Origin of the sequence: Streptomyces sp. NPDC002181, from assembly GCF_042890485.1 — a bacterium.
Lineage (GTDB): Bacteria > Actinomycetota > Actinomycetes > Streptomycetales > Streptomycetaceae > Streptomyces.
On sequence record NZ_JBIASC010000014.1, the window covers coordinates 57,199 to 156,382 of the forward strand.

Consider the following 99,184-nt stretch of genomic DNA (forward strand, 5'->3'; position numbering starts at 1 on the left):
CCATCTGGAAGCCATCACCAGGACGTTCGGAGAGGAGACCACCAAGTTCAGCGGCCGCCACACCGGCTACGGCAGGCTGCTGAGGCGCGAGGGCAACGAGGCGCTCTTCGACGAGATCGGCATCGCGGGGGACGGTCCGCTGCTGGAGTTCGCCGCCGTCAACGATCCGGGCTGGAACCACTCCGAGTCCGTCATCTACGACAAGGTCCTGAACCCCCTCCTCGGCGTCCTCGGCCTGCGGGCCGAAGCGATCGACCAGCTGAAGGGGAGGGCGATCGCCGGATACTCGGACCGCGGCCGCTGCGGGCCCTGCGAGAAGCTCACCAGCAGCATCCCCGAGAAGAATTTCAAGTCCGGTACGCCGTACGAGACCAGCCAGGACAGGAAGGCATCGGCGAACCGGGTGGCCGCCATCACGAGCCAGGGCATCTCCCAACTGGCCAGGGAGAGGAAGGAGAAGGAGAAGCAGGCGAAGGCGGCCCTGCCGGTACCGGGCAGCCAGGCCACCACCGCGTGCACCTCGATGGGGAGCGGCAGTGGACGCTACGTCATGGCGATGCCCCTGCACAGGGCTGCCGACCCGTGCGCCGGGTCGGCAGGGGGCGCGCGGCCGGGAGCCCTCGACCAGGCGCTCGCACCGCCCGGCACGACCTACGGCGGCGTGGATTTCTCGACCCTGGAGATGCGCTACTTCTCCGACGGCTCGGACGGGGTGCAGTACGCGTACTCCGCACAGCCCCTGCCCGAGGGCTACCAGCAGGACCCCGGACTCGGGGCGCGCATGGTGGAGAACCTGGGCGACGACCTGCGGACCTGGCTGGTGCTGGACCCGCAGAAGTTCTGGGTCAACCTCAACCCCGCCGAACCGGACCGCATCGTCGACCCCGCCCTGGGGGAGACCAACGCCGGAAAGGCCATGCTGGAGGCGGACCTGCAGATGAAGCGCACCGAGGCGCGGATCCTGCACCCCGACACGGAGACGGGCGCGAAGTACTGGCAGCAGATCCGGCCCGGTGCGGACGGCTCCCTCTGCTTCTCCGGGCGGATGTGGATCGTGCCCGGACAGGTGGAGGTGCGCGAGGACGGCGGATCCCTCCAGATCCTCAAGGCGCTGCTCGACGTGAAGACGAAGTCGGACCACATCGACGACCCTTCCTCCCAGCCGTGCAAGGCGGACCCGGCCACCGATGCCCGCAACGAGGAACTGCATCGCACCCTCGTACTGCCCGAGGTGGTGAAGGCGGTCAACACCGCGCCGGAGTACGCACCCCTGCGGCGCGCGTTCATGGCCCGCATCGTCGCGCAGTGGGTCCGCGAGCGGCACCAGCAGGGACACCGGACCTCGTTTGACAAGATCATCGGATCCGGGAGCCTGGGCCCGGCCCGGCTGGAGGGCAGCTGGCGCCCGAAGCAGGTCTTCGAGGACTACGTCCGCTCGTACCGCGACAAGGAATTCGACATCACGCGGGAAGCCACCGAGAGCGGGGTCCAGCGCGTCACCCGGTTCGTCTACGGCGGGGCCGACCTGACGAACGTCCGGCTGACCGCCGTGGGCGCGGCGGAGGCCCAGCAGAGGTACCCGCAGCTCAACCGGGCCGCGCAGGACTCCGCGGCCAAGGCGGTCACCGCGCCCGACGGCTCGATCTGGCTGGGCGGGGCCGCCCGGGCGCCCGAGCAGGGCTTCTGGGACGGGCTCAAGGACGACGCCGACAGGCTGACGGGCGGGAACGGACCGTGGCTGGCCATCGTCCTGCTCGCCCTGGTGGGCCTCCTGTTCGGCTTCCGGAGCCGGCGCGGGGACCGTGCCCCGGGGTCGGGGTGAGGACGGCGTCGGAGAGGCTCGCCCCGCGTCCCGCAGGCGCGCTCGGCCCCCGCCCCCTGCGGCCGGCCTGGCCGATACCTGCTGTCATGGCCACGTAAGATGACCCCGGCACCGGCACGCACCCGCCGCCATTCCAACCTGACCGGGCCGTAAGCGTGTGAGCCGTCGCTCAAGTGTTCGAAGGCTTCTGATACATATTCAAGCCATGAACATGATCACTCGCCGACAGGCGCTGGGGCTCGGCTCCGCCGTTGCCGCGGCCGCCGGACTGGCGGCCTGCTCGCCCGAATCGACCTCCTCGGCGCCGGAGGCCGGACCCTCCGGTGCCTCGGGGGCGGCCGGCCCGTCCGGAGCGCCCGTCTCCCTGCCCACCGGCACCATCGACGAGACCTACGAGGGCCACCGCATCCAGATCACCGTGGGTCCAGGCGGCCACCACGGCATGGTGATGCCCACGGTCAAGATCGACGGCAACGACCTGCACATCATGCCCAACGCCGATGGCAGCTGGGTCACCGTCGTCAACCACTACGAGACCTTCCCGGACCCGGTCTCGGCCGCCCGGGCCGCCGTCCGCGAGCTCCAGGGCGCGGCCCTCGTCCCTTTCACCGCCAAAGAGGCCAAGCTGTGACCGTCCGCAAGAACCAGGCCACCCTTACACCGGCCGAGAAGAGCGCCTTCGTCAACGCGGTCCTCGAACTCAAGCGGACGGGCATCTACGACCGGTACGTCAACGCCCACAACTGGTACCTGCTGAACGACTCGGACTTCGGCGACCGGACGGGCCACCGCTCACCCTCCTTCCTGCCCTGGCACCGCCGGTTCCTGTTGGACTTCGAGGCGGCGCTCCAGCGAATCGACAAGAACGTCTCCCTTCCCTACTGGGACTGGACGGCCGACCGTACGGCCAACTCCTCGCTATGGGCTTCCGACTTCATGGGCGGCACCCGCCGGTCGGGCGACGGCCAAGTACTCGACGGGCCGTTCGCCTTCCAGGGCGGCAAGTGGGCCCTGACGGTGGGCGTGGACCGGCGCACGTACCTGCGACGCGGCCTCGGCACCGGGACCCCGCAGCTGCCGACGCGGGCCGACGTGGACTCCGTGATCTCCATACCGGAGTACGACACCGCTCCCTGGAACAGCGCCTCGAAGGGGTTCCGCAACGCCCTGGAGGGCTGGCGGGGCGTCAACCTGCACAACCGGGTGCACATGTGGGTCGGCGGCCAGATGACCTCCGCCGCCTCTCCCAACGACCCGGTGTTCTGGCTGCACCACGCCTTCATCGACAAGCTGTGGGCCGAGTGGCAGGCGAAGCACCCGAAGTCGGGCTACCTGCCCGCCGTCCGGACGCCGAACGTGGTGGACCTGCGGTCCGTCCTGAGCCCGTGGAACAACGTGACCCCGGCCGACCTGCTCGACCATCACCGCTACTACACGTTCGACACGGAGGGCGCCGGGCAGCGCTCGTAGCACGGGGCTTCGAGCCGGGCTCCGGCTCAGGTCGCGGGCTCTGCCGCCACGTCGCGCCGACGGTCACCGTGCACGTCTTCGCATCGCCCGCGTCGCATGCCGTGTACTGCCGCACGCCCTCGGACCTCGCGCTCCAGCGGGGTCTGCCCTGAGGCCCCCACCGGCTGCGCTCCTCCGCTACGCGAGGATCCGGTGCGGCGTGACGTCGTGGATCTTGCCGTGCTCGGCCGTGGCGGTCATGAACGTGCGGAAGGGTTGGCGCCTGCGGTCGGTGGCGGAGCCGGGGTTGAGCAGGCGCAGGCTCCCCACCGTGGTGTCCCAGGGGATGTGGCTGTGGCCGGACACGAGCACGTCGAGAGCGGCCTCGTCGACCCAGTCCCCCGGGTGCAGGACGGCATCGGCTTCGTCGACGGCCGTCAGCACGGCTGCGGGGAGTGAGCGTGCGCGGGTGGGGACGTGGGTGTCGGACATCAGCAGCAGCCGCGTGCGGCCCAAGGCAGCGGGGCGCGGCTCATGGTCCTCCGCGACGACCACCGCGTGTCACGTGCGGGAGCAGGGCGGCGAGGGCGGAGGTCCCCGCGAGGGTACCCACCACGACCATGGCCACGCCGAGTGCGAAGAGCCCGCTGGAATCGTCCGACCAGTCGTAATACGAGGCCGCGCCCATCCCCGCCGTGGTGCCGAGCACGGCAGCCGCGGGATGCCCCCGCGACGTGGACCAGACGACGCAGGCGGCGACGGTCAGTACGAGCCCGGCCACCTGCCACGCCTCGTACGGGCCCGTCACCGAACCGTCGGGGTGCACGTCGCGATGCTGGTCCCAGCCCAGCCAGGCGGCCCATGCGGCGACCGCGACGACGAAGGTGAGCAGGACGTGGACGACTGCCAGTGGCTTGCGGTTCATGGTCCAAGCATGGGGTTCGCCGCCGGCGCGCGACAGAGTGCGCCTACCTAGCCCCACTGAGTACCGGACCGGCACATCGGGTGCACGTGGGAGGGGCTGCCGTCTCGGGAGTGGACGGGCGCGGCGAGGCGACGTCAGCGCACGGCGACCTTCACGGTCAGCGTCTCCCCGGGCGGCGTGGAGGACTCCCCGGGTCGTCGGTAGGCGAATTTCAGGTCCCCGGTGCCGCGTCGGACGGCGGTGAAGCGGAAGGTGTGGACGCCCCCTCTGCCCACCATGTGAGACGGGTTCGGTGAGGGCGTGTAGGTGGAGGATTTCAGGCGCAGTGGGGAGGGGAGGGCCGTGATCTGCCACTCGTAGCCGGTGCTCGGGTTCTCCTCGAGGACGACGTCCGTGGACTGACCGAGGCGGAGAGTGACGCTCCGATCGGCGTCCGAGCCCGTCGCGTGCGCCGTGGGCACGGCGCCGGCGGCCTCGGTGGGGAAGACGGCGAGGGCGCAGAGGGCCGCGGCGGCGGCCGTACGAAGAAGGGGAGGCATCCGGGATCCTCCTGCTCGGATCGGGAGGCGTGCTGCCTCGGGCGAGGACCTCCGTGTCGAACCAGCACGCCTCTTGCCGACGGCCGACGCAACCGCATCGCCCACGGCCACGCGGCGGCTGAAGCGGCTTCCGGGCGGTGGCTGAGGCGGGGGAGGCTCGGCATCGTCACGCCTGTCTGGAGGCGCTTCTGCCGACAGAGGTTCGGCCAAACGGGTGAATGCGGCCGTGCAGCGGGCGGACCTGGCCGGCCCGTACCGGGTCCTCCTCCCGGAGCGCCGTGCGCACGGGCACGTTGCGTGACTGCATTGAGCGGCTGGAGGAGCGGCCACGACGACCGGTGCGACATCGGGATCACCATCGAACGCGGAACGCCGTGGATGCCGGAGCCCACATCGACGGGTGCCCGCCGACGCCGTCAGCGGCGGCTCCGCCGGCCGGCAGCGAGGGAGCCGGGGGCAGCGGGGCGCGTGAGGGCTCGGAGGCGGTAGTGAGTGGCCGGAAAGGGCCGGTGGGGCGGCGTCGAAAGGGCCCGGATCGAGGCGTTCCGGCCACGCGGCCGGATCGACGCGGGAAGGGTGGTTCACCGGCATCACCGCCCGAGCGGAACCGGACCCCGGAGGCCCCATGGACCCCACCCCGTTCCACACCCAACCACCCTTGTCGCGCGGAGAGTTCGCGATCGAGCTGACGCGTCTGCGCGAGAAGGCCGACCTGACCGTCCGCGCGGTCGCCGCCCGCGTCGGCGCACCGGGCGCGCACAGCACCATCGGCGGCTGGTTCGCCGGCCAGAACCTGCCGTCGTTGGGGTCCCTGCCCCTGTTCCGCCGGGTGCTGCACGTCTGCGGGGTGACCGACGCGGCTGAAATCGAACGCTGGCTGGAACGGCTCGCCGAGCTGCGACGGTCCGGGGTCCTGCGCGTCGCGGGAGGCGCGTCGCCCTACCGGGGGCTGGCGGGCTTCGAGGAACGCCACGCCGACTGGTTCTTCGGCCGGGACGACCTGCGGGCGGTCATCGTGGACCGGATCCTCGCCGAAGGGGGCACCGACGTCCCCCAACTGCTCGTCGGAGCCTCTGGTTCCGGGAAGTCCTCGCTCCTGCGAGCAGGCGTGCTGCCCGTCCTCCGCGGTGAGCACGGCTGCACACCGCTCCTGCTCGCCCCCGGCCGCGACCCGATGCGCGCCCTGGTGTCCGCCCTGTCCGCCCTGTCCGCCGAGGACGCACTGGCCGCGGAGTGGGCGGATCTGGTGGGCGATCCCCTCGAACTCGCCGCACGCGTCTCGGCGGCGGCCCGGCGCGAGGGCGTACGCGTCGTCGTGGCGGTCGACCAGCTGGAGGAGGTGTTCACCGCGTGCCCCGACCCCGCCGCACGGGAGGGGTTCCTGCGGTGCCTCGCGGCCCTCCCCGCCCCCGACGTGCGCGTCACGGGCTGCCTGCGCGCCGACTTCTACGGCCAGGCCCTCGACCAGCCTTCCCTGGCGGCAGCCCTGCAGAAGGGTCAGACCGTCGTGGGCGCGCTCAGCGACGACGAGATCCGCGCCGTGGTCGGCGGCCCCGCCGCCAAGGCCCGTCTCGTCCTGGACGAGGGGTTCATCGACGTACTCCTCGCCGACTTGCGGGACTCCGGCCCCGGGGCCCTGCCCCTCCTGTCGCACGCGCTGCTGTCGACCTGGGAACGCGGCCGCGGCACTGCGCTGACCATCGCCGACTACCGCGCGGGCGGCGGCATGTCCGCAGCCGTCTCCGAGACGGCGGAGGAGGTGTACGCGGGACTGTCGGAGGCCGAGTGCGCACGCGCGCGGCAGCTGTTCCTGCGGATGGTCGCGGTGGGCGACGGGGTGCCCGACGCGCGCAGGCTGCTGCCGCTGCCCCCGCCCGTGGGGCACCCCGACCGAGCCGGAGACGTGTACGCGGTCCTGGAGCGCTTCGTCGACCGCCGCCTGGTCACACTCGACGGCGACGGCGCCAGGATCACCCACGAGGCGCTGCTCACCGCTTGGCCGAGGCTGCGCGGCTGGATCGACGCCGACCGGGCCGGACAGATCGTCCGGCAGGACCTGACGCGTGACGCCGACCGGTGGCTCGCGCACGGCCGCGACCCCTCGCTGCTCTACCGGGGCACCCGCCTGGCAGTGACCTCCGGCTGGGCTCGGGACAGCGGCCACGCCCCGGAACTCGACGCACGGGAGGGCGAGTTCCTCGACGCGAGCCGGCTGGCGGAGGACGGCCGGGTCCGGCGCGAGACGCGCGGCGCCCGCCGGCTGCGCCGGCTCCTCGTCCTGCTCTCGCTGTTGGTCGTCCTTTCCGGCCTGCTCACCGGTGTCGCTGTGGTCCAGCGCCGTGACGCGCAGGGACAACAGGCCGTCGCGCTGTCCCGGCTGGTGGCGGCGCGCGCCGAACGGCTGCGGGGCAGCGACCTCGCCCTCTCCGCGCAACTCGCTCTGGTGGCGTACCGGACGGCACCCACGGCCGAGGCCCGGGAGGCGCTGATGGACGCCTCGGCGCTGCCCGCCGTGACCCGGATACTCGCGTTCCGCGGCGTCGTACAGGCGGTGGCCCTCAGCCCGGACGGACACACCCTGGCCGCGGGCGGCCTGGACCACCAGGTCGCGCTGTGGGACCTGCGCGATCCGCAGCGGCCGCGACCCCTGGGGGCGGCGCCGGTCACGTTCGCCGACACGGTGTACGCGCTCGCCTTCAGTCCGGACGGCCGGCGGCTCGCCGCCGGGTCCGGGGACGGGACCATACGGGTGTGGGAGCCGTCGGCCCCCGACCCGGCGGCGGCCGGGGCCCGGTCGTTCAAGGGGCCCGATTCGGCCGTGTACGGGGTGGCCTTCGCACCGGACGGCAGGACGCTGGCCGCGGCGGGTGCCGACGGCGGGGTGTACCTGTGGCCGGACCCGGAGGTGACGGCCCCGTCGGCGGGCGCCGAGGGCACCTCCGCGAGCAACGCGGCGAGCAGCCCCGAAAGCGGCTCCGCGACCGGGACGCGCCTCACCGGCTTCACCGGGGCGGTGCACACGGTCGCGTTCCGCTCCGGCCCCGGCCCCGGCGCGGCCCTGCTGGCCGCAGGGGGCGCGGACGGCTCCGTACGCCTGTGGGACCTCGCCGATCCCGGGCACCCGCTCGCGTACGGACAGCCCATGACCGGAGCGGGCGGCCCGGTGTTCGGGCTGGCCTTCACGGCCGACGGCGCACGGCTCGTGGCCGGGAGCCAGGACCGGTCCACGCGGGTGTGGGACGTACCCGCCCCCCGCTCCGCGCCCGCCCCGCCCGCCGTGATCGGCGGGGCACCGGCCACCCCCGACGGCCCGGCCAGCTACGTCAACGCCGTCGCCTGCAGTCCTGACGGGCAGTGGCTGGCGACGGGCAGCGCGGACAACCAGGTGCGACTGTACGACGCCCGGACGCACGTCCTCGCCGGCGTGCTCCCGCACCCGGGCCCGGTCACCTCGATCTCCTTCCATCCCGGCGGCCGACAGCTGGTGACCGCCGCCGCCGACGGGACCGTGCGCCTGTGGCAGCTGCCTCCCCGCCCGCTCCGCGGCTTCCAGGGGACGGTCAACGCGATCGGCTACGCGCCGGACGGGAAGCTGCTCGCCGTCGGGGGGCGCGACGTACAGCTGTGGGACGTCTCCGACCCCTGGACCCCGCGCCCGGTCGGGCAGCCCCTGACCAATCCCACGGGGTACTCCGCGACCGTCTCCTTCTCCCCGGACGGCCGCACCCTCGCCGTGGGCGGCCGGGAAGGCAAGTTGTGGCTGTGGGACGTCTCCCGCCCCGACCGGGCCGAGCCCTACGGGGAAACCCTGACCGGCGGCACCGGAACGATCCAGTCCGCCGCCTTCGACCGGACGGGCCGGATCCTGGCCGTGGGAAGCGAGGGGCGGACGGTACGGGTGTGGAACACGGTGAACCCGGCGCACCCGCAGCTCTCGGCGGAACTGTCCGAGCCGACGAACTACGTCTATTCGGTGGCGTTCAGCCCGGACGGACGGTGGCTCGCCGCCGGCACGGTCGACAAGCAGGTGCTGCTGTGGCGGCTCCCGCAGGGCGGCGGCCGGCCGGTGATGGAATCGACCCTGAGGGGACCGGGCAGCTACGTCATGTCCGTCGCGTTCAGCCCCGACAGCCGGATCCTGGCGGCCGGTACCGCCGACCGGGACGTGTGGCTGTGGGACGTGAGCGGGGGCCACCCGCGCACCGCCGGGCCGACGCTGACGGGGCCGACCAGCTACGTGTACGCCCTTGCCTTCGCCCCCGAGGGCGGTACCCTCGCCGCCGCCAGTACGGACGGCACCGTGTGGCTGTGGGACACCGCCGATCCGCGGCGGCCGCGGCCCCGCACCGTACTGAGCGGCCTCGGCGGGAAGGCCTACGCCGTCGCGTACAGCCCGGACGGCCGCTCCCTCGCGGCCGGCGGCGCCGGCCCGGTCGCCCTGCTCTGGTCCCGCGACGAGGAGGAGATCGCCCGGAGGCTGTGCGAGCGCGCGGGTTCGGTCATCACCGCTCAGGAGTGGGCCCAGCTCGTCCCCGGACTGCCGTACGCGCCGCCGTGCCGGTGAACGGGCCGGCGGCCGGCCTGTACGGACTTGTACGGACCCCCGTACGGGCCTGGTCGACCTGCGCTCGATTCCTTCCCCCGGCCGCCGTCCGGATGGCTCTCTGGTGGAGCGCCGCCGGATCGGCCGGGGCGCCGCACACCACCGCGAGTCTCCCGAGGAGAACGACGATGCGCATGACGTCCACCACCCTGCGGTCCCGGGCCGGACTGGCCGCCGCCGCGGCCGCAGTCGCCCTGACCGGTCTGCTCGCCGGCGCCGGCGGCGCCGACGCGGCCGGCAGTTACATCTCGTCCAACAGCGGCGGGGCGAACGAACGCACCTGCGCCAACACCGGCTGCGGATCGCTCGGTTACCTGTCCAACGGGACCGGCGTCACGATGCTGTGCTGGACCGACACCCAGTGGGTCTACCCGCCGAGTTCGAACTACGCCTCGAACCGCTGGTTCCGCGTCTCCAGCTACGTGGGGACCGGCTACGTCCACTCGTCCCTGGTGGGCGGCCAGACCAGCGTCGGCCACTGCTGACGGTCCACCGGCCCGGCTCCCGGCTCCCGGTCCCCGGCTGACGCCGGGGGCCGGGAGCCGGCGCGTGCCGCTACCGGCCGGTCTCCGCGGCCACCCGTGCCGTCCGGGCCGTATCGGGTGGGCACGGTGCAGCTGCACCCCGCCGACCGGCTGCGTCCGGACGATCCCGCCGGCCACGCGGGTCCTTCGTGCGGCGAACGGGCCGACCGCTGCCAACCCCCCTTCCACGTGCCCGGGACCCGCCGGGGTACGCCCCGCGGACCGTGGGGGAGCCGTCAGGTCCTGGACGTCGTGGTGGTGCGGTTGGCGGAGCGCCGGTCGGGCGGGCGGTGGGCCACGGTTCGGTCCACCGGCGAGGCGGCGGTCGGCTGCGCAGGGTTCTGGCTGAGAGGCGGCGTGCGCCGTACCGACGCCCAGGAGCATTCCTGCCGGGTCGGGGTGGGCCGGGCAGGTTGCCGGCCGAGCGGACCGGCTCGGGCCGAGGCCGGTTCGGTCGTCCCGGCTCAGATCTGTTGACCGGTGGGGCGGACGAGGAGCTCGGCGATGGCGACGTGCCGGGGGCGGGTGACGACGTAGGAGACGGTGTCGGCGATGTCCTGGCCCTGGAGTCGTTCGATGTCACCCAGGTAGGCGCTGAGCTGCTCCTGGACGGCGTCGGGGTTGTGGGTGCGCAGTTCGGTGTCGACGCTGCCGGGTTCGATGACCGACACGCGTACGTGCTGGCCGGTCAGTTCCTGGCGCAGTGCTTCGCTGAACGCGCCGACCCCGAACTTGGTGGCGCAGTACGCGGCCGACATTCCGAATGCCACGCGACCGGCGACGGAACCGATGTTGACGATGTCGGCCACCTGGCGGGGGCCCTGGGCGGCAGCCTTCAGCAGGTGGGGGACGGCGGCGTGGGAGCAGTACATCAGCCCCATCAGGTTGACGTCGATCATGCGCCTCCAGCCTTCGATGTCGGCACCCGGAGCAGGGCCGAGCAGCATGAGACCGGCGTTGTTGACCAGGGTGTCCAGGCGGCCGAGGCCCGTGACGGTGCGTTCGACGGCATCCGCGGCCGCCTGGGGGTCGGTGAGGTCGGCGGGGACGACGAGACTCGTGCCGCCCTCGGCGGAGATCTGCGATGCGAGTTCCGTCAGCCGGTCCTCGCGCCGGCCGACGAGCGCCACGGCCGCGCCCTGGCGGCTGAGCTCGCGGGCAGTGGCGTGCCCGATTCCGCTGGATGCCCCGGTGACCAGGGCGACGGTTCCTTCGAGACGACGTGTCATTCCTTGCAGCCTTTCGACCACGGCCGCGGGTGCGCGGCCGTTGCGGGGGTGGGTTGGCGTGGGGCGGTCTCGGCTCGGTCCGGGCCGAGGGCACAATGGGGAGGTGAGTATCACCGGGCGGACCACGGACCCCATGCACGAGAAGGCGGATGCGGACCGGGCCAGGCCGCCCAGGGAACGGCTGGTCCGGGCGGCTTCCCGGCTGTTCTACTACGAGGGCGTGCGCGCGATCGGGGTGGAACGGCTGATTGCGGAGGCAGGCGTCACGAAGGCCACCTTCTACCGGCATTTCGCCTCCAAGGACGACCTGGTCCTGGCCTATCTCCAGACCAAGGAGACCTACTACCGGGCCGTTGCCGAGCCGCTGGCCGCCGGGCACCCGCCCGCCGAGGCGATCGACCTGATCTTCGAGGCGATCTCCCGGCATGCGCTGGAGCGAGGGTTTCGCGGGTCGCCCTTCATGAACGCGGCCGCGGAGTACCCCGATGCCGATCACCCCGTGCGCCGCCTGGTGGCGTCGCACCGGGCGTGGATCCGTGAACTCTTCGAGGACCTGCTGACCCGCCTCGGACATGCCGAGCCGCGATCGGCGGCCGGAGCCCTGCTGATGCTGTACGACGGCGCCATGGCCGCCGGCTATCTGGATGCTTCCGCAGGCGCCCAAAAGACGTTGCTGGATGCCGTCCGGCTCATCCGCTCGCGCAGCTGATCCGTTCACAGCACTCACCCTGCGCTCCGTTCGTGAGCCCCTGCCGGGGCAGGGGGAGCCGCGACCCAGTCGAAGAGAAAGACCGGTCGTTCTACCTGTTTCGAGACTAGCCCTCTCGCCCGTCTTGCGCCACCGATCTCCCTCAAGCCCCTTCGAGCCCCTTCAAGCCCTTCGAGCCGCCGATCGGGCGACTCGCGGCCGGCTGCCGCTTCTCCCTGCCATCCGGTCCGGGGAGGCCGGCAGGGCCTCCTCCGTAGCCGGTCGGCGGCAAGCAGCTGGGGGCCCCGCGGGGTCGGATCGATGCGCCGGCCCGCCAGGGTGCAGTAGTCGGTGTAGTGCTGAACGCGGGCGTTGGCCGCGGAGTCGGGGTTCCTGAAGCCGTCGGCCGTCGAAGCCGATGCCATCGCCGGCGGCACCGCAGGTGTAGCTCCAGGAGGGCGTGAGCGGACCGCGCCCCGGAGCACTGGTTGCCGGACACGCCCGCCTGCGGGGTGTCGTTCTCGTCGCCGTAGTCCTTGGACTCCCCGTTGCCCCCGTCGACGGGCGGTACTCCGCGCAGCCGCGAGCTGCGTCGTGGCCGGTCCGGGCGATGACGTACCCCGGATCGGCGAGGGCCTTCGACGCGACCAGCGGTTCCTCGGCGGCCAAGGCGTCGGCTCGGCGGACGGGATGGGTGAGGAGCCAGGTGAGTTCTGCGGGGAGCGGGACGGCGCCGTCGCGGATCACGCCGCCGATGCCGGGCATGCCGTTGACGGATTCCGGCACCCGCGCCGCGACGGGGGCCGCGCGCTTGACCCCCGCTGCCGGCAGTCGGGGCATCAGCGTCAATTCCCGCTCCGCCTAGGGCAGTTCTTTGCGGGCATGTTGCGAATTCCTGTGCCATCTGTGTCGGCAGGTATCGGGATCTTGTTCATCCCGTGAAGAGGTGGGCGGCGAATCCGACATGAGCGGCCGAACCATCATCTACGCCCCGTGACATGTCCACGGCCTCCTGAGAGTCTCCCTCCTCATCAAGGCATTCCTCCTTGCAGAGGTGGACGGCGATCCCGTCCAACTCCCCACGACTCTCTGGAGAATCCGCATGTTGTCGATCACCCCCGCCGGCGGCAGGGCACGCCGTCTCGCCCTCGTGTCCGGCGCAGCCGTCCTCACCGGCACCCTCCTCGCCGCCGGCACCACCGCCGCGTCGGCGGGCGCCGTCCCGGCGCCCGGCGAAGCCAACTCGGCTGCGGGCACCGCCGCTTCGCTCAACCTCGGTGGCGAGGAAAAGCTGGTCGTCAAGGACGTCATCAAGGACGCCGACGGCACGGTCCACACCCGTTACGAGCGCACCTACGCCGGCCTTCCCGTCCTCGGCGGCGACCTCGTCGTCCACCGCGGCGCCGACGGTGCCGTCACATCGGTCACCAAGGCCACCGAGGCCGACATCAAGGTCGCCTCGGTCACCCCGAAGCTGGCCCCGACCGCCGCCAACTCCGCCGCGGTCCAGGCTGCCGAGGCCGCGAACACGACGGGAGCCGCCACCGGTGACGCCCCGCGCAAGGTCATCTGGGCCGCCGACGGCAAGCCCGTCCTCGCCTACGAGACCGTCGTCACGGGCACCCAGCACGACGGCGTCACCCCGAGCCGACTGCGCATCATCACCGACGCCAACACCGGCCAGAAACTGTACGAGGCCCAGCTCATCCGCGACATAGCCGATGGCGTCACCGCCAAGAGCGGATCCGTGGCCGCCAAGGCCGGCGCCGCCGCGCCCGCCGCAGTCGGCACCGGCGCCAGCCAGTACAGCGGCAGCGTCACCCTCAACACCACCAAGACATCGACGGGTTACTCCCTGGTCGACAGCGTGCGCGGTGGCTCCAGCACCGTCGACCTCAAGCACAAGACGAGCGGCAAGGGCACGGTCTTCACCGACGCGGACAACAAGTGGGGGAACGGACTGCCCGCCAACAACCAGACGGCCGCCGTGGACGCCGCCTACGGTGCCGCTCAGACCTGGGACTTCTACAAGAACGTCCTGCACCGCAACGGCATCAAGAACGACGGGCGGGCTCCGGTCTCCCGTGTCCACTACGGCAACGCCTACCAGAACGCGTTCTGGGACGACCAGTCCTTCACGATCACCTATGGAGACGGCGCGAGCAACCAGCACGCCCTGACCCAGCTCGACGTGGCCGGCCACGAGTTCAGCCACGGCGTGACCTCCGCCACCGCGGACCTCCAGTACTCGGGAGAGTCCGGCGGCCTGAACGAGGCCACCTCGGACATCTTCGGCACCGCGGTGGAGTGGAACGCGAACAACGCCCAGGACAAGGGCGACTACCTGCTCGGCGAGAAGATCGACATCTTCGGCAACGGCAATCCGCTGCGCTATCAGGACAAGCCGAGCAAGGACGGCCGGGGCTCGGCCGACTACTGGAGCGCCGGCGTCGGCAACCTCGACGTTCACTACTCCTCCGGCGTTGCCAACCACTTCTTCTACCTGCTGTCCGAGGGCAGTGGGGCGAAGGACATCAACGGCGTGCACTACGACAGCCCGACCGTGGACGGCTCGACGGTCACCGGCATCGGCCGGGACAAGGCGGTTCAGATCTGGTACAAGGCGCTGACCGCGTACTTCACCTCCACCACCGACTACCACGGTGCCCGCGAGGGCACGTTGAAGGCGGCCGCCGACCTGTACGGCGCGAACAGTGCCGAGGCCAAGGCAGTGGCCGCCGCCTGGGCCGGGGTGAACGTCAAGCCCTGACCCCCGGAGCAAGCACGCGGCGCCGCACCGATGTCGAACCGGTGCGGCGCCACCGCGTTCTGCCCCGAACATGGCTGAGGAAACACGACAGGGACGAGGAGATACGTGGTCGGCAGCCGAGCCGTTCTGGACATGGCGGTACCTCGAACCAGTGGCGTCGGTATGGACGACGGGTCCTGCGCCGCCCCGGTGATCACCATCCTGCGGACTGCGGCCACCCGCCGCATGCCGCCGAGCCCGTCGGCTTCCGGCCTGGCCGTATGGGGATGCGGCCTTCCCTGACCTGCCTGGATCGCCGGCTCTGCGGGCCGGATAATCGACGACGTGGCCGTGGAGATGGAGCACAGCTGTGTGACCAGCCGTAGGGGACTGGATCGCTGCCACGCCGAGGTACTGGGAGAACAGATGCTGCTGCCGGACACATCCGATGCTGTCGAACGCAAAGACCGATTCGACTGGTTCTGTGAAACGGTGTCCAGCGATGTGATGCCCATCGCGCTCAGCACCCGGTATGCGGACGACTTCCGGGCGAGCCACATGTCCTTGGACCTCGGCGTTGCACGGTTGTCGTCCTTCGACTGCTCACCGGTGTTCTCGCGCCGCACCTCGGCACATGTCCGGCACGGAGATCCCGAGAACCTGCAGCTGGCTCTGATCACACAGGGCGCCTTCAGGATCTCGCAGAAGGGCAACGCGTCAGTGGTCGCGGGAGACCTCGTACTCACGGACACCTCGCGGCCGAGCGAGGGGGAGTTCACCGGTGTGCAGGCCGGGGCATTGATCATGCAGCTTCCCCGTCAGGCTCTGGCACTCAGCCCGGACCGGGTGGACCGCCTCCTCGCGCAGCGCCTGCCCGCGGGCACGGGATCGGGGGCAGTCCTCGCCGACTTCCTCAAAGTCCTGCTCACGCGCGGTCCACGCTGCAGCCCCGAAGAGCTGAGGGCGATGGGGTCCGTCACCGTGGACCTGGCCACCGCGTACCTCGCACGGCAGCTCGACGACCCCGGCCAGGCACCCGCCGAGGCCCGCGCACAGGAAGAACTGCAGCGGGTCTACCGCTTCGTGGAGAACAACCTCGGCGACCCGCGCCTGACTCCCCAGATGGTCGCCGAGCGGCACCACATGTCCGTGCGCCGGCTGCACGCCCTCTTCGGCGACCAGCCCCTGACCATCGGCGCGTACCTCCGCCAACGCCGCCTCAAGCGCGCCCACACCGACCTCGCGTCCGTTGAGCTGAGAGGCCAGCCCGTCCAAGCGATCGCGGCGCGCTGGGGTTTCCCCAGCGCCACCGGGTTCAGCCGGGCCTTCCGCGAAACCTACGGCATCACCCCCAGCGAACACCGTGCACTCTCCGTGGACACCCCAGTGCACTCAGAGCGCAGAAACACGGCACTCGACGAACCCACCCCGCCCACCGCCCGCGCCTAGATTCCAACCCGCCGTCATGGAACGCGTCGATGCATCTGTCGGGCGCGTGGGGTTGGCAGAGGTGGTCGTTGAGGTCACCGCATCGCTCCGTACAGGTCGTTCGAGTTGTCGAAGATTCGATCGATTTCCTGGCGGAGTGCGACAAGAATCTGTGTGTGGTCATTGGTCGTGCGGGCGAGCTTTCGCCACTTGCGCTGTCCGCGTTGGTCCCTGGACGCTTGGATCTCGAACTGATCCTGAGTCTGGAAGAGCACTGCGAGATGCTGCCCCAGTTCCTCCTGGACCTCGTCGCGCTGCAGCTCGGCCCGAGCCTCCAACTGCTGCCGGAGCGTCTGAAGGGATCGGATGTAGAGCTCGAAGTGGCCGAGGACCTGGGCCCAGTGGGCCGCAATGGGCGCTCCACCGCTGTTCCCGCCAGTAGCCAGGTCGGTGAGGCGCTGGTAGGTGCGGCGCAGTACATCCACCTCTTGGATCAGGTGCTTGACGAGCCTGCGTACGGCTGGGTTGTGCTCGCTCTCACGGGCGCCGTCGCGGACGTCTTCGTAGAGGGGACCCAGGATCAGGGCTGCTGCTCGCCTTACCCGCTGGGGTGCGGTTTCGAAGGTCCTCGCCGGGGGCTCGACCGCGTTGTTCTCCGAGGGTTCGACCGCGGGAGTCTGGTCGCAGTTCTGCAAGGGCCTCAGGTTCCTCAGGCCGACTTCGACGTCCAGCGCCGGCCCAACCGTTTCCAGGAGGCCGCTCTGGTGCTCAGCAAGCAATGCGTCGAGGGCAGCCTCGGCGTCGAAGTCCTCGCTCTCGTCACTCACCGGACGTCGCCTCCTTCCTCAGTGCCAAAATGGAAATCAACTTCTTCCGCCCCCGCACGTAGGCCTGCCGCACGGCAGCGGGGTCCTTGCGTAGCTCCTGAGCGGTCTCCTCGTGCCGGAAGCCGTCCAGCCGCCAGGCCACGGCCTGCCGTTCCGCGGGCGGCAGCCGGTCAAGCGCGGCGAGAACCGTCTTCTGCTGCTCGGTGAGCAGGACCAGGTCCACCGGGCAGGTACCCCCCGGGCGATCCGGTACCGAGTCCGTCGGCTGTGTGCGGGCCGTGGTCTGGCGCAGGTAATTGCGGTAGGCGACCGTGCGAAGCCATGCACCAGGGCGCTCCAGTTGGCGCCATTTGTCCGGTAGCAGCGTCTCGAAGGCCTCGTGTGCCGCGTCGGCAGCCTCATAGGGGCCGGCTCCCAGGTTCATGAGGAACCCGGTGATCCTGCGCATCTCGGTGCGGTAGAAGGCTTCGAAGGCTTTCCGATCGAGCTGTCGGGACTGTTGAGCCGCGCGCAGGGCGGCAGGTACCGCTCGGGCGGCGGGGGCCGCCGGAATCTCGGTCACGTCACTCCGCCCCGCTGTGGTCGGCCTCACCGATCAAGATCTCGATGGAGCGGTCAGGGGTCCGCTCGGAGATTCGACTGCCGGGCGGCAACGACCTCACCCGCTCCGAGAGACCCTGCTGGGCGAGCTCGACCCGGCGTACGTCAACCCTGTCCCGTGCCGCCCCGTACGCCAGCCTTGCGAAGAGCCCGAGCAACGGGATCACCCCCGCCACCATCGTCGTCATCAACATCGGATCCACGACCCACCCCTCGACCTTGCAGCGCTCCGTGCACTGCGTCTTGGTCTTAAAGCATCGAGGGGGCGCGAGTGTGACATCCCGGCAGAGGATTCGTGTTCCGGCTTGCGCTCGCAACGGGGGCTGTCGTTCGGATCGGGCCCGGCTCGATCCGAACGACAGGCCTTAACTCCCGTCCGGCCGGAGCTCGATGCGGTCCGGGGCCAGGTCGACCGCCACGCGGTGTTCCATGCCCAGGGCCGCCAGGAACTTCTGGGGGAGCTGGACGCGCCCGGAGCGGTCCAGGACCACGTACTCGCGTTCGCTGACCGATTCCTCGCCGTGCTCGTCGGTGACCAGGCTGCGCAGGACTTCGCTGCTGGTGCGGCCGTCGCGGATCGCCACAGTGCGGCGGACCTCGCCCGCCACCATGGGGTCGTGCGTCACGATCACCACCGTCACGCCGAGCTCCTTGTTCACCGTGCGGAAGGTCTCGAAGACCGCCGCGGCCGTCTCCGAGTCCAGTTCGCCCGTGGGCTCGTCGGCCAGCAGCACCTTGGGATCGTTCGCCATCGCCACGGCGATCGCGACGCGCTGCTGCTGCCCGCCGGACAGTTGCGCCGGGTGCCGGTGGGCCAGGTCGCCGATCCCGAGGGCGTCCAGGATCTCCGCGACCCGGGCCGCGTGGCGTGCGCCCGCGCCCCGACGGGAGCCGCCGCCCTTCAACTGCATCGGCAGCCCCACGTTCTGGGCGGCCGTCAGGAACGGCAGCAGGTTGCGGGCCGTCTGCTGGAAGACGAAACCGACCGCTTCACGCCGGTAACGCAGCCGGTCCCGCGCCGACAGCTCCAGCAGGTCGTACCCCGCGACCGCCGCACTGCCCGCCGTCGGGACGTCCAGGCCCGCCAGGATGTTCAGGAGGGTGGACTTGCCGCTGCCCGAGGCGCCGACGAGGGCCACCAGGTCGCCCTGGGCGACGGTCAGCTCCAATCCCTGGAGGGCCTGTACCTCGATGCCGTCCGTGCTGAAGATCCGGACCAGACGGTCGCAGGCGATCGCGGCGTCCACCGCGGCGGTGCGGGGCTCCGCGGCGGCCGTCGCCCTGCGGCGCAGTTCCTCGTACGTCGGCTGCTCGGTGTTCAACGCTGGTCTCCCGCTCTCAACTCGGTGGTGATCTGCCGTCGCCCGGACGTCGCCGCCTCGACGAGCACGGCCGCGGCGACCAGGGCGGCGAGGCCCAGGGCCGGTGCGAGTACGGGCCCCGCGGTGAGCCGTATACCGGTCGGCACGCTCGCGCCGACCAGCGTGGACAGGTCCATCGCCGGGCCCAGCAACGCCACCGCGGCCGCCGCCACCAGAGCCCCGCCCAGTGCCGCGGCCAGCGTTTGCGGCAGGGCCTCGGCAAGGATCAGTGCCACGCCCTGCCGGCGGCGCAGCCCCATGGTGCGCAGCCGGGCCAGCAGCGCCGCACGTTCGGGGACGTTCCGCAGCAGTGTGAGCAGTACGGCCAGCAGCGCGAAGCCGGCCGCCGCCGCAACGGAGGCCCAGAAGAGGCGTTGCGCCGACCGCTGGAGCGGATCGGCGGCGAGTTCGGCGACGGCTTCCGCACTGGTGCGCACCGGATACGCCTCGTCGACCGGGAGCGCCTGGGCGGTCGGATACCGGCCCGCGCCGGGCGCCACGGCGGGAGCCGCCGCACCCGCCGCCGGGCGCGTGGCCCGGACCAGCGCGCGCAGCCCGTCCGCGGCCGGGGAGCCGAGGCCGAACCACCGGTTCGGGCGGTCGGCGCCGTGGATCGCGGCCGTCGCGGGGCCGGCCGGCAGGACGACGGTCACCCCGCCCGGACCCGGCTGGGCGGGGGTGCAGTCGATCACGCCGGTGACCCGCGTCCGCAGCTCCCCGCCGCTGCCCGCCCGCAGCACGTACGTGCCCGGCGTCGCCTGCCGCGCCAGGCCGGCGCTGAACAGCGCGGGCACCGGGGCATCGGCGGACCCCGCGCCGCCCGCGGCCAGCAGGGCGGGGTCGAAGGCGCCGCAGCCGAGGGTCCGGGAGAGCTCCGCGTAGGCGGCGGGCTCGGCGACGATGAGCGTGACCTGGGTGGTGCCCTGGGCGGTGCCGAGGACGAAGGAGTCGTGGTCGATCCACAGCGGCACGGAGGTCCGTACGCCCGGCAGCTCGCCCGCGGCCTTCGCGAGCCCGTCCGGGAGCGGGGAGTTCCCGGGCGCGGAGATCGCCGCGTCGCCCCCGACCGTCAGCCGGACCACCCCCAGCCGGGCCGAGTCCACCGACTGCAGGACGGCGGCCCCGAACCCGGCCGTGGTGATGGCGAGGAGCAGGGCGACCAGCGGCAGGACGGAGGGGCCGCTCCGGCCCCGGGCCCGCGCCCCGCTCGCCCCCGATCCGCGGGCGGCCCGCGCCAGCCCGAGGAAGCCGACGAGCCCGGAACCGCGGCCGGCCGCCCGGGCGAGCCAACCGGTCACCACGGGCTGCAGCCGGGCCAGCAGCAGCCCCCCGCACAGCGCGAGCAGCAGCGGAGCCGCGACCAGCAGGGGGTCCACGTCGCTGCCGGCGGGGGAGACCCCGCGGCGCCGGACCTCCAGCACGGCGGCGCCCGTGGCGGTGAGCACGAGCAGCTCGCCGACGGGCCTGCGCCACCGCGCGGCCGGGCGCGGCGGGGCCAGCAGGACGGCCGCCCGTACCGGGAACGCCAGCAGCGCCAGCAGGGCGACGGCCGCGGCGGAGAGCAGAGCGGGCCCGAGCCGGGGCGTGGGCAGCAGCAGTACGGCCAGTGCGGCGGCGGCCGCAGCCGCCGGGAGCACCGTGACGGCGCCCTCCCCGAGGAGACGCCCGACGATGCCGGCCCGCGAGCCGCCCCGCGCCAGCAGCAGCCGTAGCTCGGCGTCCCGGCGGTCCGAGGCGAGCGCACCGGCCAGGCACAGCACGACGAAGGCGACCCCGCCGACCCCGGCGGGTCCGATCGCGGCGAGCGGAGCCGCGGCCTGTCTGCGCACGCGGGCCTGCTCGAACAGCTCGGAAAGCTTCGAAGTGGTCCGCAGCAGATCGCGGTTGCTCTCACGGGCGAGTGTGGCGGCCGTGGGCCCGGCGACGTACGAGGCGACCTCCCCGGCCGTGGCATCGAGCCGGTCGGCCCGCAGCCGGCCGATGTCCACCGGGAGCCGCCAGAAGTCCACGGCGGTGCGGCCCCAGCTGTCCAACCGGTCGAGGTCCCCGGCTCCGACGAAGGCGTCGACGTCCCAGGAGAGGTTCTCCCCGGTGTAGTGCTCACAGGCGTGGGCGAGGCACCCCAGGTCGGCCCAGAAGTCCTCGGTCTCGTCGGGGACCGTGTACAGACCGACGACCTCGACGGAGGGAGTGTCGTGGAACTGGGGCACGCTCGTCAGGACCGACCCGAGGCGGGCGCCGAGGGTCTCGGCAGCGCGCTTCGAGAGCGCGATCTGCAGGGGCCGCGCGGATCCGGCGGGGTCCTGCGTGCCCTGCGAGGGTGCGCCCCCGGATGCATCGGCGGGTGTGCCGCCCGGCCAGCGCCCCTCCACCAGCCGCACGTGCGCCTCCGCCTGCCGGACGTACAGCAGGGCCATGTTCGGCGGGAAGCCGGACGGGCGGGACAGTTCCGGATTCACCAGCGGCTGCCGCTTGACGGTCCGGCTGCCGTGGACCACCGCGTCCGCGTCGACGGGCAGGCTGCCGCCGGTACGCGCGAGCAGGTCCTTCAGCGTTCCGTCCAGGACGCGGGTGCTCTGCCCGGCTTCCGGGGGCGGCGCGGTCGCCAGGAGGCTGGTGTCGCTCTGCCCGCTGCGGTGGAGGAAGGACCTCAGGGCCTGGTCGGCGCCCCGGTCCTGGGCCCGTGGCAGAGCGGCGGCCAGCAGGACGGCGACGAACGCGAGCGCGGCGCCGAGCACGGTGGCCAGCGGCGCCGCCCGCAGCCGGGTCCTGACCCACGGCGCGGGCCGCGGCCCGGACCGGGGGGCGGAGCCGGACCGGGGGGCGGCGGCGGACGGCGGGGGAACGGTCGGCGGCGGGGTGGTCACATCTCCTCCACGGGGCGCAGCCGGGCGGCGATGTCGCGGCCCCGGGGGCCGCTGAACGCGGCCGACAACAGGGGAACGGCCGCGATGGCGGCGGCCGTCAGCAGGGTCTGCCAGAACGGCATGTCCACCCGTACGGGCGGGAACGGCAGTTGTGCGGCGGGCGTCAGCACCAGCAGGGGCGCCATCAGATGGACGAGGGCGACACCCAGCCCGGTCCCGACTGCGGTCCCGAGGGCGATCAGCACCCCGCCTTCGGCGGCGGATGCCCCGGCGAGCGACCGGCGCGGTGTGCCGAGCGCGAGCAGGACGGAGAACTCCCGTCCCCGCACCCGCCGTTCGGCGGCGGTGGACGTCGCGAAGCCGATGGCCGCCAGAACCGCGCAGGCGACGGCGAGGGCGGCCAGCGCGCTCTGCGGCCCGGCGCTCAGCGGGTCGTCCAGCAGGCCCGCGGTGATCTCCTCGCGGAGCTGGACGCGTTCGGTCCTGGCCCCCTCGCGCAGCGCGGCCGCCGCGCGCGCCGGGACGGGGTCGGCAGCCGAGGCGGCGGGCAGCCACCACTCGGTGGGCGGGGCCGGCTGCTGACCGGTGGACTCCAGCAGGAACCGGCCGAGGGTGTGCAGGTCGACGGCGAGCGCGGTCCGTCCGGCCACGGGGAGGGCGTCCACGGCGGCGGTGATCCGCACCGGGACGGTCGCGCCGTCCAGCGTGATCTGGACCGTATCTCCCACCGAGGCGCCGAGGGACCGCAGGTAGTGCGTGGTGGCGACGGCCGGGACGGGGGCGGCAAGCGGCGCGGCGGGCGCCGGGAACAGCAGGGCGTGCACCCCCTTCTCGGTGCCGAACCCACCGTGGTAGCGCAGCCGCAGCAGATCCGTGGAACCCGCCGGGACCGGGGAGACGACGGCGGCCTGCGCGGAGCGGGGCTCCTGCGGGGGCGCCGACCGCCAGCCCCCGGTGCCGCCCGGGCCGGGCGCGGAGGGTGCGGCGGGCACGGCGACCGGTACGGCGGCGCCGTCCGCGGTGCCGGAGACTGCGATCCGGCGCAGGGCCAGTTCGCTGCCGTCGCCCGCGGGGCCGCCGTCCCCGGCGTACGCGAGGCGTATCCCCGCCAGCGTCAGCGGCGCGGCCGCAGAACCGACCGGGGCGTCGGTCAGGGTGTCGAGCGCGAACGGGAGGGTGGCGTCGCCGCTGGTGGGCAGCCTGACGGGCGGCGTCCCGTGGGTCGCCCCGAACCGGTCGCGCAGCAGCAGGCTCACGGTGGCCCAGCTCGTACCGGCGGTCCGCACGGTCACGTCGAGGTCGATCCGGCGGGGCGAGCCGGGCAGGGCGATACCCGGGCCGCCCGCGGGGCTTCCGGCCGGTTCCGTTGCACTGATGGCTCCCGCGGCATCGGCCGGCCCCGTGGCACCGGTGGCTCCCGTGGCAGCGGCGAGCGGGGTGAACAGCTCCCGCATCCCGCGGCCGCCACGCAGATCGGCCCGCAGCGGGACCCGTTCGCCCACCTTGGCGGCGTCCAGTGCCACGACGTCGCCGACGCCCCCGCCCGGCAGCTGCTGCTCCGCGCGGACCACCGGGATCAGCCGGTCCCCGCCCGGCAGCGCCCCGTAGCGCCCGCCCTGCCCCATCGGGGACATGCTGCTCCCGGAGATCCGCAGGCCGCCCGCGGTCGCGAAGTCGGCCTGGTCGCGCTGGGACGCGGCCCAGGCGGTGTGCTGGCCGAGGGCCAGGGTCCCGCTGGAGACGGCGAGGACCAGCAGCAGCACGGGCCCGGCGGCGCGGCCCGGCCTGCGGGCGAGCTGCCAGCCGACGAGGGCCGGGCCGAGGCTCCGGCCGCGCGCCGCCAGCCGCCCCCCGGCCCTCGCCGCGAACGGCAGCAGCCGCAGGACCAGCAGGGTGCCCGCGACCAGGGCGAGGGACGGCGCGGCGACCAGCACGGGGTCCACGCCCAGGCCGCCGGCCGTGGAACCGCCGGGCGCGGGGGCGTCCGAACCCCGGTAGTACGACAGCTGCTGGTAGCCGAGGACCGCGAGGGCCACCACGGCCAGGTCCAGGCCGGAGCGGGCGGCGCCCCTCACCACGGCCTGCCTGCCGCCGGCGCGGCGCAGCACGGCGGCCGAGGCACCGCGCAGGACGGAGGGCAGGGTCGTCAGCAGGACACAGGCCAGGGCGCAGCCGGCCGCGACCGGCCAGACCAGCCAGGTGTCCGGGATCTCCAGGTGGACCCGCCCGAGCGGTCCGACCCGGCCGAACAGGTGCAGCAGGGGCGGTGTGAGCAGCGGTGCGAGGAGGGCCGCGGGCAGCGCGAGCAGCAGCGACTCGGCCGCGCCCAGCGCGCCGAGGCGCCGGCGGGAGGCGCCGCGCGCGGTGAGCAGGACGCGCTCCGGTTCTTGACGGACCGCCATGATGTGGGAGACGAGGAGCAGTGCGGCGGCCGAGAGGACGGCGAGCTGGAGCGCACCCGCCAGCAGCGCGGACCGGGCCACGAGCAGCCCGGAATCCAACTCGGCCAGCAGTTGCGGGAGTTCGGTGGAGGCCCGGAGCGAGGTGGTGCGCTGGAGGGAGACCCCCGCAGGTTTCGCCGCGGTCGAGACGGCGTCGGCCTCGGAGGTGCGGATCGTGCTCAGGTCCGGGGTCAGGAGCGTGGCGCGGTACTCCTGGAGGAGGCCGCCCGTCGAGAAGGCGCTGTCGTCCACCATGAGCGGGCCGTAGGTTGTGAAGGCGCCGGCCTGGATCTCCCGGCCGCCGAGCGGGTCGAGCCGCCAGTACCCGGCGTCCGGATCGGCGGCCCGGTACACGCCGGTGACCAGCACGGTCAGCGGAGGGCCGCCGAACCGGTCGTCCAGCCGGACCGGCGCGGGCAGCGCGGACTCGGCCAGACCGAGCCGTGCCAGCGCCGCCCGGGGCACGGCCGCTTGCGGCGGAGTGCCGCCCCCGATGGCGGCGGTGACCGGCCGCGGCCACTCGCCCGCGAGCAGCCGTACGTGCTCCCGGCCGAGCGCGGCGAGCAGGGTCAGGTCGGCGTCGCGGCCCGAAGCGGCGGCGCCGGGGAGCCCGTACGAACGGCTGAGGGCCACGCTCTCGGAGGCCACCGGAAACCGCCCGAACACCTCGTCCGCGAAGCTCCGTACGGACTCGTCGTCCTTGGCGCGGGAGGAAGCGGGACGGCCGCTGGTGACCACGACGGTGGTCCGGGACCGTTCCGGGCCGGCCAGGGCCCGCCGGAGCCCTTCCTCTCCCACGCCACGGGTGAATGCGGTCAGCGCGGTCAGGGCGGTCGCGGTGATCAGTACGGTGAGCAGTGCGGCGACGGCGAGCGGCCATCGCCCGCGCAGCCGGCGCACGACGAAGCCGAGCACGTGTTCAGTTCCTCCCCCGTCCGGACTTTCGGTACCGGATAGCGGACGATCTTGTCAGAGTCGGGCGGCAAGAGGAAGAGACTTGCGTGAATAGCGTGACAGGTGCGCAAATGTGAGCGGAAATCCGCAGTGGCAGAACGCGCGGGAGGCGGGGCCGGGCGCGCCGCGCACACGGCTCAACGGGGGAGTGCAGATCATGACGGCGCATCAGGAGACCGCGACGACGGTCACCGCACCACGGAAGGACGAGGACACGCCCATCGTGGTCGTGGACGACGTACGCCACAGCTTCGGCAGCGGACCGCAGGCCGTCCACGCCCTGCGCGGCGTGTCCTTCGACATCCGCCGCGGCGAACTCATCGCCCTCAGGGGCCGGTCGGGCTCCGGCAAGACCACCCTGCTGAACCTCGTCGGCGGCCTCGACACCCCGACCGGCGGCCGGATCACCCTCGACGGCACCGACCTGGCGGCCCTCGACGAGCCGGGCCTGCTCGCCCTGCGCCGCGACCGCATCGGCTTCGTATTCCAGTCCTTCGGCCTGATCCCCGTCCTCACCGCCGTCGAGAACGTCGGCGTACCGATGCGACTGCGCCGCATCCCCGCCAAGGAGCGCGAGGAACGCGCCCGCACCCTGCTCGCCCTGGTAGGCCTCGCCGATCACGCCGAGCAACGCCCCGGCGAACTCTCCGGCGGCCAGCAGCAGCGCGTCGCGGTGGCCCGCGCCCTGGCGAACGACCCCGACCTGATCATCGCGGACGAACCCACGGGCCAGCTCGACCTGGAGACCGGCCGGTCGATCATGGAACTACTGCGCGCGGTGGTCCGCAGCAAGGCCGTCACCATCCTCGTCGCCACCCACGACCCCAACCTGATCGAACTCGCCGACCGCGTAGTGGAACTGCGCGACGGCCGCATCGTCACTCCCGACGCGGACGCCGAGCGAACGCCCGGGGAGGCGTAGGACCTCCAGGCGGAGGTGTCCGTACCCGAACTCGGCCCGCATCCCCGGCCGTCCGTCGGCGGTGACCCGGTGTCGGCCCGGTGGTGCCCGCCCACGCCGACGCCGTCCGTCCGTGAGGTCTACGGCTCGGCAGTGTTCAGCTGTCGAAGTCCTAGCGCAGGTATGCGCGGATACGGGCCGGCACGGGGCCGGTGAGGGCGCTCAGGCCGGTCACGGGGTTCCCGCCGTGGCTGGACTCGACTCCCGCCTGGTGCCGATCGTGCCCCAACGGACCTACCCGGCACCACACCGCCAACCAGGCACGGGCTCGTCAGGGGGGAACCGGCATGTGCGCCCGTCAGGGGGTCAGGTCGGCCCCGGCGAGGTCGCGTACCGTCGCCATGTCGCTGAACGGGAGGAGTTCCTCGCCCACGATCTGATGCGGTTCGCTGCCCTTTCCTGCGATCAGGACGATGTCGTCGGGCCGCGCGGCGGCGAGCGCGAACCCGATGGCCCTGCGCCGGTCGGCGGAGCGTTCGTAGGGGGTGCCGGTGGCCGCGATGCCGGGGGCGATCTGATCCAGGATCGCCTCGGGGTCCTCGGTACGGGGGTTGTCCGAGGTCAGGACGCACAGGTCGGAGTGGATCCCGGCGATCCTGCCCATCTCGGCCCGCTTGGTGGTGTCCCGGTCGCCTCCGCAGCCGAAGACCGTGATCACCCGGGCGCGGGCGAAGCCCCGGATGGCCGTGAGGACTTTGTCGAGGGAGTCGGGCGAGTGCGCGTAGTCCACGATCACCGACGTGCCGGCGGGGGTGATGAAGCGCTCGAACCGGCCCGGTACGGGCGGCATCTGTGCGAGCGCGGCGACCAGTCCGTCCAGCTCATGCCCCAGAACCCGGCAGGCCGCCACGGCCGCCAGCGCGTTGGACACGGAGAACCGGCCCGGGACGGGGACGGCCGCGGGGTACGTCCGGCCCGCGTGGTGCAGGGTGAACCGAGTGCCGGAGGCGTCGGCGACCAGGTCCGCGGCGTGGAAGTCGGCCTCCGCGTCGAGTCCGTACGTCGTCACCGCGCCCGGCATCATCGCCCGGATCCGTGCTCCCACAGCGTCGTCCACGTTGACCACCGCGTGCCGGCAAAGTCCCTGGAACAGCCGGAGTTTGGCGTTCGTGTAGCGGTCCATCGTGCCGTGGTCGTCCAGGTGGTCCTGGGTCAGGTTCGTGAAGACGCCGACGTCGACGAAAGTGCGGTCCATCCGGTAGGTCTGCAGTGCCATCGAGGTGGCTTCCAGCACCACGCTGCTCGTGGCACGGTCACGCATACGGCCCAGCAGGTACTGCAGGTCGGGCGATTCCGGAGTGGTCAGCACCGAGGGCGGCATCGGGATCACCTCGTCGCCGATCCTGCTGCCCGCCGTTCCGATGACGCCCACCGAGGCGCCCTCGGCGATCCTCAGCAGCGATTCGACCATGTACGAGATGGAGGTCTTCCCGTTGGTCCCGGTGATCGCCACCACGTCCATGTGCCGCCCGGGCTCGCCGAAGTAGCGGGAGGAAGCGACGGCGGCGGCCTTGCGGGTATCGGCCACCCGTACGACGCACACCGCGGGCGGCAGTTCCCGCTGCGGGGGCACGGTGGCGGCTCCCGCCGCGTCGACGAGCACGGCCACCGCCCCGCGCGCGAGCGCCGCACCGATGGCGGCGGGGCCGCCTCCGCGGTGACCGGGTACGGCGATGAAGAGCGATCCCGGCACGACCCGGTCGACGTCGAAGGTGGTGCCCGCGGTGATCCGCGTCGATGCGGAGTCCCCTTGGATGACGTGGTGCTCGTGGCCGGTCAGCAACCCGCTCAACTTCACGGTGGTCCCTTCGGGAACGGCGGCAGCGCCGACGGACCGCCGGTACTGCCGTGATGGGGTGAGGGGCGCCGGGGCGCCCCGGGCGACGGGACCGGGAGGGGTCGGGGCGCGGTGGTCCGGCGGGGATGCCGGAGGCGGGGCCGTCCCGGGAAGGGATACGGGAGGGGCCCGGATGGGTGGGACGGCAGGGGAGGGCGGCGGGAGGCGCTAGCCGTGGCCGTGCGGGGCGCAGCGGCGGAGCGTGGGGGCCTGGCCGCCGACGGCGGCTCGGGAGCCGGCGCCCCTGCGGTCCGTACGGGCCGCACGCGCGGCGGGAGCGGCCTGCGGCAGGCGCTCCTCCGTGACGCGTGTGCGGTTCATGGCCCGAGTGTACGGGCGCCCGCACGCCCCGGACGCCACGCCGGGGCGGTCCGGACCTCGTTCCGCGCCGCTGGACTCCCGTACGTCCGGCCGGGCCGTCTCCTTCGGGTCACTCTCACGGGGGGCGCGGCAGGTCGCCCGCCGTCGCCGGACTCGGACCCGTGGCCCCATGGGGCCTCTCAGATCTCGTCGGAGTGGGCGCCTGCGCCGACAGGGGTCCGGCTGGTGGCGAGCCAGGAGCGGGCGGGGCCGGCGGGTGTTGCCGTGTCCACGGTGAGGTGGAGGCGGGTATCGCCGTCGAGGCCGGGATAGCTGCGCTGTTCCGTGCCCGCGAAACAGTGGCGGAGCGCCTCCGCCACCGCTCGGGCGGCTTCGGGCGTGTGCGCGATGATCCGTACCTCGGCGTGCCCGGGTGACGGCAGTGTCTGGGTCTGGCTCTCGGTGTACTTCACGTGGGCGTGGGTCCCTTCGGGTTCAGACGTGGGCGCCGGTCCGGCGGGTCGGGGCGCCGTGACGCCCCGACCGCTGCCCCCGGTCGGAGGAAGGTCATCCCTCACCGGTCGGCTTCCGTGTGGTGGGCTCGACGACCGGTGTCGTCCGGCAGGCCGGGAGGCCTCGGCCGGGGGTCGCTGAAGCGGTACGTTTCGATCCGCGCGTCGTGCTGGGCGTTCAGCAGGTGGATCCAGCGCATTCCGATGCCGATCATGAGCACGATCACCGCGACGAGGACGATGGTCTCCACGGAGCTCACCTCCAGCCGTTCGCCGACAGCGGCAGGGCGCTCCGTCCCATCGGCTCGCCGAAGGGGGACATACAGGCCCCGCCCTCGCCCTCCCACGCGGCTTCACGGCGCGCGGCATCGCGGATGCCGCGCCCGATGGCGGCTTCGTTGGCCATGAGCACGCCCGCGGTGAGGACGCTGCCCGGGATCGCCGCGGCGGCCATCAGCCGCGCCGCGGCTGCGGGTGCGGTCTCCGGCGGGATGACGAGCAGGTCCCAGCGGCCGACGGTGTAGGAGAGCAGGATCAGCTTGTCGGGGTCCTGTTCGGTGAACCAGCCCACGTGCAGCACGCGCCCGGCCACGGGCACCGTGCGCGGTACGACGGGCCAGCGGGTGGGATTCACGGTGACGCGGGTGATGCGCCCCCAGGGTTCCGCCAAGGCGGCGGCGAGCGGTGGGAGCTCGGCTTCGAGGTCGCGGGAGTGGGGCCACCAGGCCCCGTCCAGCCGGCCTGCGAGCGTGCTCTTCGGGGTGAGGGACAAGCGAGCCGGGACTTCTGCGGCGAGGTCGCGGGGCGCGGTCCGGTCTACGGCCATTGTCATGATGGGGACCTGCCCCCGGACTGCCCGTCGGCAGCCCGGTTCTTAGGCGATCGCCGGAAATGACACCCGCATGAGAGCCGGTGTGCGAAGTACTCCCGGTGCTTTCACTGTACGCCTGTTCGACGGGCCGTGGTCGATCTGACCAGGCATTTTCCGGCGGGTGGTGGAGCGGGCGGCGGGAGTACCGTCAAGGGACGACAGGCCCGCGCACGTCGCCCGACCGGCACCCGTGCCGACCTGCGACGCGGTACGGCCGCACCCGTGGACGGGCGAACCCACACGGCTGACCCCGAATCCCCAGCGGCCGAGTGGGCGAACGGCGTGCTGGTCAGAGCCCCTCGTCGTGCAGGTCCTCTTCGCGCAGCAGGTCGTCCTCGCGGCGGCGCGAGGTCTCGCTCTGGCCGGGCTTCTGTCCCTTCTCGCGGGACGACTTGCCCGGCTGGGGCTGGGCGGGGTCTCCGGGGCGACGGTGTTCCTGTGCCTCACGGCCCTTGCCGGGCTGCTGACGCTTGTCCTGCTTTCCGCCCATGGGGCGACTCCTCTTGACGCGTGGGGTTCGGATTCCTCTCGGACAAAACTGACACGCACAGCGGCGGTCTGCATCATGGCGGCTGGGAAGCGATGAACACGGGCAGCGCCTCAGACGCTTGCTCGTTCGCGGAGTTCCCGGTCGCCGTGGCGGAGGCGTTGTGGGTCGACATGCCGCGTATGGCGCAATGAGGCGTTCCGGTGGCCCGGCAGGTCATTTTGTGCGGAGGCGGTGACCGGCGCGCGGGTGGAGAGAAGGTGGCACACCGGGTCATGGACGAGGGGAGCGTGGACCGGTCCGAGGGTTTCGGCGAGCAGTTGCTCGGCCTGTTGCTGGATCGGGCGCCGTACCTGCCGCCGCAACTGATCGCTCCGTTGATCGCGGAGGAGGTGGGCAGGGTCGGGGGCCGTGACGTCTCCATCCTGCTCCAGGACTACGCGCAGGAGCTGCTGGTGCCGCTGCCGGGCAGGAAACTGCACGTCAGTCAGCCTGAGCCGGTGATCAATTCCCCCGCCGGCCGCGCTTTCCTGTGCGGGGAGGCCGTCGAGGTGCCCCTGGCCCGCGGCGGCGTGCGGATGTACCTGCCGCTGCTGGACGGAAGCGACACCGTGGGAGTGATGGTCCTCACCCTGGACGACGTCGGCGACGACGACCGGCGCCTGCTGCGCCGCCTCGCCGGCCTGGTCGCCGATCTGCTGGTCACCAAGAGCGCCTACACCGACCAGTTCTTCCTGGCCCGGCGCAGGGAGCCGATGAGCGTGTCCGCGGAGATCCAGTGGGGCCTGCTGCCGCCGCTGACGATGACCGTGCCGCAGGTCGCGGTGGCCGGCATCCTGGAGCCCGCCTACCGCGTCGCCGGAGACAGCTTCGACTACGCCCTCAACGACAACATCCTGCACATGGCCGTGATCGACGCGATGGGCCACGGCCTCGACGCCGCCGTGATGGCCACCGTGGCCATCGGCGCCTACCGGCACGCCCGGCGCGTGTTCGTCAGCCTGGCCGAGAAGTACACGTACATGGACGACGCCATCTCCCGGCAGTTCGGCCCCGACCACTTCGTCACCGCCCAGCTGATGCACCTGAACATCACCACCGGTGAGCTGGAGCTCGTCAACGCGGGCCACCCCGCGCCGCTGCTGATCCGCGGCGGCAAGGTCGTACGGCAGCTGGAGAGCGCGACGACGCTGCCCGTCGGCTTCGGCGGCGAGGAACCCCGCATCGGAGAGCACACGCTCCAACAAGGCGACCGCGTGCTCTGCTACACCGACGGCATCATCGAAGAGCACGTCAGCGGCGGGGAGCAGTTCGGCGAGGAACGCCTCATCCGCTGTGTCAACCGCCTGGGTGAAGAGCCGTCACAGAGGATGCGGGCAGACCTGCGCCGGCTCTCCCACGCGCTCAAGAACGAACGGGGCGGACACACCAGCGACGATGCCACCCTCTTCATGATCGAATGGCGCGGGGGCGCCGCCGACCACCTCGCGGTTCTTGGCTGAAGGACAACCCTCAGCCGTCGCGCCGGCCCTGGAGCGTCCGATGCGGCGCTGGCCCTCGGGGTGGCGGCCGGTGGAGGCCGAGCGGACAGCGTCATGGCCGACGTTCTGCGTCGGTGTTCAAGGCCGGCAGTCTGAGTACGGCGCGCACCCGCAAGGTGAGTACCCGGACGGCTGTGCAGGTCCCGCTGCAGCGGTTGGATGGGGGCATGAAAGCAACCGCTCCCTCCACGACACACCCGGTGCCGGTGCCGGTGCCGGTGCCCGGAGGCAAGGACCGCTCCCGGTTCTGGTCGGGCCTGTCCGCCGCCTTGTTCGTGCCCGCAGTCCTGGCGTCCGTCGTCCTCCTCCTGTCCTCCGTGCGAGTGTCAGGCTGCGTGACGTACGGGATCGATTGCGCCAGGGGGCTTCCCGGGTGGCTGTTCCTCTGGAGCACCGGAGTCGCCTTCGTGGCGTTCATCGTCGCCTTGGCCGCTCCCGTCCCGAGGGCCCGGCAGGCGGCGCTCGCCGCGCAGCTCCTCGCAGAAGGCACGGCGCTGCTGGTGATCCTCAGCCACTACGCCTGACCGGCAGCGCCCCGGTCGCGGGGACTTCGGGCAGCCGGCTTCGTACGTGGGAATCCGCACGGCGGCCGGAATGCGCGGTTTCCGGCTAGCCCCTTCTTCACGCTCTCACCCGCGGCTTTGGCCTCGATCAGGGCCTCGGCCCTCTCCTGGAAACGGTCCTGGCAGTCAAGCCGACGGGTGTTGCCGGTTCTGGAGGTGGTCGCCTTCGACCCGGTTGGCCTGGTCGGGGTAGTTGCAGGTGAGCAGGGTGAGGTCCCAGTGCAGGCCGGCGGGGCAGTCGAAGAGGTAGGCGATGCCGTTGGAGCATTCCCAGAACCTCGTGAAGTCGGCGTCCCCGTAGTACTGGTTGGGGCCCGGGCATTCCTTCGTGACGGGCTGCGGTCCGTCGGCGGCCATCGCCTGCGGCGTGGTCGCTCCGGCCAGGATCAGGCCGGCCACGGCGGCGGCGAGGCTGAGCTTCTTCATCGGGTTCCTCCCCATTGATCGGATGACGCGTTGATCAACGGCGGTCAACGGGAAAGGGCACGCAGCCGCCAGACCACCTCCGGCCGAGCACATCGAGGGCGCCCGCCACCGTGTCGAGCGGCCCGGCCGCCGGCGGCGCCGAGGCGATCCCTTCGACGAGCGGACCGGTTCCCGGGCCCTGTCGAAGAGCACCTCGCGCTTGTCCGGGAACGATCGGCAGGTCATCCTGCCCGTCTTCTGCAACGACGTCATCGAGCGCTCCCTGTGGTGCGTCATGCCGGGGCAGGGCCCTTCTCCGTGCCGGCCTTGGGCCTGCCGGTCGGAGCCGGACTGAGCCTGAGCATCACGACGTAGGCGATCACCACCGCGACGATGACCAGCGGCATGACGGTGAGACCCTGCGATCCGAGCAGCAGGGTGGCCAGCAGCACCGACGTCAACGGGAGCCTGAGCATGGTGACCGACATGGCTCCGATACCCATGGCGAATGCCGGGGTGAGCTGTAGCCCGGGAAGGTGGGACAGGGCGATCCCGCCCGCCGCCCCGAGGAACATCGCCGGGAAGATCGGGCCGCCTCGGAAGGCGCTCAGTGAGACGGAGTAGGCGAGCCCCTTGCAGGCGACGAGCAGCGTCAACGTGCCGACGCCGTAGGCGGCGCTGTCCGCGAGCAGCGGGCCCAGGGCGCTCTGTCCCGAGTACATCACCTCGGTCGCGGCCCTCCCGGTGCCCTGGGCGTAGGCGATGGCGAGCCCGGCGATCACGACGCCCATCAGTACGGTGGCGGGAAGCAGGTGTCGTTCGACGCGGGGCTGCAGCCATAGGGCGAGCCGTCGGATGGCCGTGCCGACGAGGGCCGCCGCGAGTCCGATGACGAGTGCCCAGCCGAACTCGGCGACGGTGGGCGGGTTGGCGTGCGGTACGTCCTGAACTGCCAGGGAGTACGTGCCGAGACCGGTCCAGTTGTCCATGCCGATGAAGACGAGCGAGCCGATGCCGGCGGCGAGGAGCCCTGGCACCAGCACGATCCCGAGCATCGGCCCGCCGATCCCCGACACCTCCATCAGCAGGAAGGCCCCGGTGATGGGGGATCCGAGCAGGGTGCTGACAGCTGCGAAACTCCCCGCGGCGCCGACCACGGCCCCGGCTTGTGGGGGCAAGCCCGGCTTGATCAGGCGCGCCAGCCAGAGGGCTACGCCGCTGCCGAGCATGATGAGCGGAGCCTCGGGCCCGAGGACCGCGCCGAGGCTCAGCGTGGCCAAGGCCGCGATGAGGATGCCGGGGAGCTCCGACGGTTTCGGCGCACCCGACATCGACAGCCCCTCGGCCGGCTTGTGGCCGCCGATCCCGGGCAGGTGGCGGATGGTCAATCCGACCAGCAGGCCTGCCACGGCCAGCAGCGGCAGCGGCCACCAAGGCGGGGTCCCCCGGAAACCCAGCGCCTCGGGCAGGTCGGTGTAGGCCCAGGGCTGGAGCTCATTGACGAGTGCGAGGAAGCCGTACGCGCCTGCGGAGATCGGCACTCCGAGCACCGCCGCCATGGCCAGGAGCCCGATGTAGCCGCGGGTCCTGACCTGGGCGAAGGGGTCCGGCGGTGACGCTCCCGGTGCTCCGACGGGACTGTCGGCCGACATGCGAATCAACTCCTCGGCATCGATGTCCGTCGAGAACGTGGCGATTCACCGGCGCATCCCCGAGGTGATACCACGGGGCATCGCTGTGCACTCGGCGGGCTCACCGCTGTCGATGGGAGGCGGCGTGACGGTCATTCAGGCGGCCCAGTCCTCGCCGGGCGGTTCACCCGATCGATCGTGCGTCGTAGGTGTGGTCCGCCCGGTCGTGGGAAGCAGGGTGATTGCCGTCGCGTTGCGTCACGGTGGAAGGCTGTGCGGCGGGGAGCAGGCCGGTCAGGGAGTTCGTTCATCAGGGGGTGCGAGGGGGGCGGGGTGTCGCCGCGTCCTGTTCCGTGAGGTGGCTGTCCATGGTGGTGTTCAGGTCGGCCATGAAGGCTTCGAACTGCTCCAGGAACCGGGGCGGGTAGTGCGACATCGCGGCGTCGAGCCGGTGGGCGAGCGGGCCGAAGAACTCGTCCGCCCGTTCCTGGACGTGCCCGCCACTGCGCAGCGTGACGATGCGTCGGTCGGAGTGTTCGCGGGCGCGGGTGATGTGGCCCGCCGCTTCGAGACGGTTCAGGAGCGCGGTGGTGGCGCCCGTGGACAGGGAGATCCGCTCGCTCAGCCGTGCCGGTGACAGGGGAGTGCCGCGCTCCTCGGCGGCGGCGATCTCCAGGACCGCGGTCGCATCCGTGGAGTGCAGGCCCAGCCAGGCGGCGAAGCGCCGGCTGAGCTCGGTGTAGTGGCCGCCGTAGATCCGCAGCGACTCCATGAGCCGCTCACGCTGCTCCGCGACACCGTCACGCACTGCTTCCTCCATGCCTGCGCCCTTCTCTCCTGTCACGCGGTCCGCGCGGCCGTCCCGCCCGCTTTGACAACCTACCGCCATCGCTTTACCTTCATGATGGAATTACTTCACCATGGAGGTATCTGGCGTGCGTGACCCGTCCCCCACTCCCTGCGAGACGGCCGAGCCCTACCGGGGGCGGTGGCTGATCCTGGCAGTGATGATCGTCGCGGAGATCATGGATCTCCTGGACGCCTCGATCGTCAACGTCGCCGGGCCGGACCTGGAGGAGTCCCTCGGTGCCGGTTCCGCCGGACTGCAGTGGGTGATCGGCGGCTACGCCCTCACCCTGGGCGCCGGTCTGGTGCTCGGCGGCCGGCTCGGCGATCGCCACGGCCGGCGCCGGATGTTCCTGGTAGGGCTCGCGGCCTTCACCGCGGCCTCAATGCTGTGCGCGGTCGCCCCGAACATCGAGTCGCTGATCGCCTTCCGCCTGCTGCAGGGCACCGCCGGAGCGATGCTGCTGCCCCAGGGCCTGGGTCTGCTGCGGGAGAACTTCTCCGGCCCCGAACTCACCAAGGTCTTCTCGATCTTCGGACCCGTCCTCGGTCTGGGCGGCATCATCGGCCCGGTCTTGGGCGGCTTCCTCATCGAGGGAGACTTCTTCGGCCTGGGCTGGCGGTCGGTATTCCTGGTCAACCTGCCCATCGGCATCGCGGCACTGATCGTCGCCGCGAAGTTCGTGCCCAGGAAGGCGGGCGACCGCACGGTACGGGTCGACATGACCGGCGCCGCCCTGGTCGTGATCTCCTGCGCGCTGCTGGTGCTGCCGCTCAACCAGGGGCAGGAGAGCGGCTGGCCGCTGTGGACGTGGCTGTCCATGGCCGCCTCGGCGATCGGTTTCACCCTGTTCGCCCTTCAGCAGCGCCGCACGGCCGCCGCGGGCCGTGAGCCGCTGGTGACCCCGGGCCTGCTGCGCAAGCCCGCCTTCACCGTCGGGCTCGGCGGCATCGCCCTGTTCTTCGGCGGGCTCATCGGCACCCAGCTCGTGCTGACCCTCTTCCTCCAGATCGGCCGGCACTTCACCGCCGGCGAGGCGGGACTGGGCAATCTGCCCCTCGCGGTGGGAACCGCGATCGGCGGCGCGGTCAGCGGCGCGTTCCTCGCGGACAGGATCGGCCGCAAGGTGCTGCAGATCGGACCGCTGGTTCAGCTGGTCGGCGCGGCCGTGTTGTGGTTCGAGCTCGACGGCCTCGATGCCGCCTCGTTCTCGATCTGGGACATCGTTCCCGGCGTGGCGGTGTCGGGCATCGGCGCCGGCATGGTGATCGCCGCCCTGTTCAGCTTCATCCTGGCCGCGGTCGACGACGAGGAGATCGGATCGGCCTCCGGTGTCCTGTCGGCGGTCCAGGCCGTCGGCGGTTCCGTCGGCGTCGCGGTCTTCGGCTCGGTCTTCTTCGCCCGGGCCGAGACCGGTGACTTCACCGGCGGCTTCCACCGCGCGCTGACCGTCCAGGCGTGCCTGCTGGTGGCCTTCCTCGCGATCACCTTCCTGCTGCCGAAGAAGGGCCGCCCCGACGACGAGCAGCACGGCATCGCCGCCGAGCCCGCCACCGGCTCCGACGCGAAGCGGCACCTCACCGTGTGAAACACGGCTGGGGAGAGCGTGCACCGAAGCGGTCATCGTCCCAGCGAGCGGGCTCCCGTCACAGCCGGGGCGAAGTCGCCCGTCGGGGCGGTGGGTTGCAGGTACACGCCCATGCTCGGTATCCCGGTCGCCTCGGTGACGTGCCAGCCGAGCGGGGCGGTGGTGGTCGACAGCAGAAGCAGGTCAGTGTCCTTGTGCACGGCATCGGCGAACCCGACCCCTCGCCCAGGTCAGCGATGAACGCGCCGGCGGCCCGCAGCAGTGCGCTTTTGTCTTGGACGTCGCCATGGGCCCGGGGGTTTGCGGGCAGCGGCCGGAACTCCAGCCCCGCTGCTTGGGCAAGGGGTACGAACGACTCCGTGGCGGCGAGCGCGACCTCGTGTCCGGCATCGCGCAAAGCGGCACCCAGGCCGGTGTAGGGCGCGAGGTCACCGTGTGATCCGGCCGTGCCGATCAGGATTTTCATGGACGTTCCTCATGCGTGGTCATTGATGTGGATGTGGCGGGACGCGTTGGCGTGCACCGCTTGGGTCAGGTAGGCGGCCAGGCCGGGACGTTGTTGCGACGGCGGCACGACGAGGGCGAAGGCGCGCGGGTCGGCCGCGAAGTCGTCGGCGATCCGACGGTGCATCTCGGGCGGGCAGGGCGTGAACCAGCGGGTCACGTGCAGCCGGTGCTCTTCGGCGAGGTCCATGGCCCGTTGGCCGTCGGCGGGTTCGCCGTCCTCGTAGCCCGCGAGCAGCTCCGCTCGCCGGGTGGCGGCCTCGGTCATGAGCCGGCGCCAGTCCTCCTTGGTGTGGGCGGAGGCCCGAGTCATCGCCTCCCGGTGCCCTTTCGAGTCCTGCCACTTCAGTTGGGCCTCGGTGGCGTAGGTGAGGTCGAAGGCGACCTCACCGAAGACCTCGAAGCGTTCCTCGGGCGTCATCGGCACCCCGGTCTGCTGGACCTCGATCGCCCGCTCGGCGACCTCGGCCAGGCGCTGCAGCCTGGCAATCTCCTCCGCCAGTTGACGCTGCCGGGTCCGCAGATGCTCCAGCGCGCCGGCTCGCGGGTCAGCGAGGATCTCGGCTATGCAGTGTGCGCACGGTCACCCCGGCGAAGGCCGAGACCTGACCCACGGTGTAGCCCATGGACCTGCCCTTTCGTTCGGCAACAGCCTCAAGCCTGACGTAGGGAGAGGGTCAACCCGGGATCGGCGGAGCCATCCTCACGCCGGAGACCCGTCGCCGAGCGTGGTCACTGCCCGGAACCGATGGACGGCTTCGACGAGGTGCGCGTCACGGATGAAGGGGTAGTCCGTTCCGAGCAGGATGCGGTGCCGGCCCACATGCCGTCCGGCCAGTCGGAGCGCCTCCGTGTTTCCGTGCGTGTGGCTGTCGAAGCACAGGGTGGATGTGGCGACACCCTCCACGGTGTCGGGGCCGAGGAGGAAGCAGGCGCCGCCGGCTCTGCTGATGATCGGCCGGATGCGGGGGAACCGGTCCGACATGTCCGCTGCCAGCCAGTCGAGTACGACGGTGGTCTGTTCCGCGATCGCTCCCACGGACCACGTCACCGTGTCCGGGTCGCACAGCGAGGGGCCGGCACCGGTTCCGGCCGGGTGGTAGAGCACCGCTGCCCGGGAGTGGTCCAGTGCCGCGTACAGGGGGTCGTAGTGGGATCCCAGGGTGGATGTGCCGTGCAGAGCCGGGGGGAGGACGATGCCTCGCGCTCCGAGCCGGTTCATCAGGTGGTCCAGCTCGCGCAGCGAGGCAGTCACCAGGGGGAGGGGCAGGACGCCCAGGAAGGCGAAGCGGCCGGGGGCCGTGCGGACGGCTTCGGCCATCGCTTCGTTGGCCAGTCGCGCAGCCTCGGCATTTTTGCTGGGCGGAGCGAGCCGGGGGTACAGGGCGGCGGCATCGAGGACTTGGCAGTCGATGCCGCTGTCGTCCATCTGCTGAAGGCGTCGGCGCAGCATCGCGGGGCTGTCGTCACCGGGCGGAACGCCCCGCTGGTGGCGGCAGTCCTGGCCGTGTCCGTCGAGGAAGTCGACGTATGCGCGCGGCCACAGGTGGGCGTGCCAGTCCGTGACGGTCATGCCGCAGGCCGCCGTCCGCCCAGTTTGCGCAGGCGCAGCCCGGCGTACTGCTGCGCACGTTCCGCGCCTGTGGTGCCGCTGTCTTCCTTGCTCGCCTCCATACGCAGGCTCGCGTTCGTGTCTCCGCCGAAGCGACGGCATACGTGGACATGTGCCGCGTAGAGCTGCTCCAGTGCCTCCTCGACCTTCCGGTAGGCCGTTCCCTCGGCGACTTCGGGCAGGAGCCGTGTGCCGAGGCTGTCGAGGGACTGCACCAGGTAGTAGTGGTCACGGGTCTGCAGGCCGCTGAATCCCGAGCCCACCTGCGGCGGGGTCATGGTGGGCCGGATCGAGCGGACGTAGAGTTCGGGGGCGAAGTCCGCGGCGTGGCGCATGGCGAGCGCGGCGCTCGTGCAGAACATCACGGTGTGGTCGAGATACGCGGCCTGCTCGGCGGCGGTGCTGGCGTGGACGGCGCATCCGCAGGTCACGGTGATCGCCTGCAGGTGTGCGAAGAAGAGGCGGTGTCCGGACTTCCAACGCAGCTGCGCGGTGTGCTCGTCGGCCGGGGGAGCCGTGCAGTCCTCCGGTGGGTGTACGAGTCGGCCGCTTCCGGGGCGCTCATGCCGATGGCCCAGCAGGGCCGAGCCGCTGCCCACCAGCGTGGTGCGTTCGGCAGGGCTGAGTGACGAGGCGGTGCGCGCGAGGTCGAGGGCGGTGTCGATCTCGGCGACGAGAAGCGCACGGAGGAAGAGGTCGGCGGGGCCGTGAGCGCGGGCCACGCCGAAGAAGGTGTCGTGCTCGCTGAAGGCGTCCTCGAGGGAGGGGGTTTCCTGAGGACCGGCCGGCTCGTAGTGGTCCGGCGCCAGTATCCGCCGCAAACGTACGGAGCCGGCAGCTGACGGCGAGGATCCGAGTCCTGCTATCAGTGCGTTGACCGCGGACATGGCCGCCCGCAGTTCCCCACCCGTGGTGGGGAGGTCGCGCGTGTGGAGGAGGGGAAGCGGTTTCGTGGTCACGGCAGGGGTCCTGTGCGTCAGGGATTACCACGTCAGTGGATAGTCCGGGTCCAGCATGGTCAGTGCCTCGCGTCCGGGTTCGAGGCGCTCGTGTCCGTCGAGCAGCAGGGTCCACTCGGAGGTCTCGCGGTGGGCGCGTGTCGCTTCGGCCAGTCCGGGGGGCGGTCCGTGGGGGATGCCCGGCGGGAACACGGTCACCGACCCCTGGCGCACGCCGCTCTCCGTACGGGAGCTGAAGTCGCCGTCGGCGAACAGCAGGAGTTCGTCGCCCCCGAGGTTGACGTGCTGGTAGGGCACTTTGACGGCTTGCGGGTGGTACTCCAGCAGGCGCGGGGTGAAGAAGATCAGATCGGCGCCGGGCATGGCGAAGATCTGATGGACCGGCGGCGGCGCGTGCAGCCGGGCGCTCACCGGCTCGCAGTCCGCGATGTTGAGCACGTACGGATACAGCGTCCCGGTCCAGCCGACCACGTCGAAGGGATGGTGCCGGTAGGTGATCGCCGTCCCGCGGTGACCGTGACGGGTCAGGACGGTCGTACCGCGCGCGTCGACGGTCTGCGGCGCGTCGGGGTACCTCAGGTCGCGCTCGCAGTAGGGGCTCCCTTCCAGGAGCAGCCCGTGCGGGGACAGGTACCGGGCCGGAGCGCTGATCCGGCCGGCCGACTCGAACAGGGTCAGGCGCAGGGGAGGAGCCGTGTCGCCCGCCGCCGGCGGAGTGCGCCGGCCCGGGTCCGCGGGAGGGACGGCTGTGCCCCCTTCTTCCGTGGAAGGGTGCCATGCGTGCACCACCCCGGCCGGGATGACGACGAAGTCTCCCGGGCCGACCTCGATGCTGCCCATCGCGGTGTGCACCAGGGCCTTCCCCGCTTCGACGTAGGCGCACTCGTCGGCGCCCGCGTTGCGGTACAGGGGCGAAGCATCGGTGGCCACGGCGCGCCAGACACGCAGAGTTTCACCGCCCACCAGCATGACGCGGTGACGCACCGCGTCGGCCGTCACGCCAGGGCGGGGCGCCGGCCCGCGAGGGAAGTGCAGGGCGGCGTGCATCCCCGAGGAGTCGGATCGTGTGGACGGGGGCTCCCACGGAGCGCGCCCTGCGACACCTGCCGGGTTGTGCAGGTGGTACAGCAGCGACGATTCACCGTCGAATCCGTCATCGCCCAGCAATTCCTCCACCAGTGGCGATCCCTCCGGACCTTCCCAGTAGATGTGCCGTTTCGGGGGGTAGCACCCCACATTCCTGTAGTGCGGCATCGGAATTCTCCCGTCATGGATACGCACCAGCCTCACTGCTCCGGCGCTTATGCCGCTTCGTACGATCGGTCCTGGAACGGATGAATGAGGATCGTCCGCATCGTGCTCCGCTGCCCGCGAACACACGCACGTAGCATGAAGAATCGCGACGGATGAAATGGATGAACCAACGAGAGGCGCGGAGGTGTCTGTGAGCGTCGAACGAGTCAACCACGTGGTCCTCTGGGTACGTGACGTGAATCGGTCCGCCGATTTCTACAGTTTCGTGCTCGGCCTGTCGGTGATCGAGCAGCACGGTGACGAAAAGGCATTTCTGCGTTCTCCCGTCAGCCCCAATCATCACGATCTCGGACTCTTTCGTGCCGAGGTCGCCGGAGAGGTGACACCGGGAAGCCCGGGCATGTATCACACCGCCTGGCAGTGCGATTCACTTTCGACGCTGGTGGATATCCGAGAGCGTCTGACAGCGGTGGACGCTTTCCTGGGAGGAACGGACCACGGCGCCACCAAATCCCTGTACGCAAAGGATCCCGACGGTCTGGAATTCGAGGTCATGTGGCTCACCCCCCGGGAGACCTGGGTGGAGGGACGCCAGCCGTTCGGCCCGCTGGACCTGGAGGCAGAACTGCGCCGCGTCGAGGGCGACAGCGCCGAGAACTAGGCCGTTACGGGTGCCGGTGGACGGCGGCCCCCTCGTGCACGGGATGAACGTGCAGGTCATCGACCCGCCCGGACGGACCCGCCTACGGACCGGGAACCGGAGGCAGCACGCCGATCGGTGGTCGAGCACGCGCTCGACCGGACCGCGGGACCGGGGCCGAGTCGCTGATGCAGGCCAATTCGGTCCGTGGGCGACGCCGCGCCGACCTCCGCCGGACCACGGCGGTGCCATCGCGTGGAAGTACCGAACCTGTTTGCCCTGGCGCGACCTGCCGGAAGCCGGAGACGACGCTGGCGGGCCCGTGCGTCACCCGTGATCCCGCCACCCGCGCTCACGTTCCGTCAGTGTCCTGGCTCCGGACGATCGGCCGGCCCGCACGGCGACGCGATCAGGAGCGTGTCGTCCAGGCGGATGTCGTTGGGTCGAAGCCGGCGCGGCGTTGGGATGGGGGAGGGGCCGCGTACCGACAGCGGTGTGGCGGGCATGCCTCAGGGTGCGGCTGAAAGATGATCATTCGTTTGAGGGGTTTTGCCCGGTATCTCTATTCCGGGACGTGCAGTACCCGATAGCTGTGGCGTCATGACCTTCCTGAAGACAAGTCTCCGCACAGCAGCCGCCGTCACAGCCGCGCTGGCTCTCGGTACTCTCTCGGCGCCGGCCTCCGCCAGTGGGGGCGCCGCTGCGGCCCCGTCCGCCAAGACCATCGCGAACACGGGCGGAACGGCCTTCCTCGCGGGGTGCGGCTGGAACGAGGGCAGGGGCGGCGAACGGGCCTACTACGAGCACTGCGCCACGAACACCAACGTGTGGATCCAGGTCAAGCGGTTCCCTCGGTCCAACTACCACCGCTGTGTGGGACCCGGCCGGACCAACCTGGACGTCGACGCCACCGGCGCCTGGTACGACAGCAACTACCAGGGCGGACTGTGCTCCCACCCGGGAGACACCGGTCCCTGACGGCTTCGACCCCCTGCGGCGGCGCGGGATCCGGGCGGTGATCCCGCAGCCCGCCGACCAGACCGCGCATCGCAAGCGGCGCGGCGGCCGCGGCGGCCGCCCGCCGGCCTTCGACCGCGAGGCCCACAAACAGCGGAACACCGTCGAGCGGTGCATCAACAAGCTCGGCTGCTCCCAGGCGAACTCCGCGTGACGAAGGAGCCGCTTCGTGTAGATCCCCATGTTCGTCGGGGGCCGGCACATCGAATTCGAGCGGTGGAACCGGCGCCGCGGAGTGCTCAAGGACCTGGAGTCCCTGCCGTGGAACGAGCCCGCCTGTGTGCAGGTCATGCTGCACGACGAGGACGATGACCCGTTCGGTCTGTGGATGTTCCGGGACGGAGCCCTCGCGGAGGTGGGGATCCCCGGCACCCAGCGGGTGCACTGCGCTTCCTCGCCGTGGGACGGGGACCCCGGCTTCCTGGTCCGGACCGGTCTGGGCAGGGGAGAGGACCGGCACTCGCCACAGCACGTGCGGGACCCGCGGTTGTGCTGGTGACCCGGCGCGGACAGGGGCAGGACCGGCTGGACAAGTCCTAGGCGGGGGCGCAGGTGCGGTCGCCGATGTCGCCGAGCTGGAGCGGGGCTGTGGACGTGGTGCCGTCGTGGCTCAGGAGCAGCGTGATGCTGCCCTTCGTGTAGTCCGGGAACCACACCGCATACAGGGTCCGGGCACCGTCCGCGACGGTACCGACCCGGCGGACTTCCAGGGGTTTGCCGCCGCAGGTGGCGGAGGTCACCTGCTGGTGGTCGGCGGCGAAGAGACGAACCCATCCGTCGGTGAAGAGGGTTGCGAGCCGGTCCACCCCGCGCGAGTCTCCGATGGTCATGGGACCGGTGGCGCAGGCCCGCTCGGAGAATCCGGTTTCGCCGGCCGACGCCCAGCACAGGCGCCGGTCGGACGTCTCCCAGGCGTAGGCGGCGCCGTTTGGCCAGGCCTCCACCAGCATCAGGCCCTGGGAGCCGGGGGCGTCGCGGCCCACTGCCCCCGATGTCATCAGGGTCGTACGGGTCCGGTTGATCACCGCGGTCAGATCCGGAGGCGAGGGAGTCGGCGCGCCGCTTGAGGCGGCGGTCTGGGCACGCTACGAGCGCGGGCGGCGGGTCGGCGCTGCAACGTCTCGAACGACAGCCGGCCCGCTCGCTGACCTGTACGGAGATCGCCGAGGAGTCACGCGTCAGCGTCCGGTCGGTCCAGCGGTGGCGGCGAGCCTGGGCGAACGCTCCCGCCTGATCTACCGACCCAAACGGCACACCGGTCACAGAAGCGGAGGCCGCGAGAGCTTCGCCTGGACCGAGTACCGCGACCTGCTCATCGCCGCCCACCAGACTGGGTCACCACCCTCCCCCTGCCGCCCTACGGTCATTTCCCGGGTACCTGCCGGGCAAGGCGTGCGGCGCTGACTGCCTGTTGGCAACCGCGCTCCTGTGCCCACTCGACCCGCGCCGTCAGGAGGACACGGTCAATGCCAGCGAGGCGACGGCGGTGGCGAAGTAGAAGCCGGGAAACGCGAGGTTGTAGAGCACCCGGGCACGCAGATGGAAGGCGAGCGCGCCCAGGTAGAGGAGGGCGAGTCCGCAGGCCGCGGCGGCGCCGAGGAGGCGCGGTGCGGCGTCGGAGAGGCTGAGGAGGAGGCCTGCCGCACCGGCCAGCTTGAGGGCGGCCAGCCAGGGCAGCCAGGATCGGGGAACCCCCACCTCCTCCGAGTTGGCCAGCACGAAGCGCGCTCCGGCGAGGTCGGCGGCGGCGATACCGACGTTGACGGCGGCGGTGAGCAGGGTGACGACGAGGAGCGCGAACTGGGTACCGGTCATGTCTTCAGGGTCCGCAGGCAGTTCGGCACCGTCCAATACCTGCTTCTATAACCTGGTGGCATGGACCTGGATACGCGCCTGCTCCGGTACTTCGCCGCGGTGGCGGAGGAGGGCAGCCTGACCAGGGCAGCGGAGCGGCTGTTCGTCTCGCAGCCTGCGCTGACCAAGCAGATCCGGCGCCTGGAGGACGGTCTCGGAGTACGGCTCTTCACGCGTTCGCGGTCGGGGATGACGCTGACCGAGGCTGGTCGTGAGCTCGCCTCGCGGGTGCCCGCACTGCTGGACGGCTGGGACGAGGCGGTGCGGGCAACCGGCCGAGCGGCGCGGGTGCTGCGCCTGGGCTTCCTCGACGCGGGCGCGGTGGGTGCCGTTCCCGAGGCCATCGCCGAGTTCCGCCGGGCGCGACCGGAGTGGCGGGTGGAACTGCGGCAGTGCGACTGGTCGGACCCGAGTGCGGGCCTGGCCCGGGGTGAGGTGGATGCGGCAGTGGTGCGTTTGCCGTTTCCCGGACAGGAGAGTTTGACGGTACGGGAGTTGTTCGTTGAGGAGCGTGGGGTGCTGCTACCGGCTCGGCATCCCCTGGCGAACAGCGAGACGGTGGAGCTCCGGGAGCTGTCGGACGAGCCGTTCGTCGCGGCCGGAGCCGAGACCGGAGCCTGGAGGGAGCACTGGCTGGCCGCGGAGGAGCGGGACGGGCACCCCGTCCGGGTCGGGGCGGTCACCAGCCGTCCCGACGAGTGGCTCGGGGCGGTGGCCGGCGGCTGCGTTGCCCTGGCCCCGGCGTCGGTGCCCCGTTTCTACTCCCACCCGGACGTGGTGTTCCGTCCGGTCTCCGGGGTCTCGCCCAGCCGGGTGGGGTTGGCCCGACCTCGGGGGCGGCCGCGCGAGGCGGCGCTGGATGAACTGCTGGAGGCCATCGCGCAGCGGCTGAGCCGGAGTTGACGACGGATCCGACAGACTGCCGGCGCGCAGCGCGGCCCAATCTGCACTGCTCCCGGCGGCGGCTGCGGCGACTCCTTGGCGCTCTGCGATGCCCCGGCAGCTCGCCGCCGAGCCAGCTCCTGGACCGCGTAACGGAGCAGGAACAGGAGACGCAAGCCGAACTCAGGCGGGCAGGCGGAGGGTGAAGACGGCGCCGCCGCCCGGATTCGAGGCTGCCGAGACCGTCCCGCCGTGCGCCTCCACGAGCTTGCGGACGATGGACAGCCCGAGCCCGCTGCCCCCCGTCCGCCGGCTGCGGGACTTCTCGGCCCGCCAGAATCGGTCGAACACGTGGGGCAGGTCGGCCGGTTCGATCCCCGTCCCGGTGTCGGCCACCTCGATCAGCAGGCCGTCCGCGCTGCGCGCGGCCCGGAGCGTGATCCGGTCGCCGCTTCGGGTGTGGCGCAGGGCGTTGGAGACCAGGTTGCCCACCGCCTGCCGCAGCCGCACTGGATCCGCCGACAGCTCGGTGCCGCCCTCGGTGTGCACGGCGAGGAGGATCCCGGCCGCCTCCGCGTGGGCGCGGTGGCCGGCGGCCACCTGGTGGAGCACATCCTCCGCGTGGAGGAGTTCGGGATGCAGGCGCAGGGTGCCCGCGTCCGCGGCGGCGAGGTCCTGGAGGTCGTCGATGATGTGCTGGAGCAGCAGGGCCTCCTCCAGCAGGGAGGCGTTCAGCCGTTCGTCGGCGGGGACGAGCCCGTCCTGGGCTGCTTCGAGGGTGCTGCGGATGGTGCTGAGCGGGGTCCGCAGCTCGTGTGCGATGTCGCCGACCATCACCTTGCGCTGCTCCTCGGTGCGCGCGCGGTGCTCGGAGAGGTCGTTGAAGGCCGTGGTGAGGAGGCCGATCTCGTCCCGGGTGGTGACCGGGACCCGGATGTCGGGCCACGTGGGACGGCGGGCGGCGCGGGTGAGGGCCCGCAGCGGGCGGACCAGGCGCAGTCCGATCAGGACGGTCACCCCGACGGTGAGCACCAGGACCAGCCCGGTCACGGCGATGATGCGGCGAGTGTTCGCGGGGGAGAGGTCGAAGCCCGGGACCGCCGCGTCGGACTCGGCGCTGACGTAGAGCAGCGCCGCCGGGGCCACCGAGGGGGCGAGCTGTTCCCGCCGGCTCGTGTCCACGCAGTTGCGCGTGGCCGCGTCGGCGCCGCCCTCCCGCCGCGGCGGGAGGAAATCGAGGCCGACTTCCCATCGCGGCAGGTGCACACGCTCCAGACAAGCCGCGACCAGCGTGTTCAGGGCGGCCAGCGCGGTGCGTTCGCTCGCGGTGGGGACGTCGAGGTCCGCCAGCCCGCAGGTCCCGCCGAAGGCCGTGCCCTCCTGAACCCCGTTCTTGCCCCCGTACGTGTCCGCCAGTTTCTTCGCGAGCCGCTCCGACGGTCCCGTGACCTCTATACGGGGCCGGCCAGCCTGGGTGACCGACGAACGGTGGTCCCAGCCGAACCGGGTGAGGCACTCGGCGCTCTTCCCGGCGTCGGCGGCCAGCCGGCTCCGGTCGGCGTCGGACAGCCGGTATGGGCCGACGGCCGCCGGGGCGATGCGGTCGGGGCCGGACGAGGGTTCGAGGGCAGGGTCCACCCACAGCGGGTCGATGACGGCGAACGCCTGGTGGGGGAGGGACCCGGCGTGCGGCGCGGAGTCCGCCAGCGCGCGGCGCTCGCGGTCCTGCGCGGTGAGGGCGATGCGCCGCTGGGTGCGCGCCGAGAGGTCCCGTACGGTCTCCCCGACGTCCTGCCAGCCGGAATGCGTGGCGGCGTACGTCATCAGCGTGCGGTAGACCATCGTGTCGTCGGCGAGGACCTGGCCCTGCTGCTGGCGGATGGCGACGGCGGTGGTCCGTACGGCGAGCCAGGCGGTGGCCGAGATCGCGCAGACGGCGATGAGCAGGGAGGCGGCGAGCAGCCTGAACATCAGGCTCCGGCGCAGCGGGAGCCTGGTCTGGGTTCCGGAGGGATCAGTACGCATGGCCGTTCACCCCTCCCGCCCCCACCACCGTCCCGGCGGCGGCGAGTTTGTACCCGACGCCGTACACGGTCAGCAGGTGCACCGGGCGCCGCGGATCCGGTTCGATCTTCTTGCGCAGGTTCAGCACGTGGACGTCGACCGTGCGCTCGGTGACGTAGTGGTGGGTGCCGCGTGTGACCTCAAGCAACTGCTTGCGGGTGAAGACCCGTTCGGGCTCGGCGGCCAGCGCGGCGAGGATCTCGAACTCACCGGCGGTGCAGTCCACCCGCCGTCCGTCGACCAGCACCTCACGGCGCAGCGGGTGCACGCTGACGCCGCCCGCGCGCAGCACGGGCGACCGCGATGCCGGGGACGAGCGCTCCGTGCGCCGCAGCAGACTGCGGATCCGGGCCATCAGCTCGCGCGGGCTGTACGGCTTGGTCAGGTAGTCGTCGGCGCCGAGGCCGAGGCCCAGCAGCAGATCCTCCTCGGTGGAGCGCGCCGTCAGCATGAGGACGGGAAGGTCCGATTCCCGGCGCAGCATCCGGCACACGCCCAGGCCGTCGACGACCGGCATCATCACGTCGAGCACCAACAGGTCGGGAGGAGTGCGGCGGATCTCCTCCAGGGCGGCCCGCCCGTCGTGGACCAGACGCGGGACGTGGCCCTCGTGTTCGAGGTACCGGCCGATGATCGCGGCCTGTTTGATGTCGTCCTCGGCCACCAGGACATAAGCGCACATGCGGAGAGCCTAAACGTGCCCCGAGCACCCCGAACATGTCCCTGATGCCGGCCTGACAAGACCTTCATATCCTTCGGTCAGGGTGGGCGTCATGCCCCACCACACCCCCTCCGCGCGAGCCCTCCGGCGCCACCGCCGTCCGGTCGCCGCGGCCGCCCTGAGTACCACGACGCTCCTCCTGCTCACCGCTTGCGGCGGTGGCGATGACCGGAACAAGGAGGTCGGCGTCGCCTCGATCGGCGACCCGGCCCCCACGGCCGCGGCCGCGAACGGCGCCGGTACTCCCGGGACGTCCGCCCCCGCATCCGACTCCCGGCGCCCCCAGCTGCGGCTGGACACCTCCAAGGAGGAGTGGGCGCGCCTGATGAGCGCCTGGACGGCCTGTCTGGAGCAGAACGGATTCCACAACTTCCAGGACGTCGTCAAGGACGGGGTGCGGTTTCCGATGACCAACGATCCCGCGCTCCCCGCCGCCCAGGCGAAGTGCGTGTCGAAAGTACCGCTGAGCCCGCCGGAGCTGGACCGCAACCGCAATCCCCACTACGCGGACGACTGGCGCGAATGGATCGCCTGCATGCACCGGCGCGACTACAAGGTGATCCCGCTCCCCGACGAGGAGGGGTACGACATGCCCGACGGCCCGATCCCGCCCGACGCGCGCCGGATCGAGGACGAGTGCCAGACGGAGGCGTTCGGTGGCAAGAAGAAGCAGTAGCCGTCGGCGCCGGGTGGCCGTGGCGGCGGCGGTCGTGTCGGTACTGGCCGCCGGCGGCGTGGCGGTCGGCCTCGCCGCCCCCGGCGGGGGGAGCGGCGCAGCGGCCGGCGACCCGGCCGAGGTGCAGACCGCGTCCGTGACGCAGACGGACCTCTCCACCGCCCTGACCAAAAGCGGCACCCTGGGCTACGGCACGCCGTGGACGCTCAGGGGTCCCGCCGGGGGACGGGTCACACTGCTGCCCGCGAGTGGCGCCGTGATCCGGCGGGGACAGCAGCTCTACCGCGTCAACGACCGCCCCGCCATGGTCTTCTACGGAGCCACCCCGCTGTTCCGGCGCCTGGACACCCCGGGAACCGTCGGCCGCGACGTACGCGTGGTCGCCGACAACCTCCGGGCCCTCGGCCACGACATCGGCCCCCAGCCCCCCGTCGGCACCCTGGTCCCGTCGTCGCCCGCCGCCCCCACCACCGCCGCGAGCACCCCACCCCCGGCCGCACCCCCACCCCCGGCCCCGACCGGCGCGGCGGAACCCAAGGGCGGCAAGGGGCAGCAGGACAAGGCGCCCGCCGCCGCGCCCCAGGGCCCGACCCGGGTCCGCGAGGGCGACGCCGTCCTCACCCCGTCCCTCATCGCGGCGGTCACGCGCTGGCAGCAGAGCGCGGGGATGACCGCGAGCGGAGTGCTGGACGTCGGCGACGTGGTCGTGACGCCCGGGCCCGTACGCGTCGGGGACCTCAAGGCGCAGCCCGGGGACGACTCCGCGGCGGACCTGCTGTCGCTCACCGGCACCGAGAAGGTCGTGACCCTCCCGGTGACCGCGCAGGACTCCGCGTCCTTCGAGAAGGGGCAGGCGGTGACCGTGACCCTCCCCGACGGCTCCACGGCACCCGGCAGGATCAGCGCCGTCAGCACCGTCATCCAGGCCGCCGGCGACGCGGAGGGCGGCAACGCCGCACCCAAGCGCACGGTGACGGTCCAACTGGACGACGCCGGCAAGGCCGACCGCATCGACTCCGCCCCCGTGCAGGTGCAGTTCACCGGCCGGACCAAGCAAAAGGTGCTGGCCGTGCCCGTCGGTTCCCTCGTCGCGCTCAGCGAGGGCGGCTACGCCCTCCAGACCCCCGACGGGCGGCTGATCAAGGTCACCACCGGGATGTTCGCCAAGGGCCTGGTGGAGGTCAGCGGCGACGGCGTCAGCGCCGGCCTGAAGGTGGTGACCACCTCGTGACGGGTGCTCCCGGTGCGCCGGTCCTCGCCGTCGAGCACGCGAGCATGGTCTACGGCGGCGGGGTCAAGGCCCTGGACGACGTCTCGGTCACCATCCACCAGGGGGAACTCCTCGCCATCGTCGGCCCCTCCGGCTCCGGCAAGTCGACCCTGCTCCACGTCATGGGCACCCTCGACCGGCCGACCAGCGGCACGGTGCACTGCGGCGGCCATGACGTGGAGACCCTCTCCGACCGCCGCCTGTCGGCCCTGCGCGGACGATGGCTCGGCTTCGTCTTCCAGCAGTTCCACCTCACCGAAGGGCTCACCGCCGCCGAGAACGTGGCGACGGGCCTGTTGTACGCGGGCGTACCGCGCGCCCGCCGCCGGCCGCTGGCACGGGAAGCGCTGCACCGGGTCGGGCTGGCCCACCGCAGTGGGCACCTGCCGCACCAGCTCTCCGGCGGCGAGCGCCAGAGGGTCGCCATCGCCCGGGCGCTGGTCCACCGCCCCGCCCTGGTCCTCGCCGACGAGCCCACCGGCGCGCTCGACACCGCGAACGGCCGGGCCGTCATCGACCTGCTCACCGAACTCAACGGCGAAGGGACCACCATCGCCGTCATCACCCACGACCGTGACATCGCCAGGAGGCTGCCCCGGCGCGTCGACATCCTCGACGGCAGGCTGGTCTCCGACACCCGCGGAGAAGTGCTGACATGACCGACCGCAGCTCACCGCCGGACACCAGGCCCGTACGGCTGTCCCCGGTCGACGTCCTGGCCCTGGGGATGCTGGGCATCCGTACCCGCAGAATCCGGGCGGCCCTCTCGGCCCTCGGGATCTCCCTCGGCATCGCCACCATGATCGTGGTGACCGCCGTACCGGCATCCAGCCAGAAGGCACTGCTCGCACGGCTGACCGCGCTGGGCACCAACCTCCTCGAAGTCACACCCGCACCCGACCGGAAGCCGCCGGTCCAGCTGCCCGAAGCGTCGATCGGCATGGTCCGCCGCATCGGGCCGGTCACGGCCGTCAGCGCCGTCGCCAACACCCACGCCTCGGTCCACCGTTCCGACCATGTCGATGCCGCCGATTACGCCGGACTGAGCGTCCTGGCCGCCCAGGACGACCTGTTGCCCGTCATCAACGCGAAGGTCGGCGCGGGCACGTTCCTCGGTCCGGCGACGGACCGGTTCCCCACCGCGGTCCTCGGCTCGGTCGCCGCCACCCGGCTGGGCATCCCGGACCTGCCGCGGGGCGGTGCGGCACCGCAGATCTTCATCGACGACCGCTGGTTCACCGTCATCGGCATCCTCGCCGCGACCCCGCTCTCCCCCGACATCGACCGATCGGTGCTCGTCGCGTGGGAGGCCGCCCGGACGGAGCTCCGCTTCGACGGGCACCCCACCGTCCTCTACGTCAAGGCGAGGGAGCCGGCCCTGGAGGCCGTCCGGTCGGTGCTCGCCGCCACCGTCCACCCGGAGCTGCCCGGCATGGTCCGGATCAGCCGCCCCTCCGACGCCCTGGCCGCCAAACGGGCCACCCAGAGCACCTTCTCGGCGCTCTTCCTGGGCCTGGCCGCGGTCGCGCTCCTGGTCGGCGGCATCGGCGTGGCGAACACCATGGTGATCTCCGTCCTCGAACGACGGCGCGAGATCGGACTGCGCCGGGCCCTGGGAGCGGGCCGCGGCCAGATCCGCGCCCAGTTCCTCACCGAATCCGTCGCCCTCTCCGGGCTCGGCGGCCTGAGCGGCACACTGATCGGCGTCCTGGCGACCCTCGGCTACACCACGTACCAGGGCTGGCCGCCGGTCATCCCCTGGCTCTCCGTGGCCGCCGGCATCGGCGGCGCGATCGCGGTGGGCATGGCGGCGGGGGTCTACCCCTCCCTCAGAGCTGCCCGGCTCACCCCCACCGAGGCCCTCGCCACTCCTTAGAGGTCGCTTTGTCCCGCTGTTTCATCCCGGAATCGGGTGTTCTGATGTCTTCGCCGGGTCGCGCCAGGAGACGGTGTTCTCGCCGGTGAGGCGGCGGGCCATGAGGTCGGTCATGGCGAGGGCCGGGGGATCCGGACATCACCATCGTCATGTACGCCCGCTACGACGACACCCGCCTGGCCCTGGTACTGCGCGACCCGCCCGTCGAGCCGGGCGGGCGGACTTGCGCGGACCGGGTGATGCGCTGTCCTGCACCCTCCCGCGGGAGTGGAGCCTGGCCCTCCCCTTGGGCGGCCGGCCAAGCGCGGTTCAGAGTTCCACTTCGCCGAACCGGAGACCTGGGCCCGAGGCGGTGACCACCACGGTCCCCGACACCGGGAACCACGGCGAGGCCGAAGCCCAGGCGTGGGACCGCATCCCGCCCGAGGCTGCCCCCCCGCTCGGTCTGGGTGGAGCGTGACGGCGAACTCCCCATCGTCGAGGGAGCCCTGGTCCCCCTCAACGTTGAGTCCCCCTCCAGAGAACGAGAAGCGCCACAGGTACGGCTGTGGTCCTCGAAGACCCGCGCCACCGCGACAGCTGTGGACCTGGCCGGCAGGTGTTCTCCCGGAGATGCGACTTCGAGCACACCTTCCGGTTCGGATAACGGACACTCGACGGGACCATCCAGAAGACATCCAAGAATGTGATCCAGTTCGGGAATCCAGTCATCTGGTGCTTAAATCTGCCCGGTGCGCGGCGGGAAACGGGGGCCGCGCGCTGGGACAGCGTATTGAGCCGGGTGCCGCCACCCGCGTCGTACCTTGGGGACCCTGATCGGCTCACCGGACAAGGAACCCTCAATACCTTCCCAAATATAAGGACGGGGAAAAGGGGGAACCGGTGTGAGGTCTGTGCGAGACAGGCTGAGCAGTGCGCGCGAGCGCGCGTTCATCGGCAGGGAGAGCGAACTCCATTGCTTTGAACAGGCGTTGGCGGGAGATCCGCAGGCGCCCCTGGTGTTCTATCTCCACGGCCCCGGCGGTATCGGGAAGTCGTCGTTGCTGCGGTGCATGGCGGAGCAAGCACGGAGAGCGGACAGAATCCTCCTCGAACTGGACGGTCGCTTCGCCAGCCGGGACCCGTCCGAATTCGAACGGGCCGCTGGCGCCCTGCTGGACGTTCCCGGCACCGTCCTCTTCGTGGATTCGTTCGAGCATTGCCAGTGGCTTGAGAATTGGCTGTGGCAGCGTTTCCTGCCCCGTGCCGCGGACCACACCGTGGTGGTCCTGGCCAGCCGGACGGCACCGCGGCCGCAGTGGACCTCCGATCCCGCCTGGTCCGAGGTGCTGTACGTCCGTGAGCTGGAGCCGTTCTCCGAAGAGCAGGCACGGACCGTGCTCCGTTCGGCCGGGGTCCCGTCCTCGCTGCGGGAGCAGCTACTGCGCTTCGCCAGCGGGAACCCCCTGGCCCTGTCCCTCGCCGCCGCCGGAGCGGCGAGCTGGAGCGGCGAGGAGTTCTGGGCACCCTCAGCCGATGTCCTGCGAACCCTGCTGGCCGGCCTGGTCGGCGAGGTTCCGACGGCCGCCCACCGCCGCGCCCTGGAAGTAGTGGCCCAGGCTCATTCGACCTCCGAGGAACTGCTCACCGCGGTCATGCCCGACGAGGACTCCCACCAGTTGTTCGACTGGCTGCGGGACCTGCCATTCATCGAGTCCACCTCCCGCGGGCTCCACCCCCACGACGCCGCACGGGAGACACTCGCGGCCGACCTCCGCTGGCGGGCACCCACCGCGTTCACCACGATGCGCCAACGGCTCGCGGAGGAATACCTGCGCCTGTTGCGCGAGGCACCCGAGGAACGCGTCTGGGCCGTCACCGACGAGATCTTCTACCTCTTCCGCGACCTGGCGAGCTTCGCACGCCTGCGTACTGGGTCCCGTGAGAACGAAGTGCACGAGCGTCCGCTCCAGCCCGAGGACATCGACACCGTCCTGCGCATGGCCGAGGAGACAGAGGGAACCGACTCGGCGGATCTGGTGCGCTACTGGATCCGGCGCCAGCCACAGGCGTTCAACGTGTTCCGCTGCGTCGCCACCGGCAGGCGGGTGGCTTTCACCACCCGGCTCACCCTGCCCGCCCCGCCCGATCCCGAGGACCTGGCGGTCGACCCCGTCGTGGCCGCGGCCTGGGCCTACACCGAGGCCACGGCGCCGGTCAGCCCCGGAGAGCACATCGGCATGACACGCTTCTCCGTCTACCCGGAGCACTACCAAGTACCCTCACGGGTCATCGACCTGAGCAACTCCAGGGCTCAGGCGGAAGCCGCCCGCGCCCGCCGACGGGCACACGGCTTCGTCGTCTACCGCGACGCCGACGCCTGGGCCCAACGCTTCCAGGGGGTCATGCACGACTCCGGTGCGCGACCGCGCGTGGGCGACCACACCTACGGACTGTTCACCAACGACTGGCGGCAGGTGCCCGTCGAGAGCTGGCTGCGGCACGTCATCACCGCCACCGACGTGCCGGCACCGTCCGGCCCCTCCGGATTCACGCGCGCCGTGTTCGACCGTGCCGTACGAGAGGCACTGACGCACTGGCGCGACCGAGACGCCTTCGCTGCCTGTGCCCTGATACGTGCCAGGCTCGCGGCCGACCTCACCGAGCCCGGCGAGGAACTGCGCATTCTGCTGCGGCAGGCCGTCGACGCCCTCGCCCATGATCCGCGCGGCGTACGCGCCCGCGACGCCCTGACGGCGGGCTACTTCTCCACCGCACCGACCCAGCAGGCGTCAGCCCGTCGTCTCGGACTGCCATACGGCACCTACCGGCGACACCTGCGTCAGGGGCTGGACCTTCTGAGCCAGGCCCTGTGGGACCGGGAACTCTACGGCCGCCCGCTTACGGCAGGTGAGAGGGCGTCTGAAGGACCGCGTAAGTCCGGCACATAGAGATGAGCTTGTGCGCCACGGCAGGAGAGAACCGGTTGTTCGCCGACTCGTCGAAATACTGGGATGCACACCCCTCTCCGGATACGCCGAGTCTCCGGAGAGGGTCCCGGGCCTGACACCTGACCTGACCTGACCTGCCTTGATGCCGCCCGGCCTGGTGCTGGCTCGTTCCTGTCTCATCCCGCGATGTCCGGTCTTCCGGCTGTGTGCTTCCGCCGTCGCGGCTGTGCGCCTGGGCGCACTCGGTCAGCGGCGAGTACGCCCGAAAGGCCCCGGCGTGAGCGTGGACGGCCCCCTCGTCTGGGGGTGCGACGCGTGCGGGGCGACGGTGGAGATCCGGCGCGGGTAAGAGCTGCGGAGAACCGCCGACCAGGCTCGCAAGGCCGGACACCCCGTGGGCAGTCTGATCCCGCCGGGCCGCCGTTCATCAGCGCCGCCTGCCGGGCTGCCCGCCCGATCCGGCGGGACGTTCCCCGGGCACGGCCCCGGCCCCCGGCCGGCAGTGCTCATGGATGCTTGGTGTCGGCGTCTACACGGTGGCGTTCTTCCTGCCGATGTACACGACGAAGCCGCAGCAGCCGCCGGAGCCTTGAGGCCGGACACCATGGATGTCCACTCCATCGTGTCCGGGAACATCGTCCCCGGGGTCGACGTTGTGCTTGCGCATTGATCAGGGTGCGGACAGTTCCCTGTGCGGACAGACGGAGATGGCTTGGCGCTCAACTTCAACGACATCGGCCCGGCGCAGTCGGAGGCCCTCTACCACTTCACGGGCCGGATCAGACCCCCGTCCCCGGGGGTGCCCCAGGAGATACGCGACATGACCCCGGTGGAACGCCTCGGGGCGATCCTCCGGGATGAGCTGATACGGGGGTTCGCGCCGTACCGGGCGGACATGCCGTGCGTGTGCTGGTCGGAGAGCCCTCCCGACCACCTCGCGCACCTGATCGAGCGAGAGGGCTTCTCCCCGTGGGGCGTGGTGGCGGTCCGGTCCGCGCTCCTGGCAGCCGGGGGCGGCGCGGTCGCCTACCTGCCGACCTCGGAACAGGAGAAGCTCCGTGCGGCCGGGTTCGGGCACTGGGCCGTCCGCACCGACGAGGGCTCGATGTGGATGCACGAGCAGGAATGGCGCCTCCCCGTGGACGGTGGCGCGGTGGGCGTAGAGGGGTTGCACGCCATCCTGATCGGCAACCCGGACTGGCGGCCCCCGAAGGTGGAAACCGGTTGGGTGGACGGCGCCACCGGCGAACCTCTGCCGGGGCCGCTCGCGGAGCACGCGGAGCCCGTCCTCGACTACCCGCGGCTATGGCGGACCACGGCGGTATGGGTGTGGAATTCGGCGACGCGGATGGTGGACAAGTACCCGGCGGGAACCCTGCTCTGACGTGGGCCTGGCGAGCCGCCGCCGGACCGGTCCGGCGGCGGCAGTCGCTGTCGCTTCGCATTGAGTCGTGGAGGGGGTCCCTTGGAGATGGTGGAGTTCGGGGAGGACACCGCTCGTACGCGGCGCGCGCTGGTGGGGTCCCCGATGCCGCTGCTTTCGTCGCTCAGCTTACCGAGGCGTACGGGGTGGTGGAGCCGGGAACCGGTGGGCCACTGCTCGCGATGGAGGCGGAGGAGCTTCTCACTTCGGGGCGAGGGGCACGGCTTCCGGAGGCCGGACGAGATGGCCCGGGTGCAGGAGGCGGAACTGTCGCTGTACCCGCAGGCCTTCGCATCGAGCGGGACGACGTGCCCCGGCTGCGGCTGCGGATCGAACGGGAGCGCTGAGGGGGCCACCGCCGGCGCCCGGCGGCCCCCTCAGCCGTCCCCGGGTGGGGGAGGGGGCCACCGGTGGGTCTGGTGGGGTCTGCCTACCAGGAGCGGTTGAACTTCACGTGGCCGCCGTTGCGCTCGTACCAGCCGACGAAGCCCCAGTTGATCCAGCCGCCGTCGCCCTCGTTGGTGAACTCGCCGGACTCGAAGATCCACAGGCCGTAGTGGATGTTGCCCCACTGGACGTTCGCGTAGACCTTCGTGCCGCGGAACTTGTCGTTGTAGTTGTGGCTCAGGTTGAACAGCATGACGTTGTGCCGGCTGCCCGCCGCCTTGAACGCCTTGTCCACCGCTTCCTGGACGAAGCCGCCTCGGTTGTCGGTCTTGATGCCGCGCAGGGCGTCGGCTATGGCCTTGCCGCGTCCCAGGTGGTCCATCGAGACGGTGACGGTGACGCTATTGCCGGACGCGGCCTCGGCCGCGTCCGCGGCGACGTCGGAGGTGGCGGGGGCGGAGGCCGCTGGGGCGCCGGGCCGGTCGGCGGCCTGCGCCGGGAGGGCGGCCGCCCCGGTGAGGGTGAGGGCGGTCAGGGCGATCGTGGCGAGGGAGGTGCTGCGACGCATGGTGGGGTCCTGTTCTCATGGGGCGGGTGGGTGAGGGGGGAGCCGGGGCGCGAGCCTGGCGGTTCCGGGACCGGCAGACGCGAGCCTGAAGGTCCCGGAACCGGCCGCCGGTTCACCAGGAGCGGCGGAACTTCACGTGGCCGCCGTTGCGGTCGAACCAGCCGCGGAACGCCCAGTTGATCCAGCCGCCGTCACCGTGGTTGGTGAATTCGCCCGATTCGAAGACGAGGACCCGGTAGGTGCCGTGGATGCCGCTGACCTTGGCGTCGTAGACGACGCCGCGCAGCTTGGGTGTGTAGCTGTTGGCGTTGTTGATGACCATGACGTTGTAGCGCTGGCCGGTCTGGTAAAAGGCGCCCTCCATCAGGGACTTCACATAGCCGGACCGGTTCTGCTTGCGCTCGATGGCATCGGTGACGATATCCATGATCTTCTTGGTGATGTCGATGAGGGCGGAGCCGACGTCGATCTTGCCCGCGAGGGTGCCCGCCTCACCCGGTACGGCGCCCTGGACGGCGGCGGGGCGGCTCTGGGCGGGGGCATCGGCGGCAAAGGCGGCCGTCGAGGGGACGAGGACGCCGGCGGCGGCGACCGAGCTGACGAGCATGAGCGCGGCACGCTTGCGGTTGAAACGCATGGTTCTGCTCCTTTGAGGCGATTTTTCGGGCGTGCGGCAGTCACGGAGGCCGCCGCCGGTGAATGTGCGGTGAGTGAATGCGCCGCGGAGGGCTGCAGAGCGCGGCGGGGCGTGGCGGAGCGCGGAAGAATTTCAGGTTTCGCCGTCGGGAGTGTTTTAAGGCGAACCCATTCGGCTGTGTCCGGCAGGGAATCGCAACACTGCCGCGGGAAAGGGGGCTCCGCTTATTGGGGTTCGGGAGGGAGCTCCATCACCACAAGGTGGTGAGGTGGGTGGATGCGTCGTTCCGGAGGGGGTGCCGGTCCCGGCGGGCCGCCCCGGAGAGGGGAGGGGCGGTAATCCGCCGGAGCAGCAGGAGGGCGCAGCCTCCGGCGCAGAGCAGGGAGAGGGCCTGCCACCAGGGAAGACACGCCCCCCTGAGGGCGGTTGAAGGTTTCGGCATCGGGCACTTCCGGCGAGTTTTGCTCGATTCGGAACCTCGGGGGGCCCGGTCGGCTCTAGACGGACGGGGGGCAGTGGGTCGCGGGGTTGGTCCACTCGGTGTCCCCTCCCGGCTTGTTGGTGCAGGCGGAGGTGGCCCGGACGGAATCGGTATCAGAGTCGACGCCGGATGCAGCCCCGGCGGTGAAACCGCCCGCAATACCTGCTGCCAGCGCCGCTGCACAAAGGAACCGAGCGAACTTCATGCTGTACTCCTGAGAAAGTGAATTCCGGTCTGATTTCGCCGGGTGTTTCTTTCCGGTGACTCAAGAATCCCCCGCCGGGGCAGCCCGGGTCCAGAGCCGGCGGGTCTCAGCAAAGTGCGTGGCACGAAAGGGAGGGCGTAGAAAATGGACAGAACCGAAGGAATAGGGTCGGCCGCATGGGTGTCGGGCCCGTTACCGACCCCGTCGGAGCCTTCGGATCCGGGGCCGGATCCGGCGGGGACGGCGGACATCGGTCCTGTTGCAGTGCGGCTCTGGACCCGGCTGCTGGAGGGCGGCTCCGCGCCGACCGCCGACCTGGCCGCCGCGCTGGGCCTCAGCCGAGAGCAGACCGAACGGGCCGCCGAGGAGCTGCTGGGCCAGCGGTTGCTGGCCCGCGACCCCGACGGCTCCCACGACCGGTGGCGGGCCGTGAGCCCCTACACCGCCGCCGCCGAGCTGGTGGGCCCCGAGGAGGACAGACTGCGCCGCCGCCTGGAGACCCTGGAGCGCACCCGCGCCCGGCTGGGCGCGCTGATCCCGCTCTACGAGAAGACCGCCCGGCGCGGCGCCGACTCCGGCGCCGTGGAGGTCGTCGAGTCCCGCGACCGCGTCATGCTCCTCATCTCCGACACCGCAGCCCGGTGCACCGAGGAGGTGCTGACCGTGCAGCCTGGCGGCCGCCGCCCGCCCGGCTACCTGGAACGGGCCCTCCCGCGCGACCTGGAGATGCTGGGCCGCGGGGTGCGCCTGCACACCCTTTACCAGCACACGGCCCGCTACAGCCCAGGCACCCAGGAGTACGTCCAGGCCGTCAGCGCCGCCGGGGGAGAGGTGCGCACCCTCGGCGAACTCTTCGGGAAGATGCTGGTCTTCGACCGAGCCACCGCCTTCCTGCCCGTCTGGGACAACCCCGAGGCGGCTGTGGTGCTGCGCGAGCCCTCCGCCGTCGCCTTCCTCTGCTCGGTCTTCGCCAACGCCTGGGGTCTCGCCGAGCCCTACTCGGCCTCGTACACGGCGGCGACGTCCAGCCAGCTGCAGGGCACCATCGCCGCCCGCCTCGCCGACGGTGCCAAGGACGAGCTGATCGCCCGCAGGCTTGGCATGTCCCTGCGGACCTGCCGCCGTCACATCGCCGAGCTGATGGACGCACTGGGCGCTGAAAGCCGCTTCCAGGCGGGCTATCTGCTCGCCCAAGCGGCCTCCGCCGCCCCGCCCGAAGGCCCCCACCATGCCGCGGCGGGACTCTGAGAGTGCTCCCGGGGACCCCGCGCCCCGCCCGCCTCCGAGCAGCCTTCCGCGGGGCACACCCCTGACCTGGCGCGATGACCTCCCCGACCTAACCTCCGCGAAGGCGGCCGCGTGGGCCCGCGGCCTTCCGGGCCGCCGACGGACCCGAGCTCACCGCACGAGTGCGCGAGAGCCGGCGGCTGCACCGCCGCCGGCTCTTCCACGCCCGACAACATCGAGCCCTACGAGCCCTACGCGACCTCGCCACGGCGGCGCTGACGACGACGGAGGCCCCACACCATCGCCTGCGAGCCGGCCCCGCCGCCACCGGTCGCCCGCGACGCCGAAGCGGACCGCGATGGGGTACGGGTCCCGGACGGCCGGGTGCCGGTGGACGTGGCCCCGACTGAACTGCGCGTCGGGGACCAGGTTCTGGTCGGCGGCCGCCTTGTCGCGATCACGGATCCGCGCTACCGCCATGGCGGCACCCCCACGATGATCCTGGCGGGCGGCCGCCTGGCCGTCGCCGAGCGCACGGTGCGCGTGCACCGCCCCGTCCCGCCTGAGCTTGCCGTTCAACCTCCGGTGGCTGGCGGAGGAGGTTCGATGTGCAGGCGCGGCCGGACACCGGCCTCGGTCCAGTTCCGCAGCCGGCGCCACGCCGTCACTCCGGAGCAGCCCACGGTGTCCCTGCGGGAATATCGCGCCACGACACACCGGTACGCAGCACGTACATGACGCCAGCGAGTGCCGCCAGGTCGGGCACACGCAGCCGCCCCGGACAGCGGTGGGTGTGAGCACGGCATCGTGCTCACACCCCTGGGTCGGCACGGCGTCAGGCGAGGAGAAGACCCGCCTGCCAGGAGCGGTCGGCCATGGGATGCGCGTAGCTCTCCAGGGCCAGCGCGATGCCGGCCGCCCCGGTCAGCAGTCCCGGGTAGTCGGCGACCCCGTCCACCCCACTCCTCGCAGGGAATCCGCAGGAGGGAGAGGAGGGACTCGCGCGCGAGGTCGCACCACTCCGGCCGATCGAGGACGAGGCCCGCGAGCTGGAGGGCCCGTGTAACTCCTGGAGTGCCGTAGCACCATCCCTGCCGCTGGCGCTTCGGGTTCAGCAGCGCCCCGGAGGCCCAGTCGTCGAGTGCGACCGCGATCGGCCAGTAGTACCCCTGCTCGTCCTCCGCCCGCCAGCGCACCAGGAGCGAGGCGATCTCCTCGATGGCCTCCTCCTGTCCCGGAACCCTGACACCGGCGGCCCAAGCCGTGGAGAGAAGGGCGAGCGGGCCGACGATGCCATGGGCCATCCCCAGGTTCAGGTGCCCGTGCTCGTACCGGGGCAAGGGCCCCGCGTCGAGCACCGGAGGCCCCTCGACCCACAGCCCCGGGACGGACTGACCGGCGTGCGACACCGGCCGCGTCAGGCCCACGAGGTGGGTGAGTACCTGCCGGAGCACCGGCAAGGAGTCGTCTCCACGGGCCGACAGGTAGCGTCCGAGTCCGGTCAGACCGCTGATGACGTCGTACTCGCCCATGTAGTGCGCGGGCGCGCCCGGTGTTGACAGGCCCATCATGACGCCGACCTCGGTGCGGACCTTCTCGTCGAGCGAGTCGAGGGCCCCCGGTACCCACCGGTGGCCCCGTGAGCGACCGAGGTGGCGAATGCCAGAGCGCCCACCCCGAAGTACAGCCCGCCCATGGTCTGCTTGCGGCCCTTGCACTCCTGGACCATCTCGGTGAGGTGCCGGTGCGCGTGGTGAAGTCGGGCCGGGTCCTCGGAGGCACTGCTGTGGAACATCACCGCGATGCCGGCCAGCCCTCGGTCCAGGGTCAGCGGAGCCCACGCCGGGAAGCCCGTCTCGTCGGAGATGTGCCGGATGATCGACAGACATGGCGATGCAGACGTAGGAGAGCGGTTTTGCGGCGGGGCGCCCCGTTGCATGCTCCGCAAGCTGACGAGGTGCAAGGTAGGTCCGGCGGACGGTGCGCGGGCTCCTGCGGAGTCCGCGCCCTCACCACGACCCGCCTGTCCTCATCGACCGGGTTCTCAATGACCAGCGGAGACATACCTGAAAACGCCATCTGCACAAGCTCGTTGACGTCCATCACGCCGACAACAACGACCTCCACCACTCAGCGTTACCACCGAGTCTGAGACAGAGCCGAAAGCCTTACAGACCTGCGGGCTATGGAGTGGGCAGGTCTTCGACGGCAAGGACCCGTCCGCTCATGGTGGCGATCAGGTCAAGGGCTGCGGCGTGGCGGTAGGCCGTGTAGTCGGCGGTGGCGTCGAACGGGATGAAGGTCTGGATGTCGCGGGCGACGGCGTCCAGGCTCGTGGCCAGGATCCCGTGGCTGGCGTAGACCCCGATGATGATCAGTTGGTTCCGGCGTCGGCGGTGCAGTTCCGTTGCGAGGTCGCTGGCGTAGAAGGCGCTGTAGCTGCGTTTGGTGATGCGGGTGATGCCAGCCGCGTCGAGCCTGGGTACGGCGACCTGCGCGGCCTGTGCGGGGGACAGTCCGATCCCCCAGCAGGTGCCGAGGAGTCCGCGCTGGGTCAGGTCGGAGGCCGGCCGTGGGCCGCTGGCCAGGATGGGGACCCGGTTGCCCTCCGCCCAGTCCATGACGCGCTCCACCCGTGTCAGGAGGAGGCGGCGGGACCGTGCGGAGAGCGTGTCGAGATAGCGCGGTTGCAGGTCGTGGACGAGCAGTGCCGCCTGCGCGGGCTCGATGCCCCACGACGGGCCGCCGCAATGACCGCGCAAACGCGTGACGTCGTAGTCCTCGGACTCGATGGCAAAGACGGGCATGAATGCCTCGCTGGCGTGGCCACCGCCGATGGCACGGGCTGTCATCGGGTCGGGCAGGTGTGGGCGAGTGCTTGGTCAAGGCCGCTGCGGTGGACGGCGTCCAGCCCCATGGCCTGGACCGTCGTCGCCTTCCCCCGCTCCAGCAGCGCAGCGCAGTCGGGGCGGGGCAGCAGGGGCTGGGCCTTCTGGATGGCAGTGAGCAGTTGACTGTCGACGCGGTCCAGGATCGGGCGAACCTGGGTGGCGAGGTCGGGGCGGTGGGTCGGCTGCTCTGCGGGGTGTTCCCGCCACTGTGCGTACAGCGCGCGTTGGACGTCCTTGTTCGCGGCGATCTGGTCCTTGAAGATCTGCTGGACGGTGGCCTGGTCGATCCCGAGCTTCGCAGCCTGGGCAGCCGCATCGTCCAGGACGGTCTTTTCGCGGGCCGGGTCGTCGATGGGCTGGGTGGTTCCCCATTTGGCTGCCGCTACCGTGTCCGCGGTCATCACGCGCTCAGCGGCGAGCCGCGCGATCGTTCCCAGCGCCTGCTCGGCCGTCGTGCTGTTCGGCTGAGCAGGGGCGGTGCCCGTGGTCTGAGAGGGGCCGCAGGCCACGAGAGCGGCTGCTCCAGCACTGGTCAGGGCCAGGGCAGCAGCCTGGATTCGGATGGTTCTCACGAGAACCACTATCCGTTCTCGTCGGCGATGGCGCAGTCCCCAACCGGACGACTCACGGGTGGACCCGAGAAGGAGAGCGGACGGGGCAAGAGGCCGGCGCCCTTCCTGCTGCAGACGCGACATCGACCGCGAGCCGATGTCGCCGGGCCCGTCAGGTCCGACCGGTGCCCTGGCCCTGCCGAGGCGATCCGATTCATCGCCACCGCCCTCCTGGTCGGCACGGTCGGCCTGTCGGCCACCGTTCTTGGGTACGGCGCCGTCATCCTCGCCGTCGCGGCAGCGGGCGTTATCGCCCGGCTTCGTCTCCACCGGTGACCTTCACCGCCTGGGCCGGGGCCCCAGGTCTCACATGTTCAGGTGAGGGACGTCCACACGATCACTGCGAAGACTCAAGGACCTGGACAGCTGCCCGTCCGGCACTTGACGGGCCATCAGGCATCACCTGCGCCGGCGAGCTGACCTGAGCCGGTTGCCGGGGGGTGACCGGACCCGACACCCAAGGAGCTGACCACGTGACCACCATCAACGGCCCTCTCACCGTCGACGAAGCGAGGGCGGACCACCGCTCCGTTCTACGACTCCCTGAACCGGCCCGCCGAGAAGGACGTGCCCGCCCTGCTCGCCCGGGCGTGCGTCGAGGACTGCAAGTGCTACCACGCGAAGGGGGAGTTCCTTGCGCGCGAACAGCTCCCTGCCGTCTTCGAGTCGATGGGCGCAGCGATCCCCGACCACGCGTGGGAGGTCGTCGACATGCTGGTGGTCGACGGCAAGGTGATCGTGCGCGGGCGGGCGACGGGAACCCCTGCGGCGGAGTCGATGGGCATCGACGTCTTCACCGTCCGCGACGGCAAGCTCGCGAGTCGCTATCACATTGAGAACTGGATGACCGCGCTCGATCAGTTGAAGCGCTGACACCACCGCCGATGCCCAGGCCGGATGGCCTTGCCCGGCCGATCGGCTCGCGCCGCGTCCACCTCACCTGTTCGGGTGAGGGAGGGCCGTGTACAAACGTCGCAGTCTGGGAGATACGGCATACGGTGGGTTGCCGTAGCTCTCGGCCGACGCGCCTGCAAAGGGATTGATCATGCCAATTTCGAAGGCCCACGCGACATGGAACGGTGACGTTCCGAGCGGTACCGGACAGTTCACCGCCGGCGACAGCATCTCGGGGGGTGTGACGTACAAGTCCCGGTTCGAGGGCGGGCCCGGCTCCAACCCCGAACAGCTCGTAGGCGCGGCCCACGCCACGTGCTTCTCGATGGCCCTGGCCAACACGCTGGCCACGGCGGGCTTCCCGCCGGCATCGATCACGACGGAAGCGGCCGTGACGCTGCGTCCGGTCGACGGGATCCCGACGATCACGAAGATCGAGCTCGTGACGGAGGGCCGGGTCGCCGGCCTGGACCAGGAGGACTTCGCGAGGTACGCCGCGGAAGCGAAGGCGGGCTGCCCCGTGAGCCGGGCGCTGGCGGGCGTTCCCGAGATCACCCTTGAGGCGCGGCTCGCCGACAGCTGAGGGATGACCCATTCCTCCTCCTGACGGTCACGCCGGGCGGCGGTCACTTCGATCCCGTCGGGGCCGCGCGGGACGATCTCCCTCCGGGGCGGGAACAGCAGGCCGTCTCCTCGCTGTCACCGGCGAACGCGGCCCGGGGCCGGGAGCGCGCGCTCCCGACCCGGCCGTCGGCATCCCCTTCGGTACGGGGCCCGTAGTCGTATCCGGCGTGATGGCCGGGCATTCCGGCCCGCGTTCGCGGTCCCGGCGTGGGCTCTGCTGTGATGTGCGGGGTGTCAGGCGGACGTGGGCAGGGTTGTGGCGGCTTCGCGTTGTCCCAGGGAGCGGGTGTAGCGGCGCAGGAGGAGGACCGCCGTGGTGGCGAGGCCGGTGAGGAGGCCGAGCCAGATGCCGAGGGTGTCGAGTCCGAGCGCGTACGCGAGCAGCCAGCCAGGACCAGGTCGGGGATCGTGACGTAGAGGACGCCGACGACGGTCATGACGGCCGCGGCGCAGGCGAGGGCGGTGTTCTTGATGCGGCGGGCGTCGTCGTGGTGGCCGAGGGCCAGCTCGCGGCTGACGTTGATCGAGGCGGCGTGGGAGAGGCCGACGGCCACTTGGAAGACGATGTAGACGAGTTGGTTGACGGCGGTGTGGGCGGCGAGCGCGTCGGGGCCGAAGGAGCCGGCCATCAGCGCGGTGAGGGAGAAGAAGCCGGCCTCGGAGCCGTACGTCGCCGCGATCGGGATGCCCAGGCCGATCAGGCGCTTGACCACGACGGGGTCGGCCTTGGTGATGTCCAGGGAGAGCAGCGGTGCGAGCTCTTGGTCCTTCTTCGCGGAGGCGTAGAGCGCGAGGAAGGTCAGGAGGTAGACGCTGGAGGTGGCGGTTCCGATGCCGGTCAGGCCGAGCTGGGGCAAGCCGAAGGTGCCGTGGACGAGGATCCAGTTCAGGCCCGCGTTGACCGCTACGGAGGCGATCGTGATCTGCAGGAGGGCTTGGGGCCGTCGCATGCCTACGGTGAATTGGCGGATGGCCTGGAACCAGAGGCAGGGGAGCAGGCCGGGGGCGAGTGCGTAGAGCATGGTCCGGGTGAGGTCGACGACGGCCGCGTCTTGGCCGAGCCAGGAGAGGGCCTGGCCGATGAGGACCATGAGGACGGCGCCCACGGCGCCGGCGAGGCTGGCCCGGACGATCGCCCGTACTTCCTCGTGTGCTGAAGACGACCCTTCTCCGGAGACCGCTGTGCCTGTGGCGCTCTGATCCTGGTCGTTGCCGGTGTGCTTCTCGGCGCGGGCGGCCGCGGCGGCTATCTGGTTGCCGACGGAGGTGACGAGGCGGGTGAGGGCCGGCAATCGAGCCTGTCGGATCAGATCAGATCGGATTCGCGTCTCGCCTGAGCCCTTTCGCCGGTGCCGAGCGTCAAGGGGCTTCGCCTTGGGCGACTTCGATGCCGTCGTGCAGGTCATCGGCTGCCTGGAGGGACGCGCCGGCGGAGAGGGCCAGGCAGGCCGCCAACACCAGGACCGCGGCGCGCCGCGAGAGCTGCCGGGTCCTGCCGCACTCGGTGCCCTGACCGAGGAGGGCGGCGACGCGGCGGGGGACGGGTCCGGTGGTCACCGAGAGGGCCGAGCCGGGACGCGTACGGCCGGCCGCGGAGGAGGCGCGGGTGGCGAGAGCGGCGCGGCCGATGGCCCGGGCGGTCAGGCGCCGGCTGCCCACGGCGCGGGCGGCGGATTCGTCGGCGCTGCGTTCCAGCGCGTAGGCCAACGGCTCACGCAGGGTCCGCAAAGCGGGGTGGCACAGTCCGGCCAGGTCGCCCACGGCGGTGAAGAGGTGGTGGCGCTCTCGCAGGTGGGCGCGCTCGTGGGCGATCAGGACCTCGCGCTCGGGCGCCGACAGTGCGCGGAGCATGCCGGCCGTGACGACGATGCGGCCGGGGCTTCCGGGGAGTGCATAGGCATCGGGGTACTCGTCCGGCAGGACGACGAGTTCGCCGTCCGCCTCGGCGGCGAGCCTCCCGGCGTGGCGGAGCTGGGTCCAGCGCCGACGTACACCGCGCACCAGCCGGGCCGTGCACCAGGCGAGCAGGGCCCCGGCGGCGACAGCGGTCGCGATGACGGCGTCGGGTGATCCGCTGCTCAGCGGAGTGAGCAGGTGGCCCAGCGCGGCGACGACGTGGAGGTGGGTGGCGCCGGGGATGATCAGCAGGGCCAGCGCGCAGGTGCTCGCGGCGGCGAGACCGGCCGCGGTCGCCGTCAGCAGCCACATGGCCTGGCGGGGCGGCAGGTTCGAGGCCAGCCACCTGCCCGCCGGTGCGACCAGGAACGGAACGAGGAGGGGGATCCAGGCGGCGTGGATCACGTCACGTCTCCTTCCCCGTCGAGCAGGGCGCGGAGCAGGCGCTCGTCCTCGGTGCTCAGCTGTGAGACAAAGCGGCTCAATACGGCCTCACGGTCTTCGTCTTTCGCGAGTTCGGCGTGCATGCGCCTGGCGGTGAGCCCGGAGGCGTCCTCCGTGGGGGTGTAGGCGAATCCGCGGCCGGATCGCTGGCGGGTCACGCTGCCCTTCTCGTGCAGGCGGGACAGGATCGTCGTCACGGTCGTGCGGGCGAGCGATCCGCCCAGTATCTCCTGGACCTGCCCGGGGGAGAGCGGGCCGTCCGCGGCCCAGAGCGCCGCCAGCACACCGGCTTCGAGCTCGCCGGCAGGGCGTCGCTCCGCGTTCCTGTCGCCCATGAGTGCGTTCCTCCACACATCAATCGTCTACAGTGCTGTAGACCGTCTACGGAATTGTAGTCGCCGGTCGGCAGGGCGTCGTCCCGGACCCTGCACCTCTCACCCTAGGGGAGCTGTCTGTCATGACCTGGCCCGATCTCGCTGCGGCGTCGCAGGTGCTCAGTCCGCAGGCCGTCAATCTGCTGGATGCCGGTTCCCTCCTGTCGGCCTTCGGAGCCCTCGGTGTCGCGGTCGTGCTGTTCGCGGAGACGGGTCTCCTCGTCGGCTTCTTCCTGCCTGGCGACTCGCTCCTCTTCACCGCCGGTCTGCTCTGCGTGCCGGGCAATCACGGGCCGGTCCACCTCTCGCTCCCGCAGGTGCTGTGCGCGGCCGTGGCCGGCGCCCTGCTCGGGGCCCAGACCGGCTACCTCCTCGGGCGGCGCGGCGGACGCTCCCTGCTGGCCCGCAGCCGCAACCGCAAACTCCACGAGGGCGCCGCGAAGGCCGAGGAACTCCTCGACCGCTACGGACACGCCAAGGCCATCGTCCTGGCCCGCTTCGTGCCGATCGTGCGCACCGTACTGAACCCGATGGCCGGAGCCCTGAACGTCCAAGCCCGCGTATTCACGCTCTGGCAGGTGATCGGAGGGCTCGTCTGGACGGTGGGACTGGTGCTGGCCGGCTACGCGCTCGGCTCTTCCGTGCCCAACGTCGACCGCTACCTCCTGCCGATCGTCGCCCTCGTCGTACTCGTCTCCCTCGCCCCGCTCGCCGTGGAAGTCATCCGCCGGCGGGGCAGCCGCACTTCGAACGGAAGCTCGCATTGAGCCTGCTCGCCCTGGACGGCCCCGCCGTCGACGGAAACCTGTACACCCGGATCACCGGCCTCGCCCAGCAGGCCCCCGGCTGGCTCGACGGCCTGGTCACCGCGTGGTCCACGTACGGCCTCGCCCTCTTCGCCTTCCTGATGGTGGCCGGCTGGTGGCGCGCCCGGGCGGCCGCGGATCCGGCGAGGATCGCCATGGCACTGGCCGCGCCCCTGGTCGTGGTCATCGCCTTCCTCGCCGACACCGGCATCAAATCGGTCTTCCGGGAGCAGCGACCCTGCCAGACCCTGCACACGATCACGCTGGAGGCCTGCCCACCGCTGGGTGACTGGTCGTTCCCCAGCAACCACGCCGCCATCGCCGCCGCGGCCGCCGCGGCCCTCTGGGCCACCGACCGCCGGCTCGCGGCGATCGCGGTGCCGGCCGCGCTGCTGATGGCCTTCTCCCGGGTCTGGGTGGGTGCCCACTACCCCCATGACGTCGTACTCGGCCTGGCCGTCGGAGCAGTCCTCGCCTGGCTGCTGACCCGCGCCGCCCGTCACGCGACCCCCCTCGTACTGCGGCTGCGCAGTACGCGGCTGCGTCCCGTGGTCGCCCCCCGGTGAGCGCCCCGGCCACATCGCGCGCCATCCGGTGGGGCCTGGCCGCAGCGCTGTGCGCGACCCTGTTCGCCGCACTGACCGCACTCGTCGCCGCCCGCCACGGCAGCCCGTACGGCATCGACGAAAACGTGCACCGCTGGTCGGTACGGAACCGCCCCGCCGTCGCGGTCGCCCTCGCGCGCGGCGTCACCGCGACCGGGACCGGGCCCGTTCCGTACCTGTGCGCCGTGACCGCCGGACTCATCGCCGGATGGGGCCGGGGCACCAGGGGGCGACTGCTCGTGGCTGCGGGTGCGCTCGGATTCCTGCTGCTCGCCCAGGGCATGCGCTATGCGGTCCTGAACAGCGTGGCCCGGCCGCGTCCGCCCGTCGCCGACCGGGTGACGCACGCGTCCGGGTTCTCCTTCCCCTCCGGCCACACCTCGACCTCGGCGCTCGTCGCCGGTCTCCTGGCCTGGGCCGTATGGCGCGCCGCCTCGCCGGCCGCTGCCCGGCTCTGGTGGGTCCTGTTCGCCTGCTGGGCCGTCACGGTCGGTCTGACGCGCGTCTACCTCGGCGTGCACTGGCCCACCGATGTCCTTGGCGGCTGGCTCTACGCCCTCACCTGGCTCACCGCGGCGTTGGCCGTGGAGGCCAGGGTTGGGCGAGATCAAGAGCCTCCGGCGGGGGTCGAGTGAGGGGTGGTGCGTGGCGACGTGAGGCGGAGTCCCGGCCGCGCCCGGGTGGCAGACGTATCGCCCGGCATCGTCTACAGCGCCGTAGATGAACGGGTCCCCGACATGCCTGGGAGTACCCGTGTCCTCATCCGCCCGCTCGGCGCTTCTCGCGGCCGCCGGTCTCGCGATGGTCGCCGCCACCGCCACGGGGTGTGCCCAGAAGAGCGATGGCGGCTCGGCCGGCGTCCTTCGGGTGACCGCGTCCGACAGCGCCTGCGAAGTCTCCGAGAGCGATTTCCCCGCGGGCAAGGCGACCATCCAGGTGGGAGAACAAGGGTTCCAAGGTCACGGAGCTGTACGTGCTTTTCCCGGGCGACCGCATCGTCGCCGAGCGCGAGAGCATCGGCCCGGGTACCAAGGCGACCATCACCGCCGAGATCAAGGCGGGCGAGTACGAGTTCGCCTGTGAGCCCGGCATGAAGGGCGACGGCATCTGCCAGAAGGTCAAGGCCACCAGCAGCACCGGCGGGAAGCCGTCCACTCAGCGGCGGCGGTGTCCCACAGGAAATGCCGGACACCAAACGAGCCGTCGTCGAACGTCCGCACATAGGGGACGAGGTAGCTGGCCCTGCACGCGGCGAGAGCGGCCTTGTCGCGGCTGTAGGGCACGACTGCCTGCCTCCGTCGTGCTGCTGGGCCTGGACCCCGATGAATGGCGGCGGGCGGTCGAGACCAGGACCAGGTGATGAGCACGTGGGGAGTGACGAGGTGCCACCAGGGGCGGCCTGACCGCCTGCATGCGGCCAAGCCGCCCCTACCGGCGGCCGGGCCGCCGGGGTGCCTCGGCATCGGGCCGGCTGACCAGCGGTCTGCTGCGCAGGGCCGGCCTGGTCCGTTCCCTGGGTGTTCCGCTGTCGGTGACCGGCCGGCTCAACTGCCGCGAACGCGGCGGCGGTGAGCGCTGGATCATCGATCCCACCTTCGCCGAAGGTCACGGCCCGGCCGGCCACCGGCGGCTGGTGGCGCCCATGTCAGCACCGGGCTGGAGCCTGCCCGTCACCGTCGCGGGGGAGGACTGTAACTGCCACCTACCGCCCGGATTCACCGACCAACGCACCACCAGCGTCGCCTCCCTGCGGCCGGAGCGGCCCGGGCAGTGCTCCATCCCCGTGTCGGCTGCGGCTCGGTCAACAGCAGCGCGCGCACGCAGGCAGCGGGGCGGAATGAGTGCCGGCGGTTCAGGCGACCCAGGCGCCGGTCATTGCCTGCACGGAGGATCCATCGCCGTCCGCGAGCTTCACCGCCGTGAACTCGTGCGCGGCATCCGAGGTCTGCACACGGAACGCGGGCTCGTCGCTCTCCAGCAGTGCGACGATCCTTTCCGCCGCGTCCTGGGGTGTTTGCGCGGTGGGGAACGCCTTGGGCGCGCGATCCTGGTACGCGGCCAAAGCGGGCGCGTACGGGCCGGCCCCGTTTACCAGGGTGTCCCGACCGCCGACGTTGCCGCTGAACTCGCTGGCCACCGCTCCAGGTTCCACCACGCTGACGGACACTCCGGTCGTGGAGGCGACGGGGGCGAGCGATTCCATGAAGCCTTCCACGGCGAACTTGGCCGCGCAGTAGGCCTCGCTGAAGGGCTGACCGACCACGCCTCCAATGCTGGTCACGGTCACCAGGCGCCCCTTGCTTGCGCGCAGCAGGGGCAGGGCCGCCTTCGTCACGTGGAGGACGCCGAAGAAGTTCACCTCCATGACGGCGCGTACGTCCTCGATGCTTTCTTGCTCCAGCGTCCCTACGTGCCCGGTGCCGGCGTTGTTGACCAGCGCGTGCAGGTCCGTGAGGCCGTCGATGCAGGCCGCGACCGAGACAGGGTCGGTCACGTCCAGTGAACGGACCTCGACGCTCACCCCGGCCGCCCGCGCCGTCGCGAGGAGTGCGTCGGCCCGCGTCGTGTCGCGCATGGTGGCGATGACGTGCCAGCCACTGCGTGCGGCGGCGATGGCGGTGGCCAGGCCGATTCCGGAGGAGGTGCCGGTGATCAGGACGGTTTTGGTACTCATCGTTCCACCTTGTATGTGCTTTCGTTGGTCTCCCTCGGCGACGGTAGGGGCTGGGGCTTCCTCTCATCGTGCCCGTCGGGGCAGTTCAAGGGGCAGCGGACCAGACTCTGGAGGCCCCGGCCGCGAGCACTGGCCGCATCCGTGCGGACGAACCAAGAGCGCCGCCGCCACAGGATGACCTCATACGCCCACGATGCAGCCGCTCTTCGAGACCCCACACGTTCAACGAGCCGATCGCACAAGGGGAGCAGTCCGGGGCACGGCGATCACGGTGCTCGTGGAGGACCAGCCGGTGGAGCTGGGCTGACACCCGCGCCTTGCTCGCTCGCTGGTGTCGAATCACCGAACATCAGGAGGCCCTAGTGTCGCAGTCTTGTGTGCCGATGGCCGCGCCGTCCACTTCAGGAGGCCCGTCCCGCATGCGCCGAGCACCCGACGGCCACCCAATCGATACGGCCGTTCGAGCACCAAGCCCCCAGAGCATTACGACAAAAGCTACTTACGCGTCGGGGTGTTCGGGCAGGGCGAGCCAGTCTGACCAGGAGATCTCTCGGCCGAGGAAGCGCGGCTGCTCAAACGGCCAGTCGGCGGCGATCCACCGCGGCACCAGCTCGTCGAGGGCCTGCTCGACCTTGCTGTTCACCAGCTCGTCCACCACCCACCAGGAGATCTCGCCGTCCGCGCCGGCCCTCTCCGGTGGGTCGATGTAAACGCAGCCGAGCAGAGCTGTCTCCGCCGCGTCGAACAGCGCGTAGTTGAAAGACAGGTGTGCGGCGATCTCCTTCTCGTGCCGCAACAGGTCGGCCTGGTCGGCCTCGTAGGTCATGGTGGCCGCGGGCCAGCCCCAGGCTGGGCCGAAGATGGTCCACAGCCGCTCGCGCGAACCCATCACAGCGGGATAGTCGAGCGGGGTGTCCGCCTCCCGGATCGGCCGCAGGTGATGACCACTGTTCGGCAGCGGTACCAGGACGGGATGGACGAAGTTATCGGGGAGCCAGCTCATAGCGCCCGACCGTAGCAGCGCGCGGCCGTTCGATCCCCTCGAATTTCCCCGTGCACCCCCAGGCCCTGCTCTCATGCCGGGCAGTGCCCGCGATCACCCGATCGGGACGCCCGTTCGATCGACAGATTCCGTGATCGGTATGGCAACGGCTTCCAAATCGGCTTACGGACCACCGCAGCCCCCGTCGCCGCGTCCAGAGGTGACGGCGCAACGCACGGTCCAGCGCTGGACCGTGCCGGGGCGTCGGCGACTCAAGCCGCGGCCCGGTCGCGTTCTTCGAGAGCTTCGGCGGCCACGGCGCGGCACGGGCGCCGCTCCCTGAACCTGGCGCGATGACGTTCTCGCAGGCACAAGGGGAACGCTGATGCGATGGCCGCAGAAGCCGACGATCACCGCCGAAGACGCGGGAAGGCCTGCACACCCTGGCTGAAGAAGCAGGGGTGGGATGAGGAGATGGCCGCTCGGCTTCCAGAGCTCACAGGGCAGGAGCAGCGGTATGCCCCGGTCGTCGCCCCCTTCGAGTCGACTGAGACACGGTCAGTGCCCGGCGGCCTTGACCAGGGCCACCGCCGTACCGATGGCCGCGTCGATCACCCCGCCCAGCAGGGACACGAGCAGCCCGCCGCCCATCCGTACCCCGCCGAACCAGCCCCAGGTGAACAACGAGGCCACGTTCACCCAGGCCGCGGTGAGCAGCGCGGTGTGCAGCGACATGACCCCGAGCCCCGCGAGCAGGATCAGGAACAGGGGCCCGGCGGCCGAGAGCAGGAGCGGGCTGGCGACGTACAGCATCTCCAGCAACTCCCGTCCGCCGATGCCCCGCCGGTGCACGACGCGGTGGGCCTGGCCGTCGGCGACGAGGGAGGCCAGCCACAGGCCGAGCGCCGTCACGGCGACCGACAGGGCGACGTCTCCCGGCTGCGCGTGCGCGGAGTACGCCCACCCCACCACGACCGCGATCATGGTGATGGTGGCGTACAGGCGTTCCTTCAGCCGTGCCGCGGACAGTCGGACGTGGTCCGGGTCCTCCCCGTCGAGGGCGGGCACGGCGGCCGTGGGATCCATGCGGCCACGGTAGGGCGCCCGGTCACGGCCGTGGCCCTGCCGGGCCGGGGAGGTCCTCCGGCCGGACCAGCCCCGGGCCGAGCGCGTCGAGCACGGCCGCGGCGACGCGCTGCTGACCGGCCGGGGTGAGGTGGACGCCGTCCTCCTCCACGTGGCCGCGTGCGGCGGCCCGGGTGTCGATGGTGACCTCGGGCTCCGCGAGCAGGAGTTCCGCGACGGCGTCGAGGTCCGCCCCCGCCCATCCGAGTCCCGCCCGCCTGAAGTGCACGTACTGCTCGACCCGCAGCGGATCGACGCCGGTCGGGGTGAGCCAGATCCACCGGGCACCGGCCCGGCGGACCGTCAGGTCGCGCAGGGCCCGCAGGGCGCGGCGGGTTTCGGCGGCGGCGACCAGGGGGACCCCGTCCAGCCGTTGGACGTCGTTCGCCCCCAGCATGCACAGCACCCAGTCGGGCCGCTGGAACGCGAGCAGGGGGACGTTCGCCAGGGCCTGGGTCGTCGTACTGCCGGACACGGCCAGGTTGGTGCAGCGGACGCCCTCCGGGAGCAGGTGCCGCAGGATCTCGAACCAGGAGAGCCGGTCGGCGGTGGTGCTCTCCCCGACGGCCACGACGTGTTCGCCGGGCCGGAACGGCAGCCCGGCCAGGCGTGCGGCCGTCCCCGGCTCGGCCGCGAGCGCGGCGGCGGCCGCCCGGTTGCGCTCCTCGAACCGGTCCAGGCGCATCCGGTAGCCGGCCCGGTCGAGCCCGAACAGGGCGGCGAGCGCGGCCTCGTCGGGGGCGGGGCCGAGGTGGCGCAGGACCCTCTCGGGCTGGTGGAAGCGGAGCGTGCGCTCCGCCGGGTCCTGGGCGGGGGCGGTGGTGGTGGAGTCCGTCATGGCGGTCAGCCCTCCGTACGGACGCGGCGGCGCGGCAGCAGGAACCCGGCCGCGATCAGCCACAGCAGGCCGGCGAACCGGGCGACCGGCAACAGCAGGGCTGCGCCGTCGGCCAGCAGGACCAGCGTGGACAGTTCGGCGATCGCGGCGATGGCCAGGCCCGCCACGGCGAGGGCGCGGGGAAGCAGGCCGGCGAGGAGCCCCGGTACGGCGATCCCGGCGACCAGCAGCCCCAGCAGGACGACGTGGGCGGGCCCGCCGAGCCCGAAGGCCAGGTACTGCAGCGCCCGTACGGGTTCGGGGTGTTCGGCCACCTCGGGCCGGGACAGCACCCACGTGACCAGCCCGGAGCAGGCGAGGAAGGCCGAGGCGAGGACGCCCCCGGCGAGGGCGATGGTGGCACCGGGGGCTCGTACGCCGAGCTTGTGCAGCCGTGCAGAGACGGTCGCGGCGTAGATCGCGAGCGGCACCGAGGCCGCGAATTGCAGGGCCCCGGAGACGCGGACCGCACCGGTGTGGTCGCGGAAGTAGGCGGTCACCGTGTCGGTGGAGCCGAAGGGCGAGGGGAAGGCGTCCCCTCCCGCGAGCAGGGTGCTGAGCACGAGCCCCGCGAGGAAGAGGGCGGTGAAGACCACGGCCAGGATGCCGGGCGGCGGCCCGGCCTGCGGGTCGCGGCGGCTGCGTGCCTCCGGGTCGGTGGCGGAAGCGTGGGCGGCGTTGGCAGTCACGGCAGAATCCGTTCTCTAATGATAATTGTTCACCGAGGAGAATCATTTCGCGTGGCTTACGATAGGCCTGTGAACAGCTCCCGGCAACCGCATACGACCGACTCCGCCCCGGCCGCCGGGCCGCGCGGAGCCGCGTTCCTCCTCGCCCAGATCGGCGCGCACGCCGCCGGGCGCTTCGCCGAACGCATCGGCCACCTGGGACTGACCCCCGCCGACGTCGGACTGCTGCGCATGGTCGCCGGGCAGCCCGGGCGCAGCCAGCGGGCCCTCGCCGAGGACCTGGGCGTCGTACCGAGCCGTGTCGTCGCGCTCATCGACGCCCTGGAGGGCAAGGACCTCGTCGAACGGCGGCGCAGCGCCGAGGACCGCCGCAACTACGAACTCCACCTCACGGCGGAGGGGAAACGCGCCCTCGGCGCGGTCTCCCGCGCGGCCGCGGCCCACGAGGACGCCCTGCTCGCAGCCCTCGACCCGGAGCAGCGCACGCAGCTCCGCGGCCTCCTAGAGCGCGTCGCCGCCGAACAGGAGCTCACTCCCGGAGTCCACCCCGGCTACCGAAACCGCGGCTGAAGTCCGGCCGCAAGGGGAGGCTGGTGCCGGGCGGCCCTCGTCACCGCGCGGGCGAGCAGGTCGCGCTCGCCCGCGCGGTGACGGCTCATTCGGTTCGCCCCCGGAGGGGGCGGTCGGGATCAGGCGAAGTACTGGAGGCTGACCCTGACGGTGATGTCCTGCGGCCAGCCCGAGTCCACGCGGATCCGTACCTGCTCCCCGTCGAGCGGCACCACGTTGTGCACCGTCATGACCGCGCCTCCCATGAACGGCTTGTCGGTGGGCGGGTACACCTCCGCGACGCCGGCGCACACGTTGGTGTAAGCCGCCACGCCGGGCGCCTCCAGCAACCGTTCGAAGACACCGTGGCCGCGAAGGGTGTAGTAGTAACCGATTTGCTGGAAATCCGCCCGCGCCTCGCCCTGACTGCCGCCCCCGCTGGGCGGGATGGCCCTGTCGGACGCGGTGTTCCCGTTGCTGCCGCCGGCCGTGCTCCCGGTCGCGGGCTCACGGAGATTGGTGTGCGTCATGTCCGTCTCCCTTCGATGGACCTGCGTTTTCCCTTTCCATGGTGGACCGGCACGGTGCCGCCGCGACCCCCTGAAATGGGGGATGGACGGATCCGGTCGAAGGGTCAGCCGGTCAGCCGGTCGGCCGGTCAGTCGGTCAGCCGGTCAGCCGGTCGGCCGGTCAGTCGGTCAGCCGGTCGGCCGACCGGCCGGTCAGCGGGTCAGCGCGGCGATGAGTTCGTCGCGGCCGTCGGCGCCCGTCTTGCGGAACAGGGCCTTGAGATGGTCGTTGACCGTGTACGGAGACAGGTCGAGGCGCCGGGCGATCTGCTTGACGGCTGCGCCGGCGCGCAGTTCGCACAGGGTGGCGCGCTCGCGGGGGGTGATCCCGTACCAGGCGCAGAACGACGGCATCACGAGGTCTCCGGCCGCCCCCTGGACAACCAGGGCGACATCGCCGGTGGCGTCCGCGTCGAGCGGCTGCCCCTGAAGGGTCATCCACCGCCCGCAGACGACGGGAGGGGCGCACACCAGCGGCATCCAGGCACCCGCATCGTGTGCGCGGGAGCGTGCGGCGAGGGAGAGCGCGACGAGGAACGCGTCGGGGACCCACTCGGGGAAGACGTGTCCGCCCGGCGAGGACAGGCGGTCCAGCCAGTCCCGTGCCTGGGGGCTGACCGCGCTGATCGAGTGGTCGGGGCCCACGGTCACCACCCCGGCGGGAAGCGCGGGGGCCACGGGGAGGAGCGGACCCCCGGTCACGTAACGGCGCAGGGCGGCCACGAGCGGCGGTCCGATCCTGGCCGCCCGCTGCAGGTCGTCCGGGCCGAACGGGCAGGCCCCGGCACAGCGCAGCAGCCCGAGCGCACCCCACACCCCGTGCCGGTCCTGCAGGAGGAGCCGCAGCTCGGAGCCCGCCCCGTTCGCCGTGAGGATCTCGCGCACCCGCGAGTCCGAGGGACCGTCGCCCGGGGGCCCCACGACGGTGGCCGGGGTGGGCAGACCGGACAGGGCGGCGGGCCGGTACGGGTCGCCGCCCCGGTAGCGGTGCATGACGAGGTCGGTGGCGAGCGAGGCGGCGTATTCGTGCCAGAAACTGAAGCTCCCGAGGCCGAGCCCCGTCGCCGGATCGGTGGCCACCAGGCTGAGCCCGTCGTGGGGCACCAGCGGGGCGAGTACGCGGGAGATCCCCTCCCCCCGCCCGCCGAGGCCCGCGTCCTGGCCGGCGGCGGCGTACAGATCACGCGCCAGCCGCCCAGGATCGAAGAACGTGAGCGCCACAAGCTCCCATTATCCCGGCCGAGCCTGCTCCGCGCACGGGTGCGCGGAGCAGGCTCGGCACATGGTTCTACGATCCCGTTCATGACGACTCCCGAGTGCTACGCATGCAGCAAGGAAGCAAGGATCGACGAACTTCCACCGCGCGAGTGCGTGGCACACGACCAGCACTGGCGGGTGGCCCACGCCTTCAACACCGCAGTGCCCGGCTGGCTGGTGCTGTTGCCCCGGCGCCACGTTGCCGCGGTTCACGACCTCACCGATGCCGAGGCGGCCGCCCTGGGGATGTGGCAGGTCAGGCTCTCCCGGGCTCTGCGGAGCGTGACCGGCTGCGCCAAGACCTACGTCGTCCAGTTCGCCGAAGCCGAAGGCTTCGCCCACGTGCACTTCCACATCGTTCCGCGGATGGCGGATCTGCGACCAGAGCATCGCGGGCCGCGCGTTTTCGAGCTGCTGGGGCGGCCCGAGCAGGAGCATGTGTCGGCTGACCGGGCAGACCAAGCGGCCCAGTCCATCCGAGCGCACCTCCAGGGGCCCCGCATGTGAACCGTGGGGCCGCCATCGTCACCGGCCAGGCCCGCGGGCCTGGCCCCTGATCTGGGGGTTTGCCGCTCCTGAGGGCAGAGCCCCGTCCCGCAGGACCTGCACGGCCCGGTCGAAGGCCGAGTCCCTGTTCCGGTCGAACTCCTCCTTGGTGAAGACCGGCTCGGTGAGGTGGGGCGGGATGCCCGCGCCGTCGAAGGTCCGGCCCGACCGGGTCAGCAGCTCCTCGTTCGGCAGCCAGACCGACATGCCGTTGGGGAGCTTGCGCACCATGACGTCCGAGAAGACGCCCTGCGTGGGCTGCCCGATCCGCACGGTCCGGCCGGGCCGGTCCATGAGGGCCTGGGCGAAGGTCTCGCCCGCGCTGACGGTCGAGCCGCCGGTCAGCACGGCGACCGGCCCGGTGTAGCGGGGCCCCTGGGCGGGCGTGACGTACAAGGCCTGGGGGCGCGTGTGCCGGGTGGGGTCCGCGGGATCGTTGCGGGCCCGCTTGGAGTAGGCGAGGTAGGGGGTGTCGGTCAGCCGCCCGGCGATGTGGAGCCCCATGGCGTCGGAGCCCCCGCCGTTGATCCGCAGGTCGATGACCAGGCCCTTCAGGTGCCGGGTGCGCTCCTGGCCGAGGACCGTGTCCAGCGCCTTGTCGAGCTCGGCCAGCTCGTCGGCGTAGGAGGCCTTGCCGCCCGCGTAGCCGCCGAATCCGGAGATCCGAAGGTAGCCCTGCCCGCCGGGGAGGTCGGCGTGGGTGATCCGCCCGGCGGCGAAGTCCTGGAGGTTCCGGGCGTCCTTGAGGTCGCGCTCCACGACGAACTCCTTGACCTTGGCGTCGAGCTTCCCGTCGGGCTGGACGGTGCCGGGGCGGCCCTGCGCGAAGGCCCGGTCGGGCTCGCCGTCGCCGTCGCCGTCGCCGTCGACGTCCCAGACGGCGACGTGGGCGTCGTGGAGCGACTCCACCATCTTGCTGAAGACGGCGAAGAGTTCGTCCGGGGTCGTCCCTTCGTGGACCGTCGGCCGGTACCGGTCGCGTACGGCATGCCAGTCGATGCCCTTGGCGGCGAAGAAGGGGTAGTTCTCCTCGAAGGACTGCCAGAAGACGTCGAAGGAGGCGAGCGAACCCCCGGGGCCGGAACGCGTACAGGCGCCGGGTAGTTCCGTCATCCGGTGCAGGTTCCGTACGCCGACGTCGCCGTCCAGCCGTACGGAGGCGCGGTCGCGGTCCCCGCGGGTGCGCACGGTGAGGACGGTGCCTCCGGGCGTGGTGTAGGCGTCGGGGCCGGTCCGCTGCGCGGTGTCGCCCGCGATGCAGCTCACGGCGGTGGTCTGGTACTCCTGGAGGGTTCCGTTCCGGATGGACAGCACGGTGCCGTAGCCGTCGGTGCGCCAGATTCCGTCGGTGACCGGCTGGTGGGCGGTGGCGGCCGGCGCAGCTGCGCCGACGAGGACCAGGGCGACGGCGGTGGCCGTGACGATGCGCACGATCTTGCCTTCTCTGTAGGCGACTTGACGGGTACCGCCCCACCGTCGCCGACACGGGATCCACCGGGCCATCCGGCTGTCCGGCCGATCGGGGGTGGGGCGAGCCCCCGCTACCCGCGGTACCCGGAACGGCGCTTGACGAGATCGAACGGCAGGCTCGCGCTGCCCGGAGGGCCTGGGTCCCCTTTGGTGGCGTTTGCTGTTTTTTCGGTCAGTGGCGGCGGATTTCGGTCGTCGTGATCGAAGGCCCGGCCGCGCGGGGCGGGAGCACCCCACCCTGGAACGGAGTCCCGTCCCGACCAGGGCGGGGCATCGTGATCGAGACGCACAGGGGGAAGGGGAAGTCATGGGGGTACGTACACGGCTGCGCGCGGGCGGCGTCCTGGTGGGGGCCGCGGTGCTGGCGGTCGGGGTGGCATCGGGACCGGCCGCCTCCGCCGCCGACCAGTGGCGGCCGAGGCCGGGAAGCCTGTACATCTCAGACCTGCCGAAGACCGAGTCGTGGCGCGCCAACCCGGTGGCACGGGGTTGGGGCCACGACTACGTCTGCCCGGCGGGCTGGCCGGCGGAGCCGCCCACGGTGAACGTCTGGAACCGGGACTTCACCACGGCGGAGACCGCGTTCGCCCAGCAGAAGGTGGCGGTGTTCGCCACGGAGGCCGAAGCCATCGCGTTCGCGGCCAAGGCCCGGCAGGACTACGTCGACTGCGCGAACGCCCCGCAGCAGCCGGGTGTCACCGCGACCTACTATGACCACGGCGTGGTCGCCGTCGAGGAAGGTGCCACCCTCCAGGGGATGTACACCTTCAACTCCAACAACCCCGAGCGCCCCCACTTCAACTACCTGTGGGGCGTGGGCCGCGACGGCGACACGGTGACGCTGGTCCTGTGGCAGAGCTACTGGGGCGAGCCGCCCGTGGCCGCGTGGAAGAGCACCCTGCGGACTGCAGTGAACAAGCTGTACTGAGCGCGATCAGGGCGGCGATGTCGGCGGAGGCTCTCGTACCGGGGCCGGTTCGGTAACGACCCGCCGGATACGACCCTCCTTCGGGCAGACTCCTCCGGAGCACGACACACCCTCGCTCCGGAGGAACCCCGTGACGTTCACCTACGCGGAATCGGCCTGGGCGGCGGCTCGCCTGCTCGCCTGCCTGCTCGGCGGGCTCCTCCTGTTCGGAGTCGCGATCGTCATCACCGTGGCCCTCGGCGTCACGGTCAAGGAGCACATGAAAGCGCGGCGGTGAGCACAGGAGCCAACGGTGACCCCGGACGGGGCGCAACCTGACCGATGTCAAGAGCATCGGCATCGACGGCGACGCGCCGGACGTAGGTTCAACTGGTTCGCGCTCACCACCGCCATCGGATGGCCGACAGGTGCTGGTTGACCCCCGGGCGCGCGGGGCGGACTCACCGCGCTTGTAGGACGCGAGGATGGCCCGGTCCCACGGCCTGCCCCTCCACCTCGATCTCGCCGCCCCCGCTCCGGACTCCCGGGCCGCCTCCACGGCAGCGACGTCGTGTTCGTCGTCGTACAGGACCTCACCACCGCGAGGACCGCTCCAGCGGTCCGCCACATTGGCACCGTCCAACGTCCGCAACCGGCCAATTGGGCGACGGCCTCGCGGCCGCACCCTGCAGCCGACGGCGATCACCTATAAACGCTGCGCCCGGGGTGAATCAATATCTGTCACCGCGACCTAAGAATTTAACGGATCCCGCGAGGAGGGTTTCTGCCGCCATGCGGCGGCCGGAAATATTCAACGCACACAGACCGTCTCAGCGTGCTACTGTCGATCTCGGTTGCAGTTTTGGTACCCAATAACTTCAAGCGCCTCCAGTCGGACTTCGGTCCGCAGGACGTGTTTTGCATTTTCCGGTCATTTCCGGTGGGGCATCATCGCGGCAACACGACGTCCGCACGTTGCAGACGTCGGTGCATTGCCCCAAAGGAGATATGACATGGCTGCTGGTACCGTGAAGTGGTTCAACGCGGAAAAGGGCTTCGGCTTCATCGAGCAGGAAGGTGGCGGCGCTGACGTGTTCGCCCACTACTCGAACATCGCCGCCCAGGGCTTCCGTGAGCTGAACGAGGGTCAGAAGGTCACCTTCGACATCGCGCAGGGCCAGAAGGGCCCGACGGCCGAGAACATCGTTCCCGCCTGACGCAAGCACGCGTTCTGCAGCTGGGGCCCGCATCCCTCGGGGTGCGGGCCCCAGCTGCCTGCATTTCCCGCGGTGTGTCCACCCGCGGTCTCAAGCTGTGAGAGATCCGGCCGACTGGCCCTCTCGGAGCTGCACCCGATTATATTTTCTTGGTTGTCGCACCCGCGCGGTGCCGCCGCCCCACTTCGGCGTCTGAGCCCACGGATTCCCCGTCCGCCAGATGCGCTTCGCATTCAATTCGGCCCGGTCTCGCAATTCCCTGCTCTGCTCCTACGCTGCGGGAATTCCTTGATGGGTGCCGTCAAGGAAGGTTCCGCATGAACCCCACCCGTACGAACGAGCGCTCGTCCCGCACCCGCAGCCGCACCGGCGGCCCCGCTTTCGGCACCGGCGTCGGTTCCGGCCGGGGCAACCGCTCCGGCTCGTCGGCCCAGAGCCGCTCTGGAGGTCCGAGCCGCTCTGGAGGTCCGAGTCGCTCGGGCGGATACGGCCGCCTGCCCGCCGCGATCCAGGGCGAGTTCGCACCGCCGAAGACGACCACCCCCGCGCTGCCCGCCGTCGAGGCCTTCGCAGACCTCGCCATGCCGGCCGAGCTGCTGGCCACGCTCAACCGTGAGGGCGTGACCACCCCGTTCCCGATCCAGGCCGCCACGCTGCCCAACACTCTCGCGGGCCGTGACGTCCTGGGCCGTGGCCGCACCGGCTCGGGCAAGACCCTGGCGTTCGGCCTCGCCTTGCTGACCCGTACGCGCGGCCAGAGCGCCGAGCCGGGTCAGCCGCTCGCCCTGATTCTCGTGCCGACGCGAGAGCTCGCCCAGCAGGTCACTGCCGCGCTCACCCCGTACGCCCGGGCGGTCAAGCTGCGCCTGGCCACCGTGGTCGGCGGCATGCCGATCCACCGCCAGGCCGGTGCGCTGCGCGCCGGAGTCGAAGTGGTCGTCGCCACGCCCGGCCGCCTCAAGGACCTCATCGACCGCGGTGACTGCCGCCTGAACCGGGTCGCCATCACCGTCCTCGACGAGGCGGACCAGATGGCCGACATGGGCTTCATGCCGCAGGTCACCGCTCTCCTGGACCAGGTACGTCCCGAGGGTCAGCGGATGCTGTTCTCCGCCACCCTGGACCGCAATGTCGACCTGCTGGTCCGCCGCTACCTGACCGACCCGGTCGTGCACTCCGTCGACCCCTCACAGGGCGCGGTCACCACCATGGAGCACCACGTCCTGCACGTCCACGCTGCCGACAAGCAGCGGACGACGACGGAGATCGCGGCCCGCGACGGCCGGGTGATCATGTTCCTGGACACCAAGCACGCCGTGGACCGCCTCACCCAGGACCTCCTCGACAGCGGGGTCCGCGCCGCGGCCCTGCACGGCGGGAAGTCCCAGCCGCAGCGCACCCGCACCCTCGCCCGGTTCAAGACCGGTCATGTCACCGTGCTCGTCGCCACCAACGTGGCGGCGCGCGGCATCCACGTCGACGACCTGGACCTCGTCGTCAACGTCGACCCGCCGACCGACCCCAAGGACTACCTCCACCGCGGCGGCCGCACCGCCCGCGCCGGCGCGTCCGGCAGCGTCGTCACCCTCGTCACCCCGAATCAGCGCCGCGGGATGGCCCGTTTGATGACGGCCGCGGGAATCACCCCGCTGACCACCCAGGTCCGCTCGGGCGACGAGGCACTGAACCGCATCACCGGCGCCCAGGCCCCCTCCGGCATCCCGGTCACCATCACCGCACCGGTGTCCGAACGGCCCAAGCGCAGCACGACCTCCCGCGGTCGACGCGGGCCCGTGTCGGCTGCCCGGCGCGCGAGCCTGCGGCAGACCGCGTTTGACGCTGCTGCCTGAAAACCACGTGATCAGGACACTGACCCACCTCTGCAGGAGGCACCTTTTGACGCTGGTACAGATGCAGCCCCGCCCGGTGCATGCCAATGCCCATGCCGACCTCGTCCACCCGACGGTGGACGACGCCATGGAAGCGGCCGGCCTTCAGGCTTGCGATGACATGACCGTCGAGGTGGCCCTGGCCGTCATGGCCGGCGCCCGCGCGGACCATCTGCTCGTCTGCGACGAGAACGGCCTGTGCACCGGGCTGGTCACCCGTGCCCAGCTCACCACCGTCCGCGACGGCGCGGCGTACACGGACCGGGCCCGTCTGCGCGATGTCCTCGGCGACCGCGGGCCGTTCACCTCGTCCATGACGACGATGGCCGAGGCCGACCACGCGATGCGATACCGCAGGCTCACCGCTCTGCCCGTCGTGGACGAACAAGGCGGCGCCCTGGGCGTCCTCGCCCTCAGCCGCTGAACCAACGCACCGTGGTCGGCCCGTTTCCCCTTCCCCCTGTGAGGCATCCATGCGCTGTGTCATCGCCCGTTTCCCGTTTGACCTGACCAAAAGCGGTGTCCTGGCGTCGATGAAGGGCATCAAGCCCGAGCAGGTGATCGGCGAGTCAGTGATCATCGGCCGCCGCACCTACCCCGTCAAACAGGTCGGTCAGGTCATCACCCGCCAGGACCGCCGCGACTTCAGCGCCGGCGAAGTCCTCCGCGCCATGACCCAGCTCGGCTTCACCTGCCGCGGCGGGCTTCCCCGGACCGCCGCGCCCACGGTCGTGCTCAGCCCTCTCCAGCGGGCCTCCGCGATGCTCGGCACGCCCCTCACCGCCTGACGGGTGGCCCGGCGACGCCGCCACCCGATGAGCGACACGGGCCCGACCGGCACACGCCGGTCGGGCCCGTTTCGCGTACCCGGGGCTTCTTGCACAGGGGCCGGATCAGTGGTCGGAGCAGCTGAAGTCGCCCACGGGCCAGGCGCCGACGTCCGCGATCGAGACGCGGTACATCCCACCCGTCTCCGGGATCCCCATCGTGCCGTGAAGAATTAAGTTCGTCCCGCTCCGATCGCACCCTGGCCAGCTGCCCTGCCAGCCGTTCCTCGAGGGACCCGCCGCTCGGTCAGCGGTAGGGGCGGACATCGATGACGCGCATGCCGGCAGCCTCGGCTGCGGCGATGCCCTCATCACTGTCCTCGTACACCAGGCAAGCGTGCGGCTCGACTCCGAGTCGCTGCGCCGCGGTGAGGAAAATGTCGGGTGCCGGCTTGCCTCGCTCGACGTCATCGCGGGTGACGATGACGTCGAAAGCCTCACTGAACGGCTGGTGGCGAAGTGCGGCGTCGATCATCGCTCGGGTGCTGCCCGAGGCGACGGCCACGGGAATCCGGCCCGCGGCCTGTTCCACAACCGCTTGGACACATGCGTGCGGGCGGACCGTGTGCGCAACGCTCAAGAAGAGCTCGTCGCGCCTGACTACGAGTTCGGCAACGGTTGAGGTCAGCCGCAAAGGACGCTCTGCCGCAAGCAACGTGATCATATCGGCGGAGGACAGGCCCGTCCGGCTGTCGAACCAGTCCTGCTCCAGCTCGACCCCTTCTGCGGCAAGGGTCTGGGCCATGGCGCGATAGTTCGCCGCCTGGCTGTCCACGAGCGTGCCGTCCCAATCGAACAGAAGGCAGGTCGCACCGTCCGGGGACAGCTCGTCGCGTACCGGCATCAGTCCTCACTCCTCCGTATTTTGTTCCCAAGCGAAACATAATACGTGAGACTGCCGGATGATCTTCGGGCTTCCGCCGCCGACCAGCACGAGCACCCCGAGCGCCAGACGCAACTGCCCTTCGACCGGCAACTTCAAGTTGGCGAAGGCTCTATGGAGATCACGGAGAACTCGCCCGGGCGGGCGGAATCGGTCAGCGCCTCCGACGCCTTCTGCCTCCACATGGCTTCCGGAGCGAGCCGGCGGCTGACCGTGGGCCAGCCGAATCCGCCGGTACCGCCGTACAGGTCAGGGGTGCGGATGCGAGGCAGGCGCGGGCCGGAGTCGTGAACGGCCGCCCGGATGCTCTCCGCGTGGCCCGTCAGTCGCAAGATGCACGTGCCTCGGCAATGGCGCACGGCGCGGCGTTCGTGACGAGCTCGGACACGACCGAGACCACTGTGTCCGCGGCCTCCCGCGCACTGGGCGGCGAGCGCCCCGCCGCTGACCTGCTGTGCAGGCCGCCCCGCGCATCCTGGGCCGACCATGTAGGTCTACCTCTCACCGACGGGCCGGAAAATCTATGACCGCCAGAGTAGACATTGGGTGGTGAGGTGGTTATGGTTTCTTTCGTAGCCCAGAGAGACCGCAGGGCCGGGCAGAGACGAACTGCCTGGCAGCAGTACCCGTAGTTGCAGTTGTCGGACGGTGCGGTGGTCGAGTTCCGAAGCCAGGGTTTGCAGGAGGCGACGGGGCTGATGACCGGACCGGGTGGCCCGCAGTCATCAGGGGCTGCCGTGAGCGGTACCAGCAGTGGAAGTCAGTGAGCAGCACCTCGGTGAAGGCGTCGGCTGCGGGCGCGCGCACCGGGAAGTTCGGCAGTGGGGTTCTAAGCCAGAGCGGATGCAGGACGGGCGACGGGGCTGGCTGCCGGAGCGTGGCGCTTGGTCAGGCCGCAAGCAGTACCAGCAGTACGCAGTACCAGCGGTAAGTAGTGGATCATCCGAGGGATGAACGGAGGAGTTGAGGCGCCATCAGGATCGCCCGGGCAGATGTCTGAGCCCGGGTACCGCAGGACATCGATAGCGAGGTGGTCTCCGGTCAAGCAACCGCGATCCCCGCATCACCCGTCCCCTTTCGGGCGGGTCAGCGGAAAACAGTAGCCCGGCGCAGTATCAGGGCCGGCAGATGGTGTAACAGTTCCTTCGGGGCCCTGGTGCCATAGGCGCCAGGGCCCCTCCACGCGTTTCACGAGAGAGGTTCGATGACAGCAGAAAACCCGGCCAGCCCGCTCGGCGGCCACCTGGACGACGACGATTTCCCCGCCTACACCATGGGCCGGGCCGCCGAGATGCTCGGCACTACCCAGGGCTTCCTCCGCGCTCTCGGGGAAGCCCGCCTGATCGCCCCGCTCCGCTCACCGGGCGGGCACCGCCGCTACTCCCGCTACCAGCTGCGCATCGCCGCCCGCGCACGCGAGCTCGTGGACCAGGGCACCCCGATCGAGGCCGCCTGCAGGATCATCGTCCTGGAAGACCAGCTCGAGGAAGCCCAGCGCATCAACGCCGAGTACCGCCGCGCCGCCGATTCGGCGAACCCGTCCTCCTCGGTCTGAGACCGTACCTCGCGCCCGCAGGCCGCCGGCGGGGCTGTGGCATCCGCGGCGGGGCACGCTGCCCGGGTCTTCTCTGGTGACAGGGTGTGCGGGCGTGTACCGTCTGAGTCAGCTGTCGTGGTTCGGGAGTTCCCTTTACCCACGCCTTCGGCGTGGGTGTTTTGCTGTGCTGTGCCCCAGGAACCAGGGCGATCACCTCCTCCTCCCGCGCCGTGGGAGGAGTTCGTCGACTGGAAGGCATGAACATGGCTACGGGAACTGTGAAGTGGTTCAACGCGGAGAAGGGCTTCGGCTTCATCGCCCAGGACGGCGGCGGACCGGACGTCTTCGCCCACTACTCTGCGATCAACTCCTCGGGCTTCCGCGAGCTCCAGGAAGGCCAGATGGTGACGTTTGACGTCACCCAGGGCCAGAAGGGTCCCCAGGCCGAGAACATCAACTTGGCCTGACCCTCCCCACCCCTCCGCCCTACGGGAACCCCCAGTCCGGCCGGACGAGGGCGCCCGGAGTGTCGGCGGGACTCGAGGCGTACGGCACCAGGGCCGCGCAGCATCCATTGCGCGGCCCTGATCCATGTCGGGACTGCCAGCCGTGCTGCACTTCAGCGGTGCACGGTGCGCGCCGGGCCCTGCCGGGGACAACTGCGGGTGGGCGGGGCGGCTCGGCGCAAAGCCAGCCGGGGGACACGTGTACGGACTCCTTCGGCGCGTTCTGGCCGGGATGCAGCGTCGCGAGCGGCCGTGGGGCGTTGCTGCCGATGCCTGCGGCCGCGTGCGGTGTCCGACAGGGCTCTGCGCCCCGGTGCGGCGATCATGGTCGGCCGGGCATCGGTGCCTCGGCCGGCAGCTCCTGGGCGGCGCCGGTGATGAAGCAGCGAGTGGCCTCCGGGTACAGGGCCTGGGTTTGAAGGTGGTTGAACAAGGCGCTGTAGCGCCGCACGTCGGATCGTTTCTCCTGGTAGAGGTCGCTGGTGAACCGCTCCAGATACACGGTCCCCGTGGCGGTGTCCGGAAGGTCGAGGAGGGAGAACTGTCCCGAGATGCCCGGATGGGCTCCTGCGGTGTAGGGGAGGACCTGCACGATGATGTACGGCTCTTCGCGTCGAGGAGGCACGAATCGGTGGGGCACGCCCGGCCGATCTCTTCCATCGCGGTGGCCACGGCGCGCAGGACAGCGCTGATGTGGGGTCGGAAATCGGCGCGGAGATTCCCGAGGTCCCCGCTGTCGAGGGCGTATCCAGAGTCCGGGTCATGGAGCGCAGTGGTCCATGCTGCGTTCGGCAACGGTGGTCGTTGCCCGGGGCGCGGGGGAGGGCTTCGCCGGAGCCCGCGATGGCCCGGCGCGAGTTCATGAGGCCGTTTTCGATCTCGCCCGCGATGGTGTGGCGGATGCGCTCGCACTCGGCGGACCGTCTGCGCCGGTCGCGGCGCCATTGGCGCAGGTGGTACCAGCCGGGATCGTTCGCTTCGAGGGTGTCGGCGAGATCGTGGAGATCGACCGCCTCCGATGGGCGCCTGCCCCGCGGATTGCGCTCAACGCTCGGATCGTTCGCCCCGCATACCTGGCGACACTCGTTGCCCGCGGGATCGGGTCCCCGAAGATCAGGGCCTCCTGCGTTTGGCCCCCGTACAGGGCGGTGTCACCCCTGTGGAGCCAGCACCGTGAACAGGGCGCCCTCCGGGTCGCGGAGAGTGACCCACCGGCCGGCGCCCGAGGTCTCCACAGGGGAGACGACCCCTCCTCCCGCCGTGATGGCCGCTTCGACAGCGGCCTCCAGGTCGGGCACCCGAAAGTGGACGTGCCACCGCGGACGGACCTGTGGGTCGGGATCCGCGTCCGCCGCTCCGCTGCTGATCCGTGCCACGGTGTCCTTGCCGTGGCGCAGGACGACGTGGTCGTGTTCATAGGCCACCACGCAGGATTCGGGCGAATCGCCGGCCCACTCCAGGACCTCCCCGTAGAAGATGGCTGCGGCGAAGGCGTCACGCGTACGGAGTTCCAGCCAGGCGGGAGCGGTGCCGCGGCCCACCCCCCAATCCTTGAGGATCTCCCCCTGCCAGAGCCCGAAGACCGCCCCGTCGGGGTCGGCGGCCAGCACGGCACGGCCCGTACCGAAGGACAGCGGTCCGACCGCGACGGTGGCGCCGCGCTCGCGGATACGCGCCGCGGTCACGTCGGCGTCGTCCACCGCGAAATACGGCGTCCAGGCGGCGGGCAGCGAAAGAGTCTCGGCGAAAGCCCCCAAACCTGCGACGGGAGCGCCGTCGCGGAAAGCGAAGGAGAGCCGCTCGCCGATCCGGGTCCGTCGGAACGTCCAGCCCAGCACGGCACCGTAGAACCGCTGTGCGGAATCGAGATCACCGGTCATCAGACTGACCCAACAGGGGGCGCCGATGGCTTCATGGCTTGACGTGGGCACAGGTACGGCCGCCTCATCTGATGCTCGCCTTGTCTGAAGACGTTTCCACCCTAGCCCGGCCGGTGGGTGAAGGCGGTGACCCGCGCTCCCTCCAGGGAGCGCCTTTTGGTCTGATCGTCCGAAGATCGGTGGCCATCGGGTGGGGCGCCCGGTTCCGGGCAGGCGCAGTTCCTCAGCGGTCGCTGTGACCGGCTCGGCGACGCTGTGAAATCGGAGGTACGGGTGCCCAGCACTACGCTGTCCATGGCCACGCTGCCCGGGGGCCTGGTCGCCCTGCCCGGCGTTTACCAGCCGCAGGCGGACACCAGGCTCCTCGCGGCGGAGCTCGCCCACGAGGACCTGGGGCCCCGTACCGAGGTCCTGGAGATCGGTACGGGTACCGGCGCGCTGGCCCTGCACGCCGCGGCCAGGGAGGCCCGGGTCACGGCTGTCGACGTGTCCTGGCGGGCGGTGGCCACGGCACGGCTGAACGCCTGGGCTCACCGTCTGCCGTTGCGCGTACTGCACGGCGATTTCGCGGCACGTACCACGGGACGGCGCTTCGACGTCGTCTTTTCGAACCCTCCGTACGTCCCGGCCCCGGACGGCCGACCGCCCTCACACGGGCCGGAACGGGCCTGGGACGCCGGCCGCGACGGGCGCGCGGTCATAGACCGGATCTGCGCGGACGCCCCCGCCCTGCTGCGGCCCGCCGGAATCCTGCTCATGGTGCACTCGGGGATGTGCGGTGCCGACGAAACCCTCGACCGGCTGGCGAGGGCAGGGCTGGCCGCCACGATCACTGCGACGGCCTCCGTGCCGTGGGGTCCCGTCCTGCGGTCGCGACGAGGCTGGCTGGAACAGCAGGGACTGGCAGCGCAAGCCGAACAATGGGAAGAGCTGGTGGTCATCCGTGCCCAGAGACCCTGACACCACCCCGTGCCCGGTCCCCGTCATGGCGGGCTGCCGGCGGGTGGCCGTGGAGCACCAGGGCCCCGTCCTGGTGGAGGGGCCGGTCGAGGTCGTCCTGGAAGACGGGACGGTCGCCCGCTCCGACCGCTTCATGGTCGCCGTGTGCACCTGCCGCCGCAGCCGTACGTACCCGTGGTGCGACACCAGCCACCGCCGCCGCGAACGAGCCGCGTCACCGCCCGAGAACAGGAATCCGGAATGACCCCTCCTCCCAGCCCGGCCGGCACCATGACCGTCGCCGGCCCGCGTCTCGCCGAGGGGCGCGGAGAACTCTCCGACGCCGTCGTCCGGGCCCTTCGGACGGGGACCCCGCCGGTCTGCGCTCCTGGAGCCCTACTCGCGACCGACCCGTGGGGCGAGGACCTCCAGCTCGCCCTCTACCTGCTGTACGAGCTGCACTACCGCGGTTTCGAGGAGGTGGACGACGCGCGGGAGTGGGACCCGAACCTGCTGCGCCTGCGCCAGGCCATGGAAGCCCGCTTCCTGCACGCCCTGCGCACCCGGCTGTCCGACGCGCCCCGGTCCGTCGAGGACGCCTTCGGCCCCCTGCTCGTCGAACCCGTCGACCTCTCGGACAGCCTCAGCCACCATCTCGAAACCAGCGGCGAGCTCTGGCAGTTGCGCGAGTACGCGGCCCTGCGCTCCCTCTATCACCTCAAGGAGGCCGACCCGCACCTCTGGGTCGTCCCGCGCCTCACCGGGCGCGCGAAGGCGGCGATGGTCGCCATCGAGTACGACGAGTTCGGCGCCGGCAGCGCCGACCGCATCCACGCGAAGCTCTTCGCCGACCTCATGACCGACCTCGGCCTCGATCCGGCGTACGGCCGCTATCTGGAGCAGGCACCCGCGCCCCTGCTGGCCACCGTGAACCTGATGTCCCTGTTCGGGCTGCACCGGGCCATGCGCGGTGCGCTCGTCGGCCACTTCGCCTGCGTCGAGGTCACCTCCTCGCCGGGCTCGCGCCGCCTGGCCAAGGCCATGCGCCGCTGCGGGGCCGGGCCGGCGGCCGAACACTTCTACGCCGAGCACGTCGAGGCCGACGCCGTCCACGAGCAGGTCGTACGCCACGAGGTCATCGGCGGTCTCCTCGCCGACGAACCGGACCTCGAAGAAGACATCGCGTTCGGCTGCGCGGCGACCGTCCTGCTCGAGGACCGTCTCGCGAGCCACATCCGCGATGCCTGGGACCAGGGACAGAGCGCAATGCGCACGCCCCTGCCCGAGCGGTAGAGGATGGCGTCAAGAAGCGGCGCGTCGGCCTCAGGCCGGGCGCGCCGCTTCCACGTCCAAGCTGATGCGTAGGGCCGCCACAGCGCCGCCGAGCTCCAGAAGCCGTCGAAACTGAGGCGGGAGGGGGCCGGCCACCGTGAACAGAGGGAGCCGGTGATGGGCCTGGACGAGGAGCCGGAGCAGAACGGAGTCTCCTTCCGGCGGCTCCTTGCCGCCCACGCCCACGCAGCCCGTCGCGGACTGACCGGCGAGGGGCTCGACCCCGTACGGGGAGAGCACGTACCGGCTCTGGTGTCGGCGGAGCGGCTGCTGGAACGCGCGGCTCCCGGACTGGCCGCGACCGGAGACCTGAACCTCGCTTCGGAGCGCGACCTCATCAGTGGACGGTGGGACGACGAGATGACCAGCTGCACGACAAGCCGGAACCGTGCGCGCCTCCTTACACCCGGAGACGTACGCCCCACCCAAGGGACCCGGTGGCACGGTGTCGAAGGAAGAGGCCGGAAACCCACACGGCAAGCCGGTCAAGAGCTACGGCGGTGGGCGCCACCATGCGCCGACGCGGCCCGGCGCCGGCCGTGGCGGTGCGCTCCGCCACGGTCCGGCCCGCCCAGCCATTCGGCATTCGTCCGGCCTTTCGCGGGAGAGCCCACCCGGGTGAAGGAACCCGCCCCGCTGCCGTACGGGGACCACCTCGTCACCGAGCGCCGGGAGGTCCTGCGGCGATTCGCCAACGGCAGCGACACCGGCCACCCGTGCATGCACTCGTTCCCGCCTGCGCACGCTCGTCCGCCTCGGCCATAACTTCGAGGCCGGGCCCAGGGCCAGGCTTCCGTATCACGGACTTACACGATCTTTCAGACACACTCTCGGCGCTGAGAGTCCCTAGTAGTTGATGCAGGTGATCCGCCACGGGTAGCGGGCACTGCATCGATTGAACTTGATGCCGTTCACGTTGTACTGGTAGGCGGTCCAACGTGGCAGGTCGCTCTGCTGATTGATGCCACCGTAGTTGACGCAGGTAACCCGCTGCCCGCTCACGGTGCAGCCGTTGGTGACCGCCGCTGCTTGCGCCGACGGAGCGGCGAGGAGCATCGTAGTGAGCACTGATGCGGCACCGAACGCCCACGTCCTCGTCCTCGGCATCGTCATTGCACAGACCTCCTGTTGCTGGGGTTGACTGCCCGTCCTGTGCGACCAATGTCACCGCTCCGGCTGATCACTGCCAGGCAGGTGATCCGGATGGGTGGGGGCCCATGTCGGGATCGGCGGCCACAACCCCACGCCGTTCCGCTCGCTGCCGGACCGGCGTTCGAGCACGGCGCGACGCCTGGGACAGGAACAGGCCGGATGGAGACGCCGTCTGCGAGTCGGCCAAGCCCTGCGCGTGGAACACCCGTCGTCCAGCCGGGCGGGCAGCGCCGTCTCGGGAGCGGTCCAGAAATGGGCGGCCCGGTCGTTCCGCCGCCGCGGAACGCTCCGAGCACCGGGCCGTGCAGTCGACAGAGGGGCACACCATCCGGGTCTGGGCGACGAGCCTCCTCCCGGGCACCGTACGAACGGAGGACACGGCCTGCCGCCGCCCGTGCTTAGCGTGGGCGACGTACACCGAGAGACCTGCCCGCCGGGCGGGCCGAGAGGAGATCCGATGAGCGCATACGACCTGGCCGACGCCTTCCGGCTCGACCCCCGTGCCGAGACGGCGGGCCCGCGTACGGCCGATTCGGCGGCCTTCGCGACCCGTGACGTGTCCCTGCCCGACTGGGTGACCACCGGCTGTGCCGACCCGGGCCCTGCCCGCCGGCAGCCGGACGGCCGGTAGGGCTCGACCTCCGGAGGGCCGGATCGCCCCGGACCTCCGGAGGAACGGGGGCAGGAACGGGGACAGGGACACGGCAGGGACAGCACGCATGCGTCGACGAGTTTTCGAACCGGGGCCCGGAGCGCTGGCCCGCATCCCGTTGAGGCCCCTCGCGGCGGGTCCAGGGGACGGGGCGGGAGTGCTGGAGGAAGCGGTCCTCCTCGCTGCCCCGGGCCTGGACGCGGCGACGGCCGGGGTCGTGCACGACGAGGGCGGCAGCCTCGAACGATCGCTGCGTTCCTACGAGATCCGCTCGCGCACCCGCCCGACCCCCAGCGGCGTCTTCAGCGGGGTCGCCCCCGTCAGGTTCGCGGAGCCGGGGCCCGACGGAGCCGACACCGAGCGGCTGGTCCTGGGCACGGCCCACCGGGCCGTCACGGCACCGAGCGGGTCCTGGCTCGCGGCGGTCGCCGACCGGATGCTCGACGACCCGGACGTCCTCGACCGCACCACGCTCACCACCGACAACACCGTCCGCACCGTCGACGGCAGGTTCGAAGTCGAGTACGCCGCTGCGGGAAACGGTGTCGCCGGCGTGCACAGCGTCCGCGACACCCAGGTCTCCCGGATGCTGCTCGACGCCTGCGCGGAGGGCAGGCCGGCCGCCGAGGTCCTCGGCCTGCTGCTCGGGCTCCACGCCGGCCACGACGAACGGGCCGTCCGTCGCCTGCTGCTCCAGATGATCCGGTCAGGTCTGCTCCTGACCGACCTCACCCCCGGTGACCTGCCGGCGCTGACGCTGGCCCGGCTCACCTCGTACACACGGCCCGGGGACGGATGGTCCGTCCTGTCGCGGCTGCGGGAGCTGCTCGCACGGGCCGACGCCCACCCGCCCGGAGCGGCACCGCGCATCGAACTGCTGCGCCGGGCCCGGCTGCTGATGCGGGATCCGGAGCCGACCGGCCGGCCCCTGGTGGCCGACACCCGTGCCGACGCCGCGGTCGTCCTGCCGCGCCGGCTGGCCGAACAGGCCGCGGAGGCCGCCGGTGTGCTGTGGCGGACGGCGCCCACGAAGCCCCCGCTGGCCGACTACCACCGGCGGTTCGTCGCGGCGTACGGCATCCACCGCATGGTCCCGCTGACGGAGGTGCTGGACACCGCCGCCGGTCTGGGCCCGCCCGGCCCCGGCGACGGACTGGGCGCCGAGGAGGACACCGCGCCCGCCCGCCTGGCGGTCCTCGCCGAACTCGCCGCGCACCACGGCCCGGACAACGAGGTGGTGCTCACCGAGGAACTCGTGGAACGGCTCGCCCCGCACTGCGGCGAACCCCCGCCGCGCTCGGCGGAGATCCACGTCCGGGTCGTCCGCGACGGCACCGGGCCGCTGCGGCTCGCCGTCTGTCCGGGCTCGGGATCCCAGCAGGCCGGCTCCGGCGCGGCCCGGTTCGCAGCGCTCGGCTTGATCGACGACGCTTCGGACCGGGAGGACCACCAGGCTGCCGAGGACGGCCCGGGTGTGCTCGTCGCCCACGTCGCGTGCCGGGCGCTGACCGCCTCGGCGGCAGCGCTCGCACCGCCCGCCGCCGGCCCCGGGCCGCACATCGCCGTCGGCGTCCCGCCGCGGCCCGGTGACCTCACCCCCGCCGACCTGTACGTGGCCTCCGACGGGCGGCGGCTCGTCCTCTGGTCCACGCGGCACGGTTGCCGGATCGTCCCCCTCGTACCGCACCGGCTGACCCCCGAACTCCTGCCCGCTCCGGTCCGGTTGCTGCGGCTGCTCGGACACGCCGACTCCCGTCCCTGGCGCACCTGGTCGTGGGGACCGTACGCCGAGCTGCCCACCACCCCGCGCGTCCGCCACCGGGACGTGATCCTCGCCCCGGCCCGCTGGACGCTCCCCGCGACGCTCACCGAAGCGGCCGACCGGCCCGCGGAGTTCACCGCCCGGCTCGACGCCTGGCGCACGGACACCCGGCCGTCCCCGCCGCAGCACGTGATGGTGGAGGAGGCCGACCGGCTGCTGCCGCTGGACCTCGACGACCCCCGTGACCGGGAGATCCTGCGCACCCGGACCCGGCACGGGGTACGGGCGGTCCTCGAACCGCTCGGCGCCGCCGCCCAGCCGGCCGTCGTACGGGGCCCCGACGGCGCCCACCTGCTCGAAGTGGTGGTCCCGCTGCGCCGCGCCGCGACCGGGCACGGCCCCGTACGCCTCGACCCGCGCTGCGCCCCCCGGTCCCGTTCGCTGCCCCGGTCCCGCGACGGCCGGGAGCCGTCCGGATGGCTGTCGCTGCACGTCCAGGTGCCCGGCCCGCGGCAGGACGCCGCGCTCCGCCGGCTCGCCGACACCCTGGCCGGACTCCCGCCACAGGACGCCGCCCGGTGCTTCTGGATCCGCTACGCGACCCCCGGCTTCGGCCCGCACCTCCGGCTCCGCCTCGGCGGCCGCCCCGAAGTCCTGGAGGCGCTGCTGCGGCCGGCGGCGGAAGGCTGGGCGCGTGAGCTGCACGACCTCGGACTGGCCGGGGCGGCCCGTTGGGAGCCCTACGTGCCGGAGGTCGAGCGGTACGGCGGACTCGCCTGCCTGGCCGCCGCCGAAGCGGTGTTCGCCGCCGACAGCGCCCTGGCCCTGGCGGCCCTCGATCCCCGCTCCGCCGGGGGCGGGGCGGAGGCCCAGCGGATCCTGCTCTGCGCGGCGGGCGCCGTGTCCGTGGCCAGGCTGCTGGCCGGCGGTTCCCCGCGCGCCGTCGCGGCGGCCGGGCTCGGCCGCGAGGAACGCCGCCGTCGCGAGGCGCTGCGGGGTGCCTTCCGCGCGCTGCCGCCCGAGCCGGCGGCCGCGGGTTCGGCCCTCCGTACGGCCTGGGTCGCCCGGGACACGGCGCTGACGGCCTACGGGGCCGCGCTCGCCGCCGCCCCCGCAGCGGCGACGGCAGCGCCCGTCTCGCCCGGTATCGCGGAACTCTGTGCCTCCGACGTCGTCCACATGCACGTCAACCGGCTGCTCGGCCCGGACCCTGCGACGGAGCGCCTCGTACGGTCCCTCGCCTCGGACGCCCTGCACCGGCCGTGATCTCGTGACCAGCGCACGTGAAACCGCCGCCACGGCCGCCCTGGACGTCGCGGCCGCGCTCGCCGATCCGGCCGAGGTCGCGCGGGGCCTGCCCGCCGCGCACGTCCACAGCCTCGGCGACGGGCTGGCGGGCACGGCCCTGCTCCACGCCCGCCTCAGCTCGGTCGACCCGGTCGGCGTCCCACGCGCGCTGGCGCACTGGGAGTCGGCGGCCGCGGCGCTGCGGGACCGCGGTCCGGCCGCCCCGGACGGCGTGTTCCTGGGGCGCGGCGCCCTCGCCGCGTCGCTGATCGTCGGGGCCGGCCACCTGCCCCGAGGCACCGTTCCCGCAGAGGCGGTACGCGAGGGCACCCGATGGCTGTCCGACCGTGCCGAGGCGATCGCGGCGGGGGGATGGCCCCCGTTCCGGCCGCCGGTGTACGACGTCGTGCGCGGCCTCAGCGGCATCGGACGGCTGCTGCTCGCCGCGTCGGAGGACGGCCGGGCGCCGGTCGAAGCGGCTCCGGGGTTGAAGGCGGCGCTGACACTGCTGACCGGGATGGTCCTCGGCGGGACCCCCGGCCTGCCGGGCTGGTCGACCGCGGCTCGGGACTCCGGCGACGGTCGAGGCTCGGGCTCGGGCTCGGGTGGCTCCCGGGCCGACACCGGGATGGCCCACGGCATCGCCGGTCCGCTGGCCCTGCTCTCCCTCGCCGAGTCGGCCGGTGTGTCCGTACCGGGCCAGCGGGACGCGATCGAGTCCGCCGCCGACTGGCTGCTGGACCACCGCGCGGGCGCGTCCTGGCCGCCCTGGGCACCGGGCGCGCCGCCGAACGGGCGCCGTGACGCCTGGTGTTACGGGGCTCCGGGCATCGCCCGCGCCCTGGACCTCGCCGCGGCCGCCGTCGGCCGGGAACGGTACGCGGACGCGGGACGCACCTCTCTGCAGGCCCTCGCGGACCGGGACCCGGGGTCCTGGGACACCCGGGGGCCCGGTCTCTGCCACGGCACTGCGGGGGTGCTCCAGGCCGCGCTGCGCATCCGCTGCACGGTGCTGGCCGACGCTGCCGCCGCGCACACCGTCCGTCTGCTCACGCGGGAGCGGACGGACGGTGCGGGTGGCGGGGAGGCCGGCTTCCTGACAGGTGCGTGCGGAGCGGCCCTGGCCCTGGCCCAGTACGCGGACCTGCCGGGCCGCGCCGCGCGGCCCCCTTGGGACTGCCCGCTGCTGACGGCTTGACGGCTTGACGGCCTGACGGGCAGTCGGGCAGCGGGCGGGCGGGCGGGCGGGGCCCGTTCCTAGGAAAGGAGTTCGGCCTGCAGCTGCGGAGCCAGGCGCTGGCCGGAGACCGGGTCGAAGTTGGGTTCCATGGTGACGGTGGTCCCGGTCGTCTGGAAGGCGCTCAGGGAGATCGTGTCGCCCTCGTTGAGCTGGAGGACGGACGACACCGCCTGCGAGGGGTTCGGGTACGACCCGATGGGCTGGTCGTCCTCGGCGTAGATCCCGCCGTTGACAATGATGCGCAGGGAGCGGAACGCCGAGGCCGGCGCGGAGCCGAATGCCCAGACGACGCGGCCCTGGACGAGGTAGCGGCCCGCGGTGTTGACCGTGAGGGTCGACGCCCCGGCGTTGAACATGCCGTCGGTGTCGAACACGGCGCCGGAGAAGGCCACCTGGGTGGCGACGGCGTTGGGGACGGCCTGGATCTCGGTGCCGTAGACGCTCACGCCTACGTCCGCCGTCTCACCGATGGGGCCGCCCGGGTCGGTGGGATGACCGGGGTGGCCGGGCTTGGCCGGTTTGCCGGGGTTCGGATCCATGTGGTGGCCGGCGACCACGGACCCCTGCGGGGCGGCGCCGGCCGTGGTCCCGCTCATGACGGGCAGGGTCACGACCAGCGAGGCCAGAGCGCAGCCCAGGATCCGCCTCCTCCTTCCGGTACGCGGTCCGAACGACGGCTTGCGGTTCGCCGCATCAGCCATGACTCCGCCTCTCTATCGAATTTCGTTGAGGACTTTCGCTCATTTACGCCATCAGCCGGGACGGCTCGTGGCTTGATACGACGCCGGATGATTCATCCGACCGGATCCACGACACGGAAGCCCGGGGTACCCGGACAGGCCGCGGCTCCGGCTGCCGCTACTCCGCTTCGGAGACGCCCGGTCCGCCCTCCGGGTCCGCATCCTGCGTGCTCCTGACGCTGCCGTGCGGGGTCGCGGTGAACGGGGTGCACTCCTGGTGCAGGAAGGTGGCGGTGAGGGGGCCGTGGTTGAGCGGGCAGGTTGCCGCGTAGGCGTGGTCGTCGGTGGTGAGGAGGGTGATGCGGAGCCGGTCCTTGGCCGTGGCGAGGGAGATGCTGGCGATCGGAACCGCCGGGTAGTCACGGACGTGGGAGAGGGAGACCCAGGTGGGCGGGGTGCGGTGGAAGCGCTCCGACTGGATCCAGGCCCTGCCGTCGGCGTCGACCTTGGCGGTGTACACGCGGTCCCGCGCGATCACCGTGGACACGTCGAGTACGGGCCCTGCGCCTGGGCCGGTAGCACCGGTAGCACCGGTAGCACCGGTAGCACCGGTGGCTCCGGTCATCCCTGTTGCGCCGGTCGGGCCGGTGGCACCGTCGGCGCCGGTGGCTCCGGTCGGGCCGGTGGCTCCCGTGGCACCGTCAGCTCCCGTGGCACCGTCAGCCCCGGTCGCACCCGTCGCTCCTGTGGGGCCGGTGGCTCCGGTGGCACCGTCGGCGCCGGTCGCACCCGTCGCTCCTGTGGGGCCGGTGGCTCCGGTGGCACCGTCGGCGCCGGTCGCACCCGTCGCTCCTGTGGGGCCGGTGGCTCCGGTG

93 protein-coding genes and 7 pseudogenes (1 of these 100 cut by a window edge) are annotated in these 99,184 nt (G+C 71.7%); 46 read left to right on the forward strand and 54 right to left on the reverse strand.

Annotated elements, in window-relative coordinates; genetic code table 11:
• The 3 genes from ACFYXV_RS28425 to ACFYXV_RS28435 all read left to right on the forward strand — a co-directional run.
• Positions 1-1,822, forward strand: the 3' portion of a protein-coding gene (locus tag ACFYXV_RS28425) for a hypothetical protein (RefSeq protein WP_389384369.1). Its footprint begins 308 nt before the window's first position; the window shows 1,822 of its 2,130 coding nt (coding positions 309-2,130); its start codon lies beyond the left edge, outside the window; the stop codon is at positions 1,820-1,822.
• A gap of 205 nt (positions 1,823-2,027) precedes the next feature.
• Positions 2,028-2,453 carry a tyrosinase family oxidase copper chaperone gene (locus ACFYXV_RS28430; RefSeq protein WP_389384370.1) on the forward strand — a complete coding sequence of 142 codons (426 nt, stop codon included), beginning with the start codon at positions 2,028-2,030 and terminating at the stop codon, positions 2,451-2,453.
• Complete coding sequence (locus ACFYXV_RS28435) at positions 2,450-3,292, forward strand: tyrosinase family protein (RefSeq protein ID WP_389384371.1); 843 nt, start codon at positions 2,450-2,452, stop codon at positions 3,290-3,292. The genes ACFYXV_RS28430 and ACFYXV_RS28435 overlap by 4 nt, the downstream gene beginning before the upstream one ends.
• A 177-nt stretch (positions 3,293-3,469) precedes the next feature.
• Here the strand turns inward: ACFYXV_RS28435 and ACFYXV_RS28440 are convergent, their stop codons facing one another.
• The 3 genes from ACFYXV_RS28440 to ACFYXV_RS28450 all read right to left on the reverse strand — a co-directional run bounded on the left by ACFYXV_RS28440 (position 3,470) and on the right by ACFYXV_RS28450 (position 4,735).
• The gene (locus ACFYXV_RS28440) at positions 3,470-3,763 is read right to left on the reverse strand and encodes a metallophosphoesterase family protein (protein WP_389384372.1); all 294 of its coding nucleotides are present in this window, start codon (positions 3,761-3,763) and stop codon (positions 3,470-3,472) included.
• Between the two features lie 40 nt (positions 3,764-3,803).
• Positions 3,804-4,196: a hypothetical protein gene (locus tag ACFYXV_RS28445; protein ID WP_385465935.1), complete on the reverse strand. Its 393-nt coding sequence runs from the start codon at positions 4,194-4,196 to the stop codon at positions 3,804-3,806.
• A gap of 134 nt (positions 4,197-4,330) precedes the next feature.
• A complete protein-coding gene (locus tag ACFYXV_RS28450; protein WP_389384373.1) occupies positions 4,331-4,735 on the reverse strand; it encodes a protease inhibitor I42 family protein in 405 nt (134 codons plus the stop codon).
• A 658-nt stretch (positions 4,736-5,393) separates the two neighbouring features.
• Between ACFYXV_RS28450 and ACFYXV_RS28455 the strand changes: the two genes are divergently transcribed.
• On the forward strand, positions 5,394-9,299 hold the full coding sequence (locus ACFYXV_RS28455; protein ID WP_389384374.1) for a helix-turn-helix domain-containing protein: 3,906 nt from the start codon (positions 5,394-5,396) through the stop codon (positions 9,297-9,299).
• A 173-nt stretch (positions 9,300-9,472) separates the two neighbouring features.
• Positions 9,473-9,823, forward strand: coding sequence for a hypothetical protein (locus ACFYXV_RS28460; protein WP_383496332.1), 351 nt, complete (start codon positions 9,473-9,475; stop codon positions 9,821-9,823).
• Between the two features lie 503 nt (positions 9,824-10,326).
• Here the strand turns inward: ACFYXV_RS28460 and ACFYXV_RS28465 are convergent.
• The gene (locus tag ACFYXV_RS28465; protein ID WP_389384375.1) at positions 10,327-11,091 is read right to left on the reverse strand and encodes an SDR family NAD(P)-dependent oxidoreductase; all 765 of its coding nucleotides are present in this window, start codon (positions 11,089-11,091) and stop codon (positions 10,327-10,329) included.
• A 133-nt stretch (positions 11,092-11,224) separates the two neighbouring features.
• Between ACFYXV_RS28465 and ACFYXV_RS28470 the strand changes: the two genes are divergently transcribed.
• From ACFYXV_RS28470 to ACFYXV_RS28480, 3 genes are all read left to right on the forward strand, one after another.
• Complete coding sequence (locus tag ACFYXV_RS28470; RefSeq protein WP_385465923.1) at positions 11,225-11,800, forward strand: TetR/AcrR family transcriptional regulator; 576 nt, start codon at positions 11,225-11,227, stop codon at positions 11,798-11,800.
• Between the two features lie 1,081 nt (positions 11,801-12,881).
• Positions 12,882-14,549, forward strand: coding sequence for a M4 family metallopeptidase (locus tag ACFYXV_RS28475; protein WP_389384376.1), 1,668 nt, complete (start codon positions 12,882-12,884; stop codon positions 14,547-14,549).
• A 324-nt stretch (positions 14,550-14,873) separates the two neighbouring features.
• A complete protein-coding gene (locus tag ACFYXV_RS28480) occupies positions 14,874-15,977 on the forward strand; it encodes a helix-turn-helix domain-containing protein (protein ID WP_389384377.1) in 1,104 nt (367 codons plus the stop codon).
• A gap of 74 nt (positions 15,978-16,051) precedes the next feature.
• On the opposite strand, the gene ACFYXV_RS28485 is transcribed toward ACFYXV_RS28480, so the two are convergent.
• The 6 genes from ACFYXV_RS28485 to ACFYXV_RS28510 form a co-directional block, all read right to left on the reverse strand.
• Positions 16,052-16,783: a hypothetical protein gene (locus tag ACFYXV_RS28485; RefSeq protein WP_389384378.1), complete on the reverse strand. Its 732-nt coding sequence runs from the start codon at positions 16,781-16,783 to the stop codon at positions 16,052-16,054.
• The gene (locus tag ACFYXV_RS28490; RefSeq protein ID WP_389384379.1) at positions 16,776-17,345 is read right to left on the reverse strand and encodes an RNA polymerase sigma factor; all 570 of its coding nucleotides are present in this window, start codon (positions 17,343-17,345) and stop codon (positions 16,776-16,778) included. Before ACFYXV_RS28490 ends, ACFYXV_RS28485 begins: the two co-directional genes overlap by 8 nt.
• 1 nt (position 17,346) lies before the next feature.
• Complete coding sequence (locus ACFYXV_RS28495; protein ID WP_389384380.1) at positions 17,347-17,586, reverse strand: hypothetical protein; 240 nt, start codon at positions 17,584-17,586, stop codon at positions 17,347-17,349.
• 162 nt (positions 17,587-17,748) lie between these two features.
• Complete coding sequence (locus ACFYXV_RS28500) at positions 17,749-18,705, reverse strand: ABC transporter ATP-binding protein (protein WP_389384381.1); 957 nt, start codon at positions 18,703-18,705, stop codon at positions 17,749-17,751.
• Positions 18,702-21,611 carry an FtsX-like permease family protein gene (locus tag ACFYXV_RS28505; protein WP_389384382.1) on the reverse strand — a complete coding sequence of 970 codons (2,910 nt, stop codon included), beginning with the start codon at positions 21,609-21,611 and terminating at the stop codon, positions 18,702-18,704. The genes ACFYXV_RS28500 and ACFYXV_RS28505 overlap by 4 nt, the downstream gene beginning before the upstream one ends.
• The gene (locus ACFYXV_RS28510) at positions 21,608-24,967 is read right to left on the reverse strand and encodes an FtsX-like permease family protein (RefSeq protein ID WP_389384383.1); all 3,360 of its coding nucleotides are present in this window, start codon (positions 24,965-24,967) and stop codon (positions 21,608-21,610) included. Before ACFYXV_RS28510 ends, ACFYXV_RS28505 begins: the two co-directional genes overlap by 4 nt.
• A 196-nt stretch (positions 24,968-25,163) precedes the next feature.
• On the opposite strand from ACFYXV_RS28510, the gene ACFYXV_RS28515 reads away from it, so the two are divergent.
• Positions 25,164-25,928 (forward strand): ABC transporter ATP-binding protein, encoded by a 765-nt coding sequence (locus ACFYXV_RS28515; protein WP_385461490.1) that lies wholly within the window; start codon positions 25,164-25,166, stop codon positions 25,926-25,928.
• Positions 25,929-26,265: 337 nt separating this feature from the next.
• On the opposite strand, the gene ACFYXV_RS28520 is transcribed toward ACFYXV_RS28515, so the two are convergent.
• From ACFYXV_RS28520 to ACFYXV_RS28545, 6 genes are all read right to left on the reverse strand, one after another.
• Positions 26,266-27,765, reverse strand: a complete 1,500-nt coding sequence (locus tag ACFYXV_RS28520; RefSeq protein ID WP_389384384.1) for a UDP-N-acetylmuramoyl-L-alanyl-D-glutamate--2,6-diaminopimelate ligase — start codon at positions 27,763-27,765, stop codon at positions 26,266-26,268.
• Between the two features lie 207 nt (positions 27,766-27,972).
• A complete protein-coding gene (locus ACFYXV_RS28525; RefSeq protein ID WP_383348556.1) occupies positions 27,973-28,125 on the reverse strand; it encodes a hypothetical protein in 153 nt (50 codons plus the stop codon).
• Between the two features lie 179 nt (positions 28,126-28,304).
• Entirely contained in the window at positions 28,305-28,577 is a 273-nt protein-coding gene (locus ACFYXV_RS28530) for a hypothetical protein (protein WP_389384385.1), read from the reverse strand.
• Between the two features lie 101 nt (positions 28,578-28,678).
• Complete coding sequence (locus tag ACFYXV_RS28535; protein WP_383348550.1) at positions 28,679-28,867, reverse strand: hypothetical protein; 189 nt, start codon at positions 28,865-28,867, stop codon at positions 28,679-28,681.
• A gap of 5 nt (positions 28,868-28,872) precedes the next feature.
• A complete protein-coding gene (locus ACFYXV_RS28540) occupies positions 28,873-29,448 on the reverse strand; it encodes a DUF5994 family protein (RefSeq protein WP_389384386.1) in 576 nt (191 codons plus the stop codon).
• 328 nt (positions 29,449-29,776) lie between these two features.
• On the reverse strand, positions 29,777-29,977 hold the full coding sequence (locus ACFYXV_RS28545) for a hypothetical protein (protein ID WP_383348544.1): 201 nt from the start codon (positions 29,975-29,977) through the stop codon (positions 29,777-29,779).
• 272 nt (positions 29,978-30,249) lie between these two features.
• Here ACFYXV_RS28545 and ACFYXV_RS28550 point away from each other — a divergent pair, with 272 nt between their 5' ends.
• On the forward strand, positions 30,250-31,476 hold the full coding sequence (locus ACFYXV_RS28550; protein WP_389384387.1) for a PP2C family protein-serine/threonine phosphatase: 1,227 nt from the start codon (positions 30,250-30,252) through the stop codon (positions 31,474-31,476).
• A gap of 206 nt (positions 31,477-31,682) precedes the next feature.
• Positions 31,683-32,039 (forward strand): hypothetical protein, encoded by a 357-nt coding sequence (locus ACFYXV_RS28555; protein WP_389384388.1) that lies wholly within the window; start codon positions 31,683-31,685, stop codon positions 32,037-32,039.
• Between the two features lie 165 nt (positions 32,040-32,204).
• On the opposite strand, the gene ACFYXV_RS28560 is transcribed toward ACFYXV_RS28555, so the two are convergent.
• From ACFYXV_RS28560 to ACFYXV_RS28570, 3 genes are all read right to left on the reverse strand, one after another.
• Complete coding sequence (locus tag ACFYXV_RS28560) at positions 32,205-32,504, reverse strand: carbohydrate-binding module family 14 protein (protein WP_389384389.1); 300 nt, start codon at positions 32,502-32,504, stop codon at positions 32,205-32,207.
• Positions 32,505-32,776: 272 nt separating this feature from the next.
• A complete protein-coding gene (locus ACFYXV_RS28565; protein ID WP_389384390.1) occupies positions 32,777-34,135 on the reverse strand; it encodes a chloride channel protein in 1,359 nt (452 codons plus the stop codon).
• A gap of 289 nt (positions 34,136-34,424) precedes the next feature.
• Positions 34,425-34,934, reverse strand: coding sequence for a MarR family winged helix-turn-helix transcriptional regulator (locus ACFYXV_RS28570; RefSeq protein WP_389384391.1), 510 nt, complete (start codon positions 34,932-34,934; stop codon positions 34,425-34,427).
• A 115-nt stretch (positions 34,935-35,049) separates the two neighbouring features.
• Here ACFYXV_RS28570 and ACFYXV_RS28575 point away from each other — a divergent pair, with 115 nt between their 5' ends.
• The gene (locus ACFYXV_RS28575) at positions 35,050-36,549 is read left to right on the forward strand and encodes an MFS transporter (protein ID WP_389384392.1); all 1,500 of its coding nucleotides are present in this window, start codon (positions 35,050-35,052) and stop codon (positions 36,547-36,549) included.
• 35 nt (positions 36,550-36,584) lie between these two features.
• On the opposite strand, the pseudogene ACFYXV_RS28580 reads toward ACFYXV_RS28575, so the two are convergent.
• The 5 genes and pseudogenes from ACFYXV_RS28580 to ACFYXV_RS28600 all read right to left on the reverse strand — a co-directional run.
• Positions 36,585-37,015, reverse strand: a pseudogene (locus tag ACFYXV_RS28580) (glycosyltransferase); the annotation flags it as partial.
• A gap of 9 nt (positions 37,016-37,024) precedes the next feature.
• Positions 37,025-37,679, reverse strand: a pseudogene (locus ACFYXV_RS28585) (TipAS antibiotic-recognition domain-containing protein).
• 77 nt (positions 37,680-37,756) lie between these two features.
• Positions 37,757-38,626, reverse strand: a complete 870-nt coding sequence (locus tag ACFYXV_RS28590; RefSeq protein WP_389384393.1) for an amidohydrolase family protein — start codon at positions 38,624-38,626, stop codon at positions 37,757-37,759.
• On the reverse strand, positions 38,623-39,624 hold the full coding sequence (locus tag ACFYXV_RS28595) for a hypothetical protein (protein WP_389384394.1): 1,002 nt from the start codon (positions 39,622-39,624) through the stop codon (positions 38,623-38,625). Before ACFYXV_RS28595 ends, ACFYXV_RS28590 begins: the two co-directional genes overlap by 4 nt.
• Positions 39,625-39,648: 24 nt before the next feature.
• Positions 39,649-40,608, reverse strand: coding sequence for a cupin domain-containing protein (locus ACFYXV_RS28600; protein WP_389384395.1), 960 nt, complete (start codon positions 40,606-40,608; stop codon positions 39,649-39,651).
• A 460-nt stretch (positions 40,609-41,068) separates the two neighbouring features.
• On the opposite strand from ACFYXV_RS28600, the gene ACFYXV_RS28605 reads away from it, so the two are divergent.
• The 4 genes and pseudogenes from ACFYXV_RS28605 (at position 41,069) to ACFYXV_RS28620 (ending at position 43,034) form a co-directional block, all read left to right on the forward strand.
• Positions 41,069-41,539, forward strand: a complete 471-nt coding sequence (locus ACFYXV_RS28605; RefSeq protein ID WP_389384396.1) for a VOC family protein — start codon at positions 41,069-41,071, stop codon at positions 41,537-41,539.
• A gap of 579 nt (positions 41,540-42,118) precedes the next feature.
• Positions 42,119-42,496, forward strand: a complete 378-nt coding sequence (locus ACFYXV_RS28610; protein WP_385461535.1) for a DUF6355 family natural product biosynthesis protein — start codon at positions 42,119-42,121, stop codon at positions 42,494-42,496.
• A 13-nt stretch (positions 42,497-42,509) separates the two neighbouring features.
• A pseudogene (locus tag ACFYXV_RS28615) lies at positions 42,510-42,662 on the forward strand (IS5/IS1182 family transposase); the annotation flags it as partial.
• Between the two features lie 54 nt (positions 42,663-42,716).
• The gene (locus tag ACFYXV_RS28620; protein ID WP_389384398.1) at positions 42,717-43,034 is read left to right on the forward strand and encodes a hypothetical protein; all 318 of its coding nucleotides are present in this window, start codon (positions 42,717-42,719) and stop codon (positions 43,032-43,034) included.
• Positions 43,035-43,071: 37 nt separating this feature from the next.
• Here the strand turns inward: ACFYXV_RS28620 and ACFYXV_RS28625 are convergent, their stop codons facing one another.
• The gene (locus ACFYXV_RS28625; protein ID WP_389384399.1) at positions 43,072-43,533 is read right to left on the reverse strand and encodes a hypothetical protein; all 462 of its coding nucleotides are present in this window, start codon (positions 43,531-43,533) and stop codon (positions 43,072-43,074) included.
• Between the two features lie 65 nt (positions 43,534-43,598).
• Here ACFYXV_RS28625 and ACFYXV_RS28630 point away from each other — a divergent pair, with 65 nt between their 5' ends.
• Positions 43,599-43,769 carry a helix-turn-helix domain-containing protein gene (locus ACFYXV_RS28630; protein WP_385461543.1) on the forward strand — a complete coding sequence of 57 codons (171 nt, stop codon included), beginning with the start codon at positions 43,599-43,601 and terminating at the stop codon, positions 43,767-43,769.
• A gap of 215 nt (positions 43,770-43,984) precedes the next feature.
• Here the strand turns inward: ACFYXV_RS28630 and ACFYXV_RS28635 are convergent, their stop codons facing one another.
• On the reverse strand, positions 43,985-44,350 hold the full coding sequence (locus ACFYXV_RS28635; RefSeq protein WP_389384400.1) for a DoxX family protein: 366 nt from the start codon (positions 44,348-44,350) through the stop codon (positions 43,985-43,987).
• A gap of 60 nt (positions 44,351-44,410) precedes the next feature.
• Here ACFYXV_RS28635 and ACFYXV_RS28640 point away from each other — a divergent pair, with 60 nt between their 5' ends.
• The gene (locus tag ACFYXV_RS28640) at positions 44,411-45,292 is read left to right on the forward strand and encodes a LysR family transcriptional regulator (protein ID WP_389384401.1); all 882 of its coding nucleotides are present in this window, start codon (positions 44,411-44,413) and stop codon (positions 45,290-45,292) included.
• Between the two features lie 162 nt (positions 45,293-45,454).
• Here ACFYXV_RS28640 and ACFYXV_RS28645 read toward each other — a convergent pair whose 3' ends face one another.
• Both ACFYXV_RS28645 and ACFYXV_RS28650 read right to left on the reverse strand, forming a co-directional pair.
• Entirely contained in the window at positions 45,455-47,296 is a 1,842-nt protein-coding gene (locus ACFYXV_RS28645; protein ID WP_389384402.1) for a sensor histidine kinase, read from the reverse strand.
• A complete protein-coding gene (locus ACFYXV_RS28650; protein WP_385461556.1) occupies positions 47,286-48,017 on the reverse strand; it encodes a response regulator transcription factor in 732 nt (243 codons plus the stop codon). Before ACFYXV_RS28650 ends, ACFYXV_RS28645 begins: the two co-directional genes overlap by 11 nt.
• A gap of 91 nt (positions 48,018-48,108) precedes the next feature.
• On the opposite strand from ACFYXV_RS28650, the gene ACFYXV_RS28655 reads away from it, so the two are divergent.
• From ACFYXV_RS28655 to ACFYXV_RS28670, 4 genes are read left to right on the forward strand one after another with little or no spacing between them, the layout of a single operon-like run.
• Entirely contained in the window at positions 48,109-48,732 is a 624-nt protein-coding gene (locus tag ACFYXV_RS28655; RefSeq protein WP_389384403.1) for a hypothetical protein, read from the forward strand.
• Positions 48,713-49,963, forward strand: a complete 1,251-nt coding sequence (locus tag ACFYXV_RS28660) for a peptidoglycan-binding protein (protein WP_385461562.1) — start codon at positions 48,713-48,715, stop codon at positions 49,961-49,963. The genes ACFYXV_RS28655 and ACFYXV_RS28660 overlap by 20 nt, the downstream gene beginning before the upstream one ends.
• A gap of 44 nt (positions 49,964-50,007) precedes the next feature.
• The gene (locus ACFYXV_RS28665) at positions 50,008-50,661 is read left to right on the forward strand and encodes an ABC transporter ATP-binding protein (RefSeq protein ID WP_389384518.1); all 654 of its coding nucleotides are present in this window, start codon (positions 50,008-50,010) and stop codon (positions 50,659-50,661) included.
• Positions 50,658-51,878, forward strand: coding sequence for an ABC transporter permease (locus tag ACFYXV_RS28670; protein WP_389384404.1), 1,221 nt, complete (start codon positions 50,658-50,660; stop codon positions 51,876-51,878). The genes ACFYXV_RS28665 and ACFYXV_RS28670 overlap by 4 nt, the downstream gene beginning before the upstream one ends.
• 21 nt (positions 51,879-51,899) lie before the next feature.
• On the opposite strand, the pseudogene ACFYXV_RS28675 reads toward ACFYXV_RS28670, so the two are convergent.
• A pseudogene (locus tag ACFYXV_RS28675) lies at positions 51,900-51,998 on the reverse strand (IS5/IS1182 family transposase); the annotation flags it as partial.
• Positions 51,999-52,930: 932 nt separating this feature from the next.
• Here ACFYXV_RS28675 and ACFYXV_RS28680 point away from each other — a divergent pair.
• On the forward strand, positions 52,931-54,808 hold the full coding sequence (locus tag ACFYXV_RS28680) for an ATP-binding protein (protein WP_389384405.1): 1,878 nt from the start codon (positions 52,931-52,933) through the stop codon (positions 54,806-54,808).
• A 712-nt stretch (positions 54,809-55,520) separates the two neighbouring features.
• Entirely contained in the window at positions 55,521-56,192 is a 672-nt protein-coding gene (locus ACFYXV_RS28685; protein ID WP_389384406.1) for a hypothetical protein, read from the forward strand.
• A 469-nt stretch (positions 56,193-56,661) separates the two neighbouring features.
• Here ACFYXV_RS28685 and ACFYXV_RS28690 read toward each other — a convergent pair whose 3' ends face one another.
• Together ACFYXV_RS28690 and ACFYXV_RS28695 are read right to left on the reverse strand one after the other, a co-directional pair.
• Positions 56,662-57,186, reverse strand: a complete 525-nt coding sequence (locus tag ACFYXV_RS28690; RefSeq protein WP_389384407.1) for a stress protein — start codon at positions 57,184-57,186, stop codon at positions 56,662-56,664.
• Positions 57,187-57,298: 112 nt separating this feature from the next.
• Positions 57,299-57,823 carry a stress protein gene (locus ACFYXV_RS28695; protein ID WP_389384408.1) on the reverse strand — a complete coding sequence of 175 codons (525 nt, stop codon included), beginning with the start codon at positions 57,821-57,823 and terminating at the stop codon, positions 57,299-57,301.
• Positions 57,824-58,773: 950 nt separating this feature from the next.
• Here ACFYXV_RS28695 and ACFYXV_RS28700 point away from each other — a divergent pair.
• Complete coding sequence (locus ACFYXV_RS28700) at positions 58,774-59,757, forward strand: LuxR family transcriptional regulator (protein WP_389384409.1); 984 nt, start codon at positions 58,774-58,776, stop codon at positions 59,755-59,757.
• 587 nt (positions 59,758-60,344) lie between these two features.
• Here ACFYXV_RS28700 and ACFYXV_RS28705 read toward each other — a convergent pair.
• The 6 genes and pseudogenes from ACFYXV_RS28705 to ACFYXV_RS28730 form a co-directional block, all read right to left on the reverse strand.
• Positions 60,345-60,526 (reverse strand): annotated as a pseudogene (locus ACFYXV_RS28705) (transposase); the annotation flags it as partial.
• A 45-nt stretch (positions 60,527-60,571) separates the two neighbouring features.
• Positions 60,572-60,694, reverse strand: coding sequence for a hypothetical protein (locus ACFYXV_RS28710; RefSeq protein WP_389384523.1), 123 nt, complete (start codon positions 60,692-60,694; stop codon positions 60,572-60,574).
• Positions 60,695-60,728: 34 nt separating this feature from the next.
• A pseudogene (locus tag ACFYXV_RS28715) lies at positions 60,729-61,307 on the reverse strand (lanthionine synthetase C family protein); the annotation flags it as partial.
• Positions 61,304-61,675 carry a lanthionine synthetase LanC family protein gene (locus ACFYXV_RS28720; RefSeq protein ID WP_389384410.1) on the reverse strand — a complete coding sequence of 124 codons (372 nt, stop codon included), beginning with the start codon at positions 61,673-61,675 and terminating at the stop codon, positions 61,304-61,306. The gene ACFYXV_RS28720 and the pseudogene ACFYXV_RS28715, both read right to left, overlap by 4 nt.
• Before the next feature lie 244 nt (positions 61,676-61,919).
• Positions 61,920-62,543: an isochorismatase family protein gene (locus tag ACFYXV_RS28725; protein ID WP_389384411.1), complete on the reverse strand. Its 624-nt coding sequence runs from the start codon at positions 62,541-62,543 to the stop codon at positions 61,920-61,922.
• Positions 62,544-62,584: 41 nt separating this feature from the next.
• Positions 62,585-63,199 carry a chorismate mutase gene (locus ACFYXV_RS28730; RefSeq protein ID WP_389384412.1) on the reverse strand — a complete coding sequence of 205 codons (615 nt, stop codon included), beginning with the start codon at positions 63,197-63,199 and terminating at the stop codon, positions 62,585-62,587.
• Positions 63,200-63,805: 606 nt separating this feature from the next.
• On the opposite strand from ACFYXV_RS28730, the gene ACFYXV_RS28735 reads away from it, so the two are divergent.
• Together ACFYXV_RS28735 and ACFYXV_RS28740 are read left to right on the forward strand one after the other, a co-directional pair.
• Positions 63,806-64,111, forward strand: coding sequence for an ester cyclase (locus ACFYXV_RS28735; protein ID WP_389384413.1), 306 nt, complete (start codon positions 63,806-63,808; stop codon positions 64,109-64,111).
• Between the two features lie 172 nt (positions 64,112-64,283).
• On the forward strand, positions 64,284-64,715 hold the full coding sequence (locus tag ACFYXV_RS28740) for an OsmC family peroxiredoxin (protein WP_389384414.1): 432 nt from the start codon (positions 64,284-64,286) through the stop codon (positions 64,713-64,715).
• Positions 64,716-64,990: 275 nt separating this feature from the next.
• Here the strand turns inward: ACFYXV_RS28740 and ACFYXV_RS28745 are convergent.
• The 3 genes and pseudogenes from ACFYXV_RS28745 to ACFYXV_RS28755 form a co-directional block, all read right to left on the reverse strand.
• Positions 64,991-66,030 (reverse strand): annotated as a pseudogene (locus tag ACFYXV_RS28745) (MATE family efflux transporter); the annotation flags it as partial.
• An 85-nt stretch (positions 66,031-66,115) separates the two neighbouring features.
• Positions 66,116-67,057, reverse strand: a complete 942-nt coding sequence (locus ACFYXV_RS28750; RefSeq protein ID WP_389384415.1) for a M56 family metallopeptidase — start codon at positions 67,055-67,057, stop codon at positions 66,116-66,118.
• Positions 67,054-67,431, reverse strand: a complete 378-nt coding sequence (locus tag ACFYXV_RS28755) for a BlaI/MecI/CopY family transcriptional regulator (RefSeq protein ID WP_385461604.1) — start codon at positions 67,429-67,431, stop codon at positions 67,054-67,056. Before ACFYXV_RS28755 ends, ACFYXV_RS28750 begins: the two co-directional genes overlap by 4 nt.
• Positions 67,432-67,553: 122 nt before the next feature.
• On the opposite strand from ACFYXV_RS28755, the gene ACFYXV_RS28760 reads away from it, so the two are divergent.
• Genes ACFYXV_RS28760 through ACFYXV_RS28770 form a run of 3 tightly spaced genes read left to right on the forward strand, consistent with a single transcriptional unit; the run spans position 67,554 to position 69,516 of the window.
• Positions 67,554-68,237, forward strand: a complete 684-nt coding sequence (locus tag ACFYXV_RS28760) for a DedA family protein (RefSeq protein WP_389384416.1) — start codon at positions 67,554-67,556, stop codon at positions 68,235-68,237.
• The gene (locus ACFYXV_RS28765) at positions 68,234-68,842 is read left to right on the forward strand and encodes a phosphatase PAP2 family protein (RefSeq protein ID WP_389384417.1); all 609 of its coding nucleotides are present in this window, start codon (positions 68,234-68,236) and stop codon (positions 68,840-68,842) included. The genes ACFYXV_RS28760 and ACFYXV_RS28765 overlap by 4 nt, the downstream gene beginning before the upstream one ends.
• Entirely contained in the window at positions 68,839-69,516 is a 678-nt protein-coding gene (locus tag ACFYXV_RS28770; RefSeq protein WP_389384418.1) for a phosphatase PAP2 family protein, read from the forward strand. The genes ACFYXV_RS28765 and ACFYXV_RS28770 overlap by 4 nt, the downstream gene beginning before the upstream one ends.
• Positions 69,517-70,733: 1,217 nt before the next feature.
• Here ACFYXV_RS28770 and ACFYXV_RS28775 read toward each other — a convergent pair.
• From ACFYXV_RS28775 to ACFYXV_RS28795, 5 genes are all read right to left on the reverse strand, one after another.
• On the reverse strand, positions 70,734-71,555 hold the full coding sequence (locus ACFYXV_RS28775; RefSeq protein WP_389384419.1) for an SDR family oxidoreductase: 822 nt from the start codon (positions 71,553-71,555) through the stop codon (positions 70,734-70,736).
• Positions 71,556-72,054: 499 nt separating this feature from the next.
• Positions 72,055-72,558, reverse strand: coding sequence for an N-acetyltransferase (locus ACFYXV_RS28780; RefSeq protein WP_389384420.1), 504 nt, complete (start codon positions 72,556-72,558; stop codon positions 72,055-72,057).
• Positions 72,559-73,095: 537 nt separating this feature from the next.
• Complete coding sequence (locus tag ACFYXV_RS28785) at positions 73,096-73,623, reverse strand: hypothetical protein (protein ID WP_385461625.1); 528 nt, start codon at positions 73,621-73,623, stop codon at positions 73,096-73,098.
• A gap of 22 nt (positions 73,624-73,645) precedes the next feature.
• Positions 73,646-74,500: an SGNH/GDSL hydrolase family protein gene (locus ACFYXV_RS28790; protein ID WP_389384421.1), complete on the reverse strand. Its 855-nt coding sequence runs from the start codon at positions 74,498-74,500 to the stop codon at positions 73,646-73,648.
• Positions 74,501-74,505: 5 nt separating this feature from the next.
• Positions 74,506-75,228: a hypothetical protein gene (locus tag ACFYXV_RS28795; RefSeq protein ID WP_389384422.1), complete on the reverse strand. Its 723-nt coding sequence runs from the start codon at positions 75,226-75,228 to the stop codon at positions 74,506-74,508.
• 69 nt (positions 75,229-75,297) lie between these two features.
• On the opposite strand from ACFYXV_RS28795, the gene ACFYXV_RS28800 reads away from it, so the two are divergent.
• On the forward strand, positions 75,298-75,798 hold the full coding sequence (locus tag ACFYXV_RS28800) for a MarR family winged helix-turn-helix transcriptional regulator (RefSeq protein WP_389384423.1): 501 nt from the start codon (positions 75,298-75,300) through the stop codon (positions 75,796-75,798).
• 119 nt (positions 75,799-75,917) lie between these two features.
• Here the strand turns inward: ACFYXV_RS28800 and ACFYXV_RS28805 are convergent, their stop codons facing one another.
• Together ACFYXV_RS28805 and ACFYXV_RS28810 are read right to left on the reverse strand one after the other, a co-directional pair.
• Entirely contained in the window at positions 75,918-76,307 is a 390-nt protein-coding gene (locus ACFYXV_RS28805) for a hypothetical protein (protein ID WP_389384424.1), read from the reverse strand.
• Between the two features lie 192 nt (positions 76,308-76,499).
• Positions 76,500-77,567, reverse strand: a complete 1,068-nt coding sequence (locus ACFYXV_RS28810) for a helix-turn-helix transcriptional regulator (protein ID WP_385461640.1) — start codon at positions 77,565-77,567, stop codon at positions 76,500-76,502.
• Positions 77,568-77,648: 81 nt separating this feature from the next.
• Here ACFYXV_RS28810 and ACFYXV_RS28815 point away from each other — a divergent pair, with 81 nt between their 5' ends.
• A complete protein-coding gene (locus tag ACFYXV_RS28815) occupies positions 77,649-78,110 on the forward strand; it encodes an HIT family protein (protein ID WP_389384425.1) in 462 nt (153 codons plus the stop codon).
• A gap of 18 nt (positions 78,111-78,128) precedes the next feature.
• Here the strand turns inward: ACFYXV_RS28815 and ACFYXV_RS28820 are convergent, their stop codons facing one another.
• Positions 78,129-79,580, reverse strand: coding sequence for a S41 family peptidase (locus ACFYXV_RS28820; RefSeq protein ID WP_389384426.1), 1,452 nt, complete (start codon positions 79,578-79,580; stop codon positions 78,129-78,131).
• A 346-nt stretch (positions 79,581-79,926) separates the two neighbouring features.
• Here ACFYXV_RS28820 and ACFYXV_RS28825 point away from each other — a divergent pair, with 346 nt between their 5' ends.
• From ACFYXV_RS28825 to ACFYXV_RS28850, 6 genes are all read left to right on the forward strand, one after another.
• Positions 79,927-80,547: a hypothetical protein gene (locus ACFYXV_RS28825; protein ID WP_383352018.1), complete on the forward strand. Its 621-nt coding sequence runs from the start codon at positions 79,927-79,929 to the stop codon at positions 80,545-80,547.
• Positions 80,548-80,677: 130 nt separating this feature from the next.
• Complete coding sequence (locus ACFYXV_RS28830) at positions 80,678-80,824, forward strand: hypothetical protein (RefSeq protein WP_389384427.1); 147 nt, start codon at positions 80,678-80,680, stop codon at positions 80,822-80,824.
• Between the two features lie 715 nt (positions 80,825-81,539).
• Positions 81,540-81,743, forward strand: coding sequence for a cold-shock protein (locus ACFYXV_RS28835; RefSeq protein WP_030873616.1), 204 nt, complete (start codon positions 81,540-81,542; stop codon positions 81,741-81,743).
• A 317-nt stretch (positions 81,744-82,060) separates the two neighbouring features.
• The gene (locus ACFYXV_RS28840; protein ID WP_389384428.1) at positions 82,061-83,593 is read left to right on the forward strand and encodes a DEAD/DEAH box helicase; all 1,533 of its coding nucleotides are present in this window, start codon (positions 82,061-82,063) and stop codon (positions 83,591-83,593) included.
• Positions 83,594-83,639: 46 nt separating this feature from the next.
• Positions 83,640-84,056, forward strand: a complete 417-nt coding sequence (locus ACFYXV_RS28845; RefSeq protein WP_389384429.1) for a CBS domain-containing protein — start codon at positions 83,640-83,642, stop codon at positions 84,054-84,056.
• 49 nt (positions 84,057-84,105) lie between these two features.
• Positions 84,106-84,420 carry an SCO5918 family protein gene (locus ACFYXV_RS28850; RefSeq protein ID WP_389384430.1) on the forward strand — a complete coding sequence of 105 codons (315 nt, stop codon included), beginning with the start codon at positions 84,106-84,108 and terminating at the stop codon, positions 84,418-84,420.
• A 286-nt stretch (positions 84,421-84,706) separates the two neighbouring features.
• On the opposite strand, the gene ACFYXV_RS28855 is transcribed toward ACFYXV_RS28850, so the two are convergent.
• Positions 84,707-85,303 carry an HAD family hydrolase gene (locus ACFYXV_RS28855; protein WP_389384431.1) on the reverse strand — a complete coding sequence of 199 codons (597 nt, stop codon included), beginning with the start codon at positions 85,301-85,303 and terminating at the stop codon, positions 84,707-84,709.
• 1,243 nt (positions 85,304-86,546) lie between these two features.
• On the opposite strand from ACFYXV_RS28855, the gene ACFYXV_RS28860 reads away from it, so the two are divergent.
• Complete coding sequence (locus ACFYXV_RS28860) at positions 86,547-86,897, forward strand: MerR family transcriptional regulator (protein ID WP_389384432.1); 351 nt, start codon at positions 86,547-86,549, stop codon at positions 86,895-86,897.
• A 245-nt stretch (positions 86,898-87,142) separates the two neighbouring features.
• Entirely contained in the window at positions 87,143-87,346 is a 204-nt protein-coding gene (locus tag ACFYXV_RS28865; protein WP_109381995.1) for a cold-shock protein, read from the forward strand.
• A gap of 361 nt (positions 87,347-87,707) precedes the next feature.
• Here ACFYXV_RS28865 and ACFYXV_RS28870 read toward each other — a convergent pair whose 3' ends face one another.
• Together ACFYXV_RS28870 and ACFYXV_RS28875 are read right to left on the reverse strand one after the other, a co-directional pair.
• Positions 87,708-88,010 carry a Scr1 family TA system antitoxin-like transcriptional regulator gene (locus ACFYXV_RS28870; RefSeq protein WP_389384433.1) on the reverse strand — a complete coding sequence of 101 codons (303 nt, stop codon included), beginning with the start codon at positions 88,008-88,010 and terminating at the stop codon, positions 87,708-87,710.
• A 526-nt stretch (positions 88,011-88,536) separates the two neighbouring features.
• Complete coding sequence (locus ACFYXV_RS28875) at positions 88,537-89,265, reverse strand: VOC family protein (RefSeq protein WP_389384434.1); 729 nt, start codon at positions 89,263-89,265, stop codon at positions 88,537-88,539.
• 294 nt (positions 89,266-89,559) lie between these two features.
• Between ACFYXV_RS28875 and ACFYXV_RS28880 the strand changes: the two genes are divergently transcribed.
• The 3 genes from ACFYXV_RS28880 to ACFYXV_RS28890 are packed head-to-tail and all read left to right on the forward strand — an operon-like array spanning position 89,560 to position 91,497.
• Positions 89,560-90,225 carry a HemK2/MTQ2 family protein methyltransferase gene (locus ACFYXV_RS28880; protein ID WP_389384519.1) on the forward strand — a complete coding sequence of 222 codons (666 nt, stop codon included), beginning with the start codon at positions 89,560-89,562 and terminating at the stop codon, positions 90,223-90,225.
• On the forward strand, positions 90,209-90,469 hold the full coding sequence (locus tag ACFYXV_RS28885) for a CDGSH iron-sulfur domain-containing protein (RefSeq protein ID WP_389384435.1): 261 nt from the start codon (positions 90,209-90,211) through the stop codon (positions 90,467-90,469). Before ACFYXV_RS28880 ends, ACFYXV_RS28885 begins: the two co-directional genes overlap by 17 nt.
• On the forward strand, positions 90,466-91,497 hold the full coding sequence (locus tag ACFYXV_RS28890) for an iron-containing redox enzyme family protein (protein ID WP_389384436.1): 1,032 nt from the start codon (positions 90,466-90,468) through the stop codon (positions 91,495-91,497). Before ACFYXV_RS28885 ends, ACFYXV_RS28890 begins: the two co-directional genes overlap by 4 nt.
• An 885-nt stretch (positions 91,498-92,382) precedes the next feature.
• On the opposite strand, the gene ACFYXV_RS28895 is transcribed toward ACFYXV_RS28890, so the two are convergent.
• Positions 92,383-92,649 (reverse strand): hypothetical protein, encoded by a 267-nt coding sequence (locus ACFYXV_RS28895; protein WP_385835787.1) that lies wholly within the window; start codon positions 92,647-92,649, stop codon positions 92,383-92,385.
• 496 nt (positions 92,650-93,145) lie between these two features.
• Between ACFYXV_RS28895 and ACFYXV_RS28900 the strand changes: the two genes are divergently transcribed.
• The 3 genes from ACFYXV_RS28900 (at position 93,146) to ACFYXV_RS28910 (ending at position 97,587) form a co-directional block, all read left to right on the forward strand.
• The gene (locus ACFYXV_RS28900; RefSeq protein ID WP_385461688.1) at positions 93,146-93,319 is read left to right on the forward strand and encodes a hypothetical protein; all 174 of its coding nucleotides are present in this window, start codon (positions 93,146-93,148) and stop codon (positions 93,317-93,319) included.
• Between the two features lie 88 nt (positions 93,320-93,407).
• Entirely contained in the window at positions 93,408-96,368 is a 2,961-nt protein-coding gene (locus tag ACFYXV_RS28905; RefSeq protein ID WP_389384437.1) for a lantibiotic dehydratase, read from the forward strand.
• Positions 96,369-96,372: 4 nt separating this feature from the next.
• Entirely contained in the window at positions 96,373-97,587 is a 1,215-nt protein-coding gene (locus ACFYXV_RS28910; protein WP_389384438.1) for a lanthionine synthetase LanC family protein, read from the forward strand.
• 59 nt (positions 97,588-97,646) lie between these two features.
• Here the strand turns inward: ACFYXV_RS28910 and ACFYXV_RS28915 are convergent, their stop codons facing one another.
• Positions 97,647-98,330 (reverse strand): hypothetical protein, encoded by a 684-nt coding sequence (locus ACFYXV_RS28915; protein ID WP_389384439.1) that lies wholly within the window; start codon positions 98,328-98,330, stop codon positions 97,647-97,649.
• Positions 98,331-98,487: 157 nt separating this feature from the next.
• A complete protein-coding gene (locus tag ACFYXV_RS28920) occupies positions 98,488-98,856 on the reverse strand; it encodes a hypothetical protein (RefSeq protein ID WP_389384440.1) in 369 nt (122 codons plus the stop codon).
• Between the last annotated feature and the right edge of the window lie 328 nt (positions 98,857-99,184).

Bases quoted from the DNA above. Each gene is read 5' to 3' on its own strand.
- ACFYXV_RS28550 (WP_389384387.1), top strand. From the start codon at position 30,250: ATGGACGAGGGGAGCGTGGACCGGTCCGAGGGTTTCGGCGAGCAGTTG.
- ACFYXV_RS28725 (WP_389384411.1), bottom strand. From the start codon at position 62,543: ATGCCCGTCTTTGCCATCGAGTCCGAGGACTACGACGTCACGCGTTTG.
- ACFYXV_RS28450 (WP_389384373.1), bottom strand. From the start codon at position 4,735: ATGCCTCCCCTTCTTCGTACGGCCGCCGCCGCGGCCCTCTGCGCCCTC.
- ACFYXV_RS28625 (WP_389384399.1), bottom strand. From the start codon at position 43,533: ATGACATCGGGGGCAGTGGGCCGCGACGCCCCCGGCTCCCAGGGCCTG.
- ACFYXV_RS28895 (WP_385835787.1), bottom strand. From the start codon at position 92,649: ATGACGATGCCGAGGACGAGGACGTGGGCGTTCGGTGCCGCATCAGTG.
- ACFYXV_RS28805 (WP_389384424.1), bottom strand. From the start codon at position 76,307: ATGACGCACACCAATCTCCGTGAGCCCGCGACCGGGAGCACGGCCGGC.
- ACFYXV_RS28850 (WP_389384430.1), top strand. From the start codon at position 84,106: ATGCGCTGTGTCATCGCCCGTTTCCCGTTTGACCTGACCAAAAGCGGT.
- ACFYXV_RS28785 (WP_385461625.1), bottom strand. From the start codon at position 73,623: ATGGATCCCACGGCCGCCGTGCCCGCCCTCGACGGGGAGGACCCGGAC.
- ACFYXV_RS28680 (WP_389384405.1), top strand. From the start codon at position 52,931: ATGGCGGAGCAAGCACGGAGAGCGGACAGAATCCTCCTCGAACTGGAC.
- ACFYXV_RS28640 (WP_389384401.1), top strand. From the start codon at position 44,411: ATGGACCTGGATACGCGCCTGCTCCGGTACTTCGCCGCGGTGGCGGAG.
- ACFYXV_RS28545 (WP_383348544.1), bottom strand. From the start codon at position 29,977: ATGGGCGGAAAGCAGGACAAGCGTCAGCAGCCCGGCAAGGGCCGTGAG.
- ACFYXV_RS28825 (WP_383352018.1), top strand. From the start codon at position 79,927: ATGGGGGTACGTACACGGCTGCGCGCGGGCGGCGTCCTGGTGGGGGCC.
- ACFYXV_RS28880 (WP_389384519.1), top strand. From the start codon at position 89,560: ATGGCCACGCTGCCCGGGGGCCTGGTCGCCCTGCCCGGCGTTTACCAG.
- ACFYXV_RS28645 (WP_389384402.1), bottom strand. From the start codon at position 47,296: ATGCGTACTGATCCCTCCGGAACCCAGACCAGGCTCCCGCTGCGCCGG.
- ACFYXV_RS28515 (WP_385461490.1), top strand. From the start codon at position 25,164: ATGACGGCGCATCAGGAGACCGCGACGACGGTCACCGCACCACGGAAG.
- ACFYXV_RS28755 (WP_385461604.1), bottom strand. From the start codon at position 67,431: ATGGGCGACAGGAACGCGGAGCGACGCCCTGCCGGCGAGCTCGAAGCC.
- ACFYXV_RS28540 (WP_389384386.1), bottom strand. From the start codon at position 29,448: ATGACAATGGCCGTAGACCGGACCGCGCCCCGCGACCTCGCCGCAGAA.
- ACFYXV_RS28815 (WP_389384425.1), top strand. From the start codon at position 77,649: ATGACGACTCCCGAGTGCTACGCATGCAGCAAGGAAGCAAGGATCGAC.
- ACFYXV_RS28890 (WP_389384436.1), top strand. From the start codon at position 90,466: ATGACCCCTCCTCCCAGCCCGGCCGGCACCATGACCGTCGCCGGCCCG.
- ACFYXV_RS28555 (WP_389384388.1), top strand. From the start codon at position 31,683: ATGAAAGCAACCGCTCCCTCCACGACACACCCGGTGCCGGTGCCGGTG.
- ACFYXV_RS28775 (WP_389384419.1), bottom strand. From the start codon at position 71,555: ATGAGTACCAAAACCGTCCTGATCACCGGCACCTCCTCCGGAATCGGC.
- ACFYXV_RS28760 (WP_389384416.1), top strand. From the start codon at position 67,554: ATGACCTGGCCCGATCTCGCTGCGGCGTCGCAGGTGCTCAGTCCGCAG.
- ACFYXV_RS28835 (WP_030873616.1), top strand. From the start codon at position 81,540: ATGGCTGCTGGTACCGTGAAGTGGTTCAACGCGGAAAAGGGCTTCGGC.
- ACFYXV_RS28565 (WP_389384390.1), bottom strand. From the start codon at position 34,135: ATGTCGGCCGACAGTCCCGTCGGAGCACCGGGAGCGTCACCGCCGGAC.
- ACFYXV_RS28790 (WP_389384421.1), bottom strand. From the start codon at position 74,500: ATGACGGACTCCACCACCACCGCCCCCGCCCAGGACCCGGCGGAGCGC.
- ACFYXV_RS28690 (WP_389384407.1), bottom strand. From the start codon at position 57,186: ATGCGTCGCAGCACCTCCCTCGCCACGATCGCCCTGACCGCCCTCACC.
- ACFYXV_RS28905 (WP_389384437.1), top strand. From the start codon at position 93,408: ATGCGTCGACGAGTTTTCGAACCGGGGCCCGGAGCGCTGGCCCGCATC.
- ACFYXV_RS28900 (WP_385461688.1), top strand. From the start codon at position 93,146: ATGAGCGCATACGACCTGGCCGACGCCTTCCGGCTCGACCCCCGTGCC.
- ACFYXV_RS28720 (WP_389384410.1), bottom strand. From the start codon at position 61,675: ATGCAACGGGGCGCCCCGCCGCAAAACCGCTCTCCTACGTCTGCATCG.
- ACFYXV_RS28620 (WP_389384398.1), top strand. From the start codon at position 42,717: ATGTTCGTCGGGGGCCGGCACATCGAATTCGAGCGGTGGAACCGGCGC.
- ACFYXV_RS28655 (WP_389384403.1), top strand. From the start codon at position 48,109: ATGCCCCACCACACCCCCTCCGCGCGAGCCCTCCGGCGCCACCGCCGT.
- ACFYXV_RS28665 (WP_389384518.1), top strand. From the start codon at position 50,008: ATGGTCTACGGCGGCGGGGTCAAGGCCCTGGACGACGTCTCGGTCACC.
- ACFYXV_RS28740 (WP_389384414.1), top strand. From the start codon at position 64,284: ATGCCAATTTCGAAGGCCCACGCGACATGGAACGGTGACGTTCCGAGC.
- ACFYXV_RS28610 (WP_385461535.1), top strand. From the start codon at position 42,119: ATGACCTTCCTGAAGACAAGTCTCCGCACAGCAGCCGCCGTCACAGCC.
- ACFYXV_RS28635 (WP_389384400.1), bottom strand. From the start codon at position 44,350: ATGACCGGTACCCAGTTCGCGCTCCTCGTCGTCACCCTGCTCACCGCC.
- ACFYXV_RS28590 (WP_389384393.1), bottom strand. From the start codon at position 38,626: ATGACCGTCACGGACTGGCACGCCCACCTGTGGCCGCGCGCATACGTC.
- ACFYXV_RS28650 (WP_385461556.1), bottom strand. From the start codon at position 48,017: ATGTGCGCTTATGTCCTGGTGGCCGAGGACGACATCAAACAGGCCGCG.
- ACFYXV_RS28695 (WP_389384408.1), bottom strand. From the start codon at position 57,823: ATGCGTTTCAACCGCAAGCGTGCCGCGCTCATGCTCGTCAGCTCGGTC.
- ACFYXV_RS28430 (WP_389384370.1), top strand. From the start codon at position 2,028: ATGAACATGATCACTCGCCGACAGGCGCTGGGGCTCGGCTCCGCCGTT.
- ACFYXV_RS28840 (WP_389384428.1), top strand. From the start codon at position 82,061: ATGAACCCCACCCGTACGAACGAGCGCTCGTCCCGCACCCGCAGCCGC.
- ACFYXV_RS28860 (WP_389384432.1), top strand. From the start codon at position 86,547: ATGACAGCAGAAAACCCGGCCAGCCCGCTCGGCGGCCACCTGGACGAC.
- ACFYXV_RS28525 (WP_383348556.1), bottom strand. From the start codon at position 28,125: ATGAACCGCACACGCGTCACGGAGGAGCGCCTGCCGCAGGCCGCTCCC.
- ACFYXV_RS28460 (WP_383496332.1), top strand. From the start codon at position 9,473: ATGACGTCCACCACCCTGCGGTCCCGGGCCGGACTGGCCGCCGCCGCG.
- ACFYXV_RS28445 (WP_385465935.1), bottom strand. From the start codon at position 4,196: ATGAACCGCAAGCCACTGGCAGTCGTCCACGTCCTGCTCACCTTCGTC.
- ACFYXV_RS28440 (WP_389384372.1), bottom strand. From the start codon at position 3,763: ATGTCCGACACCCACGTCCCCACCCGCGCACGCTCACTCCCCGCAGCC.
- ACFYXV_RS28855 (WP_389384431.1), bottom strand. From the start codon at position 85,303: ATGCCGGTACGCGACGAGCTGTCCCCGGACGGTGCGACCTGCCTTCTG.
- ACFYXV_RS28470 (WP_385465923.1), top strand. From the start codon at position 11,225: ATGCACGAGAAGGCGGATGCGGACCGGGCCAGGCCGCCCAGGGAACGG.
- ACFYXV_RS28865 (WP_109381995.1), top strand. From the start codon at position 87,143: ATGGCTACGGGAACTGTGAAGTGGTTCAACGCGGAGAAGGGCTTCGGC.
- ACFYXV_RS28875 (WP_389384434.1), bottom strand. From the start codon at position 89,265: ATGACCGGTGATCTCGATTCCGCACAGCGGTTCTACGGTGCCGTGCTG.
- ACFYXV_RS28570 (WP_389384391.1), bottom strand. From the start codon at position 34,934: ATGGAGGAAGCAGTGCGTGACGGTGTCGCGGAGCAGCGTGAGCGGCTC.
- ACFYXV_RS28670 (WP_389384404.1), top strand. From the start codon at position 50,658: ATGACCGACCGCAGCTCACCGCCGGACACCAGGCCCGTACGGCTGTCC.
- ACFYXV_RS28465 (WP_389384375.1), bottom strand. From the start codon at position 11,091: ATGACACGTCGTCTCGAAGGAACCGTCGCCCTGGTCACCGGGGCATCC.
- ACFYXV_RS28780 (WP_389384420.1), bottom strand. From the start codon at position 72,558: ATGAGCTGGCTCCCCGATAACTTCGTCCATCCCGTCCTGGTACCGCTG.
- ACFYXV_RS28915 (WP_389384439.1), bottom strand. From the start codon at position 98,330: ATGGCTGATGCGGCGAACCGCAAGCCGTCGTTCGGACCGCGTACCGGA.
- ACFYXV_RS28560 (WP_389384389.1), bottom strand. From the start codon at position 32,504: ATGAAGAAGCTCAGCCTCGCCGCCGCCGTGGCCGGCCTGATCCTGGCC.
- ACFYXV_RS28475 (WP_389384376.1), top strand. From the start codon at position 12,882: ATGTTGTCGATCACCCCCGCCGGCGGCAGGGCACGCCGTCTCGCCCTC.